The following is a 115,343-nucleotide window of genomic DNA, read 5'->3' as shown; positions in this document are numbered from 1 at the left end:
CTGTTCGCCAGCGGCTGCGGGTTGCTGGCTTTATGGCTGCTGGCACTGGCGCTGAATGCAGCGGGCTTACCCCGTCTGTCGACAGCACTGGTCCCGCTGTTTGAAGCCGGCATGACGTTGGCACTCTGTGGTGTACTCTGCGGCGTGGTGCTGGATTATCGCTCGCTGCATCAGCGTGGTGATCTTCCCGGCATTCGCTAACAGGGTGGGATTTTGGTTAAATTCCGTACAGTCGGTTAAGCGCGCCTAATTTGTCTTTGCGTGTCAATTTACAAAAAAATATTTCGGTCAGTGGGTGCATTCGATCAGAATATTTAAAACCGGTGCGCAATTAATTAGGTTAAAATTAATCGAACAAATGATGCAATATTGTTAAATAAATGGGTGATTAAAGTCAGGGTTATACCATTACCACTTTTGTTTAACCCTATATCCATCTCTTTTTGTTATATTGCCGCCAACTGCTTGTCCACGTTAATAATTTGTCACCGAGAACAACATCTGTGACACCCTTAGCAAAAGGTGTCAACATGGTTCTGACACATCCTTAAGCTGGTTTACACTGCATAAACCTTCCCGTAAAATGCGCGCACACTTAAACGACAATAGAGCCCTTTGTCATTGAGGTCGTTAAATGAGACTCAGTAAATACAATAAAAGTTTGGGGATTTTGTCATTAATCGCAGGCACTTTATTAATGAGTGGCTGCGATAATGCATTGTTAAATCCCAAAGGACAGATTGCGCTGGAGCAACGTTCGCTGATACTGACCGCTTTTGGTCTGATGATGATCGTCGTGATACCTGCAGTCTTGATGGCCGTGGTGTTTGCCTGGAAATATCGGGCGTCGAACACTAATGCCAAATACAGCCCTAACTGGTCACACTCTAACAAAGTGGAAGCCGTGGTCTGGACCATTCCGATCCTGATCATCGTTTTCCTTGGTGTGCTGACCTGGAAATCAACCCACGCCCTGGAGCCGAGCAAACCGCTGGCGTCAGACGTGAAACCGGTTGAGATTGATGTGATTGCCCTGGACTGGAAATGGCTGTTCATTTATCCAGAACAAGGTATTGCGACAGTTAACCAGATTGCCTTCCCGGCAAACACACCGGTTAACTTCAAAATCACCTCTAATTCCGTTATGAACTCCTTCTTTATTCCTACGCTCGGTAGCCAGATCTACGCGATGGCAGGCATGCAGACTAAACTGCATCTGATTGCCAACGAGCCAGGAACTTTCGACGGTATTTCCGCCAACTTCAGTGGTCGCGGTTTCTCTGGTATGAAGTTTAAAGCCATTGCCACCAAAGACGACGCGGAGTTCCAGCAGTGGGTTGCTAAAGTTAAAGCGGCACCTAACACGCTGACAACGATGGATGATTTCGAGAAAGTAGCCGTACCAAGCGAAAATCACCCGGTGGAATATTTCTCTTCTGCTAATCCTGAACTGTTCTTGCAGGTCATCAACAAGTTCATGCATAGCCACGGGAAGATGGACATGCCTGAGCATAAAGGCATGGACATGAGTCACACCGCTACCGCGGGAGCCGAGGAATAATACGATGTTCGGAAAATTAACACTGGATGCGGTACCGTTCCATGAGCCGATTGTCATGGTCACGGTTGCCGGTATCATCATCGCAGGTCTGGCGCTTGTCGCTGCCATCACTTATTTCGGTAAGTGGAAATATCTGTGGTCAGAATGGTTCACCTCCATCGACCACAAAAAACTGGGTATCATGTACATCATCATGGCGTTCGTCATGCTGCTGCGCGGCTTTGCCGATGCGGTAATGATGCGTACCCAGCAGGTTCTGGCTTCGGCCGGGGAAGCAGGCATACTGCCGCCGCATCACTACGACCAGATCTTCACCGCGCACGGCGTGATCATGATCTTCTTCGTGGCGATGCCGTTCGTCGTGGGCCTGATGAACATTGCTGTACCTTTGCAAATTGGTGCGCGTGACGTTGCCTTCCCGTTCCTGAACAACCTGAGCTTCTGGTTTACCGCGATTGGTGTAATCCTGGTTAACCTGTCTCTGGGTGTCGGTGAATTCGCACAAACTGGCTGGCTGGCCTATCCACCGCTGTCGGGGGCAGAATACAGTCCTGGCGTGGGGGTAGACTACTGGATCTGGAGTCTCCAGCTCTCCGGTATTGGTACCACGCTGACCGGTATTAACTTCTTCGTGACCATTCTGAAGATGCGTGCACCGGGCATGGACCTGTTCAAAATGCCGGTATTTACCTGGGCTTCCCTGTGCACCAACGTCCTGATCATCGCTGCGTTCCCGGTTCTGACCGTAACGCTGGCACTGTTGACACTTGATCGTTACCTCGGCTTCCATTTCTTTACCAATGATATGGGCGGTAACATGATGATGTACGTCAACCTGATCTGGGTTTGGGGTCATCCAGAGGTGTACATCCTTGTTCTGCCGGTCTTTGGTGTCTTCTCTGAAGTCACAGCGACCTTCTCGAAAAAACGTCTGTTTGGTTACACCTCACTGGTATGGGCAACTATCGCCATCACCGTGTTGTCGTTCATCGTTTGGCTGCACCACTTCTTCACCATGGGTGCGGGTGCGAACGTAAACGCCTTCTTCGGTATTATGACGATGATTATCGCCATTCCTACCGGGGTTAAAATCTTTAACTGGCTGTTCACCATGTACCAGGGCCGCATTCAGATGCACTCTGCGATGTTGTGGACCGTAGGCTTCCTGGTCACCTTCTCTGTCGGTGGTATGACCGGTGTTCTGCTGGCGGTGCCAGGTGCGGACTTCGTGCTGCACAACAGTCTGTTCCTGATTGCTCACTTCCATAACGTGATTATTGGTGGTGTGGTATTCGGTTGTATGGCAGGCGTGACTTACTGGTTCCCGAAAGCGTTCGGCTTTACGCTGAACGAAACCTGGGGCAAGCGTGCCTTCTGGTTCTGGATCATCGGCTTCTTCGTCGCCTTTATGCCGCTGTACGTTCTGGGCTTTATGGGGATGACACGTCGTCTGAGCCAGGACATCGACCCGCAGTTCCACCCTCTGTTGGTGGTAGCGGCAGGCGGTGCGGCACTGATTGCATGCGGTATCCTTTGCCAGATCATTATGTTCTACGTTTCTGTGCGTGACCGCGACCAGAACCGCGATCTGACCGGTGACCCATGGGGCGCGCGTACGCTGGAGTGGGCAACCTCTTCACCACCGCCGTTCTATAACTTTGCTGTTATCCCGCATGTGCATGAGCGTGACGCTTTCTGGGAAATGAAAGAGAAAGGCGAAGCGTACAAGCAACCGGCTCATTATGAAGAAATTCATATGCCGAAAAACAGCGGTGCTGCGATTGTTATTGCCGCGTTTGCGACCATCTTCGGTTTTGCGATGATCTGGCATATCTGGTGGCTGGCGGGTCTTTCTTTCCTCGGCATGATCGTAACCTGGATCGTGAAGAGCTTCGACGAAGACGTGGATTACTACGTTCCGGTTGCCGAAGTAGAGAAGATTGAAAAGCAGCACTTTGACGAAATCAGCAAAGCAGGTCTGAAATAATGTCAACTGAAACCGTAAAACACCACCACGACGCCCATGCGGAGCATGGGCATCACGATGCAGGAGCCAATAAAGTCTTTGGCTTCTGGATCTACCTGATGAGTGACTGCATTATCTTCGCAACGCTGTTTGCGACCTATGCAGTTATGGTTAACAGCACCGCCGGTGGTCCGGCAGGCAAAGATATCTTTGAACTGCCGTTCGTGCTGGTTGAAACCGCCCTGCTGTTATTAAGCTCCATCACCTACGGCATGGCGGTTATCGCCATGAACAAGGAAAACAAAGGCACCGTTATCGGCTGGCTGGCGTTGACCTTCCTGTTTGGTGCTGGCTTCATCGGGATGGAAATCTATGAGTTCCATCACCTGATTGTTGAAGGCTTTGGTCCTGATCGCAGTGGTTTCCTGTCTGGCTTCTTTACGCTGGTCGGTACTCACGGTCTGCACGTAACCTCTGGTTTAATCTGGATGGCCGTGCTGATGTTCCAGATCGCGAAACGCGGTCTGAACGCCACTAACCGTACCCGTATCATGTGTCTGAGCCTGTTCTGGCACTTCCTGGACGTGGTTTGGATTTGCGTGTTTACCGTAGTTTATCTGATGGGAGCCATGTAATGAGTCATTCTGTTAACGAACATGGTGCATCACACGGTAGCGTGAAGTCTTACATGATCGGCTTCATCCTCTCTATCATCCTGACGGGAATCCCGTTCTGGATGGTAATGGATGGCAGCGCTTCTCATGGAACCATCCTCGGTGTTGTGCTGGTCTGTGCAGTAGTTCAGGTGCTGGTTCACCTGGTTTACTTCCTGCATCTGGACAGCAAATCTGAAGGTGGCTGGAACATGGTGGCCATTGTCTTCTCAGCAATCATTATTCTGATTGTTGTCGTTGGCTCACTGTGGATCATGTGGAACCTCAACTACAACATGATGCCCCACTAAAGAGTCTGTGTAATGTTTAAGCAATACCTGCAAGTTACAAAGCCAGGAATTATTTTCGGGAATTTAATTTCTGTGATCGGCGGATTTTTGCTGGCCTCTAAGGGCAGCATTGATTACGCCCTGTTTCTCACCTCACTGGTTGGCGTGTCGCTGGTTGTTGCATCAGGTTGTGTTTTCAACAACGTGATCGACCGTGACATTGATATCAAGATGGAGAGAACCAGGAATCGGGTGCTGGTAAAAGGCCTTATCTCCGCGAAAGTTAGCCTGGTTTACGCCACTGTGCTGGGTATTGCTGGCTTTGCACTGCTGTATTTCGGTGCTAACCCGCTGGCCATGTGGCTGGCGGTGATGGGCTTCGTGGTATACGTTGGCATTTACAGCCTGTATATGAAGCGTCACTCCGTCTACGGTACGCTGATTGGTAGCCTGTCCGGCGCTGCGCCGCCGGTCATTGGCTACTGTGCAGTGACCAATGAGTTTGATGCCGGTGCCTTAATCCTGCTGGCGATCTTTAGCCTGTGGCAGATGCCGCACTCCTATGCGATTGCCATCTTCCGCTTTAAAGATTACCAGGCTGCCAACATCCCGGTGTTACCGGTGGTGAAAGGCATTTCCGTGGCGAAAAATCACATTACGCTCTATATCCTGGCGTTTATGATTGCCACGCTGATGCTGACGCTGGGCGGCTACGCGGGCTACAAATATCTGATCGTCGCGTCTGCTGTTAGCGTGTGGTGGCTGGGAATGGCGCTGTCAGGCTATAAAACCTCAAATGATCGGGTTTGGGCACGTAAGCTGTTCGTCTTCTCGATTGTGGCGATTACGGCCCTGAGCGTCATGATGTCGGTTGATTTTATGACGCCAGCCTCGAAAGACCTGCTGACCTACGTGCGCTAATGTGTACTAAAACAGCATGAAACGGGCGCGATTTTCGCGCCCTTTCTTTTTGTTACCACTGCTTAAGAACTATTGTTTTACCCGCCCGCTCTCCCTCCCTAGAATAAACGCAGCACAACAACAGAGGTTGGAATGAACGATAACAAAATGACTCCGGTGGAGCTGCGCGCCACGTGGGGCCTCGGCACGGTCTTTTCCCTGCGTATGCTGGGAATGTTTATGGTCCTGCCGGTATTGACCACCTATGGCATGGCACTCCAGGGCGCGAGTGAAACCTTAATTGGCTTGGCCATTGGCATCTACGGCCTGGCACAGGCGATTTTCCAGATCCCCTTTGGCCTGCTGTCAGATCGCATTGGGCGTAAGCCCCTGATTGTGGGCGGCCTGCTGCTGTTTGTACTCGGCAGTGTGATTGCTGCTAGCACGGCGTCCATTTGGGGCATCATACTGGGACGTGCACTGCAGGGTTCCGGGGCGATTGCCGCCGCCGTCATGGCACTCCTGTCTGATTTGACCCGCGAACAGAACCGCACCAAAGCAATGGCGTTTATCGGCATCAGCTTTGGCGTCACCTTTGCCATTGCGATGGTCTTAGGTCCAATAGTGACACACAAGCTGGGCTTACATGCCTTGTTTTGGATGATCGCGCTCCTTGCGACAATGGGGATTGCGATTACCTTATGGATCGTGCCCTCCTCCTCTCATCACGTGCTTAATCGTGAGTCGGGCATGGTGCGCGGCAGCTTTAGCAAAGTGCTGGCCAACCCAAGGCTGGTCAAACTGAACCTGGGCATTTTCTTTTTGCACATTCTGCTGATGTCGAGTTTTATCGCCCTGCCCGACCAGTTTGAACAGGCTGGCTTACCGCCGTCGGAACACTGGAAAGTGTATCTGACCACCATGCTGATTGCGTTTGCGGGCGTCGTGCCCTTTATCATTTATGCAGAAGTTAAACGCCGCATGAAGCGGGTTTTTGTCGGCTGCGTCGGCATGATGGTCATCGCAGAAATTGTCTTATGGGGCGCGCAGGGGCATTTCTGGACGCTGGTCGTCGGCGTGCAGCTGTTCTTCCTGGCGTTTAACCTGATGGAGGCGATTCTGCCTTCGCTGGTCAGCAAGGAGTCACCTGCCGGTTATAAAGGCACCGCAATGGGGCTTTATTCCACCAGCCAGTTTTTAGGCGTCGCCATCGGCGGTAGCCTGGGCGGTTGGCTGTTTGGCCATTTCGATGCGCAAACCGTATTTATGGTGGGGGCGATCGTGGCCGCGGCCTGGCTGTTTGTCAGTATGACAATGCAGGAACCGCCTTATGTCAGCAGCCTGCGTCTGGTGTTGAGCGATGCCGCACTGGCTGTGCCTAATCTGGAAAAACGGTTGAAAGCACAGCCTGGCGTCTCATCGGTGCTGATTGTGCCGGAAGAGAAAAGCGCTTACATCAAGATAGACAGTAAAGTCACCAGTCGTCCTGAACTGGAAGCGCTCATCGGCAGTTGTTAAAACGGGGCTGCACTGCAGGGGAAGATTACCTCAGTTGCCGTCAGATACGCGGTAACAGCCCAGATGCATTAAGGTGCCGCGTTTAACGCTGGCACCTTTTTTCATCAGGTAGTCATCGCATCCTGGCTGGGTTTACAATGACATATCCACCACAATACGGCCTTCAATCTTGCCTGCATGCATCCGGGCAAAGATATCGTTAATATTGCTGAGCGGTTCAATCGCCACGCTGGCTTTCACTTTATGACGGCTGGCAAAATCCAGCGCCTCCTGTAAATCCATACGCGTTCCGACGATAGAACCGCGCACCGTAATGCCGTCCAGCACCATATCGAAAATAGACAGATCGAATTTGCCAGGCGGCAAGCCATTTAACACCATGGTGCCCCCGCGACGTAACGTGCCGATCGCCTGCTCAAAGGCTTTAGGCGACACCGCCGTGACCAGCACGCCGTGCGCGCCGCCAAAGTGCTCATGAAACACCTTGGCCGGATCGACGTTTCTGGCATTCGCCACCACGCTGGCACCAAGGCGTTGGGCAAAGGCCAGCTTATCGTCATCGATATCGACAGCCGCCACATTCAGCCCCATCGCGACGGCATACTGTATAGCCATGTGACCTAACCCACCGATGCCGGAAATCACCACCCAGTCACCGGGTTTGGTGTCGGTCATTTTTAAACCTTTATAGACCGTCACGCCCGCACAGAGCACCGGTGCCACCTCGTTGAATGCAAGGTTTTCGGGGATGATGCCGACATAGTTGGCGTCCGCCACGCAGTATTCGGCAAAACTGCCGTTAACCGAATAGCCGGTATTTTGCTGGCTATGGCACAGCGTTTCCCAGTTATCGAGACAGTGCTCGCAGTGACCGCAGGCGGAGTAGAGCCAGGGCACGCCGACCCGATCGCCCACCTTCAGATGATGTACGTTATCGCCCACCGCGACCACCTGCCCGACACCCTCATGTCCCGGGATAAAGGGAGGAACGGGCTTCACCGGCCAGTCGCCCTCTGCCGCATGCAGATCGGTGTGACACACGCCCGTCGCCGCGATTTTTACCAGAATCTGACCTGCGCCCGGCTGTGGCACGGGGACCTGCTCAATGACTAACGGCTCACCAAAGGCCTTCACGACCGCGGCTTTCATCATCGTGTTGATTTTCATCGTCATGATTTACGCTCCAGATAGGTTACGGACTTAAAACAGCCCCAGCGGTGCCGTGTCATAGCTGACCAGCAAATTTTTCGTTTGCTGATACTGGCTGAGCGCCATTTTATGGGTTTCACGGCCAACACCGGATTGCTTGTAACCGCCAAAGGCGGCGTGGGCCGGATAAATGTGGTAACAGTTGGTCCAGACACGCCCGGCTTTAATGGCGCGCCCCATGCGGTAGGCTAAATTGCTGTCCCGCGTCCAGACGCCCGCGCCTAAACCAAACTGCGTTTCATTGGCGATGCGCAAGGCTTCTGACTCATCTTTAAAGGTAGTCACACCGATAACCGGGCCAAAAATTTCCTCCTGAAAGCAACGCATGTTGTTGCTGCCTTTAATCAGCGTGGGCTGAATATAGAAACCGTTATCCAGTTCAGACGATATCAAGGCCCGCTCACCCCCGGTCAGGATCTCGCCCCCTTCGTTGCGGGCAATCTCGATATACGACAAAATTTTATCGAACTGCTGACGCGAAGCCTGCGCGCCAATCATGGTGTCGGTGTCGAGCGGATCGCCGCGCCGAATCGTCGCCACTTTAGCCATCACCCGCTCCATGAAAGGCGCATACACAGACTCATGAATGAGCGCGCGGGAAGGACAGGTACAGACTTCGCCCTGATTAAAAAAGCCTAGCACAAGCCCTTCTACTGCCTTCTCAATAAAATCTGGCTCGCCGTTCATAATGTCGGCAAAGTAGATGTTGGGGGATTTCCCGCCCAACTCTACCGTACAGGGGATAATATTTTCTGCGGCACAGGCCATAATATGACGCCCCACCGGCGTTGAACCGGTAAAGGCGATTTTGGCGATACGCTTACTGGTCGCCAACGCTTCCCCCGCCTCACGGCCAAAGCCCTGCACCACGTTTAGCACCCCGGCAGGAAACAGATCGCCGATCAGCTCCATCAACAGCGTAATGCCCAACGGGGTTTGCTCAGCAGGCTTCAGCACCACACAGTTACCGGCAGCCAGCGCAGGGGCCAGCTTCCATGCCGCCATCAGCAAGGGAAAGTTCCAGGGGATAATCTGTCCCACTACGCCCAGCGGCTCATGAAAGTGATAGGCCACGGTTTTCTCATCGATCTCGCCGGTGCTGCCCTCTTGCGCACGCAGGCATCCCGCGAAGTAGCGAAAATGGTCGGCGGCCAGGGGCAGATCGGCATTGAGCGTTTCCCGAATCGGTTTGCCGTTATCCCAGCTTTCCGCCACGGCCAGCTTTTCCAGGTTGGCATCAATGCGGTCAGCCACCTGAAGCAGCAGGTTGGATCGGGTTTGTACCGAGGTTTTCCCCCAGGCTTCTGCAGCACGATGCGCGGCATCCAGGGCCAAATCAATATCGCGTGCATCGGAGCGCGGGAAGTGAGCAATATCACTGCCGTTGACGGGCGAAGTATTCATGAAATATTGCCCGTTCAGTGGCTCAATAAATTTGCCATCAATGTAGTTGCCGTAGGCAGACTGGAACGTGACTAACGCACCTGGTGAACCGGGATGGGCATAACGCATTGCAAACTCCTTCTGTAGGGTAGACAGGCAGCGGCATGATGTTTTTTTAACGGACAGCTCGCTGTAACCTGACGCTTGCACGGCCTGTGCCAACTCCGGGCCGAAGCGGGGAAGCGCATTAAAACAGAGAATAATCAGGAACCTGCGCATCAGGCAAACCAACGTTCAGTGCAGAATCAGGGGTTTCATCCGGCTTTGTGTTGCAAATCGCAACACTGGAAAAACCAAGACGCTACAATTCCGCAACACTTTTCCGAACGCACGAGGTCATTCATGCAGGACAAGGTTTCCGATGCCACACTGCCCGCTATCGACAATAACCCACTGCTGAGTGATTCCTGGTTACGCAGCCAACTCTACGGGCTGGAGCGTTCGGCCGATGATTTTCCTCGCCTGCCCCAGACAGAGCTGACAGAACTGGTCGCCAGCAATACCGACCTGCAACAGTTTTCTCAGCCGGTGATGCGCAAGCTGGCACAGAAGGTGGCACCGATGCAGTCGGTGGTCATTCTGTCTGACGCTGCGGGCCGGGTGCTGCATACGTTTGGTGATATGCAGGCGATGCAAAAGGCACAGCGCTTTGCCCTCGCTCCCGGCAACATCTGGAGCGAATGTGGCCGGGGCACGAACGCCATTGGCACAGCCCTGGCGATAGACGACGGTTGCGAAGTTGACGGTAATCAACACTTTCTGACCCGCAACCAGGGCCTTTACTGTGCCGCGATGCCGCTGCAAATGCCCAACGGACAGATCGCGGGCGTGCTGGATATCTCCGGCCCCGCCCATTTCTCCCACGACCACAGCTTTGCCTGGGTAAAGCAGGCCGCGCGGCAGATTGAGTACCTGTGGGTTAAGCAAAGCCTGCATCCGCAGCAGTGGCTGATGAGCCTGCACCCCGATGTGCACAAACTCGACAGCCTGGATGAGTTGCTGCTGGTGTTTTCGGATAACGTACTGACTGCCGCAAACCGCCTGGCGATGCGTGAACTGGGTCTGCACGCCGAGCAGCTTGGCGTCACGACCTTTGAGCAGTTGTTTCCCCAGCGTAACCTGCAGGCCACGGCCCTGCCGACGCCGGTAATAACCGGCCATCAGCCTTATTACTATCGTCTGCGGGCACCGACCCGGACGCGCTTCAGCGTCGCCGCACGTCCTGCGCCACCGCTTCCTTTCTCCCTGCAAAATGAGGGCGACAAAATGGTGCGCCTGTTGAATGCCGGAGTGGCATTGTGCATTCGCGGGGAAACCGGCAGCGGGAAAGAGTACGTGAGCCGCGCATTGCATCAGCAGAGCCGCTGGCGTGCGGGCAAATTTGTGGCGATTAACTGCGCCGCGATTCCAGAATCGCTGATTGAATCCGAGCTGTTTGGCTATCAGCCCGGGGCGTTTACCGGGGCCAGCAAAAATGGCTATATCGGCAAAATTCGTGAGGCCGATGGCGGCGTCCTGTTTCTGGATGAAATTGGCGATATGCCGCTGGCGCTGCAAACCCGACTCCTGCGGGTGCTTCAGGAAAAAGAGGTCGCACCGTTGGGTTCCAGTCAGAGCTGGCCGGTGAACCTGGCCGTGATCAGCGCAACGCACCAGGATTTGGCCCAGCGCGTCAGCCAGGGCGCATTTCGTGAGGATCTTCTTTATCGCTTACAGGAGTTTTCATTAACCATTCCACCGCTGCGTGACTGGCCTTCGCTATCGACCTTTATCACACAGCTCTGGGGTGAACTGGGCGGCGATGCGCGCCAGATTGGGCTGTCACCTGAGGTCATGACGACATTAACGCGTTACCGCTGGCCGGGCAACGTACGCCAGTTACGTAGCCTGATGAAAGTCTTGCTGGCGCTGGCTGAAGATGGGGAAACCGTGGGGATAATGCACCTGCCGGAAGCGTACCGTAACGAGGAAGCGCCGGCGTTACCTGCGCGTCAGCAACATGACGATCAGCTGATAAACGCCACGCTGCAGCAGTTTAACGGCAATATCAGCAAAACCGCACAGGCGTTAGGGGTTGCGCGCAGCACGCTGTATCGCCGCGCTGCACGCAATAAATACGGTTAATCGCGGAAGTTTTTAAACTGGAACGGCTGACCCAGATTGCCGCCGCGCACCAGCGCCATCGCGCCCTGCAGATCGTCGCGTGACTTACCGGTAACGCGTAGGGATTCCCCCTGAATCTGCGTCTGCACTTTGAGCTTGCTGTCTTTGATCAGCTTCACCAGCTTTTTCGCCACATCGGCTTCAATGCCTTTTTTCATTTTGGCATCCAGGCTCCAGCTCTTGCCGCTGTGTTCAATCTCTTCTGGCACGTCCAGTGCCGCGCCTTCAATGCCGCGCTTGAGCATTTTTTCGCGCAGAATATCGACCAGTTGCTTAACCTGAAAGTCAGATTCACTGATGACTTTAATGGTTTCATTTTTTTCATTGAGTTCATAACTGGCGGTGACGTTGCGGAAATCGAAACGCGTTGCCAGTTCACGGTTAGCATTCTCTACCGCATTGCGAACTTCCTGCATGTCGACTTCTGAAACGATATCGAAAGATGGCATCTCTTCTTCTCCTGAGGCTAAACTGGCATGCATAATACGCGTCTTACGGCACTAAATAAAATCACGCTGTGCAGCGCTATACTTAACTCATTGTCACAGCGCATAAATAATAAGCCCGCGAGCGGGAGGCAGCATGAAAATAACCGTATTAGGATGTGGTGCGCTAGGTCAGGTCTGGCTCACCGCCCTTGCCCATTGCGGACACGATGTTCAGGGATGGCTGCGCGTGCCTCAGCCCTACTGTTCCGCTAACGTGATTGATCCGTTAGGCCGCGTGTCAAACCGGACATTTATCGCTAACGATCCGCTGTTTCTGGCCCAGAGCCAACTGCTGTTGGTGACGCTTAAAGCGCCACAGGTGTCGACCGCCGTTAAAAATCTGGAAAGCGTGATGTCAGAAAACTGCCCCGTCCTGCTGCTGCACAACGGGATGGGCACGCTGGGAGAACTCAAAGGGCTTCGGCAACCGCTGCTGCGCGGTATCACCACGCACGCCGCTATGCGAGACGGCACGGTGATCAAGCATGTCGCCAACGGCGTCACGCACATTGGCCCCGGCAACCGTAAAAGCGAGGGCGGAAGTGAGATTGCCGACATCCTGCATTACGCACTGCCCGACGTCGCCTGGCACGACAACATCCGCGCCGCCTGCTGGCGCAAACTGGCGGTTAACTGCGTGATTAACGCCCTGAGCGTGGAGCACGACTGTCAGAACGGCGCGTTGCGTCATTACAGCGCTGAAATAACGACGTTATGCGATGAAATCAGTTGGGTGATGGAACGCGAAGGCCAGTCCGTTGCCAGTCAGAGCCTGCAGGATCACGTCTTTGATGTGATTGAAACCACGGCGGCTAACACCTCATCGATGTTGCAGGATATTCGCGCACAGCGGCTAACGGAAATTGAGTACATCACCGGTTTTCTGTTGCGCCGCGCACGCACGCACGGCTTAGTGTTGACAGAAAACACGCGCCTGTATGACATGATTAAACGCAAGGAGTCTTATTATGGGCGCGAGCGCCTCAGTACTGGTCTGTCTGGCTCATGGCAGTGAAGAAATCGAAGCGGTGACCACGCTAGATCTCTTGGTTCGCGGCGGTATAAAAACCCTCACCGCCAGCGTAGAAAGCGACGGAAGCCGGGAAATTGTCTGTTCCCGCGGCGTAAGGTTGCTGGCCGATGTGCCGCTGGTTGAGGTGGCGGACAATGACTATGACGCCATTGTGCTACCCGGTGGCCTGAAAGGAGCCGAGACGTTTCGCGACAGCCCACTGCTGGTAGAAACCGTCCGCCAGTTCCATCAGTCTGGACGCATTGTTGCCGCCATCTGCGCGGCGGCCGGCACGGTGCTGGTGCCGCACAACCTGTTTCCGGTAGGAAATATGACGGGCTTTCCCGGTTTGAAAGACAGGATACCGGAGGATAAATGGATGGAGCGTCGCGTCGTATGGGACCCACGGGTTAATCTGTTGACCAGCCAGGCACCGGGCACGGCGATGGACTTTGCGCTGAAGTTAATTGATTTATTAGCAGGCAGTGATAAAGCACGTGAGGTTGCAGCCCAGTTGGTACTGGCACCCGGCATTTATGATTATCAGGCAAGTTAGGATTGGGCGTTAAGACAGCAGATACAGCGGGCACGGTGCCCGCATCACTCTCAGGTGGACGCGGGCACCGCCGAAACAGTCATACTGTCTCGGATCGCCTTACGGGCGGTAAACTTTGACGTTTTTAAAACCCTGCTCATGCAGGTACAGCGCCTGTAACTTGCTCATCACGCCGCGATCGCAATACAGCAGCCAGGTTTTGTTCTGATCGAGATCGCCAAACTGCGTGCTGAGTTTATAGAACGGCATCGATTTCACTTCGGTGCCCACCAGCTGCAGCGGTTTGTCTTCCTGCTCATCCACCGAGCGAATATCCAGCACGCTGTCGTTTTCGTTCAGTAAGCCGACCGTTTCCACCTCGACGACGTCTTCCTGGGTCTGCTCAGCGATGTCGCGAATATCAACGTTAGTGGCTTCGGCCACCATGCGTTCCAGAATCGAGAAGTCAAAATGGCTTTCTTCGGCTTCGATTTTGCCTTTTACCGCCCTAACCGTCGGGCTTTTGGAAATCACACCACAATATTCCGGCATGGTGCTGGCAAAATCTTCGGTGCCGATCTCACGCGCGACCTTAATGATGTGTTCTTTATCATGGGAGATCAGCGGACGCAGAATCAGCGTATCAGAGGCATTGTCGATTAAACGCAGGTTAGTCAGCGTCTGGCTGGATACCTGCCCCAGCGCTTCACCGGTCACCAGCGCCTGCACGCCATAACGTTCAGCCACCATCGACGCGGCGCGAACCATCATGCGCTTCAGCACCACGCCCATTTGGCCATCGTCGACTTTTTCTAAAATTTCGCCCACGACCGGCTCGAAGTTAATCGCCACAAAACGGACCCGATGCGAACGGCCAAAACGGTTCCAGATATAATGCGCCACCTGACGCACGCCGATTTCATGCGCTGCCCCACCAAGATTAAAGAAGCAGTAGTGCACCCGGCAACCGCGACGCATCAACATGTAGCTTGAAACGCCGGAGTCAAAACCGCCCGAGATCAGCGACAGCACGTCTTCCTGCGTGCCGATCGGGAAACCGCCCAGCCCTTCATAGCGTGCGGTGACCAGGGTTAAACGGTTTTCTTCCACTTCCAGATTGACCGTCACCTGCGGCTTTTTAAGCTGTACCGTCGCACTGTCGATGTGCTGATTCAGACCACCGCCCACATAGCGTTCTACATCCTGCGAACTGAAGCTGTGTTTGCCCCGGCGCTTAACCCGCACGCAAAACGTTTTGTTTTCAAGAGCATCGCGATACTGCGCCAGCGTCTGCTCAAAAATATGGTGGATATCGGTATATTCACGATCTTCAACCGCAAGGACATGATGAATACCGGGGATGCGCATGAGCTCATCAGGAATGACCCTGCGCATGGCTTCATCTTTACAGCGCACTTCAATATGATCCCAGTGACGCACGACCGCGATCTCATCGCTGACCGTTTTGAGCACGTTACGGATATTGCTGGCAAGAATCTTAATAAAGCGCAGGCGCACCGACTGACTCTTGATGGTGATTTCGGGAAATAACTTGACGATAAACTTCATGGCGATACAGCTTCGTTGGGCAAATAAGTGCTAAAACAGGCTGCACTTAGCTGGTAAGATCATAAAATTGCGGGGTGCCAGGCGCATCCGCATCCGAGGCGCGAGAGTATATCACCTTTACCCGGTGACTGCTTCTGCAACAGCATGCGCATTGATTATTTTGCTAATCATTCTCTGTCAGCTACCATGACCGATTGCAAGATAACGTCCCAACCGTGAGTCGATCCTAACTATGCCGAAAAAAGCCGAACAGCCAGCCAGCTTTGAAACGTCATTGCAGCAGCTGGAACAGATTGTCAGCCGTCTGGAAAGTGGTGAACTGCCGTTGGAAGACGCACTCAATGAATTTGAGCGCGGCGTGCAGTTAGCACGCAACGGCCAACAGACGCTGCAACAGGCTGAGCAGCGCGTTCGTATTTTACTCAGCGATGATAAAGACGCCGACCTCTCCTCCTTTACGCCGGAAAACAGCTAATGGATTTTCCTGAACTGCTCGACGCCTATCACCGGCAGGTGAACCGCGCGTTGACGGGCTTATTAGATGCCTTGCCTTTTCAGAGTTCTCCTCTGGTGAATGCCATGCAGTATGGGGCATTATTAGGCGGAAAACGCCTGCGCCCGTTTCTGGTCTACGCCACCGGCGAAATGCTTCACGCCGACAACGCCAGCCTGGATGCGCCCGCTGCGGCAGTTGAGTGTATTCATGCCTATTCACTGATTCATGACGATCTTCCGGCAATGGACGATGACGCCCTGCGTCGTGGTCAACCGACTTGCCATATCAAATATGGTGAAGACACGGCTATCCTTGCCGGGGATGCGCTGCAAACGCTGGCCTTTTCGATTCTTGCCGACCAGCCGATGCCGGGCGTAAGCGCGGAATACCGACTGGCCATGCTGTCCGAGCTGGCAAAAGCCAGCGGCGTAGCCGGCATGTGCGGTGGACAGGCGTTAGATCTGGCCGCTGAAGGTCAGTCAGTGGGCCTGACCCAACTTGAACAGATTCATCGTCATAAAACCGGGGCATTAATTCGCGCAGCCGTTCGGCTCGGCGCCTTTGCCGCCGGGGAAAAAGGTCGTGAAGCGCTCCCGCATCTTGACCGCTATGCCGATGCGATTGGCCTGGCTTTTCAGGTGCAGGATGACATCCTGGATGTGACGGGCGACACAGCTGTCATCGGAAAACGTCAAGGTGCCGATCAAGATCTTGGAAAAAGCACCTATCCTTCACTGATGGGTCTGGATAATGCCCGCACTAAGGCACTGGATTTGTATCAGGAAGCCGTCGATGCTTTGCATATGCTCTCTGCAAAATCCTATAACACTAAAGCCTTGAAGGCGCTGGCGAGCTTCGTAATTGAACGCGATAAATAACTTCCATGATGAGTCACTGATGAGTTTTGATACTACAAAATACCCGACACTGGCGCAGGCAGAAACGGTTCAGGCGCTGCGAGCCCTGCCTAAAGAGAAATTGCCTGCGCTTTGCAACGAGCTGCGCCAGTATTTATTAGACAGCGTGAGCCGCTCAAGCGGCCATTTTGCGTCGGGCCTGGGCGTGGTCGAGCTGACGGTGGCGCTGCATTACGTTTATAACACACCGTTCGATCACCTGGTCTGGGACGTCGGTCATCAGGCTTATCCGCACAAAATTTTAACGGGTCGTCGCGATCGCATTGGCTCTATTCGCCAAAAGAACGGCGTGCATCCGTTTCCCTGGCGCGGTGAGAGTGAATACGACGTGCTGAGCGTGGGCCACTCCTCCACCTCCATCAGTGCCGGACTGGGCATGGCTGCGGCTGCCGAACGTGAAGGCAAAGGCCGCCGCACCGCCTGCGTTATCGGTGATGGCGCAATCACTGCCGGCATGGCGTTTGAAGCCATGAACCATGCGGGCGATATCAAGTCCGATATGCTCGTTATTCTGAATGACAATGAAATGTCGATTTCCGAAAACGTGGGTGCCCTGAATAACCGACTGGCGCAGATTTTATCTGGCAAAACCTATGCCCGTTTGCGTGAGGGCGGTAAGCGCGTCCTGACCGGCCTGCCGCCGATCAAAGAGTTAGTCCGGCGCACCGAAGAGCACCTGAAAGGCATGGTCGTGCCCGGTACGCTGTTCGAAGAGCTGGGATTTAACTATATCGGCCCGGTTGACGGACATGATGTCCTGACGCTGGTGAATACGCTGAGCAACATGCGCAGCCTGAAAGGCCCGCAGTTCCTGCATATTATGACCAAAAAGGGCAAAGGTTATGCGCCGGCGGAGCAGGACCCTATCGCCTGGCATGCGGTGCCAAAATTTGACGTTGCCAGTGGCGAGCTGCCAAAAAGCGCCGAAGGTTTGCCGAGCTATTCCAAAATTTTCGGTAACTGGCTGTGCGAGATGGCCGCTGACGATGCCAAACTCATGGCCATTACGCCAGCCATGCGTGAAGGTTCCGGCATGGTGGGTTTCTCTCGCAAGTATCCCAATCAATATTTTGATGTCGCTATTGCGGAACAGCATGCGGTGACCTTTGCAGCGGGCCTGGCCATTGGCGGCTATAAACCGGTGGTGGCTATCTATTCCACCTTCCTGCAGCGCGCCTACGATCAGGTGATTCACGATGTGGCGATTCAGAAGCTGCCGGTGTTGTTTGCTATCGATCGTGGCGGCATCGTGGGTGCTGACGGTCAAACGCACCAGGGCGCGTTCGATCTCGCCTACCTGCGCTGCGTTCCGGACATGGTGATTATGACGCCGAGCGACGAGGACGAATGTCGCCAGATGCTGTATACCGGCTATCACTATCAGGATGGCCCGGCTGCGGTTCGCTATCCGCGCGGCACCGGCACCGGCGCGGCATTAACGCCGCTGCAAAGCCTGCCGCTGGGTAAAGGCGTGGTAAAACGTCAGGGCGAAAAACTGGCTATCCTCAACTTTGGTACGCTGTTGCCAGAAGCGAGCCAGGTGGCGGAAGCGCTCAATGCCACGCTGGTTGACATGCGCTTTGTGAAACCGCTGGATACGGCACTGATCACTGAACTGGCGGCCCGTCACGAATCCTTGATTACGCTGGAAGAAGGCGCGATTAAAGGCGGCGCAGGTAGCGGCGTGAATGAGTATGTCATGGCTAAGCGCCTGGGTGTGCCGGTGCTGAATATCGGCCTGCCTGATGAGTTTATTCCACCCGGCACGCAGGAAGAGATGCGTCACGTCTACCAACTGGACGTTGACGGTATTCAACAGCAAATCAGTCGCTGGCTGGCGCAATAGTTCCCTGCCCCGCTCTCTGCGGAGAGCGGTATTCCTGCTATGCTTGATCCCCTGGGAAAGACATAGCAGGAGTCATCATGAAAACCATTCAATTAGCGAATACCGACTTAAGGGTTTCACGGCTTTGCCTGGGCTGTATGACCTTCGGCGAACCCGATCGTGGCAAGCACGCCTGGACACTGCCTGAAGAGAGCAGCCGTCCGCTCATCCGCCAGGCACTCGACGCCGGGATCAATTTTTTCGATACTGCGAACAGCTATTCGGATGGCAGTAGCGAGGAAATTTTAGGCCGGGCGCTTCACGATTTCGCCCGGCGTGATGAGGTGGTGGTCGCCACCAAAGTTTTCTTTCCCATGAGCAATCTGTCGCAGGGCTTATCCCGTCAAAATATCCTGCAATCCATTGACGACAGCCTGCAACGGCTCGGCATGGACTATGTCGATCTGCTGCAAATTCACCGCTGGGACTATGACACGCCGCTGGAAGAGACGCTGGATGCGCTTAACGAGGTGGTGAAATCAGGAAAGGCGCGTTATATCGGTGCTTCCTCAATGCATACCAACCAGTTTGCTCAGGCCCTGGCATTGCAGGACCAGGAGGGCTGGGCGCGCTTTGTCACCATGCAGGATCAGTACAATCTGATTCAGCGTGAAGAAGAGCGTGAGATGCACCCCTTGTGCCAGCGGGAAAACATTGCGGTTCTGCCCTGGAGTCCGCTGGCGCGCGGCAAGCTTACCCGTCCGTGGGGAGAAACGACCGCACGCTCCGTGTCGGATGAGGTCATCAAATCGCTCTATGCCTCAACCGAGGAAAACGACGCCGTGATAGCCGAGCGCCTGGCGCAGGTTGCGGCAGATAAAGGCGCGACGCGTGCACAGGTGGCTCTGGCCTGGTTGCTTAGCAAGCCTGCCGTCACCGCGCCGATTATCGGTGCCTCCCGTGCAGAGCAGTTTGCCGATCTGGTCAACGCGGTAAATGTCGAGCTGACGCCAGATGATATCGCCAAACTGGAAGAGGCTTATCAACCGCATCCGGCAACGGGCTATCAGTAAGGAACTTTCAGGGAGGCGCGCTATCCGGGCAGCGGCATTGTCTGTTGAATATGCGCTAATCTGAGCACTGATTTGATAGTGACGACCGTTCCCGCGATTGCACGGGAACGGTCGTTGTGCTGTAAAGCAATATGCAGGTTAAGACGATGTTGTTTTGCGTCACCCGGCAAGGTTATCCCGCCAGATAAACGCCTGTACCGTACAGCATCGCCGCCGCGATAATACCTGCGATAATATCATCCACCATGATGCCCATACCGCCGTGCACGTTACGGTCAAACCAGCGAATCGGCCAGGGCTTCCAGATATCCAGCACCCGGAACAGGACAAAGCCGCTGACCACCCATTGCCAGCTGTTAACCGGAATCGCCATCAGGGTAATCCACATCCCGATAAACTCATCCCAGACAATGCTACCGTGGTCATGCACGCCCATATCTTTGGCGGTGCGATGGCAGAGGTAAACGCCCACGCTAATGCCCAATAACACGACCAGTGAGTACAGGTCATGAGGGAGAAAGGTCATGAGCCACCAAAACGGGATGGCAGCCAGCGATCCCACCGTACCCGGCATAAACGGGCTGAGCCCGCTGCCGAAGCCGGTCGCCAGTAAATGCCAGGGATTGCGCAGGCGCAGGCGACTTTTGGCGAGGGTTTTATCTGTGGTCAAAATGGTCGAATCCTTTATGGCGGAATTCTGTCGGTTTGCCGTTGTCCAGCAGGGACAGTCCTTCTGACTCCGGTGCCATCTGGCCGATACAGGTGTAAGGCACGCCAAGATGGCCCAGTGCCACGTCCAGCGCGCCGCGATTGACTTCCGGTACGCTAAAGCACAGTTCGTAGTCCTCTCCGCCGCTCAGCGCCCAGCGCAGTACCTGCGCGGCATCAAAGTTTTCACGCAGTGCAGAAGACAGCGGCAGCGCATCAAGATTGATCCTGGCACCACAGCCGCTGGCTTTCAGCACATGACCCAAATCGGAGATCAACCCGTCCGATAAATCAATGGCCGATGACGCCAGGGAACGCAACGACTGCCCCTGCAGAATGCGCGGCATCGGGCGCAAATGGCGCTTGATCAGGGCTTCATGTATCGCCGGATCGTCAATGCGACAGTGATGTTGTAATAACGCCAGTCCGGCGGCACTGTCACCCAGCGTGCCGGTCACGTAGATCCAGTCGCCCGGTTTAGCGCCCGATCGTTTCAATGCTTTGCCGTGCGGGATCAAACCATGAATTCCCAGCGTCAGGCTGAGCGGCCCGCGCGTCGTGTCACCGCCGACCAGTTGCATGTCGTAATATTCCAGCAGGTCGAACAGGCTTTCGCTAAAGCTGCTTAACCAGGCTTCATTGACCTCAGGCAAGGTCATCGCCAGCGTCAGCCAGGCAGGATCGGCCCCCATTGCAGCCAAATCGCTCAGGTTAACCGCCAGAGATTTATAGGCTAAATCGGCAGGATGGATGGAAGGCAGGAAGTGGACGCCTGAAACCAGCGTATCGGTGCTGACCGCCAGCGTCTGTTTTTCGGGCACGCTAAGCAACGCGCAATCGTCGCCGATGCCGAGTTCGACATCACGGCGGCTCCGCGTTCTGCGGTTGAAGTAGCGTGCGATGAGTTCAAATTCACCACATGACATAATTGCGTTCCGCTTAACCATTAATGAAAAAGGCCGGCAAGCCGGCCTTATTGATTATTTGCGTTGGGGTCTAATCTGTGGACCGGCTTTATCCAGTACGCCGTTGACAAATTTATGGCTGTCTTCGGCACCAAATACTTTCGCCAGTTCGATACCTTCGTTGATGGCCACTTTGTAGGGCACATCAGAACGCTTGCTCAATTCATACAGCGAAATACGCAGAATGGCTTTTTCCACCTGCCCCAGCTCTTCAAGCTGACGCGACAGATAGGGCTTCATTAAGCCATCCAGGTACGCGCTGTTGGTCGCCACACCGGTCAGCAGTTCGCGGAAATAGGTAATGTCGACGTCTTTGACGTCTTGTTCCGCCAGAAACTGGTATTCCACATCGGCAATGTCGTTGTTGGACAACTGCCAGGAGTAAAGCGCCTGGACAGCGCACTCACGGGCGCGACGACGAGCAGCAGGTTTCACAAAATTCCCCTTACAAAAATCAGGCTTTAATGGCTTTCAATACGTTGATCATTTCAAGCGCGGTCAGGGCCGCTTCGGCACCTTTATTACCCGCTTTGGTTCCAGCACGCTCAATGGCCTGCTCGATATTTTCGGTCGTCAGTACGCCAAATGCCACAGGAATATCACAGTCCATGGCAACGCTGGCAATACCGGAGCTGGCTTCGCCTGCGACATATTCGAAGTGCGCAGTGCCACCACGAATCACGGTACCCAGAGCAATAACGGCATCGTATTTGCCGGTTTTTGCCAGCGCACGCGCTGCCAGCGGCAGTTCATAAGCACCAGGCACCCAGACAACGGTGATATTGTCATCGCTGACCTGGCCGATGCGCTTCAGGGCATCGACTGCGCCGTCTAACAGGCTGTCATTGATGAAGTTGTTAAAACGCGCGATAACGATGGCAATGTTTGCCTCAGGCGTTGCAACGGCAGCTTCGATAACTTTCATACATATCCTTTCAGGGGTTTGTTTGGCCCCGCGCAGGGGGGCGGATTCTAACATACTCTTTGGCGGCGTGCTCTCGCTTTTCCGCCTCTGTTATTGCGGTGTCAGGGTCAGGCGCACATCGCTGCCGACCTGACGGATATCGCTGAAGGCAAAGACTGGCGCATCGGCCAACGCTGTCAGGCCCGCCAGCTGGCATAAACCACGTGCGTCATTGCCGAGTAATTTCGGGGCGACATATAAAATCAGCTCATCAACCAGGCCTGCCTGAAGTAGCGCACCCGCCAGCGTGGCACCCGCTTCCACCCAGACACTGTTAATTTGCCGCTGGCCCAGCACCATCATCAGGGCCACTAAATCCAGCTGGCTGTCGCGCAGCGGAACAGGAATTTGCGTGACCGTTTCGGGCCAGCGCAGATCGTCGGCCTGCTGACGCATCAGCCAGGTTTCGCCCAATTGTTCAATAAGTTTGTGCTGAGGCGTTACGCGATTCTGGCTATCGACGATCACTCTGACCGGCTGACGCAGCTGTGCTTCATCCACCAGGCGCTGGCTGTCGCTGTCCAGTTCTGACCAGCGCACCGTTAACGAAGGGTCATCCGCCAGAACCGTTGCGCTCGTGCTGAGGATGGCAGAGCTCTGGGCGCGCAACCGCTGTACATCCCGCCGGGCAGCCGCCGAGGTGATCCACTGGCTTTCACCGTTTGCCATTGCTGTGCGGCCGTCCAGCGATGCGCCCAGTTTTAACTGTATCCAGGGAAAGCCGGTGCGCATGCGTTTCAGAAAACCGCGATTCAGGGCTTCCGCTTCCTGCATCATCAGTCCGTGGCTGACCTCAATGCCCGCCTGGCGCAGACGATGCAATCCCCGCCCAGCCACCTGCGGATTGGGGTCCTGCATGGCTGCGACTACCCGCGTTACGCCAGCGGCAATAAGCGCGTCGCAACAGGGCGGCGTGCGGCCGTGATGGCTGCAGGGTTCCAGCGTCACATAGGCGGTCGCCCCCCGGGCGCGGTCACCCGCCATACGTAGCGCATGCACTTCTGCATGGGGTTCACCGGCGCGCTGGTGCCAGCCTTCTCCAACAATCTGGCCGTCGCGTACAATCACGCAGCCGACATTCGGATTGGGCGTGGTCGTAAAACGGCCGCGCCGCGCCAGTTCCAGCGCGCGCGCCATAGCGTGTTCATCAGTCATGATTTAATCCTGTAATCTGGCAATCTCTTCGCCAAAATCACGCACATCTTCGAAGCTGCGATAAACGGAAGCAAAGCGAATATAGGCCACCTTATCGAGCTTTTTCAGTTCATCCATGACCAGGTTCCCAATCAGCTTGCTGGGGATTTCACGTTCACCGGTCGCGCGCAACTGGGTTTTAATATGGCTTACCGCACTCTCTACCGCATCCGCACTGACCGGACGCTTTTCCAGCGCTTTCATCATGCCGCTGGCGAGTTTGTCTTCATTGAAAGGTTCACGCACATCGTTGCTTTTCACCACGCGCGGCATCACCAGCTCAGCCACTTCAAACGTCGTAAAACGCTCATGGCACACCAGACATTGACGACGGCGCCGCACTGATGAACCCTCACTAACCAGACGAGAATCAATCACTTTAGTGTCTACAGCGGAGCAGAATGGGCAATGCATGACGTTTCCTGACACGAGATAAATAGGTCATACAGTGTAGCGCGAACTGCAGGTCAACAAAATCGATTCCCGTGCTTTACCCTGTCGTCCTTACAGCCTGAGGGAGCAAAACGCTCACGAAGACAAAAAGCAGGCCGCTTACCGCGTCATGCGCTAAATGTTATCCCCGGCAGCAGGCGTTATCTTTGCAAAGAAGCCGGCACAAACGCCGGTGCGGCTTGCTTGCTGGCGATGACCCGGACGCAACACGGCAGTGGGTTTACACGGCCGGATTACCCGACAGAAAGAATCTGGATGGGGACGTCAAGGGTGAACCTCAGGTCGTCAGACTATTCCGTTAACGGAAAAAGAAACGCCTGGTCGCTAAAGGCAGTCTTGACGCCATCGCTCACGTAGAAGATAACGTGATGTCGGCAACGGTCAGGTTAAAAGGCACGACCGGATACGTGAACGCCATTGATTTCGATAAATCATTGCAGCCCCACGGACAACCTGTGCCGGGGCGGTTTTTAGGTATTTCTCTATAACGGAAAAGGATAAATGATGATCAGGACGGTTTGGGCACCTGCGGCCCTGTCGCTGGTTCTGTTGAGTGGTTGCAGCACAACGCAACAGCCGCAGGTGAAACAGCTCCATCAGGAAGTCAGCCAACTCAATCAGCAGATGCAGCAGCTCACCAGCCAGGCAGGCGCGGTGGAGATTCAGGGACAGCTTAACGCGCACTCGCAGCAGGGCGCATGGCTATTACCGCAGGCCAATACGCCTGTTGAATTGCAAACCCAGGCCGGTACGTTGCGCTTATCGTTATCAAAGGTTGAGGCAGAAGCTGGCGGATCACACGCTAACCTGACCCTGCAGACACGCGATAATCAGCCGCTGCCTGCGCTGGAGGCCACCGTGGTATGGGGCCAGCTTGATCCCGCAACGGGCAAGCCGCTTGAAGCCGACAGCCTGACTCAGACCATCGCGGTGCCCACCGCGCTGACGCCGCGCAGTTCGGTCACGGTTCCGTTACGTTTGAGCGGTATTACGCCAGAGCAGCTCGGCTATGTCCGGGTTCACCAGGTGCTGGCCAAAACGGCTGCGCCCAGGTCTTAACGACAAAAAAAAGCCGCCAGATTGCGCTGGCGGCTTTTCCATCATGCACAGATTACGGCAGGATTGAAGGCTGGTCTGCGCCCTCTTTCTCGACTTTCTGCACCAGCATGTGTTCGCGTTTCATGCCCAGCTTCAGCGCCAGCGCTGAAGAGACGTAAATCGATGAAATCGTACCAATAGTGACACCGATCAGCATGGTTAGCGAGAAGCCTTTCAGCAGCGCACCACCAAAGATGAACAGAATCAGGATCATCGCCAACGTCGTCAGCGAGGTGATCAAGGTACGGCTCAAGGTCTGGGTCAGGGACACGTTGGTAATATCGTAAGAGGACCCGCGGCGGATCTTGCGGAAATTCTCACGAATACGGTCCGACACCACGATTTTATCGTTAAGCGAATAACCGATAACCGACATCAGCGAGGCCACAATGGTGAGGTCGATCTCCACCCGGAACAGCGACAGCAGGCCACAGGTGATGATCACGTCATGTGCCAGCGCCAGCACCGTACCCAGCGCCAGACGCCACTCAAAGCGAATACCGATATAGATCAGAATCGCAATAAGTGCCGACATCAAAGCTAACGCACCGGCCTGCGCCAGATCGCTGCCTACGCTGGGTCCAACAAACTCGATACGTTTTACCGTCGCGTTTTGCTGCGTGGTCTGGTTAATTACCGTCACCACTTTATTACCTAACTCGGTGCCTGCAGGGCCAGTAACTGGTGGCATACGCACCATCACGTCACGGCTGCTGCCAAAGTTCTGGATCAGCGGCTCCTGGAAACCGGCCTTAACCAGCTCGCCACGAATCGTGTCGAGATCGGCAGGTTTCTCCAGGTTGATCTCAATCACCGTACCGCCGGTGAAATCGAGACCCCAGTTAAAGCCACGTACGCCAACAATGGCAATCGAGATGATGATTAACAATCCCGAAATAATAAATGCCAGCGTATCCCAGCGCATAAAGTCGACGACTTTACGGCCGTGGTTTAACTGCTCAATGTTATATTCCTGTGCCACAACGCACTCCTCAGATAGACAGCTTTTTGACGCGCTTGCCACCGTACATCAGGTTAATGATGGCGCGGGTACCGACAATCGATGTGAACATTGAGGTTGCGATACCAATAGCCGTTGTAATCGCAAAGCCCTTAATGGACCCCGTACCCACCGCATACAGAATCACCACTTTGATCAGGGTGGTTACGTTAGCATCGACAATACTGGAGAAGGCGCCTTTATAGCCCTCGTGGATTGCCTGCTGTACGGAACGCCCGTTGCGCAGTTCTTCTTTAATACGTTCATTAATCAGTACGTTAGCATCGACTGCCACCGCCAGCGTCAGGACGATACCGGCAATGCCTGGCATCGTCAGCGTCGCACCCGGTAACAGGGACATAATACCGACAATCAGCACCAGGTTTGCCAGCAGCGCGCTGGTGGCAATCAGGCCCACTTTCTTGTAGTACAGCACCATAAACAGGATAGAGGCGACCAGGCCCCACAGGCAGGCTTCCAGACCCTGAGTAATGTTCTGCTGACCCATGGTTGGACCGATGGTACGCTCTTCCACAATCTGGATAGGCGCAATCAGCGCACCGGCGCGCAGCAGCAGCGACAGCTGACGTGCTTCGTTCGGGTTGCCGATACCGGTAATACGGAAGCTGTTGCCAAGGCGCGACTGGATATTGGCGACGTTAATCACCTCTTCCTGTTTCACCAGAATGGCTCGACCGTTAGCATCTTTCTTACCGCTGTCTTTGTACTCCACAAACAGGGTCGCCATCGGCTTACCGATGTTGTCCTTGGTGAAGTTAGACATAATATTACCGCCCGCGCCGTCCAGTGAAATGTTCACCTGAGGCTGGTTGTACTCATCCATGCTGGATGTGGAGTCGGTAATATGGTCACCCGTCAGGATGACACGCTTATAGAGCACCACAGGGCGTCCGTCGCGCGTGTCTTTCACTTCCGAGTCGCCCGGTACGCGGCCACTGGCGGCGGCGCTTGGGTCCACGCTGGTGTTAACCAGACGGAATTCCAGCGTCGCTGTCGCGCCCAAAATCTCTTTGGCACGTGCGGTGTCCTGAATACCTGGCAGTTCAACCACGATGCGGTCAGAACCCTGACGCTGTACCAGGGGTTCAGCAACGCCCAGCTGGTTGACACGGTTACGCAGAATAGTGATGTTCTGTTGAACAGCGTATTCACGTGCTTCGCTGAGACGCGCATCGGTCATGGTGGCACGCAGCGAATCATCGCCGCTGCTGTTGATGACCAGGTCCTGATGACGGGATGACAACCACTTCACCGCAGCATCGCGGCTGGCAGCATCACGGAAACGAATTTCCACGCCGTAGTTAGCAATCTTGTTGACGTTGGTATAGGGAATATTTTTTTCGCGCAGGTCGCTGCGCAGGCTGTCAGCATTCTGCTCTTGCAGTTTGCTCAGGGCAGTATCCATATCCACTTCCATCAGGAAGTGCACACCACCACGCAGATCGAGGCCAAGCTTCATTGGCTGTGCCGCCAGCAGAGCCAGCCAGCGCGGCGTTGCCGGTGCGAGGTTCAGGGCAACCACATAGTTTTCGCCCAGCGCCTTCATGATCGCTTCACGGGCGCGCAGTTGCACATCCGTATTGGCAAAACGCGCAGTGATCGCGCCATTTTCCAGGGCAACAGACTTAGTTTGAATATTGTCTTGTTTTAATACGTTCTGAATTTGATCCAACGTTTGCTCACTGGCGGCGCTTCCGCGCGCGCCAGTGATCTGAACAGCCGGATCCTCACCATAAAGGTTGGGAAGTGCATACACCAGGCCAATGACAAGCACCACGACCAGCATTATGTACTTCCACAAAGGATAACGATTTAACACGGCAGTTCCCTTAGGGAAGTAAAAATTACAGCGCCTTCATAGAACCTTTCGGCAGGACGGCAGCCACGAAATCACGTTTGATAACCACTTCAGTAGTGTCGTTCAGCGCAATAGCAATGTAGCCGGTTTCTGCCACTTTTGTTACGCGACCCACCAGGCCACCGTTCGTCAGGACTTCATCACCCTTGGAGATAGAATCCATCAGCTTCTTGTGCTCTTTTGCACGCTTCTGCTGCGGGCGCAGGATCATGAAGTAAAAGATCAGGCCAAAGACGACCAGCATGATCACCAGAGAATACGGACTTCCCTGAGACGGTGCGCCTGCTGCAGCCACAGCGTCAGAAATGAAAAAGCTCATTAAATTTCCCTCATTGATGAATTATCAGACGTTAAAGGCGGAACCGCTTTGCCCGTCCGTTGGTAGAACTCGCTAACAAAGCGCTCTAATTTACCCTCTTCGATAGCCTGGCGTAAACCCGCCATCAAACGCTGGTAATAGCGCAGGTTATGAATCGTGTTCAGACGTGCGCCCAGTATTTCGTTACAGCGATCAAGATGATGCAAGTACGCACGGCTGTAATTGCGACAGGTGTAACAATCACACTCCGCATCCAGCGGCGAAACATCGTCTTTATGCTTCGCATTGCGAATTTTTACCACGCCATCGGTCACAAATAAGTGGCCATTACGCGCATTACGCGTTGGCATGACGCAGTCAAACATATCCACGCCGCGACGCACGCCTTCAACCAGATCTTCAGGTTTACCGACGCCCATCAGGTAACGGGGTTTGTCCTCGGGAATCTGCGGGCAAACATGCTCAAGGATACGGTGCATATCCTCTTTAGGCTCACCGACCGCCAGGCCGCCCACAGCGTACCCATCAAAGCCAATCTCTACCAGACCTTTCACAGAGACATCACGTAAATCTTCGTAAACCGAGCCCTGAATAATGCCAAACAGCGCATTTTTGTTCCCCAGGCTGTCAAAACGGTCACGACTGCGTTGCGCCCAGCGCAAAGACATCTCCATAGAGCGCTTGGCATAATCCCAGTCTGCCGGGTACGGCGTACACTCATCGAAGATCATCACGATGTCCGATCCCAGGTCGTACTGGATCTCCATCGATTTTTCCGGATCGAGGAAAATCGCGTCACCGTTGATCGGATTGCGGAAATGGACACCGGCTTCGGTGATCTTACGAATGTCACCCAGGCTAAACACCTGGAAGCCGCCAGAATCGGTCAGAATGGGGCCTTTCCACTGCATAAAATCATGCAAATCGCCGTGCAACTTCATGATTTCCTGGCCGGGACGCAGCCAGAGGTGGAAAGTGTTGCCCAGAATAATTTGCGCGCCGGTTTCCTGCACTTCTTCCGGCGTCATGCCCTTCACGGTGCCATAGGTGCCCACGGGCATAAACGCCGGGGTTTCCACCACGCCACGATCGAAAATCAGACGACCGCGACGCGCGCGACCGTCTGTGGTATCAAGTTCAAATTTCACAAGACCTCCATCGGAGAAACAGTCCGATGTTCAAAGTAAACAGATCAGGCACCCACTTTTTCCCGCGGAGCCTGTGGGTTTTTGCTGATAAACATCGCGTCGCCGTAGCTGAAGAAACGGTATTCTTCCGCCACCGCCGCACGATAAGCAGCCATGGTGTGCTGATAACCGGCAAAGGCCGATACCAGCATGATCAACGTCGATTCGGGCAGATGGAAATTGGTGATCAACGCATCAATCACCTGATACTCATAGCCCGGATAGATAAAGATTTGGGTGTCATCGAAGAACGGCGCAATCAGCGCATCCTGGCTGGCTTTGGCTGCACTTTCCAGCGAGCGTACTGAGGTTGTCCCCACCGCGACGACCTTGTTGCCACGGGCTTTACAGGCCAGCACCGCATCCACAACCTCCTGCGGTACTTCCGCATATTCGGCGTGCATATGGTGTTCTTCAATCGTTTCTACGCGCACCGGCTGGAACGTTCCTGCCCCGACGTGCAGGGTGACAAAGGCCATTTCAACGCCTTTGTCTTTCAGCGCCTGAATCAGGGGTTCATCAAAGTGCAGACCGGCGGTCGGGGCCGCGACGGCCCCCGGGCGCGCGCTGTATACCGTCTGGTAAAGCTCGCGATCGGCCTCTTCATCGGGACGATCAATATACGGCGGCAGCGGCATATGACCTACGCTGTTGAGGATGTCCAGAACGGCCCGATCGTCCTCAAACGCAATCTCAAACAGGGCATCGTGGCGCGCGACCATCGTGGCGTTAACGCTTTCATCGTCGCCCAGCAGCAACGCTGCGCCAGGCTTTGGCGCTTTGGACGCCCTTACGTGTGCCAGAACGCGCTTGTCATCAAGCATGCGCTCAACCAGCATTTCGATTTTACCGCCGCTTGCCTTGCGACCAAACACCCGGGCCGGGATCACGCGCGTGTTGTTAAACACCAGCAGATCGCCAGGTTGCAGCTTGTCCAGCACATCGGTAAACACGCCATGGCTCAGTGCACCACTTGTACCGTCCAGCGACAGTAAGCGGCAACCGCTACGCTGCGCCTGGGGATAATGGGCGATAAGGGATTCGGGCAATTCAAAAGCAAAATCGGCGACACGCATGACAGACTTCTTACTCAGAAAAACAGGCGGCACAGTTTAGCGGAAAATCGCTCAATTCTGAACAACTGGCTGCGCAAAGCGAGTTGCGCTTATAATAGCGCATGAATTTTCTTGCTCATCTTCACTTAGCCCATCTTGCAGACAGCTCGCTACTCGGCAATCTGATGGCGGATTTCGTTCGCGGTGCGCCGCATCAACACTGGCCCAAACCGGTGGCCGACGGCATTCTGATGCATCGTCGCCTGGATGTTATGACCGATGCCTTGCCGGAAGTGCGAGAGGCGCGTCAGCTGTTTCGGGCTGAAACCTACCGTGTCGCACCCATTACCCTGGATGTTATCTGGGACCATTTTCTGGCGCGCCACTGGGATCGCTTTCATCAGGCACACACGTTGCAACAATTTACCGCCAAAGCCGAAAGCGAAATCGTTCCGCAACTGGCGGCCACGCCTGACGAATTTAAAGCCCTCAATGCGGTGATGTGGCGTGAACGCTGGTTCGAGCATTACGCTGATCCACAGCGTCTTGAACGGGTGCTGAACGGGATGGCGAGCCGTCGGCCAAAACTGGCCGCTCTGCGCGACTCTTACCACGACTTTAGGGCGCATTATGCTGCGTTTGAAGCCTGCTTTTTCCAGTTCTATCCGCGCCTGATGACGCTGGCTGTCGAGCAGCAGCTATAACCTCCCCCTCCTTTTTACATCAGGTTTGTGAGCGCTTTTCATTGCGCCATCAACCTGTAACGCTGAAAAAGCGCGCAGTCAGTCATACAGCCGTATTGCCATTGCTTCCGGTCTGCGGCTTAATAAGCCTTGCTTAACTATGATTTACCTTGCTCTCACTGTCAGACCGCCTGTTCAGGCGCTTCCTTTATCCGATATGGTTTAAAATCATAAGAGGGAAACATGTCATCCGCTTCGCATTCTGAAATTGACGCGCGCTATCATTACGCCTGCGAAATCGCCCGTGCGGCGGCAAGCCGCGCCTGGTCATGGTATCAACAGCGTCAAAAACTGGTGGTGGAACATAAAAGGGATCTTCAGGATGTGGTCAGTGAAGCTGACCGCAACGTTGAAGAATTAATTAAATCATTGATCTCAGAACGTTATCCAGATGATGCCGTTTTAGGCGAGGAGAGCGGCGGTGACACGCAAGGTGCCCGTATTGTATGGGTGATCGATCCCATTGATGGCACAGCCTGCTTTGTTAACGGCCTGCATAACTGGTGCGTCTCGCTGGCGATTGTGTGCGATGGCGAGCCGGTCGTTGGCGTGATTTGCGATCCCAATCATCACGAGCTGTTTCACGCCCGCAAAGGAAACGGCGCCTGGCTCAACGAGACCCGGCTCGAAGTGCATAAAGCCCGGCACCTCAATGAAGGCCTGCTGGGGATCAGTAACTCCAGCCGGGTTCCCGGTGAAAAAGTGACGCAGCTCATCGATGCCCTGCTCAGGCAAGGTGGGATGTTTATTCGCATCGGCTCCGGGGCTTTAACCAGTGCCTGGGCCGCTGCAGGCCGTCTGATTGGCTATTATGAAGCACATATGCATCCCTGGGACAGCCTGCCCGGCATCGTGTTAATGCGTGAGGCCGGCGGCGTGACCAACGATTATCTGCGCAACGACGGTCTGAAAAAGGGCAATCCTGTTTTGCTGGCGAATGCGGTAATCTATCCGCAAATTAAAGCGCTGCTTGCGACGCATGAAATTGAGGATTGATGATGCCTGCCCATGTTCCCCGGCGCTTAATTGCGCTCTGCGCGTTGTGGTTGTTGGCGGGGCCTCTGCACGCGGCTCCGGAATACCAACTTGAGAAAGTGGTAGAACTGAGCCGACACGGGGTACGTCCGCCGACGCCCGGTAATCGTAAGGAGATTGAAGCGGCAAGCCAGCAGCCATGGTACGTCTGGAGCACGGCAGACGGTGAACTGACGGGCCATGGCTACAGCGCGGTGGTGAATAAGGCACGCTGGGAAGGGGAGCACTATCGCCAGTTGGGTTTACTCAACGCGGGTTGCCCTGATGCGACAGCGCTCTACGTGCGCGCCAGCCCGCTGCAGCGAACGCGCGCTACCGCCGAGGCGCTGGTGGACGGTGCCTTTCCCGGCTGTGGCGTTACCGTTCATACCGTTAAGGGCGATGTCGATCCGCTGTTTCAGACGGAGAAGCTCCCCTTTGCCCAGACCGATCCGCAGCGCGAACTGGCGGCAAAACAGCGCGTGGCGGGCGATTTAGCCCAACGTCAGCAGCAGCTTCAGCCTGCGATTGCGCTGCTTAAACAGTCGGTATGTCCGGCCAGCAGCGATTGTCCGTTTTTCGATCGCCCCTGGCAGTTCAAACAGACAAAAAGCGGCAGCGTTTATGTTGAAGGCTTAAGCGCCATGGCCGCCATGGTCGAGACACTGCGGCTGGGTTACAGCGAAAATTTACCGTTCGCGAAGCTGGCCTGGGGGCACATTACGTCCGCCCAACAGATCACCGCCCTGCTCCCGCTGCTGACAGCCAATTATGATCTCAGCAATGATGTGCTCTACATGGCACAACGTCACGGTTCCCTGCTGCTGTCACAGATGCTTGAGGCTATTGAAGGTAATGATCCGGACGTGCGCTGGCTGCTTTTGGTGGCACATGACACCAACATTGCGATGGTGCGCCGCTTAATGGGATTTGAATGGCAACTGCCCGGCTATACGCGCGGTAATATTCCACCGGGAAGCAGCCTGGTGCTGGAACGCTGGCGGGACCGAAATACGCATCAGCGCTACCTGCGCCTCTATTTTCAGGCACAAAGTCTGGATGGTCTGCGTCACTTGCAACCGGTGAGCGACAGCCATCCCCTGTTGCGTCAGGAATGGCGGCAACCCGGATGCAAAATCACAGCGGTCGGAACACTTTGCCCGTTACAGGCGGCCGTTACGCAGTTGGGTAAGCAGACAGATAACAGCGCGCGCGTTCCGGTCAGCATGATATTGCCGTCTTCGGACGGATAACCCACGCGGCCCGGACGGTTTCGCCGGGCGTAGCGCTGGCCTTTGTCTTATTTTACGGCAACTTATTTAATGGCGGCGCGTTTTGCATTAGCATGATTTCGTCAATCATCCCTCTATTTGTTTCATTTGCCATATCTGTTTTCGGCGAGTCATTTCGCCGATTTTATTTTGCTTAACCGCCAATCCTGTGTTGTCCCAACCCGTTGATATCCGGGCTGGGACAAATCAACCGCGTTATTTACGCACCAGCTTATAGCCCAGCAGCAGTACCACAATCCATACCATCCCGACATACAGTGAAATGCGGGTGTCCGGGAAGTAGCCGATCAGGCCAATAATAAAACACAGAAATGCCACGCCAAAGCCTGCTGTCCAGCTTCCGCCAGGCAACGCAAAGGTTAACCCACGGGCGGCGGCTTTGCCGATCTTGCGTCGAAACGCCATCTGTGACAGCAGAATCATGATCCAAACCCAGACGGTGGCAAAAGTCGCCAGCGAGGCGATAACCAGGAAGACTTTTTCTGGCATCAGGTAGTTGAGGTACACCGCAATCAGCATGGCAAACATCATCACCACCACCGTCACCCAGGGAATACCGCGCGAAGAGACCTTCATAAACATTTTGGGTGCATGGCCCTGCTGTGCCATGCCATGCAGCATACGTCCGACGCCAAACACATCGCTGTTGATCGCCGACAGCGAGGCCGTCAGCACCACAAAGTTCAGGATAGACGCTGCCGCCGCAATCCCCATATGCTGGAATGTCAGAACAAATGGGCTGCCGTTGGTGCCCACCTGATTCCAGGGATAAATCGACATAATGACAAACAGCGTACCCACATAAAAAACCAGAATACGCATCGGGACGGAGTTGATAGCGCGCGGGATAGAGGTGGCCGGATCGTTGGCTTCACCCGCCGTGATACCGATGATTTCAATGCCACCGTAGGCAAACATCACCATCTGCAGCGACAGCAACATTCCCACGAGACCGTGCGCAAAAAAGCCGCCATTGGTCCACAGGTTATGAATGCCGGTGGGCTGGCCACCGTTGCCTATCCCCCAGATGATCATGCCAAACCCGGCCAGGATCATCACAACGATGGTGGCGACCTTGAAGAAGGAGAACCAAAACTCCACTTCACCAAACACCTTCACGCTCATTAAATTGACCGCGCCGATGATCAGCACCACGCTGAGCACCCAGATCCAGTGCGGGACCTCCGGAAACCAGACGCCCATATAGATACCGAACGCCGTTACGTCCGCGATAGCCACGATCAGAATTTCAAAGCAGTAGGTCCAGCCGGTGATGTAGCCCGCCAGCGGACCAAGATAATCCTGCGCATAGCGGGAAAACGAGCTGGCCTGCGGGTTGTTGACTGACATCTCACCCAGCGCGCGCATGATGATGTACGCCACCGCGCCGCCAATGATATAGGCGAGCAGTACGCTCGGTCCTGCCATCTTGATGGCGTCCGCCGAGCCGTAAAACAGCCCGGTGCCAATCGCCGATCCCAGCGCCATAAAACGGATGTGGCGCGTGCTCAGTCCGCGTTTGAGCTTGTTGGTTTCTTGCATAACAACCTGTACCTGTGAAATGAAAAAACCACGGGCAAGCCCGTGGTTAAAGAAGAATCAATCTTAGCCGTTACGAGTGAACCGACACCTGCTCTGGCCCTTTCAACCGATCGACCAGCGCCACAGCCAGCAACATCACCAGCGATGGCGGCAACCAGGCAAGGCCCTGGTCGGCTAACGGCAGATGCTGGCTAAATGCGGGTAACGCCTCTTTAAACCCGGTGGTTTTGATGGCGTCAAGGATACCAAATAGCAGGCTGACCAGCATAGTCGGTGCGATGATACGGCTGCTTTTGTTCCACCAGTTCAGCGTAAAACTCAGTACGACCAGCACGATACACGGCGGATAAATGGCCGTCAGCACCGGAATGGAAATCTGAATCAGATGGCTCAGCCCCAGGTTAGACACCACCATCGAGAACAGGCCCAGTACAAAGACCAGCGTTTTGTAAGACCAGGGCAGATATTGCGCAAAAAACTCTGCGCAGGCACAGGTCAGGCCCACAGCCGTCACCATACAGGCAATGAAAATCAGTGCGGCCAGGAAGAAGCTGCCCATGTCACCGAAGGTCTGCTGGACGTAAGCATGCAGAATCGCCGCACCGTTGGCATTCTGATCCACTAACGCACCGCTGCCCGCGCCCAGTTTAAACAGGCTGAGATAGACCAGCGTCAAACCGACGCCAGCGATCACCCCAGCTAAAACCGTGTAGCGGGTTAACAGCGCCGCATTATCAATGCCGCGCGAACGTGCCGCGTTGACGATGACAATGCCGAAGACCATCGCGCCCAGCGTATCCATGGTGAGATAGCCGTTCACAAAACCACTGGAAAATGCGGCGCGCTGATAGTCCGCTGTCGCGGGAATCGTTCCGCCCGCCGGCCACAGTAAAGCCGCGACGCCCAGCAGCGTCAGGGCTGCAATTTTTAGCGGGGCGAGAAAATGGCCGACCGTATCCAGCAATTTACCCGGATAGAGGGAAATCACCATCACCAGCGCAAAGTAAATCAGGCTGTAGATAAACAGCGGCAGCGGGCCATCGCCAGTGATAGGTGCAATGCCCACCTCAAATGAGACCGTGGCGGTGCGCGGCGTGGCAAAAAGCGGCCCGACCGCAAGGTAGCAGACCGTTGCCAGCACCACGCCAGCGACTTTGCCAATGGGCGTGCTCAGCGCATCAATACCGCCGCCGACGCGCGCAAGGGCGATCACGGTGATAACAGGTAAGCCCACGGCGGTAAGCAGAAAGCCCACAGCGGCCACCCAGACATGTTCGCCTGACTGAATACCGACCATGGGAGGAAAGATGATGTTACCCGCGCCAACAAACAGGGCAAACGTCATGAAGCCCAGCGCGAGAATGTCTTTAACGGTTAAACGATGTGTCATACGGCCTGTCACTGATGTTGCGATGAAAGATAAGTTTGCGTTGTCCCCTCGCTGCGTTAATACGACGACTTGCCAGACAATAACAGCGCATTATGCGTAGCGTCTGGTTTAGCGCAGGTGATTTGAGCTGCTTTTTTTCTGTTCACAGAGGGATAAATCGACAACGGCGGTAAGTAAAACGTTTATAGCGGAGAAAGGCAATACAGGATCGGAAAACCAGAGGCTTATTTCGCAATTTAAACCAATATCAGAGGATCACATCAATATTCGCAGAAAGTGCATCAGATGATGTGCTTTAAAAATAAACAGGCGATGGGAAATATCAGCATACATGCGGGTTTTTGTGCACAAGTGGCGCATGTATTGCGCCACGTTGCACAGATTCAGCGATTACCACACCTGGCTGGCGACATCCACCACCAGACGAATCTTCTGCCACTGTTGCTCTTCGGTCAGGCTGTTACCCTCTTCCGTTGAGGCAAATCCACACTGCGGGCTGAGGCAAATCTGGTCGAGGCTGATGTACTGCGTCGCTTCCTGTAAACGCGCTTTTACCTGCGCGGCGTCTTCCAGTTCACCGACCTTGGTGGTAATTAAACCCAGTACCGCCTTCTGGTGGCCAGGCTTGATGAAACGCAGCGGTTCGAAGCCGCCAGAACGGTGATTGTCATATTCAAGGAAAAACGCATCTACATTGACAGAGCCGAACAGGATTTCAGCCACCGGCTCGTAGCCCCCTTCAGAAATCCAGGTCGAGCGGAAATTGCCACGGCACACATGCAGACCGACGGTCAGGTCGGCCGGTTTGCCTTCTAACGCCTTGTTCAGTACACGTGCATAGGTGCGGGCCAACTGCTCGGGATCGTCGCCGCGCTCACGGATCTCACGCTTTTGCTCCTCTGAACAGAGATAGGCCCAGACGGTATCGTCCAGTTGTAAATAGCGACAGCCTGCATCGTAAAAGGCTTTAATCGCCTCTTTGTAGGTCTGCGCCAGATCGTCAAAGTACACATCCAGATCGGGGTAAACCTTTGCGTCGATCACTTTACGTCCGCCGCGAAAATGCAGCACGCTTGGGCTGGGGATGGTCATTTTTGCCACCGCATTCCCCGCTACGCTCTGCAGGAAGCGGAAATGCGCCAGCATTGGATGCCCATCAAAACCCAGCTTGCCGGTAATTTTTACGCCGTGCGCTTTGGTCTGAACACCGTTGAACTGAATGCCCTGATCCGCTTCATAGTGTTCAACGCCTTTCAGGCCGTAGAAAAAGTCAAAGTGCCACCAGCCACGACGAAATTCCCCATCGGTAACAACCTGAAGGCCATTTTCACGCTGCTTCGCCACCACGTCACGAATCGCTTCATTTTCAACATCACGCAGTTCGTCAGCGCTGATCTCGCCCGCATGAAATTTTTCACGAGCCTGCTTAATGGCGACGGGACGAAGGAAGCTGCCAACAGTATCGGCACGAAACGGGGCGGTTTGTCTTTGCATAATGACTCCTGATCACCCGCCAGATCAGTAGATAATTTCGGGCGGGAATAGTTACACAATGTAATTTTAGCCTTCCAGATGGCTAAACGTCTGAATGCAGATTGTCATGTGACCGGCTTCTGCGCAAACGAAAAAAATTCACTGGGGATGAAAAAGATTCATGTTGCGACGAGAAGAGCGGATTTCGCGGCCGTCCTTTTGCGCATCAGCATTCTTACCCGGCGCAACTGACGCTATGGACGCTATGGACGCTATGGACGCTATGGACGCTATGGACGCTATGGACGCTATGGACGCTGAACAGCATAGCCAGGATGTAGCCCGCACACAGGGCGCGCGGCTAAGACGGAGAATGTTCTTTATCAAGGATGCCTGGTGATCCTCGGGTTCTGCACAGTCAGGAAAGCCTACTGGAGAGCCTTACGCGCCCCGGCCATTTGCGTCTCAGACAGCGGCAGATAACCCGCTTCACTCACGCGCTGCTGGCCTGCTTCAGACAGCACCTGTTGTAAAAAAGCGGCTAACAGCGGCGGCAAGGGCTTACCGGGGGCTTTGTTCACATACAGATAGAGCGGCCGCGCCCAGGGATAGCGACCACTGCGGATAGAATCCGGATCGGGTGCAACCGCCTCACCGTTTTTTGTCATCACCGGCAGCAGTTTTACTCCGCTCAGGTGAAAACCAAAACTGGCATAGCCAATGCTGCGCAGATCGCCGGCGACGGCCTGAACCACCGCCGCCGATCCGGGAAACTCCGCCACGTCGTTGCGAAAATCGCCCTGGCACAGTGCCTGCTGTTTGAAGAATCCCCATGTTCCGGAGGCCGAGTTGCGGCCATAACGCTGGATAGCGCGCTGCTGCCATTCTGGCTGATGCAGGCCCAGATCGCCCCAGCGCTCAGGCACCTGCTGCGCGCCACAGAGACGGGTGACAGAGAACAGGGCATCAAGCTGGCGGGGATCGACAGACTGCAGCGGATTGCGCTGATTCACCACCACCACCAGCGCGTCCATCGCAACCGGTACTGCCAGCGGAGGATAACCATATCGCGCCTCAAATGCCTGGCGCTCATCCGCCTGCATGGGCCGGCTCATGGCCCCAATCTGCACGCTACCGGCGGTGAGCGCGGTGGGCGCGGTTGACGAGCCCGATGCCTGGACCTGGACGTTTACGCCGGGCGACTGACGGCTAAAGTCATCGCCCCATAAGGTCATCAGGTAGCCGAGCGTGTCCGAGCCTGCGCTGCTCAGATTGCCTGAAAGCATAACAGGCTGCGCCTGCACCAAGGCAGGCAACAGAGAGAAGAGCAGCAAAAAAAGCGCGCGCATTGTTCCGATCCGTCAGCAGTTAATGGACGGCATTCTCCTGCATCCCATTAGTAACAATCAACCGTGGTGCCAGGGTAAACGTAAAACAGGTTTCCTGATGCGGGATGCTGGTGATCTCCAGCCGCGCATTATGATGGCTCAGCGCATGCTTCACGATGGCCAGCCCAAGCCCGCTGCCGCCGGTGGCACGTGAACGTGCTTTGTCCACGCGGTAAAAACGTTCTGTCAGACGTGGGATATGCTCAGAAGCAATGCCGGGGCCGTTATCGCACACCTTGAATACCGCGCCCTGCTTGCTACGTAGCCAGCTGATATCGATGCGCGTGCCCTCTGGCGTATGGTTAACCGCGTTGTAAACGAGGTTGGAAATGGCACTGCGTAATTGCTCATCATTGCCAAACACTTTCAGATGGGGATCGGTATGAAAATGGATAGCGTGACGCCCACCGCTCAGGGTTTCGGCCTCATGCTGCAGCAGTTTTAGCATGACGGGCACATCAACCTTTTCTTTCATGTTGATGACCGGGGCAGCCTCAATACGCGACAGCGTCAGGAGCTGTTTGACCAGGCTATCCATCCGTCGGGTTTGCTCCGACATCGTCTGCAACGCTTTGTCCCGTGAGCGCTGATTCATCACAGAGTCGTTCATCATTTCCAGATAGCCCTGAAGCACCGTTAAAGGCGTGCGCAGTTCGTGGCTGACGTTGGCAAAGAAGTTACGCCGTGCTCCCTCAAGCTGATGCATCTGAGTAACATCGCGCGCCACCATTAACCACTGGCCTTCGCTGTAAGGCATGACACGGAATTCCATATGGTGCTGGTTATTCAGCACCAGCGTCAGTGGCTTATCGAAATCCCGCTGGCGAAGGTAGCGTGAAAACTCAGGATAACGCAGCAGGTTAAGGATATTTTGCCCGTTATCCTCTGGCCAGCGCAGCCCCAGGTGTTGCTGTGCCAGGCCGTTGCACCAGAAAATGGTGCCCTCTTCCGTGGTCAGGATTACGGCGTCAGGCAGCGACTCCGCGCCGCTACGAAAGCGCTTAATCAGATTACCTAACTCGCGCCGCCGCCGCCGGTTGCGCAGTTGCATTTGATACAACCCGTAAAACAGCGGCTCCCAGCTAGCCTGGCCTGAAGGCGGCGTCATCGTGCGATCGAGCCATAGCCAGTGAGAAAGGCGCATCAGGTTGTAAAAATGCCACAATAACATGCCGACGACGCTAACTAACAAGAGCCACGGCAAATAGCCAAACAGCAGGCCAAGCACCAGCGCAGGCAGAGACGCCAGCACCAGTTCGGACAATAATCTCTTCCAGGAGAGGCGTTCCAGCACGGTTAAAGCTCCGTTTAAAAGCGGGCAGAGAAACGATAGCCTGTTCCGCGTACGGTTTGTACCATGCGATCGTGGCCGGTCAGTTCCAGCGCCTTACGTAAACGACGAATATGAACGTCAACGGTGCGATCTTCAACATAGACGTTGGTGCCCCAGACGTGATTGAGTAGCTGCTCACGGCTGTAAACACGCTCAGGATGGGTCATAAAGAAATGCAGCAGCTTGTATTCTGTCGGCCCCATTTCCAGCGGTGTGGTTTCTGACATCACGCGGTGCGATGACGGGTCCAGGCTCAGGCCCTGCATTTCAATCACGTCTTCAACCGCCATCGGCGAAATACGACGCATAACCGCTTTGATGCGTGCCATCAGCTCTTTAGGCGAAAAGGGTTTAGTGATGTAATCATCAGCCCCGACTTCCAGCCCACGAACCCGATCTTCTTCCTCGCCGCGCGCGGTCAGCATCATAACCGGAATATCGCGCGTCATGGCTTCACGCTTAAGATGTTTAATAAATTGTATGCCGCTACCGCCGGGTAACATCCAGTCCAGCAGGATCAGATCAGGCCAGGGTTCAATCAGCTTGCTGACAGCACTGTCATAATCTTCGGCCTCAATCGGCTGATAATCGTTTTGTTCCAGAACAAAACATAACATCTCACGGATTGGAGCTTCATCTTCCACAACTAAAATGCGCTTAGCCATTATTACTCCTGCAGGTAGGACGGCTTTCACTGATATTTGCGGCGTCATTATGCGTCAGTTTTGTGACAGTTTTATGAAAAAGTTAGCCATAAAAGTCGGCTTGCAACAACCATTTATGACAACATGACGACATGTTTTGTGGCTTTAGTGATAGAGCCAGTATAATTGCCGGGCAAATTGTTATGGCAGGGAGTGTTATGCGCATTATCCACACCGCGGACTGGCACCTGGGGCAGTTCTTTTATAACAAGAGCCGTGCCGCTGAACACCAGGCCTTTCTTGACTGGCTGTTAATCCAGATTGAGCAGCACCAGGTTGATGCCCTGATTGTGGCGGGCGACTTATTCGATACCGGTACGCCGCCCAGTTATGCGCGTGAAATGTTTAACCGCTTCGTGGTGGCATTACAGCCCAGCGGCTGTCAGCTGGTGGTGCTGGCAGGTAATCATGACTCGGTGGCGACGTTAAACGAGTCGCGTGAACTGCTGGCCTGTCTGAATACGCGAGTGGTTGCCACGCCGCAAGAAAATGACGATGTGCTGATGTTGACCACCCGTCAGGGCGAACCCGGCGCGCTACTGTGCGCGATTCCTTACCTGCGTCCGCGCGACATCATGCGCAGCCAGGCCGGTCAGTCGGGGCGGGACAAACAGATCAGTCTACTGGAAGCGATTGCCGCGCATTATCAGCGCAGTTTCGCGGCGGCGCAGGCGCTGAATATGGACCTGCCGATCGTGGCGACCGGCCACCTTACGGCCCTTGGCGTCAGCAAAAGTGATTCGGTACGTGATATCTACATCGGTACGCTGGACGCCTTCCCTGCCTCGGCATTTCCACCAGCGGATTACATCGCCCTTGGGCATATTCATCGTGCTCAGCGCGTGGCTAACAGCGACCATATTCGCTACAGCGGTTCCCCTATTCCACTGAGCTTTGACGAACTGGGCAGCGAAAAGAGTGTGTATCTGCTGACGTTCGGCTCCGCAGGCCTGAAGATCGATGCCCTGCCCATTCCGCTGTTCCAGCCGATGAAGATGCTCAAAGGTTCACTGGCGCAAATCAGCCAGCAGCTAGCCGACTTTTCCCATCCGAGCGGCGAAAAACCGGTCTGGCTGGATATTGAAGTCACGACTCAGGAGTACTTAAGTGACCTGCAACGCCAGGTGGAAGCCCTGACCGCAGAGTTACCGGTGGAAGTGCTGCTGTTACGGCGCAGTCGTGAACAGCGTCAGCACAGCCTGACGCAAACGGACAATGAAACCCTGAGCGAACTGAATGTTGAAGAGGTTTTTGCCCGACGCCTGGCACTAAACGATGCGCTTGACGATGAGCAGATTGCCCAGGTGACAACGCTGTTCAGGCAGACGCTGGCCGAGCTGGAGGAGAACCCATGAAGATCCTCACGCTGCGATTCAAAAACCTCAATGCGCTGAAAGGGGAATGGTTTATCGACTTTCGCACCGAGCCTTTCGCCAGCAATGGTCTGTTTGCCATTACCGGGGCGACGGGCGCGGGTAAAACCACCCTGCTGGATGCGATCTGTCTGGCGCTGTATCACCAGACGCCGCGCCTGGGCGTGCTCTCTCAGGGGCACAATCCGCTGATGACGCGTGACTGCGCAGAATGCCTGGCTGAAGTCGAATTTGAAATTAAAGGTGAAGCCTGGCGGGCATTCTGGAGCCAGAACCGCGCCCGGGGTACGGCAGACGGCAAACTGCAGGCACCGCGCGTCGAGCTGGCACGCTGTGCGGATAACCAGATTGTTGCAGATAAAGTGGGCGACAAACTCAAGCTCACCGAAACGCTCAGTGGTCTGGATTTTGCGCGCTTTACCCGCTCAATGATGCTGTCACAGGGCCAGTTCGCCGCGTTTCTCAATGCCAAAGCCAACGAGCGCGCGGAGTTGCTGGAAGAGCTGACCGGCACGGAGATTTACGGTCTGGTTTCTATGGCCGCGTTCGAGCGCCATAAAGAAGCGAAAAATGCGCTGGAGTTGCTGCGCAGCCGGGCGGGCGGCATGGCACTGCTTGATGAGGCGACCCGAACCGGGCTGCAACAGCAGCAAGCTGCACTGACGGAAGCCGAGCAGCAACTCAGCCGCCAGCTTGACACCGCTCAGCGCCAGCAGCACTGGCTGCAGCTGGCACAGCAGCTTAGCGCGGACAGTGAGCAGGTGAATGCCGCCCGTCAGGCAGCAGAAACGGCAAGTCAGGCGGCAGAAGCCGATCGCCAGCGCCTGGCCCGAAGTGAACCGGCAGAAAAACTGCGCGGTGCGCTGCAGCAGCGCGACAGCCTGCAGGCTGAACGTCATGAGGTGCAACAGCGTCAGCAGCAGGTCAATCAGCAAATGCAGGCCACGGCCCATGAGCAGCAGCAGTTGCAGCAGCGCTATCAGGAAATGGAAACGGCCCGCGAGCAGGCGCGTCAGCAACAGCGGCAGCAGGAAACCCTGTTGACCGAACAGGTTATCCCCCTCGATCAGGCGCTTTCCGCCTTCGCACAGCAAATCCAGCAGTTGCAGCATGAAACGGGTCAGCAGCAGGCAGGCTGCGCGCAGCGCGAACAGGCGATGCAAGCCGAGCGACGCCAGGTGAGCGATCTGCAACAGGCGATGACCCAGCAGCAGACTCTCCGGCAGCAGCTTGCAGAGCTGGCGTTGTGGGGCGAAAACCTGCCACTGTGGCAGGACCGCTTTGCTCAGCTGGCACGGTATGAAACCGAACAGGCGGCGTCAGCGCAACAGGTGCAGCAACAGCAACAGCAAATTCATCGGTGCCAACAGCAGATCGAACAGCTCGGGCAGCAACTGGCTCCCCTGAATCAGGCCGGGCAGCAGGCTCAGCACGCATTATCTGAAGCTGAGCAAGCGCTAACTTCGCTACAGAAAGCCCATCCTCCCGAAGCAATACGTCAGGCGTTAAAGCAGTTAAATCAGCAGCGTGACGCACGTCAGACGCTGACATTACTGGCTACCCAGTGGCAGCCGCTGCATCAACAGCGTGGTCAGTATGAAAAACGACGCCAGGATCTTGAAAAAGCCAGCCTGCAGGCTGAGGCAGAATTACTGACGCTGCGGGAAACATGGAAACGGGAGAAACAGCAGCTCACCGACGTGGAGAAAATTTGCCAGCTCGAAAGCCACATTGCCGACCTGGAGGAGCATCGGGCGCGGCTGGAGGCCGGACAACCCTGCCCCCTGTGCGGCTCCTGCGAACATCCTGCGGTTGAAACCTACAGTGCTCTGGAAGTCAGTGCCAACCAACAGCGAAAAGCTGACCTGCAAAAGCAGGTAGAGGCACTGAGTGAAACCGGTACGGCAAAAAAAGAGCAGATAAAACACCTGAAGGTGCAGCAGCAGTCTCTGCAGGACGAAATCGCCAGTCTGACGCAGCAACTTGATGGGTTAGCCCAGCGCTGGCAGGCCTTGAGCAGTGAGCTTGCGCTTACCTTCACGCTGAACGATGCCGAAGAACTCGCCAACTGGCAGCAGGCCCAGCGCCATCAGGAACAGGCATTAACCGCACAGGTCGAGACGCTGGAAAGCGCAGAGCGGGCTTATCAGGAGGCAAAAGAGCGGCATCTGCAGCAGCAGCAAGCGTTACAGAAGCATCAGCAAACGATCCAGTTGACCCAACAGCAGCTGGAGAATGAGCAACAGGCATTGCTACGCTTACAGCAGCACCAACAGCAGACCCAGGCGAGCGCTCAGCAGCTTCAGGAAACGCTGAATCAGCAGTTCAAAGACTATCACCTGGCGTTGCCTGACAGTGCCCAGCGCGAAAGCTGGCTGGCGGAGCAGCAACAGCGCTGGCGGCGCTGGCAGGAAAGTGAGCGGTTGCTTGCTAACTTACAGCCTCAGTTGGCACGTGCGGAAAGCCAGGCAGAAGCCCTGCAACAGCAGTTGCAGCTTGAACAGCAACGTCTGACTCAGCTACAACAGCAGCTCGCCACACTGAATCAGCAGCACCAGGAAAAATGCCAGCAGCGCACGGCGCTGTTTGGCGATCGCGAGGTTACCCAGGCCCGTCAGCAAATGCAGGAAAGTGTCGATGGTCACGAGATGCTGTTGACGCAGCAACGTGAGCGGCTGCAGCAGTCTCAGGCAGAGGTCAGCCGTCTTACCGGCCAACTGACGCTACTGGAAAGCCAGCTGCATACATTGAGCACACGGTTAACCGAGGCTGAGCAGCGCTTCAGTGCCGCACTGGCGGCGGCCGATTTCCCGGACGAGGCGAGCCTGCGGGCCGCACTGCTGGACGAGCAGGAAGCGCACCAACTGCGCCAGCGACTGCAGCAGATTGATCAGCATCTGCTCCATCAACAGTCACGTCTGGCAGAGTTGCAACAGCGGCTGGCTGCCCACCAGCAGGCGAAACCCGATAATATGCCCGACTCCGCCGATGTGCTGGCTGCACAGCTGGAAAACTTACGGCTGTCACTCAGGGATAACGCCAGTCAGCAGGGGCAGTTGCAGCAGCAGTTACAAAGTGATGCCAGCCTGCGGACGCAACAGCAAACCTTACTGGCGCAGATTGCTCAGGATGAAACCGAGCTGGCGCAGTGGGCCTTGCTTAACGAGTTGATTGGCTCGGCAACCGGCGATAAATTCCGACGCTTTGCGCAGGGATTAACGCTTGATCACCTGGTAGCCCTGGCTAACCGCCAGCTGGATCGCCTGCATGGACGCTATCTTTTACAGCGCCGTGCTATCGATGCGCTGGAGCTGGACGTGGTGGATACCTGGCAGGCGGACAGCGCGCGGGATACGCGTACGCTGTCGGGTGGAGAAAGCTTTCTGGTGAGCCTGGCGCTGGCACTCGCGCTGTCCGATCTGGTTAGCCATAAAACGCGTATCGAATCGTTATTTCTTGATGAAGGCTTCGGTACGCTGGATGCGGAAACGCTGGATACCGCGCTGGATGCACTGGATGCACTCAACGCCAGTGGAAAAACCATTGGCGTCATCAGCCATGTTGAGGCGATGAAAGAGCGTATTCCCGTGCAAATTAAAGTACGTAAAATGAATGGGCTGGGTTACAGCAAGCTGGAATTGCCCGGTCTGTAAGAGGTAATGCATGTTGAGATGTACAGGATTTATTGCGGCGACGATGCTGCTGTTAGCAGGATGCAGTCATCATCCTGAGGCGAAAGAAGCGCGCTGCACGGCCGATCTGTCTCAGGCACAGTGCCAGGACGTGAACCGTTATATTCATCAGATCAATGCGTTGGTCATGCGCAATTTTCACGATGCGCCAAAATATGCGGGCCAGCGCTGCCTGGTGACGGCACAGCGTCGCCCGGACGGACGCTATAACGTGATGCGCACGGAAGGAAACGAGTCGCTGTGTCTGAAAGCCTGGCAGAGCGTCAGTAGCGCACGCGATATGCCTTTACCCCCGCAGGGCGCACCGCAGCAAATCGTGTTTGCTTTCGCCCCGGTTCGCTAAGCCAGCAGAGAGTGACCCTGGGCATCCCACAGTCAGTTGCACAAAGTCACCGCTTGCCTGATGCATTTACTCCGGCCACAGCCAGGCAGCCCCGCGCACACCACTTGAATCCCCGTGCATCGCTTTCAGTACCGGGGTTTCACACTCACCGCCGAAAACCCATTTTTTCATCAGCGTTGGCACCGTCTGGTAAAGACGGTCCACGTTGCTCATGCCACCTCCCAGCACGATCACGTCCGGATCAATCAGGTTAACAACCTGAGCCAGGGATTTTGCCAGCCGTATTTCATAGCGGCTCATCGCCAGTGCTGCCACAGGGTCCTGCTGTTCCAGCAGGGTAATAATCTCTGCGCCTTTGCGCGCTACACCGCTTAAACGCTGATAGTCGATGGCAAAACCGGTACCGGAAACAAAGGTTTCAATGCAACCCTGCTGTCCGCAATAGCAAGGCACTTCAGCGCGGTAACGCAGTTCATCTTCATCCATCCACGGCAGAGGATTATGGCCCCACTCGCCTGCATTGCCGTTGCCGCCAATGCGCGACGCGCCGTTTATCGCCACGCCCGCGCCCGATCCTGTCCCGATGATGACGCCAAACACCAGCGCCTGCCCTGCGCCGGCACCATCGACCGCTTCGGACACGGCCAGGCAATTCGCGTCATTGGCGATGCGGATGTCACGATTCAGCGCCTGCGCCAAATCTTTGTCCAGCGGCTGCCCGTTAAGCCAGGTGGAGTTGGCATTTTTCACCCGCTGCGTGTAAGGCGAGATCGTCCCCGGAATACCCAAGCCTACCGTCCCGGTTTGCCCGGTCTTTTCTTCGGCCAGACGCACCAAATCAACGATAGCCTGTACGGTCGCCGGGTAGTCGTTGCGAGGCGTGGAAATTCGATGACGAAACAGCGCGTTCCCCTCGCTGGACAGCGCAATGACTTCCGTTTTGGTGCCGCCCAAATCAATGCCTATACGCACAGTTTATTCCTCATTATTCGTTAAGGTGTTTTCTACACTAAAAGGCGATTGCCTGAAAGGCAATGAAACCGCTCCGATGTTTCGCTATCATGCGCACACTTAGTGAGATTTGTGCGCCCGATCGCGCCACGGTAAGGAATCCCGATGTTGTGGTTTAAAAATATGATGGTTTATCGTCTGAATCGTGACATTCCTTTGTCCGCAGACGAAATGGAAAAACAGCTGGATGCGTTCACATTCTCTCCCTGCGGTAGTCAGGACATGAGCAAGACCGGTTGGGTGTCCCCGATGGGCAATCGCAGCGATGCACTGACCCATGTGAACAACGGTCAAATTGTCATTTGCGCGCGCAAAGAAGAAAAAATCCTGCCTTCCCCGGTAGTGAAGCAGGCGCTGGAAGCCAAAATCGACAAGCTCGAAGCAGAACAGAGCCGCAAGCTGAAAAAGACGGAAAAAGATTCGCTAAAAGATGAAGTGCTGCACAGCCTGTTACCGCGTGCATTCAGTCGTTTTAGTCAGACGTATCTGTGGATCGACACCGTCAACAACCTGATCATGGTGGACTGCGCCAGTGCGAAAAAAGCGGAAGATACGCTGGCCCTGCTGCGTAAAAGCCTGGGATCGTTACCGGTTGTGCCCTTGACGCTGGAAAGCCCGATTGAACTTACCCTGACCGAATGGGTGCGTTCTGGTGATGTGCCTGCCGGTTTTGCCCTGATGGATGAAGCCGAGCTTAAGGCCATTCTGGAAGATGGTGGTGTGATTCGCTGCAAGAAACAGGATCTGGTGTGCGATGAAATTGCCAACCACATTGAAGCCGGCAAGCTGGTGACCAAACTGGCGCTCGACTGGCAGGAGCGTATTCAGTTCGTGTTATCCGACGACGGTTCGGTGAAACGCCTGAAGTTCAGCGATACCTTGCGTGACCAGAACGATGATATTGACCGGGAAGATTTTGCGCAGCGTTTTGATGCAGACTTTATCCTGATGACCAGCGAACTGGCCGCCCTGACCAGCAATCTGGTTGAAGCCTTAGGTGGCGAAGCCCAGCGTTAAAACAATCGGCCGCAGGAAACATGCGGCCGTTTTATTAGTCTTTCAGATAGCGGCAAAGATAAGCGCTTGGCTCGCCTATCTGCAGATGAAACTCGCTGTGACCCGGTACGTTAAACACCGACCCCGCCTCAAACCATGCCCACTGTGTTTCACCCGGCAGCAACACTTTCATCGAGCCGCTGACCACGGTCATCTCTTCCGGCTGGGCCGTTCCAAACGTGTATTCGCCTTCAGCCATGACACCAATGCTGGCACGACCGGTGCTCGCACTGTCAAAACCGATGGATTTAACTTTTCCGTCAAAATACTCACTAACATTGAGCATAATACTTCCTCACAGCACATTAAGGTGTCTGGCAGTGTAGAAGGGAACTTGCTGATCTGTCACGTGAAATAGTGAGTGATTGTGATCCTCACGCGGCGAAGGCTGGCAGAAGAAAAAAAGCAGGACCGATGGCATCCTTGCCAGAGCGACGGCTTACTCTTTTTCGACGTCTTCATAACGCGCTTTTGCGTCATGCGCTTCCTGCTCAGAGTCGTGCTCACTGATTAACGAGTCAGGCTTAGGATGATCGGCCCGCAGTTGCCAGGACATGACTTTTTTGCCTTCGGGGCCTTTTTCGACAGTCACAACGCGCGCTTCTCGGGGGTAAGGAGGTCTTGTCGGCATAATGTGTCCCTCTTGGCTGAATGACATTCCACACGACAGGCGACCGCCTGTCATGGGTTAAGTATAGTCAAAACGGCGGAAATGGCGGCCAAAGGGGGATAAATCTGAGGGTTAGCTGGCACGCGCCAGGGATAACGACTGCAGTATCTGCTCAACAACGCGTTCTGGCGCTTGCATGGCATTCACCTCATGATGGGCGGCAGCCTGATACAGATGGGCACGGGCGCGCAGCACTTCACTCATTTCTTCAGCGATGGGACGCCCGGTTAAGGTCGGTCGCTGAGCGGCTTCCGGCTGGCTTTCCAGACGCCGGGCCAGAATATCAGGCGGTGCACTTAACCAGATCACCTGACCGTGCTCACGCATATACCGCCGGTTACCTTCTGCCAGTACCATTCCGCCGCCCGTGGCGATAATGGTTGAGGGCGCAGTCACGGCTTTAAGCGAGTCGGTTTCACGTGCACGAAAACTTTCCCATCCTTCCGCCGCCACAATTTCCGCCACGGTACGTTGGGTCGTGAATTGCAGGTGATGATCGGTATCACGAAACGCGTAACCCAAGGCCTGAGACAGGGCTTCACCAATGGTGGTTTTTCCGCATCCGCGCGCACCGATCAAAAAAATGGACAAAGACATCAGGGCAGTTCCTCCGCCGCGCAGCCCATCACAGCTGCTGGTTAGGCTCAATAATAGGACGCATCATAGCGGGAATTTATTTCGCGCTCTACTCATTGAGCGTATTTTACGCATGATTGCGCCCTGCTCTCCGACAACACAATGAAATACAGGCAGTTACCCATGCACATTTTGTGCATCAGGCAAAAAAGTTTACGTCAGCAACATTTGCTTACCGCCACGAATTTACATTGCGGCTCATCGCCCCCATATACTGTTAACAGTCGCAACCGGAGAGTCATCATGCAACGCGAAGAACAACAACTGATTGAAAATCTGTTTAGCCGTTTGAAACAAGCTGAAAGCCAGACTGCGGCACGCGATGCTGCAGCCGAACAACTGATCAAACAACACCTGCAGGAGCAACCAGGTGCGCCCTACTATATGGCTCAGGCCATTTTGATTCAGGAAGCGGCACTTAAAAAACTGAATGAGCGGGTTCAGGAGCTGGAAAGTCGTCTTGCTCAGCAACAGGCGCAACAGCAGCAGCAGCCCAAGAGCAGCGGTGGATTTTTATCCAGCCTGTTTGGCGGAGGCAGCCAGCAGCCCCAACCGGCTCAGCAGCAGCCTCAGTGGAACAGCGCGCCGCAGCAGCCACCTCAACCGCAGCAGCCTTATGCCAGCGCACCTGCGCCACGCGGCAGCGGTTTCCTGGGTGGTGCCCTGCAAACCGCAGTGGGCGTGGCAGGTGGCGTGGTCATGGCCGACATGCTGACCAGCATGTTCCATCAGTCGCAGCCGCAGGAAATCGTCAACATCATTAATGAGCAGCCGCCGCTGCCCCAGGTAGACGACAGCCTCAATACCTTTAACGGCGGCAACGATCAGTCGTTTCTCGATCAGGGCACCGGCGCCGATAATCAGTCATTCCTTGATCAAAGTAACGGCTGGAGTGATACCTATGCCGATAACGGCGACCTGAATGATTTTGGCGGCAATGATTACGACGATGACGACAGTTTCGTCTGATTCAGCGTTGCCGTTGTCTGAGCCAGCTGTCGAGTTCATTGGCAAACTGCTGGCGGTCCCGCGGGCTCATGGCGGCGGGACCGCCTGTCTGTACGCCGCTGGCACGCATGGTGTCCATAAAATCACGCATCGTCAGCCGCTCGCGTATGGTCGCGGAAGAGTAACGCTCACCGCGTGGATTGAGCGCCGCCGCGCCTTTTTCAATCACCTCTGCGGCCAACGGAATATCCGCCGTAATCACTAAATCCCCGACCTGCACACGTTTCACAATTTCATTGTCTGCAACATCAAACCCGGCCGGCACCTGTAGCGTACGCAGCCAGGGCGACGGCGGCACACGTAAAAACTGATTCGCGACAAACGTCACCATGGTTTGCGTTCTGTCCGCCGCCCGATACAGCACGTCTTTAATGACGTTGGGGCAGGCGTCCGCATCGACCCAGATAAACATGGTTGTTCCTTCTGCTGGAAAATAGCGACGATGGTAACCTGGTTTCCAAAAGGGGGTTAAGTAAAATTCCCCGCGCCCTCAGGGTTGAGATTATCTCTGCTTTGCCGCGTAAGCCAGGCTGCCAGCGCTTGCCCTGCCCACCAAAACACGCTGACTTTGCCGGGCCTGACTCGCGGAACCCCATGCTGTAGCCGCTTGATAGCACCCCCGCGTGCGGGGCAGGATCGCGGCGATAGCGTTCGGCTTTCCTGCCCGCCCGCCGCCGGGTGCCGGTGCCTGTCTGTGACCGCTAACTTGTTATTAATCCTGTCTGCAGTAAGCTACATCGTTGATAAAGGCGAAACAGTGACAGTTAAGGAGACGGTGATGCTGGACAAGACAATCGGATTTATTGGCGGTGGCAACATGGCAAAGGCCATCATTGGCGGGCTGATAAACAGCGGACAAATTACACCGTCGGCTATCTGGATTTACGATCGCAAACCAGACACCAATCAGCAAATGGCCGAGCAGTACGGTATTAATGCCGCGGAAAGTGCAGAGGCACTGGCCCAGCATGTGGATATTCTGTTTGGCGCGGTTAAACCGAATGTCATCCTCAAAGTCCTCAAAGAACTGGCTAACAGCCTGAAGAAAGACGCATTGGTCGTTTCTATTGCCGCCGGCGTCACGCTGGATAATCTGGCTTCCGTGCTGGGCCACGATCGTAAAATCATTCGGGCGATGCCGAACACACCTTCTCTGGTGGGCGAAGGCATGACCTCAGTCACGCCCAACGTTCTGGTTGAACAGAACGAAACCGATGAAGTGGTCGCCATATTTGAGAGCTTTGGTCAGGCGGCGGTGGTCGATGAATACCTGATTCACTCGGTGGTGGGCGTCAGTGGTTCCGCCCCGGCTTACGTGTTTATGTTTATCGAAGCCATGGCCGATGCTGCCGTCGCGGGTGGTATGCCACGCGCGCAGGCTTACCGCTTTGCCGCCCAGGCCGTGAAAGGGTCCGCGCAGATGGTACTGGAAACGGGCAAACATCCCGCCGAGTTAAAAGATATGGTCTGTTCGCCCGGTGGCACCACGATTGAAGCGGTAAAAGTGCTTGAAGAAAAAGGCTTTCGTTCCGCCGTGATAGAAGCCATGCAACAGTGCATGGCGAAGTCGGACAAGCTGAGCCGCAGTTAAATCTGGCGCGTCTGGCAAACATGCCGTTTGCCAGACCGTCTCGCTGGCCTGCTATTCTGCAGAACGCTGGGCCTGATACAGCTCAAGTGCCTGTTTTATTGTCATCGGTTGCTGCATCTTTTCAACAAGCGCCGCCGTCAGCGTGTACATTCCGCACGAGAAAACCGCCGCCAGCTTCCCCTCTTTGCCATAAAAGGCCATAAAGACCTTATCTTCCAGCGATCCCACCTGCTGGTAGTCGTCCCAGTCGGTAGCATGACCTAAATATTCATAGCGGGTACCGTAATGCGCGGTCCAGAAAAACGGAACGCGGTCATAGTGATGAACATTCCCCATCATGTTCATCGCCGCGGTCTGGCCCTGCTGCTCTGCTACGCGGAAATGCTCGATGCGAAGCGGCCCCTGCGCGGAGGGGTAGGTCGCGATATCACCCGCCAGCCAGACGTTTTCTGCTACGCGCAGTTGCTCGTCGGTTTGCAGGCTACCGTCCTCCACTAACGGCAGATCGTGAATAAACGACGTGGCCGGTTTAACGCCGGTGGCGAACAGCACCACGTCGGCGGCAATCTGCTGACCGGATTTCAGCCGAACGCTGGTGACGTGGTTTTCACCCTGAAGCGACGCGGCTTCACCTTCCACAAACTTCACGCCATTCGCCTGATGCAATTCATAAAAATAACGACCGACCGCCTCGCCAAACTGTTTTGCAAAGGGTAACGGATTGCGGGCGATAACGGTCACATCGACATCACGGTTGCGCAGTGATGAGGCCAGTTCCATGCCAATAAAGCTGTTGCCGATAATGACAATCTGCTGGCTTTGATCGACCGCCTGTAGCAGTGCTGCCGTGTGCTGCTTGTTACGCAGAACATGCACACCGGCTAAATCAGCACCTGCCAGTTCAGGTTTCACAGGTTCTGCGCCCGTGGCGATTAATAATTTGTCGAACTGCAATGTATTGCCGTCGGCAAACACCAGGCGATGCTGTTGATTATCGACCCGCTCAACCCGCTTCTGAATACGCTCGACGTGATCCAGTACGTCACTGCCAAGCAGCGACGGTACATCGTCAATATCCATTTTTCCAGACGGCACAAATTTCGTTAGCGCCGTACGGTCGTAAGGGGCTTCCGGCTCACGCTCCACCAGCACAAGGCGACCTTTGAAACCATCGTGACGTAATCGCCACAGCGCCGCGCTCCCGGCCGCGCCTCCGCCCAGCACCACAAAGACCGGTTCTGTGGCACCGCTGCCCATGGGAGAAGCCGGTGACATCGCTTTGGGGTTAACCAGAACGTTGTCATTTTCGATTCGCAGGGGATACTGTTTCAGGTCAGCCAACGCCAACGGCTCACACATTTTACCGCTGCTCAGTTCAAATGCCGCTTTATGCCAGGGGCAGATAAGCCTGTCGCCACAGATGGCACCCTGCTCAAGCGGCGCACCTGCGTGAGGGCATTTGGCCTGAAAAGCCTGGACGCTGTCACCCTCGCGGATCAGTAACAGCTCCGTTTCACCGAGCTTCTTTTTGACTGGCTGACGTTGCGGTAAATTCTTGAGAGCAACAACAAATTGATAGTTCACGACATGGCTCCTTTTCCGATCGTCACTGTTGAAAGCGCAGCGCATAATTACAGGCTACGCAATCCCTTATAAACAGTAAGTGTGGCAAAGGATCGCAGAGGCTTAGGTCTTGATGTCGATTTTTTTGGCTAACGGCCTGTTTAATCAGCCATTAAAAGTGTGACCGGCATGTAGGGCGGGGAACAGAATGAAGCGGCCACCGAAATGGCCGACATCGTATTAGCTTTTCTTGAGGCACTGACTCATGAAGGTTTTACGCGCATCGCCAGCCAGCTTTTTATCACCGGCCTGCAGGTTACAGGTTTTCATTTTTATCTGTTGTGGCGACATGTCAGCCACTTTGCTGTCTTTTTTCAGGCAATCGCTCATAAATTGCTTACGCACATCGCCTTTTAGCGCTTGCGAACTGGCATGTTGATTACACATGGCCATTTTTTGCTGCTGCGGCGTTTTATCGGCTGCACTGACATTGCTGCTCATCAGCATTCCCGCTAACACCATCATCATAAAACTGCCTTTCATTGTCTTTACTCCATTGTGATGAAGACACTATTCAGTCTGGCACGCGACAGGCAACGTCGATCACTTTTGCCCAGGAATAAGGCAGGGATCGCACTTTTACAGATAGAAAAAGGGGATTCAGGCAGAGGGGCGCTTAAGTAAGCGACTGACATAATGTTTTAGCAAGGCACCATTTTGCTCATGGTTATCCACACCGGCATGAACCATGGCCGATTCAATGTTATTAACAATGGACTGATGCTGTTCAGGCGGCATCATGCGCAACATGGCGGTGATGACGATCTCCAGCGCTTCAATCTGCGCCACCTGCTCTTTAGACGCTTCTTCTTTTTCTGCCAGAGTAATCAGTAACTCAGCGATGAGATTTTTCATGCCGATGCCCCTTCAGCCAGGTGCAGAAAAAAATATCACCCGTCGGAATAAAAAAAAAGGAATTTTTCATTGGGTTTATCAGGCGGTTAAAATAATCAGCCGGCTGCGATGTTATGTTATTTCATTTATTGAATCGCGAAACCGCTTATCTACTCGAAACCCAAGGCATGACTATTTTATTTTGATGACACCGATATGAAAGATGCAATATTTCCGCTTCAAATAACAGGGTGCTTTTTACGCGAAAATATAATCGGAACGGTTTTCAGGGAACAGATAATACGTCCCCGCGAGGCCAGTCCTCCCTCAGCTTTTCATGCTCTCTTGCTCACGCCGTCAATGCACAGAGGATTGCGAAAAACACATTTTGCCGCCACGGCTCTTACCTGGCCTGTAGCGCGTCTCAACGCGCGCGTTTGACGACCGATGATGAGCTTAAAAAAACTTATTATTCAAAGGAATAAAATCCTACACGCTCTCATAACATGTCGTCATTATTCAAAAACCATTCATCACATTTGAAAAATATTGCAGGTTGTTACTGACAAGTCCTGATGACCGACCTATGTTTAAAAAACCGCCAGTTTCGTGCGGTACGTGGGCTGTTCTGACCCGCGTAATGCTCCCGATAAAACTGCCACCGTTCTTTTTGGGAGCCACTAACTCAGTTGACTCTGCCTGCTGCGCATCTCTGCATCGGGCGGGCTGTCTGTTCGCGGAGAGGGAGAATGAGAGTGCAACCTAACAGCGCCAGCCGTGCTATCACCGATTACTTCAACAGCCCGGACTGGAATGTTCCGCCCGAGTCCGATCTGCTGGCCGTGATAATGCGGGAACTGATGGAAGCCGGTCAGCCAACCACCAATAAGGCCGTTATCGCGCGCGTCATCAATAAGCTGGAATTTGAAGGGGATGAGCAGCGACTGCAACGCTATCGGGCCCTGCTGGACCGGCTGATGGAAACGCGGCCACGTGAGTGAGCCGCATTCCGGTTACTTAACCCATCGGAGCTGATTGGCTTCGCTTACGCTGGCCCGACCGCTGCTGCGCTGAAACAGGCAAAGCTCTCGTCCACGCCGGTTTTTCATCTGTTGCTGTGGATAATGCCCTTCGAGCAGTAACGCGCTATAGCCTACGCTGTCGTCATACTCAACCGCCTGCCCCAACACCTTTACCTTGCTTAAGGTGCTGGCATTGATGCACGCCTGGCGCATCACCTGCTGGCTTTGTTGCCATGCGTCAGGACTGGACGCCAGCGCAAGCGGGCTGACCAGAAGTAAAACTGACAGTGAAATCCGCTGGAGAGGTACCATGCATTGCTCCTTCTTTCGGCCTGAACCAGAAAAAAATTCCCGCCTGAGCGGGAATAAACAAGACGAGCATTGCATATTGAAGTGACGAGGAAATCCTTACCCTGTTAGTTTAACGCTACCGATCACGGTTAGCGCGGCCCGACAGGATACAGGCGCTATCTTCGCCTGACGCCATGACAACTCTATGACAATGCGTTGTTTATTTGACACTTACCCACAATAGACGCGGCTAATATTACCGTTTTTGTCTGCCATAAAGTTCAGGCGAGTGAAATTAAAGTCCATTGTTACCGCAGAATTCCACGGGATGGCGCGCACCTTCTGAGTGAAACGCTGATTATCGATGGCTGACAGCGGCTTACCGACGAAATGTTGATACTGGGACGCACCACAGCTGTCCGCTTGCGCGTCGGGCAGCCTGGCAGCCTGGTCGGGTTGCGTGGCCGACTGGCAGGCCGTAAGCAGTAAGAAACTGGTGGCCATCAGCGCTTTTCCATAGTGATTCACGTGTTTTCTCCTCATCGACGTGTAAAACCTGACGTCGAAGAGTAACAAGCCTGACTGCAGGTATGAACCGTTAAAATCAAACTTACCGCACAATATTAAGCATTAAATGCTGGCTAATAACGCTATTTGTAGATGAATCACAGCTGCTGGCCGAAATCACGATAATAAGCCGCTGAGACAGTCGGCAGATTATTCCTGCGGGAATAACAAAACCGCTCTTTTTTATCGGCGTTGCCGCGTCAATTACCCTGACGGCGATCCGTGTCCGGTAATCTGTCATCACGCCCGATTGACTGTGGGCCTTATTCTCAGGCCAGGCGAATAAGCGCCTGACGCCCGGTTGCAACACCGCAAGGCAATAAGTTAACAAACTGATATTATTCACTTAAAATTCGCACAAACCTGAAACGATCATAAACGCATAATATTGTGTCGTCCGTTCTCTCGACAGCGATCCGACGCGTTGCTACTATGCGCTTATCGTTGCTGGCTGGGTCGCCTATGAACACCAATTCCGACAGAGTGACGCTGACACTGTTTTATGTCGGCAGCTTTGTTGTCTATTACCTTGTTACCATGCTGATTACCTTGTTCCCTAATTACGGTATCCTGCGTAATGACGGTTTGCTGGTGCCCGTGCTCTGCCTGTTTGAGTTTGCAGTTATCTATCCGCTGTATCGTTTTTACTGCCAGCGTCGCACGGATATTCCCCTGGGGTTTTTACGCTCCGGCCAGACGTTACTGTTTATTGGCGCCCTGTTTATTTTAATGGCGGCACAAACGCAGTATTTACAGCCTGAAGGCTGGCTGGTGGCGCAATCACAACAGGGACGCAGCTCAATGCTTATCCTGTTACTGACCGCCGTGTTGCTGGCCCCCGTATTTGAAGAAGTGATGTTTCGCGGCTTTTTGTTGCAAGGCTTCCTGCTGTGGGCCCCCAACAGCCGCTTTGCCTGCATGCTACTCACTTCCCTGCTGTTTGCGTTGATGCATACTCAGTATGTCCACTGGGAAACGGTGGTGGCGCTGACGCTTTTCTCTTTGCTGCTCTGCTACGCGCGCCTGCGCAGCAATACGCTGGCCCTGCCGGTCTTCCTGCATACGCTGAACAACCTGATTGCCATCCTGCCCGCCTGGTATTTCGCCTGACAGGCTTCACTTTTTTATTACCTGTCCTGCAATAACCTGCGAAAAATCAGCTAGTATCGTTTTTTACCCACAGGGATGGATGGTCTGCAAGCCAATGATTACCATGCTGGATGTGGCCCGTAAGGCCGGAGTCTCTAAAGCCACCGTCTCACGCGTGCTGGCCGGAAATCGTTACGTCAGTAAGAGTACGCAACAGAAGGTCTTTCAGGCCATCGCCGAAACCGGTTATCGCCCAAATCTGCTGGCGCGAAGCCTGGCGACCCAAAAATCCCAGAATATTGGCCTCATTGTTACCCATTCACTCTTTAATGGTCCCTACTTCAGCGAACTGCTGTTTCAGGCGGCCACGCTGACCAATAACTATGGTCGGCAGTTAATTCTGGCTGATGGCAAAACCTGCGCTGATGATGAGCGGGCCGCAATTGAGTTTTTACTCGACCTGCGCTGTGACGCCATCATCATCTATCCCCGCTTTCTGGATACCGAGGCGCTGGACGCCATTATTGAACAGCATGATATTCCCATCATGGTGGTGAACCGCCAGCTTAAGCGCCATCCTGCCCACTGCGTTTGGGCCACGCATCAGCAGAATACGTTTGACGCCACGCGTTATCTGATTGAACGCGGCCACCGCGAGATTGCCTTTATTCGTGGCCTGGCCGGTTCACCGACCGCTGACGCGCGTCTGGCGGGCTATCAGCAGGCGCTGGTCGCGCATGGCATCGCAGATAAAGCACGCATCGTGCAGGGCGCCTGGACGCCCGCCAGTGGGATGGCGGCGGCAAAACAGCTGCTGGATTCGGGAGTGACCTTTAGCGCGCTGATGGCCAGTAACGATGATATGGCGATTGGTGCCGCGCTGGCTCTCAATGCGGCGGGAAAACGGCTGCCAGAAGATGTCTCACTGCTGGGCTTTGATGATATTCGCATGGCTGAATTTTTCCTGCCGCCGCTCACCACAGTGCATGTGCCGGTCGCGGAGATGATTCAGCACACGTTGGCGCAGCTGGTTGCCATGCTGGAAGGTGAAGCGGTCACGGCCCTGCCGCCATTTAGCGGTCACCTGATCGCGCGCGCATCGGTGACGGACGGCCCTTATAAGCAGTAAAACGCGGCCTCCCTGCCGCGCGACCTCAGTAGTCCACTGACGCGTTCAGCGTGGCTCCATTACTGCGAATCAGCTTTTGGTACCAGAAGAAGCTTTTTTTGCGGTAGCGCGCCAGATCCTTGAGATCTTTCTCATCGCGGTTCACATAAATAAAACCGTAACGCTTGCTAATGCCCTGATGGGTACTCACCAGATCAATTGCCGACCAGGGGCAATAACCGAACAGCTCAACGCCATCGGCAATCGCCAGCTGCAACTGAGCGATATGCTCGCGCAAATAGTCGATACGGTAATCATCATGCACTTTATTCTCTGCATCCAGGCTGTCAAAAGCTCCTAAACCATTTTCGGTCACGATGAGCGGTAGGGCATAACGCGCATAAATCTGTCGTGCGGTTATGCGGAAGCCGACAGGATCGATATACCAGCCAAACTGGTTTTGTTTCAGATGCGGATTATCACAACCGACATACACAGACCGGTCAATTCCGGCCATTTGTTGATCGGCATGTGGCCTGCTGTCGGGCGTATTATGCTCTCCTTCAGCGCCTACCGTGGCGGAAGCATAATAGTTAAAAGCGATAAAATCAGGCTTACCGGCGGCGATGATGGCCATATCCTCCGCCTCGATGGTGGGTAGCCAACCTCGCTGCTTCAGAAAAGCCCATACCACGTGGTTGTAGCGCCCGTGAACGGCCAAATCGAGGTAGAGCCAGTTACGGATTGCCGAGAAATTATCAGCCGCCAGCACATCCTCTGGGCGGGAACTCGCGGCATATACGCAAGAGATATTGGGTGCCGGGCCAATTTTCGCCTCCGGCAGCCGTTCATGACAGGCAATCATCGCCTTGGCCTGCGCCAGCATCATGTGATGGTTTTGCTGGTACAGGGTTTTCTGCGGATCGGCGGTACCCGGCGGCAAGGTGCCAATCACGTCCCCTTTCAGGATCATCATGTTCTGTTCATTGATGGTCAGCCAGTAGTTGACCTGGCTGCCATAGCGCTCAAAACAGGTGATGGCAAAACGCTCAAAAGCCGCCACCGTACGGCGAGAAGACCAGCCACCGGCCTGCTGCAGCGCCCAGGGCAGATCGAAGTGATAAAGCGTCACCAGTGGCGTGATGCCCTGTCGGCAGATCTCATCAATCAACTGCTGATAAAAGGCCACGCCCGCCTCATTTACCGGGCCATCGCCGTCGGGATAAAGGCGGCTCCAGGCGATGGAAAAGCGGTAAGTTTTCAGGCCCATCTCCGCCAGCAAGGCGATGTCTTCTTTGAAGCGGTGATAGTGGTCGCTGCAAACGGTAAAATCCGTGATGTCCTGATGGAACGTTGCTTTGTCGATAACAGATGGCCCTTTGCCATCGCTATTCCATCCGCCCTCAACCTGATAAGCCGAGGTCGACGCGCCCCAGAGAAAGCCTTCTGGAAACGCGGTCACTGTCGAATGTTGCATAACACCTCCTTTTTAGCGTGCGGCTAACTCCCGGCGCAGTTGAATAATTTCTTCCGCCAGCTCGCGGCAGAGCATCGCGTTCATCAGATGATCCTGGGCATGTACCATAATCAGGTTGACCGGGATCTTTCCGCTGCCCTCATCGGCACCGATAAGCTGCGTCTGCGTCTGGTGCGCCGCCTTTGCCGCCGCAGTCGCGGCGCTGAGCAGGCTGTCTGCCTGCTCCCAGTTTTGCAGGCGGGCCGCGCGCAAGGCTTCCATTGAGCAGGATCGCGCTTCGCCCGCCTGGATAATCAGTTCGATGACCGTGCTTTCATCAATTTCCATGCATTACTCCTTTACCGGTTGCGCTGCGGCCAGTTCCTGCTGCAGCAATTGACGCTCGTACATTTTGAAAAACGGGTAGTAAATCAATGTGGCAATCGTCACCAGCAGGGCAATCAACACGATGACGCGCCAGTCCCAGCCGGTTGACCAGGCTGCCCCAATCGGTGCTGGCGTCGTCCAGGGTGCCAGCGAGATCACATGATTGATCAGATTGGTTTTCGTGGCGGTCCAGGCAATGACGGCATTGACTAGCGGGGCAAGAACGAAGGGAATAAACAGAATGGGGTTCATCACCACGGGCGAGCCAAAAATAACCGGTTCGTTGATGTTGAACATGCTGGGCACAATGCTGAGCTTACCAATTGAGCGCAGATGGGCAGACTGACTCCGCAAATAGAGCAGCACCAGCCCCATCGTGGAACCGGAGCCACCAATCACGATAAAAAATTGCCAAAAGGGTTCGATAAACACATGGCTGACAGGCTCGCCTGCGTTCAGCGCCTGCTGATTCAACCCAAGGTTGGTCAACCAGAATGCCTGTAAAATGCCACCGACAATCACGGCGCCGTGAATACCGGCGAACCACAGCAGATGACACAGCAGCACCGCGATCAATACGGCGGGCAGAGAATCTGAGGCAGAAATAATCGGGGAAAAGATCGCCATAATGGCCTGCGGCAGCAGCATACCAAACTGTGCCTGTACCCACAGGCTGAGCGGAAACAGGGTAATAAAAATGGTGATAATCGGGATCAGCAGATCAAACGACTGACGGATTTTCGGCGGTACCTGTTCGGGTAATTTGAAGCCGATATTGTGTTTCTGCAGAAAATGCATCAGCTCCGTAGCAAATAACGCCACCAGGATGGCGGTAAAAATCCCCTCACCGCCCAGCGAACCTACCGGCAGCGTTTTGCCCGTTTGCGGCGCAGCCACGACCAGAAACGCCATCAGCGACAGGCTGGCGGCCATAAAGCCGTTCATTTTGTAGCTGTTCGCCAGGTTGTAGGCGATAGCACTGGCAATATAGAGCGCCATAATGCCCATCGTCATGTTGTAAGGCATCATGATTTGTTCTTCATGCGCCTTCACCATGCCGAGCCACCACTGTGCGAACGCCCAGCTACTGTCTGCCGAAAAAGGCGGATGGGCAAACAACAGCATAAATGAACCGACAATCAGGAACGGCATTGAGGCAATAAAACCATCACGGATGGCGATGACGTGGCGCTGGCTGGAGAGGCGACCAGCCAGCGGACTAATACGATTTTCGATGACACCGAATAAAGATTCGCTCAAGCGACTCATCCCGTCACTCCTTGCTCAGGCAAAAGAGAATAACCCTGCATAAAGTGAATGCAGGTTTGCGCTATATTTTTCAGTTCTTTAGCGATCAGCCAGGAATAAGCTTGAGCGCGGCACTTAATATCTTTTCGCCATTCATCATTCCGTAATCCATGCTGTTAATCACCGCGACGGATTTACTGTACTGCTGAGCAATCGGCTCGAAATCGGCCAGCTTGTATTTAATTTGCGGCCCCAACAGGCAGCAGTCATAGTCGGCAATTGCCTCGCTAAACTCTTCAATTCCTACTGCTTTTATCTCTACATCCATTCCCTGCTCTTTCGCAGCTTTTTCCATTTTTTGCACCACCATACTGGTGGACATTCCGGCGGCACAGCACAGTAAAATTTTGGGCATGGTTCATTCCTCCGTGTGATGAATAATTAACGAATACACAGGGGAAAGATTTTCTGCAACCGGTTTCAGATTTGCATGTCAGAAGTGTGAGAAATATCAAAACGCGTTGCTTTAAAGGATTACCGCCAAAATAGTCAACATGTATGAAAATTTACCGATTTTAAAATTCGTTATGGCAGGAATGGAAAGTCGCCCTTGTAGCTGGTCAGAAATGCAGCGCGAACGATGCGTTGCCCATTGCAGCGATGGGTAAGATTTCACTGCTGTACGCGTCCGGAAGGCGTATAATCGCTCAGAGCAATCCGATACCGCCCAGCGTGATGATTGTCCCTTCCGGCAATTAGCTATACTGGTTTTATAAAAAGGAACATTCACCCCTCTCGTGACGTGCGCGACGGGAGAAGGAGTCGGTTATGTTAATTGGTTTTGTATTGTTGGTAAGCGCCTGTGGACATGATGCCTGTGAAGCGTTGCCGGTATCAGAGCGCATTTACCCAACGAAAACCGCCTGCGAAGTGATGGCAAACCGCATCCACAAGGTCCGTCCCAACGTGGTACTGATGTGTGGTGAAGTGCATCGTTCAGATAACTGAACAGGTCAAGGACACAAAAATGCACATACAACATTGCAAGGTTGCAGGTTAGCGTTCAAAATATAAGCTGTTTTACACCAACATAGTTGTGAATCCCATGAAAACTACTCGTCCCCGCCGTCCAACTGGGCGTTGGGTTTATTACATTTTGTATGAAGGCATTATCTGGCCCTGCCCGGTACGCTGGGAATGGGAAGGCGCTTATGGCGGCTGGCTCCCGTTCTACTATTCACCTACCTTTGAATTTCTGGCGGGCGATCCCGGTAAGGCTTATCGGATTGCACGCAGCGACGTGCGGGCTAAGCGCGCAGAAGAGATTTACGCCTGACGTTTAAGACGCGTTCCAGGGTAACCAGGAAGCGGTAACCAGCAAACAGAGTAACGCCCGCAGTAACACCACCATCAGCAGTACGCCAGGCTTATGGCGAGAAAGCCACGACCTCATGCCCATATCATCGCCGCCTGACGGATTAGCACGCGTGCGCCACAGATTTCCAGCAAGACCAGCCGCATTTTCCGTGTGTGTTTGCCGAAACGCGTTTGTCATCTCCGCGTCCTTCTGCACAACGCAAAGATGCGCCCGAAGGCGCATCTGGGTACGGCAAGATTCGCGTCAGCATCACGTAAAAGTGATGCCGGTCCGCAATCAGTTGTTCAGGGTGTAATCCAGCGTAATTTCAGCATTCAACACCTGAGAAACCGGGCAGCCCGCTTTGGCTTTGTTGATAATCTCATCAAAGGTATCGTTATCAATGCCTGGCAGAGAAACGGTGCTGGTTAAGGCGATTTTGGTGATCGCAAAACCTTCACCTTTTTTATCCAGCGACACATCTGCGCTGGTATCAATGCTTTCCGCTTTATGACCGGCATTGCCCAACATTAGCGACAGTGCCATAGAGAAACAGGCCGCATGTGCCGCACCAATCAGCTCTTCCGGGTTAGTGCCTTTTTGCCCTTCAAAACGGGTATTAAAGCCGTAGGGCTGCTGGTTCAGTACACCACTTTCGGTGCTGACTGTGCCTTTGCCTTTGATGTCGCCTTCCCAATGCGCCGAACCTTTCTTATGAATGGTCATGTCATTCCTCCTGTTGGTAAAGAAGGTAAGTATAGACAACACCTTTGATTTCGCCGCAGGCAACTATGCCGGGCGCAGGTTTGCTTCCTGCAAGAGGGCATTTGCCTGCACCAGCGAATGCTGTGTGATATCGGTAATGCGCTTCGCGCCGGTTAAGGTCATCGCGACTTTCATCTCTTTTTCAATCAGCGTCAGTAAATGCTCAACGCCGCGCTGTCCATGTGTTGCCAGCGCATAGATAAAGGCGCGCCCCAGCAGGACGCTGTCTGCGCCCAGCGCAATCATACGCACCACATCCAGTCCGTTACGAATGCCGCTATCAGCAAGGATCGTGATATCGCCTTTGACCGCATCCGCAATCGCAGGTAAGGCACGGGCCGAGGACAGGACGCCGTCCAGCTGGCGACCGCCATGGTTAGAAACCACGATACCGTCAGCACCAAAGCGCACCGCGTCACGGGCATCCTCAGGGTCCAGAATGCCTTTGATCACCATCGGGCCATCCCAGAAATCGCGAATCCACTCCAGATCCTTCCAGGAAATGGAAGGATCAAAATTATTGGCCAGCCAGCCGATATAGTCTTCCAGCCCGGTAGGCTTGCCGAGATAGGTTGAGATATTCCCCAGATCGTGCGGCCTTCCCTGTAACCCCACATCCAGCGCCCACCTGGGATGCGTGATGGCCTGCCAGTAGCGCCGCAGCGCCGCATTTTCCCCGCTCATGCCTGAATGCGCATCGCGATAACGCGCGCCCGGCGTAGGCATATCCACAGTAAACACCAGCGTAGAGCAGCCCGCCGCTTTGGCGCGCTCCAGCGCATTACGCATAAAGCCACGATCGCGCAGAACATAGAGCTGGAACCACATGGGGCGGTTGATCTGCGGCGCAACTTCCTCAATGGGGCACACGGAGACGGTGGACAGCGTAAAGGGAATGCCTTTACCTGCCGCCGCGCGGGCGGCCTGCACTTCGCCTCGTCGTGCATACATGCCACACAGCCCTACCGGTGCCAGCGCCACTGGCATCGACAGCGTTTCATTAAACAGGGTGGTTTCCAGACTGAGTTCAGACATATTACGCAAGATGCGCTGGCGCAGCGCCACGTCCGAGAGATCGGTCACGTTGCGGCGTAGCGTGTGCTCTGCATAAGCCCCGCCATCCAGATAGTGAAACAGGAAAGGCGGCAAAATGCGTTGCGCGGCGGCGCGGTAGTCACTGGCAGCAGAAATAATCATCAGCGTGTCTCCTTGTGATTGTGCAGGTCATGGCCAGGTAAACGTGTAATACGCGCCTGTCTGGCTTCGTCTTCATCTCGCGTTTTCATCGTGGTATGCACAAAACCAAGATGATCCATCGCCGCTAAGCGCGCGGCCTCGGCATCGCCGAGTAAAATGGCGTCAAGCATGGCACGGTGTTGATCTGTCAGCTGGTCAAAAATGATCGGGCGGGTGTACATCAGCCTGCGGCTGTGCAGCATCGACGACTGGAGCAAATCAAAAAAACCGCGCATGGTTTGTAACAGCACCACATTATGTGAGGCTTCCGCGATAGCGAGGTGAAACCGCAGGTCGGCCTGACCGGCCAGATGGGGATCGTCGCTCTCTTTTAACGCCAGCGTGGCGTCAAACGCGTACCTTAGGCGTTCTTTATCGGACTCAGTCGCCCGCAGTGCGGCATGCCATGCGGTGCTGGCTTCAATGGCGTAACGCGCTTCCAGAATGTCGTAGCGGTAATCCGGATCGTTGGCCAGCAGTTGACGAATCGGTTCCACAATGCGCTGTTCAGACCAGGGTTCCTGAGGTTGACGCAGCCAGGTGCCGTCGCCGCGTCGGCTCGTCAATATCCCGCTGCTGATAAGCTGCTGAATGGCTTCGCGCAGCGATGAACGGGAGACGCCAAGCGCGGCGGCGAGCTGGCGCTCGGCAGGCAAACGCATGCCGGGTTCAATCTGATGCTCGCGAATATACTGTTCGAGCCGAACCCGCAGCGGATCGGCGTGCGGCGATAAACTGGTTTTCATGGGATCATCCAGGGGAAAACGTAAGCCTGAAGCGTGGTAATGATGCCCACCAGGCAGGTAAATATCAGGCTGTGCTTGACGGTAAAGCGGAACAGATCGGACTCTTTGCCCACCAGACCAACAGCGGCACAGGCAATGGCTATCGACTGCGGCGAGATCATCTTGCCGGTCACGCCACCGGTGGTATTTGCCGCCACCAGCAGGATATCGGAAACGCCAATCTGCTGCGCGGTCGTCGCCTGTAAGGCGGCAAACAGCGCATTGGATGACGTATCCGAGCCAGTCAGAAACACACCAAGCCATCCCAGGAAAGGCGAGAAAAAGGTAAACGCATGACCGGTATGCGCCAATGCCAGCGCCAGGGTGGCAGACAGGCCGGAGTAGTTAGAGATAAAGGCAAACGCCAGCACCATCCCGATCGAGTAGATGGGAAGCATAAGTTCTTTCAGGGTTTCTGCAAAGGTCACTGCCGCAGCCTTAGGTTTCATCTTCAGAAAAACGATAGAGACGATGGCGGCGACCAGGATTGCCGTGCCGGTTGCCGACAGCAGGTCGAGTTTGAAAATCGCTGGCCAGTTGCTGGGTTGCGCGACCACCGGCGGCATCCGTGTTATCCCTCCGTCCAGCCCCGGCACGGGAAGGCTGAAAACCCAGTTTGCGAAGGCTCCGCCTTTTGCAAACAGCGCTTTAAAGGGCGGAATGCTCCATAACGTGACGGTCGCGGTCAAAAAGAGGAACGGCATCCAGGCACGCACCACCTGCCCGGTAGTGTATTTTTGTCGGGTCAGCGGCTGATTGTCCTGCTGGCTTTCTGATTCGCTGAAGCGAAAGATGCGGACCGGCTGCCAGACGCGCAAAAACAGCGTCAGCGACATTAAAGAAACCAGCGAGGAGATGATATCGGGCAGCTCTGGGCCAAGAAAATTCGAACTGAGGAACTGGGCAATCGCGAACGATCCCCCCGCCACCATCACGGCGGGCCAGGTCTCTTTCACGCCGCGCCAGCCATCCATAATCGCCATGATCCAGAACAGCACGATGATTGTCAGAAACGGAAGCTGTCGACCTGCCATCTGACCGATAGCGAAGCTGTCCAGCCCGGTCACCTGCCCGGCCACAATAATCGGGATTCCCATCGCGCCAAACGCCACTGGCGCGGTATTCACGATCAGACACAAGCCCGCGGCATAGAGCGGATTAAAACCCAGCCCCACCAGTAGCGCGGCCGTGATCGCCACCGGCGCGCCGAACCCTGCCGCACCTTCTAAAAAGGCGCCAAAGGAGAAGCCTACAATCAGCATTTGTAAGCGCTGATCGGGCGTGATCGATAAAATTGAGGCGCGGATAATGTCGAACTGACCGGTCTTAACCGAGATCCTGTAGACAAAAACCGCCGCCACGATGATCCAGGCGATGGGCCACAGACCGTACATAAAGCCGTAAACCGCTGACGCCAACGCTTGCTGTAGCGGCATTTTATACAGCAACAGCGCCACAAGCAGCGCAAGGATGACCGTAATGGTCGCGGCCTGATAGCCTTTCATCTTTAGCTTGATTAACGCAAAGAAGAAAAACAAAACAGGAAGCAATGCAATCAGGCTGGAGAGCCAGATGTTGTTGAGCGGATCGTAATGTTGTTGCCAGACCTGCATGCCATTATCTCCATGGGATGATGAAAGCGATGCGCGATCGGCAAAGGCGGGTGGCGCATCTGTCGCCTCTGATGCACCAATTGGTCCTACCAATCAGGCGATCAGGGCTTGCTCGTTACAGATACTTAACCCACTGTTAACTCTAGGCAACAGTTGCGGCACTATTTTTAACGTTATGTGAGCCGCTGAAAACGTTTTGCCGGGTTGGTAGGACCAATTAGTGCTGCGGAAAGGCTTGTTGGTAGCTTCGGGGGTGAAAACGCAGATTCAGGCCAATCAGGATCACCGTTACACTGCCCTGTAGCAGCCAGATGCTGGAAAAGTGGCCTGTCAGGTTATGCAGTTGTCCGGCAAGAAAAGGCATACTGCCCGCGATGATAAACCCCGCACCCTGCATAAATGCCACCAGACGCGCACCGGCCTGCGGATGCGCCAGGTGATCCAGTGCCAGCACCAGGGACAGAGGGAATGCGCCACCCAGGCCAATGCCCGCCATCCCTGCCCACAGCCAGGGATGGTAGAGCGGTGCCACCAGCAGACCGAGCATACCGCCAAGCTGTAATACCAGCGTCAGCAGGAGCAACGGTCGTCGATCCGCCCCCTTTACCAGCATGGGAAACACCAGGGCACCGGCAACCTGACAGGCAATCATCACGCCCAGCAGGCCGCCGCCCGCCTGGGCGCTCCAGCCCAGTTGATGATAAAAATCGGGCAACCAGGCGACACAAATAGCATAACCGCCGTTCACTAAACCAAAACTCAGCGCCAGCATCCATGCGCGCGTATTGCGCCAGACTGATGGCATGGCTGTCGATGTCTGCGGTGGCGGAGACGCCGCCGGAATCCACCACCAGAGCATAACGGCCAGCAGCGCAGGCGCAGACCAGCTGCTGAGCGCGCCGTGCCAGCCCAGATGCAGGCTGAGCCATGGCGCCAGCGCAGCGCCCAGTCCGCCGCCACCCATTAATGCCGCCGCCCATAGCCCGGTGATCATGGCACTGCGCTGCGCAAAGCGCTGGCGAATCAAACCCGGCATGGCCATTTGTACAATGCCGATGCCGATGCCACCGGGGACCGTGCTCCATACCAGCCACTGGCCTTGCGAGATAAAAAACCGGCTGGCCAGCGCCAGCACCAGCAACGCCAGCCCGCCACAGAGCAGCCCACGCAGTCGGATACGTTGCAGAAGCGGTGCGCTCACTAACGCGATGGCGCCCATCATCATCATCGGAATAGCTGGCAGGAGTGAGGCGGCGAGCGATGATAATCCAATGTTTTCACGCAGCTGATCCAATAGCGGACTGACGGAGGTCATCAGAGGACGCATGTTCAGTCCCGCCAGTATCAGAGCGGCAATAAGTAATAAGCGATCTTTTTTCATGGGCAATCCTGGAATTAAACATTGTCAGCTTGACAGCAGCCATTACTATTTGGAAATGAAATATCAGGATGACAGGCAGTGGAAAAATGAATCGCCAGCCCATGTTTACGCCTCAGCAATTGCTGAGTTTTGTCGCCGTATGTGAAACCGCCAGCTTTACGCGCGCCGCTGAACAGGTTCACCTGTCACAGTCGACCGTGAGCCAACAGGTACGGCGGCTGGAAGAGATGGTCGGCAAGCCTTTGCTGGCCCGCTCGTCCCATCAGGTGCAGATCACTGAAGAAGGGGAAAAATTGCTGGGTTATGCCCGCCGGATTATTGCCCTGAACGGTGAAGCCCACGATGTGCTAAGCGATAAGTGGCGCGATGGCGTCCTGCGGCTGGGCGTACCGGAGGATTTCGCTGCACCCACCGCCGGGCTACTGGCGTTGTTCAGTCGCGAGCATCCCCATCTGCGGCTGGATGTGATGAGCGGGATGCAGGTAGAACTTCGTCGTGCCTGGCAACGGGAAGAGCTGGATATCATGCTGATCAAACAGCCCTACGGGGAACGTCCACTGGCTTCCCGACCGGAGCCGTTACTGTGGCTGGACAGCGCTGCCCATTCCTGCTTCGAACAGTCCCCCATTCCCTTAGTGCTGTTTCCGCAACTGGGGCTGTATCGGGAGGAAATCTGCCAGACACTGGATTTACTGGGCCGCAGTTGGCGAATTGGTTACAGCAGCGCCAGCCTGGTGGCGCTGTCCGCCGCCAGCGCGCAGGGCTTAGGGATAACGCTGTTACCGGCCAGTTGTCGCTTACCTTCGCATCGGGTGCTGGGCAGCCAACAGGGCTTGCCGGTAATCGATACCTTTGAGCTGGCGCTGTTTTGCCGTCAGCCAGAAGATGGCCTTCAGCGCCAGCTGGCCAACGCGCTGGCCGATTTCGCCGGCCTGAGCTGGCAGTGAGTTTTTAAATAGCAGGCAGTGAAAAACTCCTCAGCAGAGAAAGCCGCGGTTTGTCAGATTAAGCCTTCACTTACTTTCGCAGGAATCGCTGATGCAGACCGCCTCTTCCACCAGCCGCCGCCGCTTTCTCCGTCAGGGGGTTCGCCTGACCGCCGCCAGCAGTATGAGTATGATCATCGCCGGGATCGCGGCTTCCGGTGTTGCCGCCAACGCTAACGCAACGCCCGTCCTCTCACCTGGCGCGCTGCCCCAGAGCAACCACTATGTTTTAGGCAATGTATTGCTCGAAGAGGGCTTCGCACGCGAAGGTAGCGAGATTGTTGCAACGAAAACAGCACGCTACGACATCACCCTTCGCGATGGCCACTTTCACCAGTTCAGCCCGGCCGGGCAAGGTGCGCGTTCATTGCCGTTCTGGGATGCGCAGGGTGCCCTGCTGCTGCCGTCCACGCAGGATATGCACATCCATCTCGACAAAACCTTTTACGGGGGCCCCTGGCAGGCACCTCGCCCGCGTAAAGGCAAAACGATTATGGACATGATTGCCCGTGAGCAGGTGCTGATTCCACAGTTGCTGCCCACTTCTCAGGCGCGGGCCGAAGGGCTTATTGCCCTGCTGAATTCCAGGGGCACCACCCGGGCGCGCAGCCACTGTAATATCGACCCGGTCAGTGGTCTCAAGAGCCTGGAACATTTACAGGCTGCTCTGGCACAGCATCCCGATTTCCCCTGTGAGATTGTCGCCTTCCCCCAGCATGGACTGCTGCATTCTCAGGTCGACGGGCTGATGCGTGAAGCCATGCAACGTGGCGTGCACTATGTCGGCGGTCTTGATCCCACGAATGTGGATGGTGCGATGGAGAAATCCCTGGATGCCCTGTTCCAGATTGCGCTCGACTACCAGCGTGGCGTCGATATCCACCTGCATGAAACCTCTGCCGCTGGCGTTCAGGCTATCCGTTACATGATTAAAACCGTGCGGGAGAATCCCGCCTTACGCGGTAAAGTCACTCTCAGTCATGGTTTTGCACTGGCAACCTTACAGGGCGCTGAACGGGATAACCTGATTGCCGACCTGGCGGAGCAGCAGTTCAGCATTGCCTCCACGCTGCCCATCGGCAAGCTGACCATGCCGGTGCCGCAGTTACAGGCGGCAGGGATAAAAGTCATGACCGGCACCGACAGCGTGATCGATCACTGGTCGCCGTTTGGCACAGGCAGCATGCTGGAAAAGGCCAATCTCTATGCCCAGTTGTACGGCGGTTCTGATGAGTTCTCATTGAGTCGCGCCCTGGCGATTGCCACCAATGACGTGCTTCCTCTTTCTGCCAGTGGCGAACGTCAATGGCCCCGCATCGGAGACAGTGCCGATATGATGCTGGTTCAGGCCAGTTGTTCAGCGGAGGCGGTAGCGCGGATTTCGCCCGTTACGGCGACCTTCTCGCGGGGAAAACCCCTGTTTATGCAACAGCAGGTGTAACGCAGATACGCCTCACTTTAACGCTATTGCCTAAAGTGAGGCGCAGACATCTGAGGCACAGCGATGTTAAACCCGGCTTGCCTCACTTTTCTTTGACATCAACTCCATGGCCAGCGCATACAGATGCGCGCCGTCAGGGGCAACGGGATCGTCTTCGGCATAACATTCGATCATGGAGGCAACCTTATCAGCCGATAAACTTTCGCCATAAAGATGCAATGTCAGGACAGCACGACCAACGATTTTAAGTATGTCTTCATGCAATATCTTCGGGATATTATTCAATGAAAAACCCTCTGCCAGTGGTTATATCGATCTATGTTGCTCAATATAAAGGAGTTAATGAATGATTTTTACAGGGGTTTAAGCCCATACTGTTACATTATTAATGCTATTTTCAATGCGAAAAAAACGGGCTTCTCCGATAACCTCAATATTCGCTCTTATAAACAAAAGATTATGAATTTATTAACGTTCTCAGACGTTTATCAGACTTCCCTTTTGGCTTTTTTTTCCGCAGCCATTCATTAAAATAATCCACCTAACGCACGTAATCTTCAGTTTATTCCTAAAAAAAAGCTGGGTGAAATGGATATTATTTATTCAGGCAGTTAACGTTGCCGTTCTGCTCGCTTTCTGACAGACTTGCGCACGCAATGATGCCCCCACTTTTAGCCGCAGAGGCCGCACCCGTGACCGCTTTTTCCTCGCTTAATTCTCTTCCCGATAGCCAGCTCGATAACCTGCGCGAGATGGGCTATACCAGCATGACACCGGTTCAGGCCGAAACGCTGCCCGCTATTTTAGCCGGACGCGACGTGCGCGCTCAGGCAAAAACCGGCAGCGGTAAAACGGCCGCCTTTGGCATTGGCTTGCTGCAACATATCGACAGCGCTCTTTTTCAGACGCAGGCGTTAATTTTGTGCCCCACCCGGGAGCTGGCCGATCAGGTCAGTAACGTCCTGCGGCAGTTAGCCCGCTTCACACGCAACATTAAAATTTTAACCTTATGTGGCGGCCAGCCAATGAGCGCCCAGCGCGATTCGCTGGTGCATGCGCCTCATATCGTCGTCGGAACGCCAGGCCGTATTCTGGACCACATTAAGCGTGAGACGCTGAAGCTGGACAGCCTGCGTACGCTTGTACTGGACGAAGCCGATCGTATGCTGGAAATGGGCTTCCGCGACGATATGGAAACCATCATCGCTGCCACGCCCGCTTCGCGTCAGACGCTGCTGTTCTCGGCAACCTGGCCGGAAGGGATTGCCGCCCTGAGCCAGCGCTTTCAGCGTGAAGCGCTGAGCGTGGTCACAGAAGAAGTGAGTGAACTCCCGGCTATCGAACAGCAGTTTGTTGAGGCCAGCCACGGTGAAAAACTCTCGCTGCTGATCAGTCTGCTGAGCGAACGCCAGCCCTCTTCCTGCGTCGTGTTCTGCAACACAAAACGTGAATGCGACGATATTGCCGCTGCGCTGAATGCGCGCGATATCAGCGCCCTGCCCCTGCATGGCGATCTGGAGCAACGCGATCGCGAACGGGTGCTGATTCGTTTTGCCAACGGTAGTGGTCGCATACTGGTGGCCACCGATGTTGCAGCCCGTGGGCTGGACATTAAGTCACTGTCGCTGGTGGTAAACTATCAACTGGCATGGGACCCGGAAGTGCACTTGCATCGTATCGGCCGCACCGCACGCGCTGGCGAAAAGGGCGCTGCCGTGAGTTTTGTTGCCGCAGATGAAATGGCGCGCGCGCACGCACTTGAAGACTTCCTGCAACAGAAACTGCCCTGGATTGCCGCCAGTTCGCTGAAGAAAAGCAGTCAGCCATTACCCGCCGCCATGATGACATTGTGCATTGATGGTGGGCGTAAAGCGAAAATTCGTCCCGGCGATATTCTCGGCGCGCTGACGGGGGAAGCCGGTTATCGTGCCGATCAAATCGGTAAAATCGATCTCACGCCTACCCACGCTTACGTCGCGATAGAAGCGGCTCAGGCTAAAAACGCGCTGGTGAAGCTTAAGCAGGGTAAAATTAAAGGTAAAACCTGTCGGGCTGTGCTGTTAAAAGACTAAAAAAACGGGCGAGAGTCACTCTCGCCCTTGCTCTGACTTATGGCTCATCAATCCGCGTTACGTGCAGCGTCGTTTTATCGCCTTTCCCATGAACCTTGCCGCTCACCCGAACCTTGTCATCAGCGGTATAGGTTTTACCATCGAACGTTTTCTTCGGCGCAATGATGGTCAAATGGCCGGTTTCGTCACGAAACTGATAATTATCGCCCTTTAATTTTTTAACGATATAGCCTTCCAGCGTCACATAACCGCCCTGACGGAAGTCACGGATCTGATCGATGTGGGTTTGCCCTGTATCTTCCGAACCTTTATAACCCGCATCCTGCTTGTTCTGTGGCGGCGGCGTATCGCCTGCTTTGAAGCCGCCTTGTTCTGCATATGCGCCGGAAGTGGCCATCACCAACAGCGTTGCCAGTAACACTTTCTTCATCTCGTACTCCTTTAAGGGGAAAGGTGTCCATGTTTATTTATCACTGTTAAGCCTGGCACAAGAATAATATACTGCAGTTGGATTTTCCCCTCTCACCTTTTTTCACTTGCTGCCGATAACTTCATCACACCCCTTTTCACCTGCTGCGCTGATGCTGAGGCAACAATGGATAATTTTCAGAAAGAGATCGACGAGAGAGCGAATCTCGCGCTATCGAACAAATTTGAGCTGCTGCTGTTTCGCCTGGGCTCTGACCAGTTAAAAGGTAAATCAGAGCTGTTTGGTATCAACGTATTTAAATTGCGTGAAATTGTACCGATGCCGCCGATTACCAAAGCAGCAGGCATGCGTTCACCGTTGCTCGGCATGGCCAGCATTCGTGGGCAATTTATTCCGGTGATTGATTTACCTGCCGTAGCAGGCTGTGTTCCAGAAACGGGGCTGAACCTGCTGCTGGTGACTGAGTACGCGCGTAACACCCAGGCGTTTGCCGTTGAGTCAGTAGAAAACATCGTGCGCCTTAACTGGAGCCAGGTGCATACGGCGGAAGCCGGGATCGGTGGTCGTAATATCACCAGTATCGCCTGCCTTGATGACGATGAACAAAAAAGCAATCTGGCTATGGTGCTGGATGTTGAGCAAATTCTGTATGACATCATCCCCTCGGTGCGCGGCGTTGAGCCTGAAGCGCCTAAAGAGCGTCAGTTCAAAATGAAGCCGGGTTCAGTGGCGATTGTGGCAGAAGATTCTAAAGTTGCCCGTCAGTTGCTGGAGCAGGGCCTGAAGAGCATGGGCATTCCTGCCATCATGTGTAATACCGGCCTTGAAGCATGGGAAAAAATTAAAGAGATGCACCAGCAGGCTCAGGCGCAGGGTGAATCCATCCATGACAAGATTGCGTTGGTGTTAACCGATCTGGAAATGCCGGAGATGGACGGCTTTACGCTGACACGTAACATCAAGCGCGATACGACACTGCGCCATATTCCGGTGGTGATTCACTCATCACTTTCTGGCAGCGCGAACGAAGATCACGTGCGCAAAGTGGGTGCCGATGGCTATGTCGCTAAGTTTGAACTGAATGAGCTGTCTGACGTGATTTTTAAAGCAATGGAAGCCGCGAGCTAAGACGTAACGGGCAGCTTACCCCTGCCCAGTGAGGCTTGATATCCACCACTTGAGAATATAAATATGCATAGTGAAGCGCTACCCGTTGCTCGTAAGCCCTTGTTTCGCGGGCGTGCACGTCAGTTGAGTTGGATTGCGGCTGTTGTTTTTTGTCTGCTGTTTTGGGGCGGCGTTCTTGCCCTGATGGTTTAGTAAATAGCAGCGGGAAAGGGGTCAGAAGGGAAATAAAAAAGGCTGCCAATGGCAGCCTCTTATTACGGTAAATGCAACAACGCTATAGAGCTCTTTAGCCTTTTCAGAGTGCCTGTGGCTGACTCTGAGCTGCAATCCTGGTCGTTTTGATTTGAACAACGATCGTTTTGCAAAAAATGCATTTCGCTCCATGCGGGTTGGCTCTTGTCACATCGAAATGTGATTTTCTGTACTGCGAGCCACTACAGTGAGGACATTTAAAACTCGTAATTTTCAGTCCTTAGAGACCAACAACGTTCGCAGCAGCTGGGCCTTTGGCACCATTTTCTACTGTAAACTCAACTTGTTGACCTTCATCTAATGAACGGAAATCTGTGCCCTGGATTGCAGAGAAATGTACGAATACATCTTTGCTGCCGTCCTGAGGAGAGATGAAACCGAAGCCTTTCTCTGCGTTGAACCATTTAACGGTACCGCGGATTTTGTTAGACATGTTTAATTCCTTAATAATAGAGCCTTCCGGCGTAATGGCCTGAGAACAGATTTTAATCAGAACGTAAGAGAAGACTCAAAAAGAAGGAATGTCTCGCGACAGGCTTAGAGATGAGAACTGCTTTGGTTACTTACTTTGATAGTGTCTGTTAATCAAACCGACGATTCATTAGGTCATATCCTGCTGATGCATGCAAGGCTTATTTTGAAAAAAATGAAGGCGGGCCAGACGAGCCCCACGTGCGGGAATCTGACCCAATCGTCTGTTACTGTCTGCTGTTACTGTTTGCGGAGATGAACCTGGTGCCCCTGTTCACCGGCGGCGAGATCGTCACGCAAAGTCAGAGACGGTATCGTGTAATCGCCGTCGTTTTGCCGATAATAGGCAACAGGTTCGGTCACAAACAGATTATCCAGCCGCTCGCCCAGCTCTGCACACAGTGCTGCAAAGCGCGCGCTGTCGGTGCGGCCGGTGCGATAAAGCGTAAAAGGCGGCAGGACGTCAAAACCGGGATAAAACAAGATGCCGTGCTGAATAGGGAACAGGATGTCATCAATATGGCCGTTGATGCCGCGTGGGCTGTAGTGGGACTCCCATCCGCCCATCGTGACAACCAGCATCGCACGCTTCCCTGCCAGCGTACCTTCGCCATAGCGGTCGCCCCAATGCGTATCTGAGTGCTCCCCCACGCCATAGGCAAAGCCGCAGGCGTAAACACGATCGATCCAGCCTTTCATGATTGCCGGCATGGAAAACCACCAGAGCGGAAACTGTAAAATTACCGCATCGGCCCACAACAGTTTTTCCTGTTCCTGCACAATATCTTCACTCTGGAAGCCGCCTTCAAAAGCCTGGGTGGATTCAAAAGAGGGATCAAACCGTTCAGCATTCTGGCGATGCTGCGTATCAGCGGGCGATACGCGCGCCTCCCAGTTCATGGCATAGAGATCGGAAACGCGCACCTGATGACCCAACTGCTCCAGGCGGCTGACGGAGAAACGCGCCAGCGCGCCGTTAAGAGAATGAGGTTCAGGATGGGCCACAACGATTAACACATTCATAAAATCACCTGCTTTAATGGGAATCTGAGATGTAGCCTGCCTTTGAATGTGCTATCAGTAAAAGTAAATGAATGGATATTCACTATAGGCAAGACTGATACCATGAAACCCGATCTCAACCTGTTAATGACCCTGAATGTGCTGTTACAGGAAAACAGCGTGAGCCGGACCGCGCAGCGGCTTAATCTTTCTCAGCCTTCTGTCAGTGCACGGCTTGAGCGCCTGCGTGAGTGGTTTAACGATCCCCTGCTGATTCCGGTATCTCAAGGCATGCGCCCCACCGCGCGCGCCGAGGCGTTACGCCTTTCGCTGGCGCAACTGAGCGGCATGATCGCTGAGGTGGTTGCTGCGCCAGGCCCGTTTATCCCCGCCGACGCCGTTCAGGAGTGGCGCGTAGCGGCCACGGATTACGGTGCCCAGACGGCACTGGTTCCCCTGATGGCTGCATTACGTCAGGACGCACCTGGCACCCGGCTTGCCATTCTGGATATGAAACCCGCGTTGATCGCGCAGCAGTTGGAAAAAGGCACGGTCGATCTGGTGCTTCATTTGCGTGACGGCGTGCCAGACGGGCTGCATATCCGCCCGCTATTTCACGAGCGCTACGTGGTGGCAGGACGTCACGGTCATCCCGCCCTGCATCCTGATATCACCGCCGAAGCGCTCTGCGCGTTGGAGCATGTGATAGTTTCGCCAGACGGCGGCGGCTTTCGCGGGGTGACGGATAAGGTGCTGGAAGCCAGAGGGTTGAGCCGGAAAGTGGTGCTCTCTGTGCCCCACTTTTTGCTGATGGGCAGCGTGCTGAGCACCAGCGATTTGGTGGCGTTGATGCCGGAGAGAGTGGCGGCGATGATGCCGGGATTGATGACCGTGTTACCGCCGATGGCGATTCCGGGCTTTGAGCTGGTGATGCTGTGGCATGAGCGATCGCACCGGGATTTGGGGCATAGGTGGTTGAGGGAGCGGGTGGTGGGGAGGTTTTGAAAGCATGTCTTTATAATGAGGAGTTTCGGCGTTCATGCTGAATCCAGATGGTATTCAACATTTAACGTGAACGTGGTTTTTGCCATTTTTGCTATAAGCTGTTTTAAGAGTCTGATAAGAATAGTTATTTATAAATTATCAGGAATGTTCATGTCACCACTAATGAGCATTCCTGGGCGTTTTTAAAGTGAAAGTAGAGGTTAAAATCCTATCTCGCATCATATATCTAACAATCAAACTTTTCTTTTTTCAATTCTTGGCTCGCTATACCACTCTGATTTTTCGTATGCTTCAAGCCAGTCCATCCTCCCTTCAAGCATAGAAGGAAAGTGGTTTTTTAATGCATTTGAAAAATAACTAAGACTTTTTAAATTTCTTATATAAACGAAACTCCCTTTAATAGAAACAATATTATACTCAACAACTCTATCATCATCAGTTATGTATGTCGCAATAAAATTTCTCACATAATAACTCAAAACATGTGAATGTGATTTAATTAGGCAGAAATTAATTTCAACGGTCTCCCTCCACATTATAAATTCAATTTGATAAGAGTCATTCACTAAGAAAATGGTATCATCCCCACTAGACTTAACATCAAAATCATACGTTTTAATAATCGAATCAAAAATATTATAAAATGGTAATAGATAGTCATTCATTTTATTTACCTTTAATCATTTGCATTGTTTTACTATCGAAAATATACCCATTATCAATCAAATAGTTATACTCCCTACCATAACCTGTCATTTCCATCTGTTGAGTATTCTCATTCATTCGATACAAATTATCTTTTACTGGCTTTGTTGCAAGTAAGATCGGATCATTTCTTGATATTGCATTATCTAGCCATGGCTTATTGTATTCGTTCCAGAACTGGGTTGGATTTTTATATAAATCATCAGGTGTATTCAATAAATTAAACCCACCTTTCCTGGAACCAAAATCTGTTGATTTCGGCAATCCTAGCTCGTCGATAATTGCTTTGGTATCATCTTTGAATGTACCTAATACCGTTGTCGTTTTATCAGGATCTGCTGTTAACTTAAGTCCAGAGGTAGTCTGCCGCTCTAGCCGTACAGGAATATTTTTTACGGGTTCGCTAGGGCTTGTTGTAAAGTCTGGCTTAGGTAAACTCATTGCGCCTAAGCCGGCATACGCAATATTGCTTAATCCATCAGCTCCAGTCTTGAGTAATGCAGCTTGTAACCAGCCACACTTTCCGGCGCACTGGTCAATGATATCAGCATACCATTTAGCCGAATTCTCATAAGCGCTTCCCGCCATAATATCCTGCAGGCGTAGTTGAGTATATGCTTTATCATCCAGCTCGATTTTTGAACGTATATCTGCAACACATGATGCATCACCAGCATCCCAGCAGGATTTAAGTTTTTGAACGTTCTCTGCCGACTCCTTGGCCATGTCTTTGCGAACATTATGCTCACAATCCGCATCTCCATTGCATGCTTTAAATTTTTCAACATACTCCAGCGGGTGCCCTTTGCTCAGAAAGTTGTTCTCCACCTCAGTCCGCGCCGCCGAGCCACCGCTTCCTGCTCCAATGCCGCCGCCCACAGCACCGCCCACTCCAGCACCTGCCAGCGTAGTGATATTGGCAATGAGCTGTTTTTCATCGGCGGTAAGGAGAGCAGCCTGTTTACCGAAAAACAGCTTGCTGAGCGCATCGTTGGTGCCCAGAGCAGCGGCTGTGAATCCACCCGCCGCTGCGCCAGCCACGCTACCGCCCTGAGCCCTGGCGATAAGACCGGAGGCCAGCGTATGAAGCAGGATGCGCATGGCATCATTGTCACCAGAAGCCTGCTTGACCATCTGGGCAAGCAGCGGTGCCGCTCCGGCGGCGACTGCACCGCTGGCATTGCCACCTGCCAGCGCTGAGAATACGCCGCTGATTGCCTGAGCGGCAATCTGCATTTTAGAACCTATGCCATATTTTTCTTCAGTTTGCTCGTCGAGTTTGTTGAGCAGTTGACTCTTTTCTTGTGGCGTCAGCTTGTTAAAAGCAGGGTTATCCTTCAGCTTGTCGCGTTGCTCTTCCTTTTCTTTATCTTTTAAATAATCGAACGTCTGCTGAATAGTCTGCTGGCCCAGCGCCGTCATCTCGCGCTGCACAGCAAGATTATCCTGCACCTTCTGTGCATCAAAGTGATCACTCAGGGCACCCGCTGCTGAATCCGTATCCCGGCTCAGCGTTGCCAGATCCTGTTTCTGAGAAGCAGGCTCGCGAATATCAATCGTGCCTGCTGACACCGCACTATGTGTTACCGAATCCGCACCTGCTTTTACCTGCGTAAGGCCTGCCGAAGGCATACCGGTTGTGCCGACACTCACCCCATAACCACTACCACCGCTCTTCGCCTGATTATCAATATCACTCCAGCCCAACGTACCGGTGCTGAGATGATTTTTATCAGGTGTCGCTGAAGAGGCAATTACCGCACCGTCCAGTTGCGTATGCTGACCAACATAAACATCGTAGCCGCCATTACCGGCTTTGATGCCGCTCTGCTGCTGTACAGAAGCAAAGTTGTTGTTAACCTTCCCTCCACTGGCATTGGCACTGCCCTGAACAGGGACACCAGCACAGATTGGCGGAACACAGATGCTGGCATTGAAGCCCGATGCGCTTTCGTGACTATCATAGGTAGAACGATCCTGCTGACTCGCAATGTTCAGATCGCGTCCGGCGTTTAGCTCAACATGATTGCCCTTCAGACTGGCACCATTAAGCGTGACGTCCTGGCCAGCCTTAACCGATAAATCTCCCCTGGCAGTAACGTCACTATTATGGTGGGTAACGCTGCTGCCATTAGAATTCGCGCTGTTCTGGCTTGCCGCTAATTCAATGGAGAAACCATTCTGACTGCCTCCCAGCCCAAAACCGACACCGACGCCATAGTGATTGCCGCCACTGGACGACTGTTGGCTTGTTTGATCCTGAGCTGCACTTAGAGCAATATCTTTGCCTGCCGTTAATGCAACATTATCACCGCTGATTTTAGCGCCCTTACCGGTGATATTTTCTGCTGCCGTTAACGTCGTATCGCCCTGAGACTTCAATACTGAGCCACTCTGAACTGCACTGCTTTGCTCAACAGACTGGTGGCTGGTACCCGCCGTAGCACTGACTGAGACTTTTACCGCAGCCGTGTTTTGTGTCGCGGCGGATAAAGCCGTTAACGCAGCCTGGGCGGCATAAATAGCCTGCAAGCGAGGATCGCTGTTGTTCTTGTGTGCATCAGCAACTTTGTCTGCCGCCTGAGCAATACTCACCGCATAGCCTGACACCTGGGCCGTTACGCCATATTGCGCAGATTTGCTGTTGCTGCTGGCCCGGTTGCTGTCCTCAGAGGGGTTCAGATTAATATTCTTACCATCAACGTTTAATGCATTACCCGCATAAACGTCCGCTCCCTGAAGACTGACATCCTTACCGGCCGAGATTGATACATTCCCCTGCTCGCTAACCACACCACTGCGAAGGTTGCTCTGCTGCGTTCCCGTCTGGGCTTTATTCCACGCCGTACTGCCCCAGCCTATGGTTCCGCTATAGCCATCCCCACCCAGCGATCCGATTAAGGTGCTGCCACCATGCGCAGAAATATCCTGCTTATCTTCACCTGTCGCCAGGTTTACGTTGCCCTGTTTTGCCGTCAGCGCAACTGACTGCTTACCGGTCACCGTTGAACCGGACACAGTGATATCCCCTTTATCGCTGTCAATGCTGACCGTATTGCCGGTTACCGACGAGGTATGCTGCGTGAGATAGCTGGCATTATTGTTCTGCTGTTCACGTGCAATACCCACAGGCGATGCTGGAGAGCCGTTATTCGGAGAGTTGCCTGCCATACGTGCAAAACCAGCAGGCGATGCGCCAGTCGTCAGGCTCAAATTTTTGCTGCTGATGTCGCTGGTAACAGACTGACTGTCCTGAGACGTTACAATATCGACATTATTGCTGGCTTTTAGCCCGACTTTATTACCGGCAGCGACCGAGCTGCCTTGCAGCAGGATGTTGCCATCAGGTCCATTCCCTTTCGCATTCAGTAACACGTTGCCTGAAGCGCTCATTGAACTGCCGCTTTGGTAAATACTGTTACTCTGCTGGTCAGCTTTTGAAGAAGAGCGGTTATAGGACAGGCTTAATCCCGGGCTATCCAGCATTGAGGCACCAAGTTCATTACCTACGGCTTTAGCTTGCTGATAGGTCGAACTGTTTTGATGCATGGCATCACGCAGATTACGTACAGTGTCCAGCGGCGTTCCACTGAGACTCAGACCAAAACCTGAACTTTTACTCTCCTGATGCGTACTTTCAGATATACGGTCTTGCCCCGCCATTAGAGCAATATTCTTCGCAGTGACCGTGATATCACCGTTGCTGCCCCCTGCGACAACATCACTGCCTTTAACCAGCGCGTTGTTACCTGCTGTCACGGTGACAGCACCATCGGCAGCCCCGATCAGGCTACGTGCATCACTCTGAGTAACTTTCGCACCTTTATACTCGCTTTTGGCGGATTGTTTACCGTAACTAATCCCCAATCCTGAGCTGCCAAAACCACTTTTCTTCTCTTCTTTCAGACGATAAGTGGATTGCGTATCCGTAGCCGCCAGAACGTTGACATCATTACCGGCATTCAGCTCAACGCCTTTCTGTCCGGCAACAGAAGAGCCCTGAACGGTAAGATTATTACCCGCAGTGATGGTGACTCTATCGCCACTTAGCTGCGTTGATTTTTCGTTAGTGGCCTTGTCTTCCTCGATGGTGTGCGTGGTCTTTTTACTCAGGAAGCCTTTTTTAGTTTTGGTTTCTTCTTTGTAGTAATAATCGCTTTCGGTCGCGGTATTCAGGTTAACGTCGCGCCCGGCCTGGAGGGCGATATCCTGCTTTGCCGTCACATCGGTTGCTTCGGTATTGATATCGCGACCGGCTGCCAGAGTAGTACTGCCGCCGCTGGCGATCTCGGTGCCCTGCTGACGCACGGTTTCACTGATAACAGTTTTCTTGTCGCCTCTCTCGCTGTAACCGGAACCGGTGGCGTCGGCATTCAGGTTGATATCACGGCCCGCTTTCAGCGCGGCGTTGCCGGTAGCGGCGATGGCGGCGGCCTGACTGTTGATATCCTGACCTGCTGCCAGGCTGAGATTACCGCCGCTGCTGACAGAGGTGCGATCCAGACTGGTGGAATGGGATTCCTGGTTGCCACTTCTGCTGTTCTGGCTGTTGGTAGCACTGTTGAGGTTCAGATCATTGCCCGCTTGTAGCGAAGCATCATTTGCAGCGTTAAGGTTACTGGCGGTGACGTTCAGATCGTGACCAGATTGAACCGACAGATTGTGACCTGCTGAAATCTGGCTGGCGGTATTAGTGACTTTTTGATTACCGCTATTTTGGAACGCAAGTCCTGACGTAACCTGATTATTCGTTATGGCAATGTCATGCCAGGCGTTTATTAACAGATCGCCACCCGCGCTAAGGTTGGCACCTTTGACATTGATGTCGTTGCCGGCTTTAAGGCTCAGGCTATCCAGCGATGTGATAGTCGCGGTAGGGCCAACGAAAGTCTGTTTTGCAGATCCGGTATTTTGTTTGCCTGCTGAACCATTAATTTGCCACAAGGTTGTAACAGTGGTGTTGTTAATGTCGCCATTGATACTTTCGAGCGCAACCTTTTTACCGCTAATGTTTGCACTGACGTTATTGATATTATTTATCGCGGTCAGCTGCAGATTTTCGCCCGCATAAAGCATGCCTGCATTCAGGTTATTCACGCTGTTCTGACTACTAACCGTCAGGTTATTTTTTGCGGTAACAGTACTGCCGCTGTTGGTAATATCACCGCCGGAAAGCGTCACGTTATTCCCTGCAATTACGCTGCCGTCATGCATTTCCACATCTTTGGATGATAAATAGACTTTCGGCACCATCACCGTCTCACCATTTATCGTTGTGGCTTCCCACCAGACCATACTTTTATCAAGTGAGGCCACCTGCTGAGCAGATAAAGAAACCCCAAACTGCAATCCCAGCGCGCGCTGTGCAGAGGCTGCGTTATCCATGAGATAGCGCATCTGATCCAGTTCAGAACCAATGCCATTTAGATAACGGCTGCCGGTCTGGTTTAACACCACATTACTGACATAACGCGTATCAAAGGCCGCATCACCAAGAAAACGGTAATCATAGTTTGGCTTGAGGTTCAGACGATCAAGCAGGTAAGACGACCCCAGGAATGTGGTTTTATCGGTATAAAGCTGACGGCTTTCCTGCGGTGCCTGTCCCGGTTGTCTGCCAAGCAGCGCGTTAAGATCGCCAAACAGGCTGTTATCCAGTTGTCCCAGACCGTTAAGTTTCGGATTGAGAGTGATTAAATAGGGACTTTTACTGTTACCAAAAACAAAATAGCCATTATCGCCAGACGGAATCGGATAGGCATTGGTGTCCACACTGGCTGGCTTATAACTGCGTAGATTTGCTGTGCTGACTGAAGGATCGGAAATGAGTCTACCTGACTGACTTAAATCGGCACGACCAAAGCTATCCGATGCATGAGTAACAAGCGAGGCCTTATCAGGTGCGCTGCTATCCAGTGAACTATTACCATTGACCTGCTGCAAGGCACCCTGAAGCTGATCGCGCCACTGAGGAGAGTTAACTGTTACCTTGTCGGTTCCGGCGATCTGCTGACGCTGTTGCGCACCTGCCTGATTAAGTGATGCCAGCCCTCTAAGGCCCGGTGTTGATATCGTATTACCAGACCAGCCTGCGTTTGAGGTTGTATTGGTGTTGCTGATATTACTGCTAAAATTCGCAATAACATTACCGCCAGCCTGGATAACTGACCTTAAAGGTGCTCCGGTCGTTACTGTTTCATATTCTGGCGTACCTGAATATATATAATTAACATTGCTAGAACTTAAATTCCCTCTATAACTAGAGTCTGATCCTACATATGAAGGCGAATAAAAATCTAACTCTTTAGGGTTTTTTATAGTCAGATCTGCATAAATAGTGTTGGGAGCAAGGCTAAAACTTCGGTATTCACTGGTGGTGGAACTCAACCATGAAGAATTATTTAAAGAACCACCTGATAATTGTGCATTACCCCCACTAATGATATTACTTGCAATATTCTCAAGAGTTATCGCGCTAACTCTTATATCTTTCCTAGCTTGTATAAGACTAGCACTTCCGTTAGCAGTAGCAGTAACAACTTCCTGCTCAACTAGATAGCGCTTATAACGAGCTTTAACTGTTGGTGCCAGATAATAAATTTCATATGTTCCTGGGCCATTTGCAGAATTTGATCCTCCTTGTTCTTTTGAGTAAATACCTAACTCCCCATTAACGAGAGAGAGTTGAGAAAGAGGAATGTTAAAAGATCCCTTCTCAGCACCAGAAGGAAGGCCTGGTCCTTTAATTGTGGAAGAACTGGTTGATAACCCATCCCGCGTATTCAACAAATGCCCGGTATTGATATTAATATCCCCACCCTGCGTCTCAATCGTCCCAGAGGTGTTGATCACTTCCCCGTTGGCATTGCCCGCGCCATCGCGCTGCATCCACAGGCTGTTGCCCGCCAGAATATCGCCGCGCTGGTTACGGATGCTGTTAGCAAATAAATAGAGATTCTGCCCGGCGTAAAGCAGTGCCGTGTTGACCAGGCTGCCTGGCGTGCTGATGGTCAGGTTACCGAGCGTGCCGGTAAAACCGTCCAGGGTGACATCGCTGCGGCTGTTCAGTGTGACGTTGCCGCCGCCCTGCAGCGTGCCAGCACCGTTCATGGCAATACGGTTGCCTGTCAGGCTGCTGTCAGCGCCGCCGGTGGTGATCTGGCCGTTGTTGGTGAGGTCGCCGCCCGCATTGAGCGTCACGCCCTGGCCCTGCATTGTACTCTGGTTTTCCAGCGAGCCGTTGCTGTTAAGCGTCAGCCGGTTGCCCGCCGCCAGCGTGTTATGACTGACGAAGCTGTTCGCCAGATTCAGCACCGCATCGCCCAGCGCCACAACCTGACCGAACTGATCAAAACCGTTACTCACCAGCGTCAAACCGCCGCCGCTGAACAGCCGTCCCGAACCGGCCAGGTTAACCTGTGCGGCATTCACATTCAGTTGTCCGGTGCCAAGTACGGTGCCGCTGTTACTGAGGTTCTGATAGTTAACGGCCAGGTTGCCGCCCTGCGCCATGCCCTGGTTCTGGAAATAGGTGCCGTTCAGGGTGCCCTGTTGATCGGCAAGCAGCGTGCCGTTATTGGTTAAGCCGGACGCGTTCAGCGTGAGCTGTCCGGCCTGCAGCCAGCCATTATTCACCAGTTGCGGTGTGGTAAAGGTCAGCGCGCCGCCAGCCAGTAATCTGCCGTTGTTGGTCGCAGAGTTGGTGGCATTTACGGTGCCGCTGGCCCCCTGAATGAGACCATAGTTATAGAGATCCGGCGTGGTCAGCGTTAGCGCGTTCTGAGAAACAAGGGTGCCATTTGCGGCGTTGGTGAGATGCCCGGCGGCGCTGAGCAGCAGGTTATTGTCACCCTGCAGGCGGCCCGCGTTATCTAACGCACCTGTGTTAATCTGAAGATCGCTCCCCTGAATACGGCCCAGATTATTCAGCGAGGCCGACTGCAGGCTGATTTTTCCGGCACTGAGCAGGTTCTTATCCTGCTGCTGTGTCAGCGCGCCGTTGAGCTGCACGCTAAGGCTGTCCGCGCCGGTAATTTCCCCGTTATTGTTTAGCGTGTCGCCTTTCAGGGTGAGGTTTTTAGCCACCCATTGACCCTGATTCGCCAGCGTCAGCGCCTGTAAGGCTGCTGTGCCGTTGGCAGAGATCTTGCTGCCTGCGGCGGCATCCAGCCTGTCGCTCAGGGTAAGTTGCAGGCCATCGGCACTTTGAATCGCTCCACCGTTGGCCAGTTTTGCCGCATTCAGCAGGATCTGTTGCCCCTGCCACGATCCGTTGTTGGTGACGTTATCGGCCGTAATCGTTAACGCGCCCTGCGTGAGAAGCTGTCCTCCCGCGTTATTCACAAGTTCACGCGTCGGCGCGCTCTGCGCCAGCAACATTCTGAAACGCTGGGGGGCCGGTCCAAGCGTCAGGGATTTCAGACCGATAAGGTTGCCCTGGTTGGTCACGCTGGCGGGAGTAACCGACAGCGTATCACCCTGAATGGCGCCGCTGTTGTTCAGCGAACCGCCGCTAAGCGTCATGGCTTTTTCGGCGAGGACAGAGCCGGTATTCACCAGATGTTGCGCACTGAGTTGCGCACTGCCCTGACTGAGGAGTGATCCCCCGTTATTAAGATCGTTATCAATCGCGGCGGTGAGATCGCCGGAGCTCAGCAGCGATCCCTGGTTTTGCCAGCTGCCGGCAGTGATCTGGGCATTACCGCCCTGCAGGGTGCCGGCCGTGCTTAATGTTGCCGCGCCCAGCCGCAGATCGCCGCCACTTAACACTCTGCCGGTTGAAGACTGGCTGAGATCGCCGGTGCTGAGTGCATCCAGGGAGGTGGTGCCCTGCCACAGGCCGCTGTTGCTGAGCGACCCGGCACGCAGCGTCAGGCCGCTTGCCATGATTTTGCCGCTGTTAAGCAGGCTGCCGGCATTCAGGCTGGCGTTACCGCCCGTAATCAGGTTGCCGCTGTTATCCAGCAGCCCGGTGGTTTGCCCGTCCAGGGTGCCGGTGCCGTTAACGGTGCCGGTGTTTTTTAAGGTACCGAAGCGGTAACTGAGCTGGCTGCCCTGCCAGGTTCCTGCGTTGCGGGCGTCCGTACCCTGTAACGTCAGCGCGCCACCGGTAATCAGTTGGCCGCTCGCAAGGTTATCCAGCTGACGGAACCCTGCCGTCAGCGCATTATCGCCCTGTAACAGCCCCTGGTTTTGTAATGTATCGCCCGTTATCTGTAATTGCTGCCCTGCAACGATACCGGCATTAGTCAGTGACTGCGCCTGTACCTGCGCCAGCTGACGCGCCAGCAGTTTGCCGTTTACGCCATTATTCAGCGTGCCGGTCAGCGCGGTATTCAACGCGTCCGCATTCACCTGGCCGTTGTTCGTAAAATCATCGCCGTTGATGCTGAAGGTGCCAGCCACCTGTAACAACCCATCATTCACCAACTGGACAGGTGTCAGGCTCAGTCCGCTGCCGCTGACAAGCCGACCGTTCGCCAGGTTAGCCATCTGATCACTGGTGATAGCCAGGGCACTGTTGCCCTGTAGCAGACCAGCATTACTGAGCAGCGGTGCCTGAACCGTTAACTGATCGGCAGCAAGCGTGCCCGCATTGGTTACTTTGCCAGCCTGCAGGTTCAGTGCCTGCTGGGCTGTCAGGGTGCCACCGTTGTTAAGCTCCCCGGCCACAGAGGCGGTGATATTTTTTGTGGCCTGCGCACTACCGCTGTTTTGCCAGCGTTGGGCAGTGACAGCAAGATTATCGCCCTGCAGCTGTCCCTGGTTATCCAGAGAGGATGCCGTAATGTCAGCATTACCCGCCGTCTGCAACTGCCCTGCGGCCTGATTGCTCAGGCTGCTGCCCTTCAGCGTCAGCGCCGTGTCGCCCTGAATCAGGCCGCTGTTGATCAAATCCCCCTGGAAGGCCAGCACTTTTGCCACCAGCCAGCCGCTGTTATCGGTTGTATCACCCTGCAGCGTGACGCTTTGCTGACCCAGTATCTTTCCGCTGTTGGTGAGGGTTTTCGCCTTCAGCGAGGCATCGCCTGCGCTGAGCGTATTGCCGCTGTTTTGCCAGTTGCCCGCCGTCAGAGCCAGTTTATCTGCCTGAATTAATCCCGCGTTATTCAGGTCGTTGCCGTTAAGCGTCAGCTGCCCTGAGGTCAGAAGCTCGCCGCCCTCGCGGTTATTCATGGTGTCCACATTCAGGTTCAGGCTGCTGGCGCCCTGAATTCTGCCTGCGTTATTTAACGTAGCGGCCGTGAGTTCAGACTGATTCGCGGCAATCTGCCCGCCGTTAGTAAGCTGGTCGTTTGTCAGTTGCAGTGAGCCTGTCGCCAGCAGTTTGCCATCTGTGAGGTTGGTCAGTTGACCGTTGTCAGAATGAAGCGTGCTGGCGTTGATTTCGCCATCGTTGACAAGACTGTTGCCGCTCAGGTGCAGTGCACCCTCCGTGCTCAGCAGCCCGCTGTTGCTGAAGTCAGGCAGGTTGAGTACCAAATCCCCGGCCGTCGCAATACTGCCCTTTTTTAAGTTAGTCAGATGCTGGCTTAATAACGTCAGATTCTGCGTACCCTGCAACAGACCGCTGTTGGTGATAGCGTCGCTGTTGAGGACCAACTGTGGAGCCGTCAGCGAGCCGCTGTTATTCAGCGTCATCGTCTCCAGCGCGAGTGCATCAGCGCCCTGCACCGTACCGCTGTTAGTTAATTCTTCACTTTTCAGCCGGATTCTGTTGCCCTGCAAGGCACCCTGATTCTTAACCTTGTTGCCGATCGCGGACAGTTGCCCCTTTGCTGACAACGATCCTGTGTTCGCGGCTGTGAATGCATTCAGGGAAAGGTTGTTACCTGCTGTCAGTTGCCCGGCATTATCAAACTGACCGGCCGGGTCCAGGCTTAAGCCGCCGGTGAAGTCTGGCTGCGCGTTGAACGAGATGTTATTTGTGGCATTGAGCGCACTGCCGCTGTCCAGCGACAGGCTGGTCGCGGCAAGGTTGATGCTGTCACCAGCCATTATCTTGCCGCCGCTGACTTGCAGGCGATTGCCGCCCTGCAATGAAACGGCACCATCGCTTCCCAGGCTCCCGTTATTCAGACTGATACCGTTTTGTGCGGTTATCGTCGCCGGGCCAGACGCTTTGTGTTCGCCGCTCAGCTCAACGCTTTGCGCACTGGCGGTTAACGCCCCGCTGCTGAGGCTGTTATGCATCGCCAGTTTCCCGTTCGCGTCCAGGGTGATATCGCCCTGTCTGGCCAGTAAGTTACCCAGATTGACGCCAACGCCTTTTTCGCTCGACACCAGATGAATGCGGTTGGCGTACATGCCGCCAAGCGCACTGGTATCAACCGCCACGCCGGGTGCAGGGCCTTCTCCGCTGATGGGCGTTACCGACCCATCCTGTCCAACGCGGTTTGCTCCCAGCGTCACGGTGAGATCTTTGGCGTGGATACCGGCATTAATTTCCGTTGCGCGCGCCACAATCGACACGGCATCGGCTTTACTGCCGTCCAGTCCCTGGCCCTCAATGGTAATGGTGCCTTTACTGACCTCCAGCGCGGCCAGATTGCCGTTGGCATCAAACTGCGGTTTACCGGTGGTCAGCGTCACGTTCGGCGTATTGATAAAGCCACAGCCGTTACAGGTAATGCCGTAGGGGTTAGCCACCATGACATTGGCGGCTTTACCGGCCACTTCGGTATAGCCCTGCAGCTGTGAACGATTAGCGCCCACCACTTCGTTGATAATGGCGCGCGCTTCCTGACCGGCTTTGAGGTTGGGGTTATTCTGGATCAGGCCGCCGAGCTGGGTCTGCGTGAGCTGGCCCGTGGCGTTATTGAGGATAAGCCCCTGTTGCCCGACGTTATATTGATCGTACTGGTTATGAGAAATGCCCGCCTGATTCGGCGTCGCAATATTGACCACAGGCACGCCATTGCCTGCCGTGTCCATCTTTGTCCCCGGCGTGACCGGTGTGATTTCTGCGGCCATTACTGGCAGCATCGGTTGCACCGCCACCAGATAGCAGATGAGATAGCTGAGCGCGCGACGGGCAAGGGAAACAGGCTGACGATCGTCCATAATCAGTTCCTCTTTTTAGAAAACCAGCCCGACGCGGGCGTAGATGCTGACGTGATCCGGTTGTAAATAACCGGGATAGCTGAGCGGAATGCCGACGGTATACTGGGTGTAAAAATGTTGATTGCGGGTGCCAAGTCCCACGGCACCGCCCCAGAGCGTGCCGGTAAACTGTTGGTTTTGTGGATCGCTTCTCAGCCAGCCGCCGTCCACCGCAGCCAGTGCCGTGACGTCACCCAGCCCCGGCAAGGTGAACAGGCTGTAATCCAGCTCATTACGTAAATAGCCGCCGACATCGCCCGACAGGTATTGCTCTTTAAAACCGCGCACTGAACTGTCACCGCCCAGCGTGAGTCGTTCACTGCCGTAGAGCGTGTCGGGCGACCACTGTCCGTACAGGCTGCTTAGCCACCACAGTTTGTTGGTCAGGGGTTTTTGATAGCTGGCGCTGATGCTCCACTTACGAAACTCTGCTTTCGGCAGGTTACCGTTTTTGCCTTCATCGCTTTCGGCATCAAACCACGGCATGCCGCGGCTAAACGACGGGTTAAGCGTGGCAACGCCACCAGCAATTTTCTGGGTATGGTTCAGGCCAAACTGCAGGCTGGTTAATTTGCGGCTGCTGCTCACTAACGGCGCATCATTAAGGTAGTTGTGGCTGGAATAGTGATTCAGCCCAATCTGCACGCCGGTTTTAATATCGCCATTGCGGAACAGTACCCATGAGCCGTTGAGGCGATGCGCAATGTTGTCGCCGTTGCTGAACCATGTGAAATCGTTATTGATAAAATGGCTGTGGTAGTTGCTCCAGCTGTAGCTGTAATCCAGCAGGCCATAGCCATAAGGCACGCTGACGCCGGCCTGCAGGTTTTGCGCATCGCGCCAGTGGCTGAACGCGCTGCTGCGTCCGCCGCTGACAAACCAGCGGTCCGCCAGCCCCAGCAGGTTATTGCCGGTCAGTGACGCGTTAAGCTGGCCCACGCCGGTGCTGCGCTGCCCACTGTTATCGAAACCCAACGTTGCGCTGAGGGGAAATTCAGGTTTTGCTGTGAGATTAACGATGGAATAACCCGGTTTAGGTGATGGCTGAATTTCAATCTGCACGGGCACCGTTCGTACGCGGTTAATCTGCTCCATGCCCTGCTCAATATCGCGCAGGTTAAGGATTTTGCCTTCCAGCCCCGGAAAGACCATGCGCAACAGGCGTGGATGTTTACCGTCCAGAATGATGGTATCCAGTTTGCCTTCCAGCACGGGAATAATAAGCTGGCCGGAAGTCAGGTCCTGTTCTGTTAAAAAGGCGCGGCTGGTAATATAGCCTCTTTGCATATACCAGTCGGATATGGCATGTACCAGGTTATTAATTTGCGTTAAGTTCAGGCAACGATTGACGTAAGCAGACGTCAGCGACTGTTGCTGGCTGGCGGAAAGGAGCGTGGCGTTGCGAATGACGATCTGGTGAACGGTAAAGCAGCGGCCTGCCGCATCAGAATGGGGTGCCGGTGCAATATGAGGCGACATCGCCTGCCAGAGTGCATCGCGCTGCTGCTGATCCTGTTGCAGGCGTTGCTGCTGCTGAGTCTGAATAAAATCGCGATCGCCCGGCGTCAGTGGCGCAGCCAGTGCACCTGCCGTGATGAGCACCGCGCTCAACGCCAGCCACTTCCCTGTTTTTATTCTCATAGGTACGCCCAATGAAAAGAAATGTAAGTTTTTTGTAAAGCAGTGAAAGCATAATATCACCTAAACTATTAGAAAATTCCGGATAAACTGAAAAGACGACAGGTTTTTAAATATTTAATTTAAAGGACGAATCATATTTACCTTAAGACAAATACCCTCAGAAAAATATTCCCTTAACTAAAATGCCGCCCTCCCTGGTATTCCCCAATAAAAATAAACATGAAATTTACAGGCAACCGCTGCCTGAGATGCATTGATGCAAATACATTTATTTATGTTTTCTGATTGAAATATCGAGTGATTACTGGCTAAAAATGCGTCAGAACGTAAAGGGATGCGTTGAATTTAAAAGGATGGAAAAAAGAAATCTGACTAAAAATTTGAGTGACAGCCAAATAAAATAAAGCCCCTGAGGCACGCATCAGAGGCAAATAAAAACCGAGCTATAAGCTGCTCACGCGCGGTCCATCGTCATCAATCATTAGCCTGTCCCCCGGCTGAATAATATCCAGTACTGCGCCCTGCTGGCAGATAAAAGCGATCCCGGCCTGCTGAGCAATAATCGCAGCATGAGAAAGCGCACTGCCTTCCCGCAAACAAATACCTTTTACCTGTCGCGCATCCAGACTGACGACCGCAGAAGGAAAGATGTTGTCGGCAACAATAATGGCCGGGACGTCTGGAGTCGGCATCCTGATGTCACTGCCTTTCAGATGGCAAAGGCTACGATACAGGATGTCTTCGATATCAATAAAACGCGCTTGCAGGTAGGCATCGTCCAGTTGCTGGTATTGCTCGCTCAGTTCCATAAGCACCTGATACCACGCAGATTCTGCGCAGCACTGGTCGTTGCGAATGACCTCACAGGCAGCGTCAAACAGGTCGTCATCGTCCAGCAACGTATGGTGGCCTGAGAAAATAGCGGCCACCGAAGAACCATATTTTTTCTCTGCCAGTGTAGCCAGCGCATTCAGGTCGTTGAGCGTAACCGCGATTGCCTGTTGCAGTCGCCGATGCTCATCCCCGACATCGCTGCAGTGATACCTGGCAGGCTGCGCCAGCGGCAAGGGATAAAACACCGCCTTACCCTCGACCTTTTCAATGGCGGAGGCCGATGTTTTTAGTAACATCGACTCGGGATGTTCGCCAAAGTTTTCCGCCGCAAGGGATGCAAACGCCGCCAGGGCGCGTTCGGCATCGGGCCCACTCGCCGACAAGGTGACGGCATCATTACAGCGCACCTGCAGCAAGGCGATTTGATTGATACTGTCTGGTTTAACGCACTGGCCCTGCTTCTCTAATACAAGTTCCGCGTTGAGTCCTGCCAGGGCAGCAACCAGCCGTGAGGCAGGACGAACGTGCAGGCCATGATGATTCTTGATGATGACCGTGACCGAACGGGCATCCGGATCGCGATCCGTTGTGGTCAGTGTGGCGGTGTGCACGGCAGGGATTATGCCCAACTGAGCCTGCTTAGCCTCCAGCGCATGCATGGCAACCTCAATAACCTTGTCGATGTCGGCACCTGCGGCAGCACTGACGGTCGCCGCCAGAGTTCCCTCCACCAGCGGTGCCGCACACAGGCGCACTTTGGCAGCGATGGCAGGATCGAGCAGATCAAGTGCCGTTTCAGCACTTAACAGGGCACTTCCCATATCCATCATCACCAGGACATGATCGGTATCCGCCGCCACAGACTCGATGGCCGCCATGACTTTCAGCGGATCCGTGCCGATGGGATGATCAGGATCGTCAATGCCGGCGGCGACGGCCAGCTTGCACTTATCGCCGGTTAACATTTGTCGGGCCAGCATTTCTACGCCTTCCCCCAACATCGCACTGTGGGACACGATCACCAGGTTTACCATTCGCTTCTCCTTACTCCCTGGCGGCGGCGGCCAGCATTTGCACCATGAACATGACCGAGGTTGCCCCAGGGTCCTGATGACCAATACTGCGCTCGCCCAGATAACTGGCGCGCCCTTTACGGGCCTGCATCGTAATGGTGGACTGGGCGGCTGATTCTGCCTGTTCGCAGGCGGCATCCAGTGCTGCACTCAGCGACACATTCTGCTCACTGGACTGACGCAGTGATTCCACCACGGCGAGCCAGACGTCACACATGGTTTTATCACCCGGCTCAGCTTTGCCCCGGTTGATCACCCCTTCTGCGCCCTCACGTATCATCTGATACAGTTCTTCCAGCGTCAGGCTCTGATGCGCCTGGGTAACCTGAGCCGCACGAATAAAGAACGTACCAAACAGCGGCCCGCTGGCTCCTCCTACGTTTGAGAGCAGCGTCATACCGGTATTTTTGAGAATAAAACCGATGTCTTTATCTTCAATAGAAGGCAGTTTCTCAACAACCTTGCTGAAGCCACGATGCATATTTAAGCCGTGATCGGCATCGCCGATTTCGCGATCCAGGCCGGTAAGAAAATCACTTTCGCGGGTAAAAACCTCGCCACAACGGTAAAGCCAACGCACAATTTGGGAGCGGGTAAGTGACATGTCGAACTCCTTAATGGCCCCAGTTCAGGGCAGGTGTATGAACCGGCGCATCCCACAGCGCCAGAGAATCATTATCCACACTCAGCAGCGTGATGGAAAAGCCCACCATATCCAGTGACGTGCAGTAACTGCCCACCAGGCTCCGTGCGAGAGTGATGCCATGTTCTTCACAGCGTTGCGCCAGGCGGTTATAAACACCATATAGTTCTGACAGCGGCGTCGCGCCCAGGTTATTGACCAGCGCAATGACGTTGTCGCCGCGCGTCAAAGCCTGCTTACTTTGCTGCACCTCTTGCCAGGCGCCGGCGTTTAAATCCCAGTGACGTAATGTGCGGCTGTAGGTGCCATTCTCCAGCAAAGTTTCGAACATCTCATCGACGGTGTTATCCAGCGAAGTAAAGGTGCGGCGATCGATACCAGGTTCACCATGAATCCCCACACCAAACTCCATTTCATTATCCTGGAGTTCAAACGAGCGTTTTCCTGCGGCAGGCACGGTGCAGGCACCCAGTGCGATGCCAATGGAATGACCACAATTGTTGAGTTTTCTCCCCAGCGCAGCGCAGGCCTCAAGTGAATCGCCTCGCTCTGCGGCGGCCCCCACCAGTTTTTCAATCAGCACGGTGTTCGCTACGCCACGACGTCCCGCCGTATACAGGCTGTCTTTGACGGCAACGTCATCATCCACAACGATCGTTGTCACTTTTACGCCACTTTCATGCAGTAACTCGGTTGCCGTTTCAAAGTTGAGGATGTCACCAGTGTAATTTTTGATAATCATCAGCACGCCTTCACCGCCGTCAATTTTCATGGCGCACTCAAACATTTTGTCTGGCGTGGGCGAGGTAAAGATTTCGCCGGGACAGGCACCGGACAGCATGCCATGGCCAATAAAACCACAGTGCATTGGTTCATGACCGCTGCCGCCGCCGGAAAGCAGCGCAACCTTGCCTGCCACAGGCGCATCGGCTCGCGTCATGCATACTGGGTCCTGATGAAGCGTTAGTTCAGGATGGGCCAGCGCCAATCCTGCAAGTTGTTCACTCAATACATCTTCCACTCGGTTAATCAGCTTTTTCATTATTCATGCTCCGTCGGAGGCGGTGTGCTGTCGTCTGTGCCTGAGGCAAAGACAACCCGATTGTTGGGAAATCCTGACGGCGGTAGGCCGCTCGTCGATGCACTGATTCTCAGGGAGTTCAGGATAAAAAAAATGTCAGCCAGAAGGGTTTCATAACGGAACAATATGATGACTTTTATGTTCCATAATGAAACATCATGCGCGGCTATCGGGTAAAAATGAGAGGCAAAGCAGGTAATGATTCCCGTGGTGACAGGCAAATCCCACTGACTAAGCACGATTTTTTGGGCTGGCTATGACATTGGCGTTTTAAGCGCACTTATCGCGGTATCGTTTTGCCATTTTAACATTGCCGGGGACGATCCCGATCGCAACATCACTTTTTACCGTGGTTTATTGTTCCAGTATGAAACATGCAGGGCGGCAAGGTGTTCCATATAAGAACGTTGCCCGCAAAACTTTTTCACCCCACCGTCGATCGTAAAGTGAGTAGCGACGTCGGCAATCATCCGGCTTTCATGTTCAGTTAAGCCAGAGAGAGACGCCAGCGTACACCATGCGAACATGTTCTTACTTGAGGGTGAAAGGAATGCCAAAAATTATCCAGTCTCCAGCCAAATATATTCAGGGGCCCAATGCCGCCCTGTCCTTTGGTCAGTATGCAAAGGATCTGGCCGATCGTTTTTTTGTGATTGCAGATGATTTTGTAATGAAACTGGCGGGCGATAAGGTGTTGAGCGGCCTTGCCGACCATGACGTCAGTTGCCATGCAGAGCGCTTCGGCGGGGAATGTTGCCGAACTGAAATCGACCGCCTGATGGCGTTAGCAGAACAGAACGGCTGTCGTGGCGTGATCGGCTTAGGCGGTGGTAAAACGCTGGATACTGCCAAGGCGATTGCCTGGTATCTCAAACTGCCTGTGGTGGTGATTCCCACTATCGCGTCAACCGATGCGCCCACCAGCGCACTGTCTGTGATTTATACCGAAACCGGTGAGTTTGCAGAGTATCTGATCTACCCCAAAAATCCCGATATGGTGGTGATGGATACTACGATCATTGCTAAAGCGCCGGTACGCTTACTGGTAGCAGGAATGGGCGATGCCCTGTCGACCTGGTTTGAAGCAAAAGCGTGTTATGACTCTGGCGCAACCAGCATGGCAGGCGGCAAATCCACCGCCGCCGCGTTAAGCCTGGCGCGACTGTGCTATGACACGCTACTGGCTGAGGGCGAAAAGGCACGCTTTGCGGCCCAGGCTGGTGTGGTGACAGAGGCACTGGAACGTATTGTTGAAGCCAATACTTATCTCAGCGGTATTGGCTTTGAAAGCAGTGGCCTTGCCGCTGCGCATGCCATCCACAATGCGTTTACCGTGCTGGAGGAGTGCCATCATCTTTACCACGGTGAAAAGGTCGCTTTCGGTACGCTGTCACAGTTAATTCTGCAGAACAGCCCGACAGAAGAGATCGAAACCGTGCTGGCCTTCTGCCAGAAAGTAGGACTGCCTGTTACCCTGGGGCAGATGGGCGTGAAACAGGATATCGAGAGAAAAATTCGGGCGGTTGCCGACGCGGCCTGTGTGGAAGGGGAAACCATCCACAATATGCCGTTCCCGGTTACACCAGACAGCGTTTATGCGGCGATTATCACTGCCGACCTGCTGGGACAGCAGTGGCTGTCGCGTTAATCTGTCACCGGTAAACCGCTGGCCCAATCAGTAAGGGCACCAACTTCCCCTTAGCCGCGTCTGCTAAGGGGATTTTCTATGGTCTTTTAGCGGAAATGGATATGACAGCGTTAATTCCCGATAGCGATAAGGACGTTTCTGCGGTGATCACTCAGTCATGGCAGCGTTGCAGTAAATATATGCAGCGGGATAACTGGCAAACGCCACATCAGGCGCAGGGATTAACCTACGAATCAATTTGTCGGCGCAAAACCGCCTTACTCACCCTTGGTCAGGCAACTCTTGAGGATGCGTGGGAGTACATGGAGAACCGGCCTTGTGCCCTGTTTATCCTGGATGAATCTGCCTGTATTTTGAACCGCTGTGGTGATGCACAGACGCTGATGCAGCTTGAGGCATTAGGTCTGCACGACGGCAGCTACTGTGCTGAAAGCATCATTGGTACCTGCGCCCTGTCGCTGGCGGCTTTAGAAGGCCAGCCAGTAAAAACCCACGGCGAACATCACTTTAAACGGGCGCTCCATGCCTGGTCTTTCTGCTCAACCCCGATATTTGATAATCATGGCCGTTTATTTGGCTCTATCGCGCTGGCCTGTCTGCGTCAGGATCAGGCGTCCTCTGATCTTTCCCTCACGCTGTCTATCGCCCGGGAAGTGGGTAATTCGCTATTAACGGACAATTTATTAGCCGAATCTAACCGCCATCTGAACCAGCTTTATGGCCTGCTGGAGAGCATGGATGATGGTGTTATGGCATGGAATGAGCAAGGGGTTCTGCAATTTCTGAATGCACAGGCAGCCCGGCTGCTGCATCTGGATGCCTTAAGCAGTCAGGGGAGGAACATTGCTGACCTTATTACCCTGCCCGCCCTGTTGCGCCGGGCAATTAAGCAGGCGCAGGGATTAAAGCATGTGGAAGTCACCTTTGAGAGCCAGCATCAGTTTGTTGATGCGGTGATTACCCTGAAGCCTATTGTTGAAGTTCAGGGCAACAGCTTTATTTTACTGCTCCATCCTGTTGAGCAGGTTCGTCAACTGATGACTCGCCAACTGGGAAAGGTCAGCCACACCTTTGAACAGATGCCAGAACAGGATGCGGACACGCGGCGTTTAATACATTTTGGTCGTCAGGCCGCCAAAGGCAGCTTTCCCGTACTGCTGAGTGGAGAAGAAGGCGTGGGCAAAGAGCTGCTGAGTCAGGCTATTCATAATGAAAGTGACCGGGCGAGCGGGCCCTATATTGCCGTTAACTGTCAGTTATATGCCGACAGCACGTTGGGAAAGGATTTTATGGGTAATGCGCCCAGCGAGGAGGAAAATGGTCGGCTGAGTCGTCTTGAGCTGGCACACGGTGGTACGTTGTTTCTGGATAAAATTGAGTATCTGGCTCCTGCCTTGCAATCGATTCTTTTACAGGTGATCAAGCAAGGGGTTTTGACGCGTCTTGAGGCACAACGGTTAATCCCCGTTGATGTAAAGATCATTGCCACCACGTCGGTCGATTTAGCACAACGGGTGGAACAAAATCGTTTTAGCCGCCAGCTCTATTACGCTCTGCATTCATTTGAAATCGTTATTCCTCCTTTACGGGCGCGGCGTAACAGCATTCCCACGTTAGTCACTCACCGCCTGCGCCGACTGGAAAAACAGTTTTCATCCCGGTTTAAACTTGATAACGACGCAATGGCAAGGTTAGTCAATTATGGCTGGCCGGGTAATGATTTTGAATTAAACAGCGTCATTGAGAATATCGCTATCAGTAGCGAGCACGGTCACATTCGGTTGAGTAACCTGCCGGAATCTTTATTCGCTGAACAGCCTTATAGCGAAACGTCCTCTTCGTTATTACCAGATAATTTATCGTTTAGCGCGATTGAAAAAGAAGCCATTATTCATGCCGCCCGCGTTACCCACGGTCGGGTGCAGGAGATGTCGAATCTGTTGAATATTGGACGCACGACCCTGTGGCGAAAGATGAAACGCTATGCCATTGATGCGAGCCAGTTCAGGCAGAAATAGTGGGGGAATTAGCCTGAGCGGGGGCTGTTCATGGCTTTGCCTGCCTGGGCGGCATCCAGTCATGTAACTCTGAGAAGGTTTCGCTCGCCAGGCAGCGGGCAGTTTCAGTCCGCCCCGTGCGGGCGACCGACAAGGGGCCGCCAGTCGCCGCGGCCCCTTGACCCCGGGCTCCCGTCCTGCCCACCCGCCGCTGCGCGGTCCCTTCGCGGCTTCAGGATTTCTCCCGGACCGCCAGGACGCGCCCTCCCTGGCGCGGCCTGACTTTCGCCGACGTCCTGTCGGCTCATCCGGAAATCCTGCATCCGCTCAGCGGGACGGGAAGACCGGCCCACTCCCCCGCTTTGATAACTGTGTTAAAACCAACTCTTGTATCGCTTCAGATGTCAGAAAATATCGCTTCAGATGCCAGAAAAGCATCACAGCTTATTGCTGTTGATTTTTTCATTTTCGTCAGGCTTCCCTGTCTTCAGTTCTGATTGCGCACGTTAATAACAGGCGAAGCAGTATTTCGGAAAAATATAAGCCCTCACAGGCGGGGGGTTTCCGGAGGCATCCGGCGCGCTGAGGAAAGAACGGAGGCCAGGACGGCGCGGCAGGGATGCCGCGACGAGGACGGCTGCGCCACGGAGGGCGCATCCGGACGGTCCGTCAGGCCGCAGTGAGTGACGAAGAGACAGCGACGGCTGCCGGACGCCGGGATTGTTAAGGGGCTGGCGCGAGCCCCTTAACCCGACCGCCTGCACGGACAGGCTGAAACTCCCTGCCGCCTGGCGGGCGGAACATGCTCAGAGCATAACGGTATGCTCACCGCCTCACAGGCAGAACATCCCTGAAGCAGGATCACAGCACCTCCCGCATGTCAGCCGGAACACGTCCGATACAAAACAATATTCACCTGCCCACAGGCAGAGCCAAACCAAATGAGGAATAAGTCCTCACAGGCAGGGGGTTCCGGAGGCATCCGGCGCGCTGAGGAAAGAACGGAGGCCAGGACGGCGCGGCAGGGACGCCGCGACGAGGACGGCTGCGCCACGGAGGGCGCATCCGGACGGTCCGTCAGGCCGCAGTGAGTGACGAAGGGACAGCGACGGCTGCCGGACGCCGGGATTGTTAAGGGGCTGGCGCGAGCCCCTTAACCCGACCGCCTGCACGGGCAGGCTGAAACTCCCCGATGCCTGGCGGACGGAACATGCTCAGTGCAAAACGGTATCCCCACTGCCTCGCGGGCAAAATATGCGCGGAGCAAAACAGTACCCCCACCGCCTCGCGGGCAGAACCATTGCAAAACCGCTATCGACACCGCCTGGCGGTCTCCACCGCCTCCTTCTCCGTCGCCTCCACCTCACGATACCAACGCGGATGGTGCTTCCGCGCCCAGCGACGACTGACCTTACCCTCAATCATCCCGGTAATTGAGCCTTTAACCCAAAACGCCATATAGATATGAATCAAAATGGCATGGATCAGCACGATCGCGGCTACGGCATGGATCAGCAGGCTCCAGCGGATAACCGTGATGGGGAAATACGCCGCAAAGTAAGGTCGCCAGATAATAATGCCCGTCACCACCAGCACCACGATCAAAGACATAATGGCCCAGAACATCATTTTCTGGCCTGCATTATATTTACCTACATCGGCCACTTTGTGCTCATTGCCCTTGAGCACTTCGACAATGCCTTTTATCCACGGCACATCCTGCCTGTCAGGGATGTTGTGACGAACAAAGCGCACAAACATCACCATCAACAACACAAAGATCAGTACGCCAAAAAACGGATGTAAAATCCGTCCCATCTGCGGTGTACCGAAGGTTGCAGTGAGCCACTGTAGTGTTGGAAAAAACAGCCCAAGGCCGGAAAGCGCGACCAGAAAAAAGCTGATCACCACGGTCCAGTGGCAGGCGCGGTCGATAAATCGGGTACGCAGGATCATGTTGCGCTTACTCATGATCGTTCTCCTCTTCATTATCCGTCTCGTTATTCGGCCCTATGCCCACATAGTGATAAATAAGCGCGGCTAAGGTCGCAATAAATCCCGCAGCGGAAAGCGGTTTGAGCACGCCCTTCCATACATTAACTGGCGTAGCGATTTTTGGATCGGCGGGAAGATGGTGGTAAAGCTCTGGCTTGTCCGCATGGTGCAGAACATACATCACGTGCGTACCCCCGACGCCTGGCGGGTTATAGATACCCGCATGGGCATAGCCACGTTTTTTAAGCTGTGCCACACGCGCGTCTGCCACGCTCAACATCTCTTTTTTGCTGCCAAACTGGATGGCACCTGTCGGGCAGGTTTTTACACAGGCCGGTTCCTGACCCACACTCACCCTGTCCACACAGAGCGTGCACTTATAAACGCGATTATCATCGGGATTCAGCCGTGGCACATTGAACGGGCAACCGGCAATGCAGTAACCGCAACCGATACAATGCTCAGACTGAAAATCCACGATGCCGTTAGCGTACTGAATAATCGCGCCAGCAGAAGGACAGGCTTTGAGACAGCCCGGTTCCGCGCAATGCATACAGCCATCTTTGCGAATTAACCACGCCAGTTTGCCCTCCTGCACAGTTTCACTGAAGCGCATTACCGTCCAGGATTTTGCACTTAAATCCATCGGATTATCGTAGACACCGGTGCAGTGACCGACTTCATCACGGATATCATTCCATTCTGAGCAAGCCACCTGACAGCCTTTGCAGCCAATGCAGGTGGAGACGTCGATAAGTTTTGCCACTTCGGCCTGAAAGTCCCGCGCCTGCGGGGGCGGCGTTACGCTGTTGGTCGCCGAGCGTTGAATAATATCTTGAGATTGCATAGACATGGGTTCCCTCCTTACGCCCGCTCAATGTTGACCAGAAACGCTTTGTATTCTGGCGTATGTGAGTTGGCATCACCCACCGATGGCGTCAACGTATTGGACAGAAAGCCTTTGCGCGTTGCACCTTCAAATCCCCAGTGGCAGGGAATCCCGATGGTATCTACACGTTTTCCGTCGATCGTTAACGTCTGCAAACGCTTTGTCACCACGGCTTTCGCCTTGATATAGCCGCGTTTAGACATCACCTTAACCATGTCCCCTGCGGCAATACCTTTCTCATTCGCCAGCGATTCGCCAATCTCAATAAACTGCTCAGGCTGCACGATGCCGTTAAGCCGGGCGTGCTTTGTCCAGTGGCGGAACAGCTCGGTAATGGAATAGGTGGTGGCGACATAGGGAAACGCATCGGCTTTGCCCATATTGGCGATATCGTCACTGAAAATACGCGCTACCGGGCTGGAGATGACCGCTGGATGCAGTGGGTTCGTTCCAATGGGTGATTCAACCGGCTCATAATGCTCCGGAAAAGGGCCATCATTCATTTTGTCGATCGAGAACAGGCGTGCAACGCCCTCCGGGTTCATGATAAATGGCCCGACATGGCTGTCTGGCGCAGACGCGTTGTAGTCCGCAACGTCCATCCCTGCCCATTTTTGACCATCCCAGTGCAGCAGTGCGCGTTTTGCATCCCAGGGCTTACCGGACGGATCGGCAGAGGCTCGGTTATACAGAATCCGGCGGTTGGCTGGCCACGACCATGCCCATCCTGGCGTACAGCCCAGCCCATAAGGATCGCTGTTATCGCGATTCGCCATCTGGTTACCCTGCTCCGTCCAGCTGCCGCAGTAGATCCAGCAGTAACTGCTGGTAGATCCATCATCACGAAGCTGGGCAAAGCTGCTGAGCTGCTCCCCTTTTTTCGCGATTAACCGACCTTCTGCGTCATACAGATCCTGAAGCGCCATACCATTTGCCTCACGGGCAAGCTCCTCGGGATGCGGATCGTAGGGATCGTTATAATTCCAGTTGAGATTGAGTAAAGGCTGCGGATTAGCCCCGCCCTCTTGCTGGTAAAGCTCTCGCAATCGCATAAAGAGCCGTCCCAGAATTTTACCATCATGTAATGCCTCGCCCGGTGGCTCTGCCGCCGCCCAGTGCCACTGTAGCCACCGGCCGGAATTCACAATCGATCCGTTCTCTTCAGCAAAGCAGGATGACGGCAAACGGAAGACTTCGGTCTGGATCGTCTCTGGCTTAACATCATTCATTTCGCCGTGGTTTTGCCAGAAGTTGGAAGACTCTGTTACCAGCGGATCAATGACCACCATGTATTTGAGCTTTGAAAGCGCGCGAGACGATTTGTTTTTATCGGGGAAGGCAGCAAGCGGATTGAAACCCTGAACAATATAGCCGTTGATTTTGCCCTCCAGCATCAATTCGGCCTGCGTCATCACATCATAAAGACGATCCCATTTCGGCAACCAGTCATAGCCCCAGTTATTTTCCGCAGTGGCATGTTCTCCCCAAAAGCTTTTCATCATGCTGACGAAAAACGTCGGCGTGTTCTGCCAGTAGTTCACCTCATTAACCCCCAGTGCAGGCGGTGTAATCTGTGAAATATAGGTCTGATAATCTGGCTGATGCTCTGAAGGCAGAGGCATGTAGCCCGGCAGATTGGTCGACAGCAATCCCAGATCGGTATAGCCCTGAATATTCGAGTGACCGCGCAGCGCATTAATGCCGCCACCCGCCATACCGATATTGCCGAGCAGCAGCTGCAACATGGCCGCTGCCCGGATAATTTGCGCACCGGAAGAGTGATGAGTCCATCCCAGCGCATACAATATCGTTGCTGTGCGATTCGGCACGCTGGTGCTGGCCAGCATTTCACAGATACGGGTGAAGTCTGCGACTGAGGTCCCACATAATCGATTCACCATCTCTGGCGTATAACGTTCGACGTGCTTTTTAAGCAGATTCCACACACAGCGCGGATGACGCAGTGTGGTATCCCGTCGCGCATTTCCCTGTTCATCGAGCTGATAGAACCAGCTGGATTTATCATACTGCTTCTTATCCGCGTCAAAACCGCTGAACAAGCCGTTATCAAAGGCGTAATCATCGCGAATCAGCAGGCTGGCATTGGTGTAATGCCGGACATATTCATGCTGAATACGGTCATGTTCAATCAGGTAGCGGATGACGCCAAGCAGGAACACGTTGTCCGAACCGGCGCGAATCGGCGCATAGACATCGGCAACGGCGGCGGTTCGGTTGAAACGCGGGTCCACCACAATCACCGTGGCGTCATTTTTAGTCTGCGCCTCAATAACCCATTTAAACCCTACCGGATGCGCTTCAGCCGCATTGCCCCCCATAACCAGCACAACGTTGGCATTTTTGATATCGACCCAGTTATTGGTCATGGCGCCGCGGCCGAACGTTGGAGACAGCGCAGACACCGTGGGCCCATGACACAAACGTGCCTGGCAGTCTATCGCGGTCATGCCTAAACTGCGGGCAAACTTACCATCGAGCATGCCCGTCTCGTTACTGGCCGCCGAGGAGCACAACATGCCCGTTGTGGTCCAGCGGTTAACCGTGACGCCTTGGGCATTTTTCTCAATAAAATTCGCATCGCGATCGTCTTTCATCAGACGGGCAATGCGGTTGATGGCCTCATCCCAACTGATGCGCTGCCAGGTGTTTGATCCCGGCGCACGATACTCGGGGTACTGCAAACGGGTTTCACTGTGAATATAATCCAGTACACCGGCCCCTTTCGGGCAGAGCGAGCCACGACTGACCGGATGGTCCGGATCGCCCTCTACGTGGTAGATACGTTCTCTCACGTTTTTAGCGGTGTCGCCCAGGCTGTAAATCAACATGCCGCAGCCGACAGAGCAGTAGGTACAGTTATTGCGTGTCTCTTTCGCTTTTATCAGTTTGTATTGACGGGTTGCTGCCTGCAAAGAGAAAGAGGATAAAAATCCGAGAGATGCAACAGTGGTTCCGGCCAGGCCGCCTGCGCAGATGCGGAAGAATTTTCTTCGGCTGAGTTCCATGTAGCCTCCAGAGTAAAAGAACAACAACGAAAAGTTGCACAGACTATAAGGTTATTTAGTCCCGAAAACCATTGACTCTGTATGGTTATTGATGCAGCGCAATATTCTATTTGTTAAGCCCGATCGCAGTGTTGATTAAAACGGGTGCAGAAGCTGTTTTGCGCTATCTGCGGCACGCTCTCAGAGAGTGCTCACAGTGACGAGAAGCCTGAGAGCCGCACAATGCTGGGCACAACGCAAAAAAAAGCGAGGCCGAAGCCTCGCGTAGGGTTGCCGACATTAATCGTAATAAGGCACCTTACGATCGGTACCGTTAATATTGATGAGCACAAAACCCGTCGGCGTCGTTTTGTTGGTCGGTGTGCCAACCGCGGTAGCGAGGGTCACCACGCCTTTTTCATTGGCTCCCAGCCCTGCCACGCCATTGTGCAATCCAAAGCGTGCCGCTGGCTTGAGCGTTCCCACCTTCGATACGTCATCAACCAGCGACATATCACTTTGAAACAGGGAACAGGAACCCGTATCAAAGCGCGTTGGTCCGGTGGTTTTCAGGTTAAACATGGTTTCGCCGCTGTTGGCTCTTAGCTTAACCCACACGCCAGCATAGGTGGTGCCCACCCGGTTGTAACGGATATCAATAACCGCTGGCTGCCCCATATGACAGGCATCAGCCCAGACCGTATCCAGTCGTTGCAGGTTGATCCAGGTCTTCCCGGTGCCGGGCATGTTGATGGGCGATCCTGCTGTCCCCGAAGGCGTGGTGTTATCCGCTTTACCGATCAACTCAATGACCCATTGCTGATTGGGTGACGGGAAAAACACCTGACCTAAACGGTACCAGTTATCCGTCTCGGTGTTATTCACCACCTTGTAGCCGCTAAAGTACCCTGCCCGCAGCGAACCACTCATAAAGGTGCCGTAGTTCTCGTCACGACGGTAACCATACTCAAAGGTGGAAAGCCATTTCCCCCCGACCAGATCCTGACTGAGTTTGGAGCCTGACTGCAGGTTAATATGACGCATTACCACGCGTGCATTATTCAGTATCAATGGCGCACTACAGTTCTCGACATTGAGCGTATCAATGGTCCAGCCGCCATCGGACAAATCGCCGGGATTGCGCGTATGTTCGATCCATACGTTGCGCATGATCGCCTGCGTCATGCGCGGCATATACAGCGTGGCATCGCCATAGCCCGTCTGGAAATTGGCATTACATAACTCAATGGCTGTGGAGTGATCCCAGACGCCTTTGGGTGAACCTGACCAGCCGATATCGAAAACGCGCGAGTAGGTGGTATTGGTATAGATTTGCTCAAACTTACTGTCGAGCGTGTCCTGCAGCTTAAAGATGGTTCCGCCGCTGCGCTGCCCCCGAAAGCAGCTGATATTAACGATTTGCCCTGCCATACAACTGTTTTCAAAAAACGCCTGAACATTGCTGCACATTTCAGGGGTAATGGTTGCCGTGTTGGTGACAGTATCGGCACTGGCCTGTCCGTCCCAGGTAATCCCGCGAATGGTGGTACGCCGAGCCTGAACTTTGAACAGGGTATTGGCACTTTTATCTGACACGATGGTGGTGCCGGGCAGAGAACCCAGCGCCAGATCGTCCCCGGCCAGACCAAAGAAGGGGATTTCCGTCTCACTCAAGTCCATGGGCATAATCAGGAAGCGCCCGCCAGGGAAACGTACCGGCAATCCCTTCATATTCTGGCTGTAAGTTTGTGACCAGCCGAGAATACGTTTAAACGCATCGGTGTCATCCGTGACGCCATCGCCTTTTGCACCAAAATGCAGGATGTTCACTTCTCGCGGATCGTTGATTGAACGCTTCCAGTAGAAGCCGTTTCCTATGGCTACCGTACCGCCATCATCTTTTAAAATCGTGGTGCCGGTAAACCCCACAAAATCGCCGCCGCCACGAAAGCTGGAATCTTTATCGTAGTAGCGTTTCAGTACGGCAATTTCACCTGGTTTTGACGGCATGGTCGTACGAAGCTCAGCAAATGAGTTAACTTCAATCATGATATCCTCCTCAGGATAATAAGCTGTAAATCAGAAAGTTAAAGAATCTTCGGCAGCGGAATGACCACACAGGACATCCCATAAATCGTTATGGCTGTTAATGGCGCGCACGGTGCGAATATCTGCTTTGTGAGCGTCATCGCCATGGGTGTAGATGGGGGAAAAGAGAATGCAGGCTGAATCGCTGTAGGTGGCAGGTTTATGGTTGGTGGTATTTGGACTGCTGCAGCTTGTCGCGAGCAGCAGCGTCATCAAGATTAAGGTTATCAGTCGCCACACGCTTCGCCTCCTCACTATTGCGTTGCTGTTGATGAGTAACATTCGCCATGCGATTTGCCTCTTGCCTGGCGCTGTCGGCTTCCGACCGGGCTTGCTGTTGCACCTTGCCGATCTTCTTACCTCCCACGTAGCTGGCAACGACGGCGATGATCAGTGCACCCATCGCCGCCAGCCCGTGCCAGCCGCTGGTAAACAGAGAAATAAACGTCATGATGTCTCCTTATTGCTGGGGCGCTTTTCATTCAGCAGGTTTTTCTGGCGAACAAATTGCGCGATGACGCCCATCGCCACCATAAAGGCGCCGATGAGACCAAGGTAATTGTGGGGAAGGATGCTCTTCACATCGTCAGGCAGCGTTTGCCACGCATTCAGCGCAGACGACGGAAATGACTGAACCCAGGCGCTGAGCATTGACCCCAGCGAAGCCAGCCATACAGACCAGGTTTTAAATAACAATTTGGCGTGAGAAACAAACTGCAGCGTGGTGAAGCGCTGCATTAACAGCAGAATAATCACGACAACTAATACCGCGATAATAAAAAACAGCCATCTCATAACAGCCCCCGATAAACGTCATAGTTACCGCTGCGCATAACGTCAGCATGACGTCTCACTCGACCGGGCGTTTGCCGTGCCCACAGGCTGTTAAGCATGGCATCGCCCGCCTCCGTAAAGTGTTCACGAGCGATTGCGCTGAGCATATTTTTAAACTGTAAAACCCCATCAACGCCCAACTGGTACGCCATGCTCAACAGCACGTCGGTACGTGCATCATTGCACTTTGCCAGCACCTGTTTCAGGGGAGCGCGACTCTGCATATCTGTCATCTTGTTTTCCAGAATGCATTGCTTCCAGACATCGCCTACGCGGCGCGGCACCCGCAGGACATAGTTGCTTAACGATGCGCCTTTAGGGCCAATCCGGATGCCGGCGGCGACCGTGGGGAACCCCAGGGTGTCGAGATAAGGCATTTCAGCGTAACCTTCTTCAAAATTCAGAATTGCAATAATCTGGCTCATAAAAACTCCTTAGTAAGGGTGCAGGCAACCCATCCCGTGCGGGAAAACATAAAACAAACTGATTAGTGCCAGAGATAAACGCAGCGGGAATTGCGATTAAAGGTGCAGCAGCACTAAAGCATTTGCGCAAAGGTCAGGCTCAGGAAGGAAGGATGGCGTTACCTGCGACAGGCAGTGAATCAACCGCGGTCACACGATTCAGCGAACCGCGTAGAGATGAACATGGGGCAGACAACAGTTATCAAAACCCGAGACGTCTTTATTTCTCAGGCGCGGCGCGGTTACAGCACGATCGACCGCTGGGGTAACCTGCCGCTGACAAATTTGTTCAGCACGCCGCAAAGGACGCGTTTCGGGCGGGTAGTTAAGTGCTTCGTCAATGCTTTGTTTAAGACGGTTGAGAGGTTGACGCCGCTGATGGCGGCGGGTACGTGCATTGCCCATAAAAACGCTTTTGCCATAATGAATTATCGCCATAACTCCTCCTGTGAATGAGTCTTTGGCGATAGGGTGGCAGGCGAGCGTTTTGGGTTTGAAGAACAAGCTCGAATGTCGCTGAATGGTGTTCACAGGCTCTCCTCCCGGCTGAATAATCAGTCAGGTGGAAGGGTCAGCAAAAGGGTACAGGCGGCATCTGACGACGCTGCATTATGCGCATCCACCCCATCCCAAAGCTCATTGGCTTTTGGGGGGTTTGATTCGCGCTTGTGCAGCGCCTCAATTGTTTAAGAGCGTTTCATCCATGTGGTAACACGTTCTTTCATCCATGCTCAAATTATTAACAGGTTCTTATGCTTTATCAAACACCACTGGTTAATTTATTTTTTACCATAAGTTAACTTTTTGAATTTAGACCGATTATTTTTTTGCCTTACAGGTGGCCCAGCCTGCTGAATTGTCTATCCCAGAATGTGATACTGCCCGGCCTGACTCATAATGACTTTTGCCAGCACGTTTAAATTCCCCGCCTCATTCCTGTCCAGATACCAGGTTTCATAACGCTTATTATCTGATATGACGGCAATTCTTTTGTGTTGCAGTTGCAGCCGCTTGAGATACAGCTGTTCATCCAGGGTGAAAATATAGATACCGTCGCCGTCAAACTGTTGGACGCTTATGTCCACAAACAGCTGATCGCGTGGTGCAAAAGTGTCGGACATGGCATCGCTGTTGATCGCAATTAATCGAATATGATCTGCCGGACGGCCGCTGAACAACACCCGGGCTTCATCCTGACCGTATTCGATGGCCTGAATGGTTTCGACAAAATCGTCCCCCACAGGCAGACCTGCGCCTGACTTCTGCCCTAAATCAAAACTGTTCACGCGGAAGGTGTTTTTTTGGCAGGGGACGTCGTGAAGCGGGTAAGGTTCGGGATGCTGATCCATACCATATTGCAACCACTCTACCCGCACGCCAAGCAGCTGGCTGAGCGCCAGTAAATTGCCATTATCAGGCACAGACTGAGCGTTAAACCATTTCCACACGCCCGGCGCTGAAATCTTACAACCCTGGCGTTGTAACGCGCAGGCGACCTGTTTGTTGCGTCCGTGTCCTGTAATGCCCGCACTTTCACAAGCGGCTATCAGCCTGGCGGTGAAAGCTTGTCGGGTACTCTCTTTTTTAACCATTAGTTAATAATCGACCATTGAAGAGGAGCTGAATGTTATTTTCATTATTGCTACCAGTTCATTTTATATTACCGCCAGTTTACTACCTAACCGCATTACTAAGCATTTCTGATTATTATTTGCAGTTTTACCGCACAGCGAACCATAAAACAGGGCGCAAAGCCGCGTACCGTCTCACCTTTCAGCAATCTTTTGTAAAAAATTGCACCGCGTCCGACTCATCCCCGCAGTAAAAAATAATCCCCACCGCTTAAAAAGCCATCAACGGCGGGAAAACTCTACCATTGAGTGGTGCGGAAAAAGCAGCATGAAAAAAAACGGGGGCCTGAATGGGCCCCCGTTTGTTTAAAAAATACCGTTATGCACGCAGGGTATCATCACCCCAGGCAATCCATTTGTAGGTGGTCAGCGCCTCCAGCCCCATAGGACCACGGGCATGCAGTTTTTGCGTACTGACCGCCACTTCTGCGCCCAGACCAAACTGCGCACCGTCGGTAAAACGGGTACTGGCGTTTACGTACACGGCAGAAGAGTCGACCTGCTTAACGAAACGCGCCGCGTTTTGCGTGCTGCGGGTCAGGATAGCGTCTGAATGCTGCGTGCCGTGCATACGAATATGCGCAATCGCCTCATCCATATCTGCGACTCGCTTGACGTTAAGATCAAGCGACAACCACTCATCGTCATAGTCGCCCTGTTGCACGGCAGTAACGCTGGCCGGCCCCTGCTGCAGCTGCGCCAGAATATTGGCATCGGCATGCAGAGGGATATTCTCTTCAGCCATGCGGGCAGTAAAAGCGGGCAGGAAGCGGTCAGCAATCGCGGTGTCAATCAACAACGTTTCCAGAGAGTTGCAGGCACTGGGGCGCTGCTTTTTCGCATTAACGATGATGTCCAGCGCTGGTGCGATTTCCATCGTCTCATCGATATAAATATGACAAACCCCAATCCCACCGGTAATGACCGGGATGGTCGCGTTCTCGCGACAGAGCTTATGCAGACCCGCCCCGCCGCGCGGAATCAGCATATCCACGTAACGATCCAGTTTAAGTAGCTGATTCACCAGTTCGCGATCCGGATTTTCGATAGCCTGAATCGCTGCCGCCGGTAAACCGTGCTGCTGGAGTGCGTTCTGAATCACCCGCACCGTAGCCGCATTGGTGCGCCACGTCTCTTTCCCACCGCGCAGAATGGCTGCGTTACCGGTTTTTAAGCACAGGCTGGCGACATCCACGGTGACGTTTGGACGCGCTTCATAAATCACGCCAATCACGCCCAGCGGCACCCGGCGGCGCTCAATCCGTAGCCCGCTATCCAACTGACCGCCATCCATCACCTGCCCGACCGGATCGGCTAACTGGCAGACCTGGCGAACATCGCTGGCAATCGCGCTAAGGCGTGCAGGCGTTAAGGTCAGACGATCGAGCAATGCCTCACTCATTTTGTTCTGCCGCGCCTCAGCCAGATCCTGCTGATTCGCGGTCAAAATAACGCTGCTTTCCGCTTCAAGTCGGTCAGCAATCGTCAGTAAAACCTGATTTTTTTCGGCTGCAGACAGATCCGCCATTGCCCAGGCCGCGGCACGCGCCGCCTTACCCATTTCTTCAAGCATATTCGTTCCTTAGCTGACGATCATGTCGTCACGATGTACCGCAACCGGCCCGTACTCATAGCCCAGAATGTCGCTGATCTGTTGACTGTGGTGGCCTGCGATCATGCGCATCGCGTCACTGTTGTAGCGCGAGACGCCGTGGGCGATATCGCGCCCCTGCAGGCTGCGAATACGGATCACTTCTCCGCGAGAGAAATTGCCCTGAATATCGCGGATACCTTTAGGCAACAGTGAGCTGCCGCGCTCAATAATCGCGGCAAGCGCGCCGTCATCCACGGTGATCTCACCGGCCGGCGGCGCACCAAAAATCCAGCGCTTACGGTTTTCAAGCGGCGTTTGCTGAGCATGAAACAGGGTGCCCACCGGCTTGCCCGCAATTACGTCACTAATGACGTCGCTTCGGCTGCCCGCAGCAATAATCACGTCAATACCGGCCCGGCAGGCGACATCTGCAGCCTGGAGTTTAGTCGACATCCCGCCCGTGCCTAATCCTGATACGCTATCGCCCGCCAGGGCACGCAACGCGTCATCGATGATATGAACATCGCTGATTAATTCAGCATCCGGATTATTGCGCGGATCGGCGGTAAAGAGTCCCTGCTGGTCGGTCAGCAAAAGCAGTTTGTCCGCGCCGCCCAACATTGCTGCCAGCGCAGAGAGGTTGTCATTGTCACCCACTTTGATTTCAGCGGTGGCAACGGCGTCATTTTCGTTAATGACGGGCACGATGTGGTTGTCCAGCAAGGCACGCAAGGTATCACGCGCGTTCAGGAAGCGTTCGCGATCTTCCATATCGGCGCGGGTCAGTAACATCTGACCGATATGAATGCCGTAGATGGAAAACAGCTGTTCCCACAGCTGGATAAGACGACTTTGCCCCACCGCAGCTAACAGCTGCTTTGAGGCGATGGTCGGCGGCAGTTCGGGGTAACCCAGATGTTCACGACCGGCTGCCATCGCGCCAGAGGTGACAATCACAATACGATGGCCGGCGGCGTGCTGTTGCGCGCACTGACGCACTAATTCCACCATGTGCGCTCTGTTTAACCGACGTGAACCGCCGGTAAGAACGCTGGTACCCAATTTGACCACAAGGGTCTGACTGCCACTCATGTTGTCCTGCCGTAAAAAATTTCTGTGAACGGACTTTTTAACAGGTGCAGTGAGGGAAGCCAACAGCCTGTAAGGGAAAAACTGCAAATTTCGCAGAGCGTCAATTAGACCAAAAGTTCCCCATTAACAACAAAACATCAAAATTGTCATAAAAAGTTCATCATTGATCGGTAAAAAGTCCGTGTTTTACAAACTTTTTCATTAATGCCTCAAAAGTTTTCTTGTTGTAACAAGGCGGCAACTGAATGCCCCCCGGCCTGTTGACTGAGCATCCGGAGAATAAAGGCAGCCATGCCTGTAACAAGAAGACGTTGAGGACAAAAAAATTTTACTCATTGGGATTGATAGCAAATGAAGAAAAGTACACTGGCAATCGTGGTATCTGCTCTGGCCCTGACCTCTGCTGCTCAGGCCGCTGAAGTTTATAACAAAGACGGTAACAAGCTGGATTTCTACGGCAAGGTTAAAGCCGAGCATTACATGAGCGATGCCGCTAGTCAAAACGGTGATAAATCCTATGTGCGTATTGGCTTTAAAGGCCAGACGCAGATTAACGATATGATGACCGGTTACGGCCAGTGGGAATATCAGTACAACGCCAACAACTCAGAAGGCTCCGATGCGAACAGCGGCAACAAGACCCGTCTGGGCTTTGCCGGTCTGAAGTTCTCTCAGTACGGTTCATTCGATTATGGCCGTAACTACGGCGTGCTGTATGACGTTGAGTCACTGACTGACGTCTTCCCGGAATTTGGCGGTAATGGTACAGCGATTACCGATAACTTTATGGCACAGCGCGCCTCTGGCGTAGCGACCTACCGTAACAACAACTTCTTTGGTCTGGTGGATGGTCTGAAGTTTGCTCTTCAGTATCAGGGCAAAAATGATTCTACTTCTGCTAACAGCCGTACCGACGTATTACGTCAGAATGGTGATGGCTACGGTGCATCACTGGGTTATGCCATTGCTGACACGGGTGTAAGCGTATTAGGTGCCATCACCTCTTCTGACCGCACCAACTCCCAAGCAGCAGGAATCTATGGCCGCGGTGATAAAGCCACGTCATGGGGCACAGGCCTGAAATATGACGCCAACAGCATTTATCTGGCGGCAATCTATACAGAAACCCGCAACATGACGCCAATTTCTGTTCCAGGCAGTTTCAGCAATTCTACAAGCTCTGTAAGCGGCTTCGCCAACAAAGCAGAAAACCTGGAACTGGTTGCTCAGTACCAGTTTGACTTCGGTCTGCGTCCATCCATTGGTTACGTTCAGACCAAGGGCAAAGATATCGAAAACGGTATTGGCAACGAAGACCTGGTTAAATACATCGACGTGGGCGCGACCTACTACTTCAACAAAAACATGTCGACGTTTGTTGATTACAAAATTAACCAACTGGATAAAGACAACAAGCTGGCACTTAACAACGATGACATCGTTGCAGTCGGCCTGACTTACCAGTTCTGATGAATCTGAGTCTTGCCTGACGAGAGGGACGGTCGAGGGATTGACGGCCCGCGTGATGGACAGACTTAGTGCTTTACCCTCAATGTGAATGTGTCTGTTAAAAGGGCGAGTTGCAAAACTCGCCCTTTCCTTTTGTGTTTTGTGTTCCGGCCCACCGCTCTGTCCGCTTTCCGGCACGTTGGTGCGTAGGCAAACATTCCCGCCAGGCCCATAAAAAAAGGCCCCCGCAGGGTAATGCCGATCATTTAAGGATCGGTTGACCGATCCAGTGGCAGGTGTAAAAAGGGTTCATGTTCATCATGGACCCTT

At 54.0% G+C, this 115,343-nt stretch carries 101 protein-coding genes (1 of these 101 running past the window's edge); 37 read left to right on the top strand and 64 right to left on the bottom strand.

Annotated elements, in window-relative coordinates; translation table 11 throughout:
• The 7 genes from ampG to NR177_RS11425 form a co-directional block, all read left to right on the top strand.
• Nucleotides 1-201, top strand: partial view of a muropeptide MFS transporter AmpG gene (ampG, locus tag NR177_RS11455; protein WP_256852927.1) — the 3' portion only. It extends 1,287 nt beyond the left edge of the window; 201 of the gene's 1,488 nt are visible here — the last part of the coding sequence; its start codon lies off the left edge, out of view; its stop codon occupies nucleotides 199-201.
• A 433-nt stretch (nucleotides 202-634) separates the two neighbouring features.
• Nucleotides 635-1,561 (top strand): cytochrome o ubiquinol oxidase subunit II, encoded by a 927-nt coding sequence (gene cyoA, locus NR177_RS11450; protein ID WP_063878645.1) that lies wholly within the window; start codon nucleotides 635-637, stop codon nucleotides 1,559-1,561.
• Between the two features lie 4 nt (nucleotides 1,562-1,565).
• The gene (cyoB, locus tag NR177_RS11445) at nucleotides 1,566-3,548 is read left to right on the top strand and encodes a cytochrome o ubiquinol oxidase subunit I (protein WP_063878644.1); all 1,983 of its coding nucleotides are present in this window, start codon (nucleotides 1,566-1,568) and stop codon (nucleotides 3,546-3,548) included.
• On the top strand, nucleotides 3,548-4,162 hold the full coding sequence (locus tag NR177_RS11440; RefSeq protein WP_063878643.1) for a cytochrome o ubiquinol oxidase subunit III: 615 nt from the start codon (nucleotides 3,548-3,550) through the stop codon (nucleotides 4,160-4,162). The genes cyoB and NR177_RS11440 overlap by 1 nt, the downstream gene beginning before the upstream one ends.
• Complete coding sequence (locus tag NR177_RS11435) at nucleotides 4,162-4,491, top strand: cytochrome o ubiquinol oxidase subunit IV (protein WP_013024878.1); 330 nt, start codon at nucleotides 4,162-4,164, stop codon at nucleotides 4,489-4,491. The genes NR177_RS11440 and NR177_RS11435 overlap by 1 nt, the downstream gene beginning before the upstream one ends.
• A gap of 12 nt (nucleotides 4,492-4,503) precedes the next feature.
• Nucleotides 4,504-5,391 carry a heme o synthase gene (gene cyoE / locus NR177_RS11430; RefSeq protein WP_063878642.1) on the top strand — a complete coding sequence of 296 codons (888 nt, stop codon included), beginning with the start codon at nucleotides 4,504-4,506 and terminating at the stop codon, nucleotides 5,389-5,391.
• Nucleotides 5,392-5,523: 132 nt separating this feature from the next.
• On the top strand, nucleotides 5,524-6,888 hold the full coding sequence (locus NR177_RS11425; protein WP_063878641.1) for an MFS transporter: 1,365 nt from the start codon (nucleotides 5,524-5,526) through the stop codon (nucleotides 6,886-6,888).
• Between the two features lie 132 nt (nucleotides 6,889-7,020).
• On the opposite strand, the gene adhP is transcribed toward NR177_RS11425, so the two are convergent.
• Entirely contained in the window at nucleotides 7,021-8,061 is a 1,041-nt protein-coding gene (gene adhP / locus NR177_RS11420; protein WP_256852926.1) for an alcohol dehydrogenase AdhP, read from the bottom strand.
• 27 nt (nucleotides 8,062-8,088) lie between these two features.
• Nucleotides 8,089-9,609 (bottom strand): aldehyde dehydrogenase family protein, encoded by a 1,521-nt coding sequence (locus tag NR177_RS11415; RefSeq protein ID WP_063881116.1) that lies wholly within the window; start codon nucleotides 9,607-9,609, stop codon nucleotides 8,089-8,091.
• Between the two features lie 273 nt (nucleotides 9,610-9,882).
• Here NR177_RS11415 and NR177_RS11410 point away from each other — a divergent pair, with 273 nt between their 5' ends.
• Nucleotides 9,883-11,664, top strand: a complete 1,782-nt coding sequence (locus tag NR177_RS11410; RefSeq protein ID WP_256852925.1) for a sigma-54-dependent Fis family transcriptional regulator — start codon at nucleotides 9,883-9,885, stop codon at nucleotides 11,662-11,664.
• Here NR177_RS11410 and NR177_RS11405 read toward each other — a convergent pair.
• Entirely contained in the window at nucleotides 11,661-12,152 is a 492-nt protein-coding gene (locus tag NR177_RS11405; protein WP_063878638.1) for a YajQ family cyclic di-GMP-binding protein, read from the bottom strand. The genes NR177_RS11410 and NR177_RS11405 overlap by 4 nt on opposite strands.
• Nucleotides 12,153-12,285: 133 nt before the next feature.
• Here NR177_RS11405 and panE point away from each other — a divergent pair, with 133 nt between their 5' ends.
• On the top strand, nucleotides 12,286-13,206 hold the full coding sequence (gene panE, locus NR177_RS11400; RefSeq protein ID WP_256852924.1) for a 2-dehydropantoate 2-reductase: 921 nt from the start codon (nucleotides 12,286-12,288) through the stop codon (nucleotides 13,204-13,206).
• Complete coding sequence (gene yajL / locus NR177_RS11395) at nucleotides 13,160-13,759, top strand: protein deglycase YajL (RefSeq protein WP_096011999.1); 600 nt, start codon at nucleotides 13,160-13,162, stop codon at nucleotides 13,757-13,759. The genes panE and yajL overlap by 47 nt, the downstream gene beginning before the upstream one ends.
• A 99-nt stretch (nucleotides 13,760-13,858) precedes the next feature.
• Here the strand turns inward: yajL and thiI are convergent, their stop codons facing one another.
• The gene (gene thiI, locus NR177_RS11390; protein WP_096012000.1) at nucleotides 13,859-15,307 is read right to left on the bottom strand and encodes a tRNA uracil 4-sulfurtransferase ThiI; all 1,449 of its coding nucleotides are present in this window, start codon (nucleotides 15,305-15,307) and stop codon (nucleotides 13,859-13,861) included.
• Between the two features lie 232 nt (nucleotides 15,308-15,539).
• Between thiI and xseB the strand changes: the two genes are divergently transcribed.
• The 4 genes from xseB (at nucleotide 15,540) to NR177_RS11370 (ending at nucleotide 19,618) form a co-directional block, all read left to right on the top strand.
• Nucleotides 15,540-15,782, top strand: coding sequence for an exodeoxyribonuclease VII small subunit (gene xseB / locus NR177_RS11385; RefSeq protein WP_145393732.1), 243 nt, complete (start codon nucleotides 15,540-15,542; stop codon nucleotides 15,780-15,782).
• Entirely contained in the window at nucleotides 15,782-16,681 is a 900-nt protein-coding gene (ispA, locus tag NR177_RS11380) for a (2E,6E)-farnesyl diphosphate synthase (RefSeq protein WP_063878633.1), read from the top strand. Before xseB ends, ispA begins: the two co-directional genes overlap by 1 nt.
• A 19-nt stretch (nucleotides 16,682-16,700) precedes the next feature.
• Nucleotides 16,701-18,566 (top strand): 1-deoxy-D-xylulose-5-phosphate synthase, encoded by a 1,866-nt coding sequence (gene dxs / locus NR177_RS11375; protein ID WP_241567247.1) that lies wholly within the window; start codon nucleotides 16,701-16,703, stop codon nucleotides 18,564-18,566.
• Nucleotides 18,567-18,643: 77 nt separating this feature from the next.
• Nucleotides 18,644-19,618, top strand: coding sequence for an aldo/keto reductase (locus NR177_RS11370; RefSeq protein WP_063878631.1), 975 nt, complete (start codon nucleotides 18,644-18,646; stop codon nucleotides 19,616-19,618).
• A 172-nt stretch (nucleotides 19,619-19,790) separates the two neighbouring features.
• On the opposite strand, the gene pgpA is transcribed toward NR177_RS11370, so the two are convergent.
• From pgpA to nrdR, 6 genes are all read right to left on the bottom strand, one after another.
• Nucleotides 19,791-20,288 (bottom strand): phosphatidylglycerophosphatase A, encoded by a 498-nt coding sequence (gene pgpA / locus NR177_RS11365; RefSeq protein ID WP_063878630.1) that lies wholly within the window; start codon nucleotides 20,286-20,288, stop codon nucleotides 19,791-19,793.
• Nucleotides 20,275-21,252 carry a thiamine-phosphate kinase gene (gene thiL, locus NR177_RS11360; RefSeq protein WP_096012004.1) on the bottom strand — a complete coding sequence of 326 codons (978 nt, stop codon included), beginning with the start codon at nucleotides 21,250-21,252 and terminating at the stop codon, nucleotides 20,275-20,277. Before thiL ends, pgpA begins: the two co-directional genes overlap by 14 nt.
• A 54-nt stretch (nucleotides 21,253-21,306) precedes the next feature.
• Complete coding sequence (nusB, locus tag NR177_RS11355) at nucleotides 21,307-21,726, bottom strand: transcription antitermination factor NusB (protein WP_063878628.1); 420 nt, start codon at nucleotides 21,724-21,726, stop codon at nucleotides 21,307-21,309.
• Nucleotides 21,727-21,745: 19 nt separating this feature from the next.
• Nucleotides 21,746-22,216 carry a 6,7-dimethyl-8-ribityllumazine synthase gene (gene ribE / locus NR177_RS11350; RefSeq protein ID WP_109717098.1) on the bottom strand — a complete coding sequence of 157 codons (471 nt, stop codon included), beginning with the start codon at nucleotides 22,214-22,216 and terminating at the stop codon, nucleotides 21,746-21,748.
• Nucleotides 22,217-22,306: 90 nt separating this feature from the next.
• Nucleotides 22,307-23,410 carry a bifunctional diaminohydroxyphosphoribosylaminopyrimidine deaminase/5-amino-6-(5-phosphoribosylamino)uracil reductase RibD gene (gene ribD / locus NR177_RS11345; protein WP_063878626.1) on the bottom strand — a complete coding sequence of 368 codons (1,104 nt, stop codon included), beginning with the start codon at nucleotides 23,408-23,410 and terminating at the stop codon, nucleotides 22,307-22,309.
• Between the two features lie 3 nt (nucleotides 23,411-23,413).
• Nucleotides 23,414-23,863 (bottom strand): transcriptional regulator NrdR, encoded by a 450-nt coding sequence (nrdR, locus tag NR177_RS11340; RefSeq protein ID WP_006117986.1) that lies wholly within the window; start codon nucleotides 23,861-23,863, stop codon nucleotides 23,414-23,416.
• 543 nt (nucleotides 23,864-24,406) lie between these two features.
• Between nrdR and NR177_RS11335 the strand changes: the two genes are divergently transcribed.
• Nucleotides 24,407-24,961, top strand: a complete 555-nt coding sequence (locus tag NR177_RS11335) for a DUF3251 domain-containing protein (protein ID WP_256852958.1) — start codon at nucleotides 24,407-24,409, stop codon at nucleotides 24,959-24,961.
• A gap of 52 nt (nucleotides 24,962-25,013) precedes the next feature.
• Here the strand turns inward: NR177_RS11335 and secF are convergent, their stop codons facing one another.
• Genes secF through queA form a run of 5 tightly spaced genes read right to left on the bottom strand, consistent with a single transcriptional unit; the run spans nucleotide 25,014 to nucleotide 30,461 of the window.
• Complete coding sequence (secF, locus tag NR177_RS11330) at nucleotides 25,014-25,982, bottom strand: protein translocase subunit SecF (protein WP_063878624.1); 969 nt, start codon at nucleotides 25,980-25,982, stop codon at nucleotides 25,014-25,016.
• A 10-nt stretch (nucleotides 25,983-25,992) separates the two neighbouring features.
• Complete coding sequence (secD, locus tag NR177_RS11325) at nucleotides 25,993-27,840, bottom strand: protein translocase subunit SecD (protein ID WP_096012006.1); 1,848 nt, start codon at nucleotides 27,838-27,840, stop codon at nucleotides 25,993-25,995.
• A 25-nt stretch (nucleotides 27,841-27,865) separates the two neighbouring features.
• Nucleotides 27,866-28,198, bottom strand: a complete 333-nt coding sequence (gene yajC, locus NR177_RS11320) for a preprotein translocase subunit YajC (RefSeq protein WP_006117993.1) — start codon at nucleotides 28,196-28,198, stop codon at nucleotides 27,866-27,868.
• Nucleotides 28,198-29,346, bottom strand: coding sequence for a tRNA guanosine(34) transglycosylase Tgt (gene tgt / locus NR177_RS11315; RefSeq protein WP_063878622.1), 1,149 nt, complete (start codon nucleotides 29,344-29,346; stop codon nucleotides 28,198-28,200). Before tgt ends, yajC begins: the two co-directional genes overlap by 1 nt.
• 44 nt (nucleotides 29,347-29,390) lie before the next feature.
• Nucleotides 29,391-30,461, bottom strand: a complete 1,071-nt coding sequence (gene queA, locus NR177_RS11310; RefSeq protein ID WP_109717095.1) for a tRNA preQ1(34) S-adenosylmethionine ribosyltransferase-isomerase QueA — start codon at nucleotides 30,459-30,461, stop codon at nucleotides 29,391-29,393.
• A gap of 101 nt (nucleotides 30,462-30,562) precedes the next feature.
• On the opposite strand from queA, the gene NR177_RS11305 reads away from it, so the two are divergent.
• From NR177_RS11305 to NR177_RS11295, 3 genes are all read left to right on the top strand, one after another.
• Nucleotides 30,563-31,144, top strand: coding sequence for an ACP phosphodiesterase (locus NR177_RS11305; RefSeq protein ID WP_109717094.1), 582 nt, complete (start codon nucleotides 30,563-30,565; stop codon nucleotides 31,142-31,144).
• A 222-nt stretch (nucleotides 31,145-31,366) separates the two neighbouring features.
• Complete coding sequence (locus NR177_RS11300; RefSeq protein WP_109717093.1) at nucleotides 31,367-32,179, top strand: inositol monophosphatase; 813 nt, start codon at nucleotides 31,367-31,369, stop codon at nucleotides 32,177-32,179.
• Nucleotides 32,179-33,450 (top strand): histidine-type phosphatase, encoded by a 1,272-nt coding sequence (locus tag NR177_RS11295; protein ID WP_256852923.1) that lies wholly within the window; start codon nucleotides 32,179-32,181, stop codon nucleotides 33,448-33,450. Before NR177_RS11300 ends, NR177_RS11295 begins: the two co-directional genes overlap by 1 nt.
• 234 nt (nucleotides 33,451-33,684) lie before the next feature.
• On the opposite strand, the gene proY is transcribed toward NR177_RS11295, so the two are convergent.
• The 6 genes from proY to phoB all read right to left on the bottom strand — a co-directional run bounded on the left by proY (nucleotide 33,685) and on the right by phoB (nucleotide 41,280).
• The gene (proY, locus tag NR177_RS11290; RefSeq protein WP_063878617.1) at nucleotides 33,685-35,031 is read right to left on the bottom strand and encodes a proline-specific permease ProY; all 1,347 of its coding nucleotides are present in this window, start codon (nucleotides 35,029-35,031) and stop codon (nucleotides 33,685-33,687) included.
• 70 nt (nucleotides 35,032-35,101) lie between these two features.
• Nucleotides 35,102-36,421: a branched-chain amino acid transport system II carrier protein gene (gene brnQ, locus NR177_RS11285; protein ID WP_096012012.1), complete on the bottom strand. Its 1,320-nt coding sequence runs from the start codon at nucleotides 36,419-36,421 to the stop codon at nucleotides 35,102-35,104.
• 390 nt (nucleotides 36,422-36,811) lie between these two features.
• Nucleotides 36,812-37,915, bottom strand: coding sequence for a cobalamin-independent methionine synthase II family protein (locus tag NR177_RS11280; protein WP_241567251.1), 1,104 nt, complete (start codon nucleotides 37,913-37,915; stop codon nucleotides 36,812-36,814).
• Nucleotides 37,916-38,322: 407 nt separating this feature from the next.
• A complete protein-coding gene (locus NR177_RS11275; protein ID WP_256852922.1) occupies nucleotides 38,323-39,243 on the bottom strand; it encodes a PstS family phosphate ABC transporter substrate-binding protein in 921 nt (306 codons plus the stop codon).
• Between the two features lie 19 nt (nucleotides 39,244-39,262).
• Entirely contained in the window at nucleotides 39,263-40,576 is a 1,314-nt protein-coding gene (phoR, locus tag NR177_RS11270; protein ID WP_256852921.1) for a phosphate regulon sensor histidine kinase PhoR, read from the bottom strand.
• A 14-nt stretch (nucleotides 40,577-40,590) separates the two neighbouring features.
• Nucleotides 40,591-41,280, bottom strand: a complete 690-nt coding sequence (gene phoB, locus NR177_RS11265; protein ID WP_014606457.1) for a phosphate response regulator transcription factor PhoB — start codon at nucleotides 41,278-41,280, stop codon at nucleotides 40,591-40,593.
• Nucleotides 41,281-41,477: 197 nt separating this feature from the next.
• On the opposite strand from phoB, the gene sbcD reads away from it, so the two are divergent.
• The 3 genes from sbcD to NR177_RS11250 are packed head-to-tail and all read left to right on the top strand — an operon-like array spanning nucleotide 41,478 to nucleotide 46,727.
• Complete coding sequence (gene sbcD, locus NR177_RS11260) at nucleotides 41,478-42,674, top strand: exonuclease subunit SbcD (protein ID WP_256852920.1); 1,197 nt, start codon at nucleotides 41,478-41,480, stop codon at nucleotides 42,672-42,674.
• The gene (locus NR177_RS11255; protein ID WP_256852919.1) at nucleotides 42,671-46,345 is read left to right on the top strand and encodes an AAA family ATPase; all 3,675 of its coding nucleotides are present in this window, start codon (nucleotides 42,671-42,673) and stop codon (nucleotides 46,343-46,345) included. Before sbcD ends, NR177_RS11255 begins: the two co-directional genes overlap by 4 nt.
• A gap of 10 nt (nucleotides 46,346-46,355) precedes the next feature.
• The gene (locus tag NR177_RS11250) at nucleotides 46,356-46,727 is read left to right on the top strand and encodes a cell envelope integrity TolA C-terminal domain-containing protein (protein ID WP_256852918.1); all 372 of its coding nucleotides are present in this window, start codon (nucleotides 46,356-46,358) and stop codon (nucleotides 46,725-46,727) included.
• A gap of 66 nt (nucleotides 46,728-46,793) precedes the next feature.
• On the opposite strand, the gene mak is transcribed toward NR177_RS11250, so the two are convergent.
• Entirely contained in the window at nucleotides 46,794-47,699 is a 906-nt protein-coding gene (gene mak / locus NR177_RS11245; protein ID WP_145393720.1) for a fructokinase, read from the bottom strand.
• A 144-nt stretch (nucleotides 47,700-47,843) separates the two neighbouring features.
• Here mak and rdgC point away from each other — a divergent pair, with 144 nt between their 5' ends.
• Nucleotides 47,844-48,755 carry a recombination-associated protein RdgC gene (gene rdgC / locus NR177_RS11240; protein WP_109717083.1) on the top strand — a complete coding sequence of 304 codons (912 nt, stop codon included), beginning with the start codon at nucleotides 47,844-47,846 and terminating at the stop codon, nucleotides 48,753-48,755.
• A gap of 34 nt (nucleotides 48,756-48,789) precedes the next feature.
• Here the strand turns inward: rdgC and ppnP are convergent, their stop codons facing one another.
• The 3 genes from ppnP to aroL all read right to left on the bottom strand — a co-directional run bounded on the left by ppnP (nucleotide 48,790) and on the right by aroL (nucleotide 50,061).
• On the bottom strand, nucleotides 48,790-49,080 hold the full coding sequence (gene ppnP, locus NR177_RS11235; RefSeq protein ID WP_063878607.1) for a pyrimidine/purine nucleoside phosphorylase: 291 nt from the start codon (nucleotides 49,078-49,080) through the stop codon (nucleotides 48,790-48,792).
• A gap of 153 nt (nucleotides 49,081-49,233) precedes the next feature.
• Complete coding sequence (locus tag NR177_RS11230; RefSeq protein ID WP_063878606.1) at nucleotides 49,234-49,425, bottom strand: YaiA family protein; 192 nt, start codon at nucleotides 49,423-49,425, stop codon at nucleotides 49,234-49,236.
• 111 nt (nucleotides 49,426-49,536) lie between these two features.
• Nucleotides 49,537-50,061 carry a shikimate kinase AroL gene (gene aroL / locus NR177_RS11225; protein WP_063878605.1) on the bottom strand — a complete coding sequence of 175 codons (525 nt, stop codon included), beginning with the start codon at nucleotides 50,059-50,061 and terminating at the stop codon, nucleotides 49,537-49,539.
• 282 nt (nucleotides 50,062-50,343) lie between these two features.
• Here aroL and NR177_RS11220 point away from each other — a divergent pair, with 282 nt between their 5' ends.
• Nucleotides 50,344-51,069, top strand: coding sequence for a DUF2076 domain-containing protein (locus NR177_RS11220; protein ID WP_109717082.1), 726 nt, complete (start codon nucleotides 50,344-50,346; stop codon nucleotides 51,067-51,069).
• Nucleotide 51,070: 1 nt separating this feature from the next.
• Here NR177_RS11220 and NR177_RS11215 read toward each other — a convergent pair whose 3' ends face one another.
• Nucleotides 51,071-51,520, bottom strand: a complete 450-nt coding sequence (locus tag NR177_RS11215) for a YaiI/YqxD family protein (protein WP_256852917.1) — start codon at nucleotides 51,518-51,520, stop codon at nucleotides 51,071-51,073.
• Nucleotides 51,521-51,886: 366 nt separating this feature from the next.
• On the opposite strand from NR177_RS11215, the gene proC reads away from it, so the two are divergent.
• Nucleotides 51,887-52,699 carry a pyrroline-5-carboxylate reductase gene (proC, locus tag NR177_RS11210; RefSeq protein ID WP_063878602.1) on the top strand — a complete coding sequence of 271 codons (813 nt, stop codon included), beginning with the start codon at nucleotides 51,887-51,889 and terminating at the stop codon, nucleotides 52,697-52,699.
• A 51-nt stretch (nucleotides 52,700-52,750) separates the two neighbouring features.
• On the opposite strand, the gene NR177_RS11205 is transcribed toward proC, so the two are convergent.
• From NR177_RS11205 to iraP, 3 genes are all read right to left on the bottom strand, one after another.
• Nucleotides 52,751-54,283: an FAD-dependent oxidoreductase gene (locus tag NR177_RS11205; protein WP_241567258.1), complete on the bottom strand. Its 1,533-nt coding sequence runs from the start codon at nucleotides 54,281-54,283 to the stop codon at nucleotides 52,751-52,753.
• 219 nt (nucleotides 54,284-54,502) lie between these two features.
• Entirely contained in the window at nucleotides 54,503-54,805 is a 303-nt protein-coding gene (locus NR177_RS11200) for a PsiF family protein (RefSeq protein ID WP_063878600.1), read from the bottom strand.
• Nucleotides 54,806-54,922: 117 nt separating this feature from the next.
• The gene (gene iraP / locus NR177_RS11195; protein ID WP_063878599.1) at nucleotides 54,923-55,177 is read right to left on the bottom strand and encodes an anti-adapter protein IraP; all 255 of its coding nucleotides are present in this window, start codon (nucleotides 55,175-55,177) and stop codon (nucleotides 54,923-54,925) included.
• Between the two features lie 728 nt (nucleotides 55,178-55,905).
• On the opposite strand from iraP, the gene NR177_RS11190 reads away from it, so the two are divergent.
• Complete coding sequence (locus NR177_RS11190) at nucleotides 55,906-56,157, top strand: biofilm development regulator YmgB/AriR family protein (RefSeq protein ID WP_063878598.1); 252 nt, start codon at nucleotides 55,906-55,908, stop codon at nucleotides 56,155-56,157.
• A gap of 12 nt (nucleotides 56,158-56,169) precedes the next feature.
• Here the strand turns inward: NR177_RS11190 and NR177_RS11185 are convergent, their stop codons facing one another.
• Nucleotides 56,170-56,490 (bottom strand): hypothetical protein, encoded by a 321-nt coding sequence (locus tag NR177_RS11185; RefSeq protein ID WP_063878597.1) that lies wholly within the window; start codon nucleotides 56,488-56,490, stop codon nucleotides 56,170-56,172.
• A gap of 210 nt (nucleotides 56,491-56,700) precedes the next feature.
• Nucleotides 56,701-56,997 (bottom strand): I78 family peptidase inhibitor, encoded by a 297-nt coding sequence (locus NR177_RS11180; RefSeq protein WP_256852916.1) that lies wholly within the window; start codon nucleotides 56,995-56,997, stop codon nucleotides 56,701-56,703.
• A 501-nt stretch (nucleotides 56,998-57,498) separates the two neighbouring features.
• On the opposite strand from NR177_RS11180, the gene NR177_RS11175 reads away from it, so the two are divergent.
• Together NR177_RS11175 and NR177_RS11170 are read left to right on the top strand one after the other, a co-directional pair.
• Nucleotides 57,499-58,146 (top strand): CPBP family intramembrane glutamic endopeptidase, encoded by a 648-nt coding sequence (locus NR177_RS11175; RefSeq protein ID WP_063878595.1) that lies wholly within the window; start codon nucleotides 57,499-57,501, stop codon nucleotides 58,144-58,146.
• A gap of 94 nt (nucleotides 58,147-58,240) precedes the next feature.
• Nucleotides 58,241-59,254 (top strand): LacI family DNA-binding transcriptional regulator, encoded by a 1,014-nt coding sequence (locus NR177_RS11170; protein ID WP_256852957.1) that lies wholly within the window; start codon nucleotides 58,241-58,243, stop codon nucleotides 59,252-59,254.
• A 25-nt stretch (nucleotides 59,255-59,279) separates the two neighbouring features.
• Here NR177_RS11170 and NR177_RS11165 read toward each other — a convergent pair whose 3' ends face one another.
• From NR177_RS11165 to NR177_RS11150, 4 genes are all read right to left on the bottom strand, one after another.
• Nucleotides 59,280-60,710: a glycoside hydrolase family 1 protein gene (locus NR177_RS11165; protein WP_256852915.1), complete on the bottom strand. Its 1,431-nt coding sequence runs from the start codon at nucleotides 60,708-60,710 to the stop codon at nucleotides 59,280-59,282.
• Nucleotides 60,711-60,722: 12 nt separating this feature from the next.
• Entirely contained in the window at nucleotides 60,723-61,037 is a 315-nt protein-coding gene (locus NR177_RS11160; protein ID WP_063878592.1) for a PTS lactose/cellobiose transporter subunit IIA, read from the bottom strand.
• 3 nt (nucleotides 61,038-61,040) lie between these two features.
• Nucleotides 61,041-62,345 carry a PTS sugar transporter subunit IIC gene (locus NR177_RS11155; protein ID WP_096012029.1) on the bottom strand — a complete coding sequence of 435 codons (1,305 nt, stop codon included), beginning with the start codon at nucleotides 62,343-62,345 and terminating at the stop codon, nucleotides 61,041-61,043.
• A gap of 85 nt (nucleotides 62,346-62,430) precedes the next feature.
• Complete coding sequence (locus NR177_RS11150) at nucleotides 62,431-62,739, bottom strand: PTS sugar transporter subunit IIB (RefSeq protein ID WP_063878590.1); 309 nt, start codon at nucleotides 62,737-62,739, stop codon at nucleotides 62,431-62,433.
• Between the two features lie 413 nt (nucleotides 62,740-63,152).
• On the opposite strand from NR177_RS11150, the gene NR177_RS11145 reads away from it, so the two are divergent.
• Together NR177_RS11145 and NR177_RS11140 are read left to right on the top strand one after the other, a co-directional pair.
• The gene (locus NR177_RS11145; protein WP_063878589.1) at nucleotides 63,153-63,332 is read left to right on the top strand and encodes a hypothetical protein; all 180 of its coding nucleotides are present in this window, start codon (nucleotides 63,153-63,155) and stop codon (nucleotides 63,330-63,332) included.
• Nucleotides 63,333-63,429: 97 nt separating this feature from the next.
• Nucleotides 63,430-63,660 carry a hypothetical protein gene (locus tag NR177_RS11140; protein ID WP_145393715.1) on the top strand — a complete coding sequence of 77 codons (231 nt, stop codon included), beginning with the start codon at nucleotides 63,430-63,432 and terminating at the stop codon, nucleotides 63,658-63,660.
• Nucleotides 63,661-63,773: 113 nt separating this feature from the next.
• Here NR177_RS11140 and NR177_RS11135 read toward each other — a convergent pair whose 3' ends face one another.
• The 6 genes from NR177_RS11135 to NR177_RS11110 all read right to left on the bottom strand — a co-directional run bounded on the left by NR177_RS11135 (nucleotide 63,774) and on the right by NR177_RS11110 (nucleotide 69,461).
• Entirely contained in the window at nucleotides 63,774-63,845 is a 72-nt protein-coding gene (locus NR177_RS11135; protein ID WP_370513138.1) for a hypothetical protein, read from the bottom strand.
• A gap of 133 nt (nucleotides 63,846-63,978) precedes the next feature.
• A complete protein-coding gene (locus NR177_RS11130; RefSeq protein ID WP_063878586.1) occupies nucleotides 63,979-64,407 on the bottom strand; it encodes an OsmC family protein in 429 nt (142 codons plus the stop codon).
• Nucleotides 64,408-64,470: 63 nt separating this feature from the next.
• Nucleotides 64,471-65,643, bottom strand: coding sequence for an FMN-dependent L-lactate dehydrogenase LldD (gene lldD, locus NR177_RS11125; protein WP_256852914.1), 1,173 nt, complete (start codon nucleotides 65,641-65,643; stop codon nucleotides 64,471-64,473).
• Nucleotides 65,643-66,428 (bottom strand): transcriptional regulator LldR, encoded by a 786-nt coding sequence (gene lldR / locus NR177_RS11120; RefSeq protein WP_256852913.1) that lies wholly within the window; start codon nucleotides 66,426-66,428, stop codon nucleotides 65,643-65,645. Before lldR ends, lldD begins: the two co-directional genes overlap by 1 nt.
• Nucleotides 66,425-68,080 (bottom strand): L-lactate permease, encoded by a 1,656-nt coding sequence (gene lldP / locus NR177_RS11115; RefSeq protein ID WP_256852912.1) that lies wholly within the window; start codon nucleotides 68,078-68,080, stop codon nucleotides 66,425-66,427. The genes lldR and lldP overlap by 4 nt, the downstream gene beginning before the upstream one ends.
• A 217-nt stretch (nucleotides 68,081-68,297) precedes the next feature.
• Nucleotides 68,298-69,461, bottom strand: a complete 1,164-nt coding sequence (locus NR177_RS11110) for a cyanate transporter (RefSeq protein ID WP_256852911.1) — start codon at nucleotides 69,459-69,461, stop codon at nucleotides 68,298-68,300.
• Between the two features lie 86 nt (nucleotides 69,462-69,547).
• On the opposite strand from NR177_RS11110, the gene NR177_RS11105 reads away from it, so the two are divergent.
• A complete protein-coding gene (locus NR177_RS11105) occupies nucleotides 69,548-70,408 on the top strand; it encodes a LysR family transcriptional regulator (protein WP_256852910.1) in 861 nt (286 codons plus the stop codon).
• Nucleotides 70,409-70,499: 91 nt separating this feature from the next.
• On the top strand, nucleotides 70,500-71,888 hold the full coding sequence (locus NR177_RS11100) for an amidohydrolase (RefSeq protein ID WP_256852909.1): 1,389 nt from the start codon (nucleotides 70,500-70,502) through the stop codon (nucleotides 71,886-71,888).
• A 66-nt stretch (nucleotides 71,889-71,954) separates the two neighbouring features.
• On the opposite strand, the gene NR177_RS11095 is transcribed toward NR177_RS11100, so the two are convergent.
• The gene (locus NR177_RS11095; RefSeq protein ID WP_063878579.1) at nucleotides 71,955-72,173 is read right to left on the bottom strand and encodes a hypothetical protein; all 219 of its coding nucleotides are present in this window, start codon (nucleotides 72,171-72,173) and stop codon (nucleotides 71,955-71,957) included.
• 407 nt (nucleotides 72,174-72,580) lie between these two features.
• Here NR177_RS11095 and dbpA point away from each other — a divergent pair, with 407 nt between their 5' ends.
• Entirely contained in the window at nucleotides 72,581-73,960 is a 1,380-nt protein-coding gene (dbpA, locus tag NR177_RS11090) for an ATP-dependent RNA helicase DbpA (RefSeq protein WP_256852956.1), read from the top strand.
• A gap of 37 nt (nucleotides 73,961-73,997) precedes the next feature.
• Here the strand turns inward: dbpA and NR177_RS11085 are convergent, their stop codons facing one another.
• Complete coding sequence (locus NR177_RS11085; protein ID WP_063878577.1) at nucleotides 73,998-74,390, bottom strand: YgiW/YdeI family stress tolerance OB fold protein; 393 nt, start codon at nucleotides 74,388-74,390, stop codon at nucleotides 73,998-74,000.
• A 165-nt stretch (nucleotides 74,391-74,555) separates the two neighbouring features.
• On the opposite strand from NR177_RS11085, the gene NR177_RS11080 reads away from it, so the two are divergent.
• Complete coding sequence (locus NR177_RS11080; protein ID WP_013024807.1) at nucleotides 74,556-75,518, top strand: chemotaxis protein; 963 nt, start codon at nucleotides 74,556-74,558, stop codon at nucleotides 75,516-75,518.
• A gap of 295 nt (nucleotides 75,519-75,813) precedes the next feature.
• On the opposite strand, the gene NR177_RS11075 is transcribed toward NR177_RS11080, so the two are convergent.
• From NR177_RS11075 to NR177_RS11065, 3 genes are all read right to left on the bottom strand, one after another.
• A complete protein-coding gene (locus NR177_RS11075; RefSeq protein ID WP_306278021.1) occupies nucleotides 75,814-75,987 on the bottom strand; it encodes a cold-shock protein in 174 nt (57 codons plus the stop codon).
• A gap of 3 nt (nucleotides 75,988-75,990) precedes the next feature.
• On the bottom strand, nucleotides 75,991-76,203 hold the full coding sequence (gene cspA, locus NR177_RS11070; protein ID WP_009091867.1) for an RNA chaperone/antiterminator CspA: 213 nt from the start codon (nucleotides 76,201-76,203) through the stop codon (nucleotides 75,991-75,993).
• A gap of 278 nt (nucleotides 76,204-76,481) precedes the next feature.
• Nucleotides 76,482-77,264, bottom strand: a complete 783-nt coding sequence (locus tag NR177_RS11065) for an NAD(P)H-dependent oxidoreductase (protein ID WP_256852908.1) — start codon at nucleotides 77,262-77,264, stop codon at nucleotides 76,482-76,484.
• A 102-nt stretch (nucleotides 77,265-77,366) separates the two neighbouring features.
• Between NR177_RS11065 and NR177_RS11060 the strand changes: the two genes are divergently transcribed.
• Entirely contained in the window at nucleotides 77,367-78,248 is an 882-nt protein-coding gene (locus NR177_RS11060) for a LysR family transcriptional regulator (protein WP_256852907.1), read from the top strand.
• A gap of 233 nt (nucleotides 78,249-78,481) precedes the next feature.
• On the opposite strand, the gene NR177_RS11055 is transcribed toward NR177_RS11060, so the two are convergent.
• The 7 genes from NR177_RS11055 to NR177_RS11025 form a co-directional block, all read right to left on the bottom strand.
• Complete coding sequence (locus tag NR177_RS11055) at nucleotides 78,482-78,913, bottom strand: hypothetical protein (RefSeq protein ID WP_256852906.1); 432 nt, start codon at nucleotides 78,911-78,913, stop codon at nucleotides 78,482-78,484.
• Between the two features lies 1 nt (nucleotide 78,914).
• Complete coding sequence (locus tag NR177_RS11050) at nucleotides 78,915-91,016, bottom strand: hemagglutinin repeat-containing protein (RefSeq protein ID WP_256852905.1); 12,102 nt, start codon at nucleotides 91,014-91,016, stop codon at nucleotides 78,915-78,917.
• Between the two features lie 15 nt (nucleotides 91,017-91,031).
• The gene (locus tag NR177_RS11045) at nucleotides 91,032-92,696 is read right to left on the bottom strand and encodes a ShlB/FhaC/HecB family hemolysin secretion/activation protein (RefSeq protein WP_109718304.1); all 1,665 of its coding nucleotides are present in this window, start codon (nucleotides 92,694-92,696) and stop codon (nucleotides 91,032-91,034) included.
• A gap of 443 nt (nucleotides 92,697-93,139) precedes the next feature.
• On the bottom strand, nucleotides 93,140-94,564 hold the full coding sequence (gene dhaM / locus NR177_RS11040; protein ID WP_256852904.1) for a dihydroxyacetone kinase phosphoryl donor subunit DhaM: 1,425 nt from the start codon (nucleotides 94,562-94,564) through the stop codon (nucleotides 93,140-93,142).
• 10 nt (nucleotides 94,565-94,574) lie between these two features.
• Nucleotides 94,575-95,207: a dihydroxyacetone kinase subunit DhaL gene (gene dhaL / locus NR177_RS11035; protein WP_063878571.1), complete on the bottom strand. Its 633-nt coding sequence runs from the start codon at nucleotides 95,205-95,207 to the stop codon at nucleotides 94,575-94,577.
• A gap of 10 nt (nucleotides 95,208-95,217) precedes the next feature.
• Nucleotides 95,218-96,288, bottom strand: a complete 1,071-nt coding sequence (gene dhaK / locus NR177_RS11030) for a dihydroxyacetone kinase subunit DhaK (protein ID WP_256852903.1) — start codon at nucleotides 96,286-96,288, stop codon at nucleotides 95,218-95,220.
• 383 nt (nucleotides 96,289-96,671) lie between these two features.
• Nucleotides 96,672-96,854, bottom strand: coding sequence for a hypothetical protein (locus tag NR177_RS11025; protein WP_256852902.1), 183 nt, complete (start codon nucleotides 96,852-96,854; stop codon nucleotides 96,672-96,674).
• A gap of 23 nt (nucleotides 96,855-96,877) precedes the next feature.
• Here NR177_RS11025 and NR177_RS11020 point away from each other — a divergent pair, with 23 nt between their 5' ends.
• Both NR177_RS11020 and dhaR read left to right on the top strand, forming a co-directional pair.
• The gene (locus NR177_RS11020) at nucleotides 96,878-97,975 is read left to right on the top strand and encodes a glycerol dehydrogenase (protein ID WP_063878569.1); all 1,098 of its coding nucleotides are present in this window, start codon (nucleotides 96,878-96,880) and stop codon (nucleotides 97,973-97,975) included.
• Nucleotides 97,976-98,076: 101 nt separating this feature from the next.
• Entirely contained in the window at nucleotides 98,077-99,993 is a 1,917-nt protein-coding gene (gene dhaR / locus NR177_RS11015; protein ID WP_256852901.1) for a dihydroxyacetone kinase operon transcriptional regulator DhaR, read from the top strand.
• A gap of 1,290 nt (nucleotides 99,994-101,283) precedes the next feature.
• On the opposite strand, the gene fdnI is transcribed toward dhaR, so the two are convergent.
• The 11 genes from fdnI to proB form a co-directional block, all read right to left on the bottom strand.
• Complete coding sequence (gene fdnI / locus NR177_RS11010) at nucleotides 101,284-101,943, bottom strand: formate dehydrogenase-N subunit gamma (protein WP_109718299.1); 660 nt, start codon at nucleotides 101,941-101,943, stop codon at nucleotides 101,284-101,286.
• Nucleotides 101,936-102,820 carry a formate dehydrogenase subunit beta gene (gene fdxH / locus NR177_RS11005; RefSeq protein WP_256852900.1) on the bottom strand — a complete coding sequence of 295 codons (885 nt, stop codon included), beginning with the start codon at nucleotides 102,818-102,820 and terminating at the stop codon, nucleotides 101,936-101,938. The genes fdnI and fdxH overlap by 8 nt, the downstream gene beginning before the upstream one ends.
• An 11-nt stretch (nucleotides 102,821-102,831) precedes the next feature.
• Nucleotides 102,832-105,882, bottom strand: coding sequence for a formate dehydrogenase-N subunit alpha (gene fdnG, locus NR177_RS11000; RefSeq protein WP_145393698.1), 3,051 nt, complete (start codon nucleotides 105,880-105,882; stop codon nucleotides 102,832-102,834).
• Between the two features lie 279 nt (nucleotides 105,883-106,161).
• Complete coding sequence (locus NR177_RS10995) at nucleotides 106,162-107,910, bottom strand: glycosyl hydrolase family 28-related protein (protein WP_063878566.1); 1,749 nt, start codon at nucleotides 107,908-107,910, stop codon at nucleotides 106,162-106,164.
• 199 nt (nucleotides 107,911-108,109) lie between these two features.
• Nucleotides 108,110-108,400: a hypothetical protein gene (locus tag NR177_RS10990; RefSeq protein WP_028724061.1), complete on the bottom strand. Its 291-nt coding sequence runs from the start codon at nucleotides 108,398-108,400 to the stop codon at nucleotides 108,110-108,112.
• The gene (locus NR177_RS10985; RefSeq protein WP_063878565.1) at nucleotides 108,397-108,744 is read right to left on the bottom strand and encodes a hypothetical protein; all 348 of its coding nucleotides are present in this window, start codon (nucleotides 108,742-108,744) and stop codon (nucleotides 108,397-108,399) included. The genes NR177_RS10990 and NR177_RS10985 overlap by 4 nt, the downstream gene beginning before the upstream one ends.
• Entirely contained in the window at nucleotides 108,741-109,208 is a 468-nt protein-coding gene (locus tag NR177_RS10980) for a hypothetical protein (protein WP_063878564.1), read from the bottom strand. The genes NR177_RS10985 and NR177_RS10980 overlap by 4 nt, the downstream gene beginning before the upstream one ends.
• A gap of 198 nt (nucleotides 109,209-109,406) precedes the next feature.
• Nucleotides 109,407-109,685, bottom strand: a complete 279-nt coding sequence (locus NR177_RS10975) for a hypothetical protein (protein WP_063878563.1) — start codon at nucleotides 109,683-109,685, stop codon at nucleotides 109,407-109,409.
• A gap of 422 nt (nucleotides 109,686-110,107) precedes the next feature.
• Entirely contained in the window at nucleotides 110,108-110,839 is a 732-nt protein-coding gene (locus tag NR177_RS10970) for a S24 family peptidase (RefSeq protein WP_063878562.1), read from the bottom strand.
• Between the two features lie 358 nt (nucleotides 110,840-111,197).
• Nucleotides 111,198-112,451 (bottom strand): glutamate-5-semialdehyde dehydrogenase, encoded by a 1,254-nt coding sequence (gene proA, locus NR177_RS10965; protein WP_256852899.1) that lies wholly within the window; start codon nucleotides 112,449-112,451, stop codon nucleotides 111,198-111,200.
• Nucleotides 112,452-112,460: 9 nt separating this feature from the next.
• On the bottom strand, nucleotides 112,461-113,564 hold the full coding sequence (proB, locus tag NR177_RS10960) for a glutamate 5-kinase (RefSeq protein WP_109718294.1): 1,104 nt from the start codon (nucleotides 113,562-113,564) through the stop codon (nucleotides 112,461-112,463).
• A gap of 351 nt (nucleotides 113,565-113,915) precedes the next feature.
• Between proB and ompC the strand changes: the two genes are divergently transcribed.
• Complete coding sequence (ompC, locus tag NR177_RS10955; RefSeq protein ID WP_256852898.1) at nucleotides 113,916-115,034, top strand: porin OmpC; 1,119 nt, start codon at nucleotides 113,916-113,918, stop codon at nucleotides 115,032-115,034.
• Nucleotides 115,035-115,343: the final 309 nt, after the last annotated feature.

This window comes from Pantoea sp. Fr+CA_20 (assembly GCF_024520835.1).
Classification (GTDB): Bacteria; Pseudomonadota; Gammaproteobacteria; order Enterobacterales; family Enterobacteriaceae; genus Pantoea; species Pantoea allii.
Note: the sequence above shows the minus strand (reverse complement) of the source record. Positions and strands in the feature narration are given on the sequence as shown.

Excerpts from the sequence above, each read along its gene's own strand:
- cyoA (WP_063878645.1), top strand. The coding sequence starts at position 635 with ATGAGACTCAGTAAATACAATAAAAGTTTGGGGATTTTGTCATTAATC.
- cyoB (WP_063878644.1), top strand. The coding sequence starts at position 1,566 with ATGTTCGGAAAATTAACACTGGATGCGGTACCGTTCCATGAGCCGATT.
- NR177_RS11440 (WP_063878643.1), top strand. The coding sequence starts at position 3,548 with ATGTCAACTGAAACCGTAAAACACCACCACGACGCCCATGCGGAGCAT.
- NR177_RS11435 (WP_013024878.1), top strand. The coding sequence starts at position 4,162 with ATGAGTCATTCTGTTAACGAACATGGTGCATCACACGGTAGCGTGAAG.
- cyoE (WP_063878642.1), top strand. The coding sequence starts at position 4,504 with ATGTTTAAGCAATACCTGCAAGTTACAAAGCCAGGAATTATTTTCGGG.
- NR177_RS11425 (WP_063878641.1), top strand. The coding sequence starts at position 5,524 with ATGAACGATAACAAAATGACTCCGGTGGAGCTGCGCGCCACGTGGGGC.
- adhP (WP_256852926.1), bottom strand. The coding sequence starts at position 8,061 with ATGACGATGAAAATCAACACGATGATGAAAGCCGCGGTCGTGAAGGCC.
- NR177_RS11415 (WP_063881116.1), bottom strand. The coding sequence starts at position 9,609 with ATGCGTTATGCCCATCCCGGTTCACCAGGTGCGTTAGTCACGTTCCAG.
- NR177_RS11410 (WP_256852925.1), top strand. The coding sequence starts at position 9,883 with ATGCAGGACAAGGTTTCCGATGCCACACTGCCCGCTATCGACAATAAC.
- NR177_RS11405 (WP_063878638.1), bottom strand. The coding sequence starts at position 12,152 with ATGCCATCTTTCGATATCGTTTCAGAAGTCGACATGCAGGAAGTTCGC.
- panE (WP_256852924.1), top strand. The coding sequence starts at position 12,286 with ATGAAAATAACCGTATTAGGATGTGGTGCGCTAGGTCAGGTCTGGCTC.
- yajL (WP_096011999.1), top strand. The coding sequence starts at position 13,160 with ATGGGCGCGAGCGCCTCAGTACTGGTCTGTCTGGCTCATGGCAGTGAA.
- thiI (WP_096012000.1), bottom strand. The coding sequence starts at position 15,307 with ATGAAGTTTATCGTCAAGTTATTTCCCGAAATCACCATCAAGAGTCAG.
- xseB (WP_145393732.1), top strand. The coding sequence starts at position 15,540 with ATGCCGAAAAAAGCCGAACAGCCAGCCAGCTTTGAAACGTCATTGCAG.
- ispA (WP_063878633.1), top strand. The coding sequence starts at position 15,782 with ATGGATTTTCCTGAACTGCTCGACGCCTATCACCGGCAGGTGAACCGC.
- dxs (WP_241567247.1), top strand. The coding sequence starts at position 16,701 with ATGAGTTTTGATACTACAAAATACCCGACACTGGCGCAGGCAGAAACG.
- NR177_RS11370 (WP_063878631.1), top strand. The coding sequence starts at position 18,644 with ATGAAAACCATTCAATTAGCGAATACCGACTTAAGGGTTTCACGGCTT.
- thiL (WP_096012004.1), bottom strand. The coding sequence starts at position 21,252 with ATGTCATGTGGTGAATTTGAACTCATCGCACGCTACTTCAACCGCAGA.
- ribE (WP_109717098.1), bottom strand. The coding sequence starts at position 22,216 with ATGAAAGTTATCGAAGCTGCCGTTGCAACGCCTGAGGCAAACATTGCC.
- ribD (WP_063878626.1), bottom strand. The coding sequence starts at position 23,410 with ATGACTGATGAACACGCTATGGCGCGCGCGCTGGAACTGGCGCGGCGC.
- nrdR (WP_006117986.1), bottom strand. The coding sequence starts at position 23,863 with ATGCATTGCCCATTCTGCTCCGCTGTAGACACTAAAGTGATTGATTCT.
- NR177_RS11335 (WP_256852958.1), top strand. The coding sequence starts at position 24,407 with ATGATCAGGACGGTTTGGGCACCTGCGGCCCTGTCGCTGGTTCTGTTG.
- yajC (WP_006117993.1), bottom strand. The coding sequence starts at position 28,198 with ATGAGCTTTTTCATTTCTGACGCTGTGGCTGCAGCAGGCGCACCGTCT.
- queA (WP_109717095.1), bottom strand. The coding sequence starts at position 30,461 with ATGCGTGTCGCCGATTTTGCTTTTGAATTGCCCGAATCCCTTATCGCC.
- NR177_RS11305 (WP_109717094.1), top strand. The coding sequence starts at position 30,563 with ATGAATTTTCTTGCTCATCTTCACTTAGCCCATCTTGCAGACAGCTCG.
- NR177_RS11300 (WP_109717093.1), top strand. The coding sequence starts at position 31,367 with ATGTCATCCGCTTCGCATTCTGAAATTGACGCGCGCTATCATTACGCC.
- NR177_RS11295 (WP_256852923.1), top strand. The coding sequence starts at position 32,179 with ATGATGCCTGCCCATGTTCCCCGGCGCTTAATTGCGCTCTGCGCGTTG.
- proY (WP_063878617.1), bottom strand. The coding sequence starts at position 35,031 with ATGCAAGAAACCAACAAGCTCAAACGCGGACTGAGCACGCGCCACATC.
- brnQ (WP_096012012.1), bottom strand. The coding sequence starts at position 36,421 with ATGACACATCGTTTAACCGTTAAAGACATTCTCGCGCTGGGCTTCATG.
- NR177_RS11280 (WP_241567251.1), bottom strand. The coding sequence starts at position 37,915 with ATGCAAAGACAAACCGCCCCGTTTCGTGCCGATACTGTTGGCAGCTTC.
- NR177_RS11275 (WP_256852922.1), bottom strand. The coding sequence starts at position 39,243 with ATGCGCGCGCTTTTTTTGCTGCTCTTCTCTCTGTTGCCTGCCTTGGTG.
- phoB (WP_014606457.1), bottom strand. The coding sequence starts at position 41,280 with ATGGCTAAGCGCATTTTAGTTGTGGAAGATGAAGCTCCAATCCGTGAG.
- sbcD (WP_256852920.1), top strand. The coding sequence starts at position 41,478 with ATGCGCATTATCCACACCGCGGACTGGCACCTGGGGCAGTTCTTTTAT.
- NR177_RS11255 (WP_256852919.1), top strand. The coding sequence starts at position 42,671 with ATGAAGATCCTCACGCTGCGATTCAAAAACCTCAATGCGCTGAAAGGG.
- NR177_RS11250 (WP_256852918.1), top strand. The coding sequence starts at position 46,356 with ATGTTGAGATGTACAGGATTTATTGCGGCGACGATGCTGCTGTTAGCA.
- rdgC (WP_109717083.1), top strand. The coding sequence starts at position 47,844 with ATGTTGTGGTTTAAAAATATGATGGTTTATCGTCTGAATCGTGACATT.
- ppnP (WP_063878607.1), bottom strand. The coding sequence starts at position 49,080 with ATGCTCAATGTTAGTGAGTATTTTGACGGAAAAGTTAAATCCATCGGT.
- NR177_RS11230 (WP_063878606.1), bottom strand. The coding sequence starts at position 49,425 with ATGCCGACAAGACCTCCTTACCCCCGAGAAGCGCGCGTTGTGACTGTC.
- aroL (WP_063878605.1), bottom strand. The coding sequence starts at position 50,061 with ATGTCTTTGTCCATTTTTTTGATCGGTGCGCGCGGATGCGGAAAAACC.
- NR177_RS11220 (WP_109717082.1), top strand. The coding sequence starts at position 50,344 with ATGCAACGCGAAGAACAACAACTGATTGAAAATCTGTTTAGCCGTTTG.
- NR177_RS11215 (WP_256852917.1), bottom strand. The coding sequence starts at position 51,520 with ATGTTTATCTGGGTCGATGCGGACGCCTGCCCCAACGTCATTAAAGAC.
- proC (WP_063878602.1), top strand. The coding sequence starts at position 51,887 with ATGCTGGACAAGACAATCGGATTTATTGGCGGTGGCAACATGGCAAAG.
- NR177_RS11200 (WP_063878600.1), bottom strand. The coding sequence starts at position 54,805 with ATGAAAGGCAGTTTTATGATGATGGTGTTAGCGGGAATGCTGATGAGC.
- iraP (WP_063878599.1), bottom strand. The coding sequence starts at position 55,177 with ATGAAAAATCTCATCGCTGAGTTACTGATTACTCTGGCAGAAAAAGAA.
- NR177_RS11190 (WP_063878598.1), top strand. The coding sequence starts at position 55,906 with ATGAGAGTGCAACCTAACAGCGCCAGCCGTGCTATCACCGATTACTTC.
- NR177_RS11185 (WP_063878597.1), bottom strand. The coding sequence starts at position 56,490 with ATGGTACCTCTCCAGCGGATTTCACTGTCAGTTTTACTTCTGGTCAGC.
- NR177_RS11175 (WP_063878595.1), top strand. The coding sequence starts at position 57,499 with ATGAACACCAATTCCGACAGAGTGACGCTGACACTGTTTTATGTCGGC.
- NR177_RS11170 (WP_256852957.1), top strand. The coding sequence starts at position 58,241 with ATGATTACCATGCTGGATGTGGCCCGTAAGGCCGGAGTCTCTAAAGCC.
- NR177_RS11165 (WP_256852915.1), bottom strand. The coding sequence starts at position 60,710 with ATGCAACATTCGACAGTGACCGCGTTTCCAGAAGGCTTTCTCTGGGGC.
- NR177_RS11160 (WP_063878592.1), bottom strand. The coding sequence starts at position 61,037 with ATGGAAATTGATGAAAGCACGGTCATCGAACTGATTATCCAGGCGGGC.
- NR177_RS11155 (WP_096012029.1), bottom strand. The coding sequence starts at position 62,345 with ATGAGTCGCTTGAGCGAATCTTTATTCGGTGTCATCGAAAATCGTATT.
- NR177_RS11150 (WP_063878590.1), bottom strand. The coding sequence starts at position 62,739 with ATGCCCAAAATTTTACTGTGCTGTGCCGCCGGAATGTCCACCAGTATG.
- NR177_RS11145 (WP_063878589.1), top strand. The coding sequence starts at position 63,153 with ATGTTAATTGGTTTTGTATTGTTGGTAAGCGCCTGTGGACATGATGCC.
- NR177_RS11140 (WP_145393715.1), top strand. The coding sequence starts at position 63,430 with ATGAAAACTACTCGTCCCCGCCGTCCAACTGGGCGTTGGGTTTATTAC.
- NR177_RS11130 (WP_063878586.1), bottom strand. The coding sequence starts at position 64,407 with ATGACCATTCATAAGAAAGGTTCGGCGCATTGGGAAGGCGACATCAAA.
- lldD (WP_256852914.1), bottom strand. The coding sequence starts at position 65,643 with ATGATTATTTCTGCTGCCAGTGACTACCGCGCCGCCGCGCAACGCATT.
- lldR (WP_256852913.1), bottom strand. The coding sequence starts at position 66,428 with ATGAAAACCAGTTTATCGCCGCACGCCGATCCGCTGCGGGTTCGGCTC.
- lldP (WP_256852912.1), bottom strand. The coding sequence starts at position 68,080 with ATGCAGGTCTGGCAACAACATTACGATCCGCTCAACAACATCTGGCTC.
- NR177_RS11110 (WP_256852911.1), bottom strand. The coding sequence starts at position 69,461 with ATGAAAAAAGATCGCTTATTACTTATTGCCGCTCTGATACTGGCGGGA.
- NR177_RS11105 (WP_256852910.1), top strand. The coding sequence starts at position 69,548 with ATGAATCGCCAGCCCATGTTTACGCCTCAGCAATTGCTGAGTTTTGTC.
- NR177_RS11100 (WP_256852909.1), top strand. The coding sequence starts at position 70,500 with ATGCAGACCGCCTCTTCCACCAGCCGCCGCCGCTTTCTCCGTCAGGGG.
- NR177_RS11085 (WP_063878577.1), bottom strand. The coding sequence starts at position 74,390 with ATGAAGAAAGTGTTACTGGCAACGCTGTTGGTGATGGCCACTTCCGGC.
- NR177_RS11080 (WP_013024807.1), top strand. The coding sequence starts at position 74,556 with ATGGATAATTTTCAGAAAGAGATCGACGAGAGAGCGAATCTCGCGCTA.
- cspA (WP_009091867.1), bottom strand. The coding sequence starts at position 76,203 with ATGTCTAACAAAATCCGCGGTACCGTTAAATGGTTCAACGCAGAGAAA.
- NR177_RS11065 (WP_256852908.1), bottom strand. The coding sequence starts at position 77,264 with ATGAATGTGTTAATCGTTGTGGCCCATCCTGAACCTCATTCTCTTAAC.
- NR177_RS11060 (WP_256852907.1), top strand. The coding sequence starts at position 77,367 with ATGAAACCCGATCTCAACCTGTTAATGACCCTGAATGTGCTGTTACAG.
- NR177_RS11055 (WP_256852906.1), bottom strand. The coding sequence starts at position 78,913 with ATGAATGACTATCTATTACCATTTTATAATATTTTTGATTCGATTATT.
- NR177_RS11050 (WP_256852905.1), bottom strand. The coding sequence starts at position 91,016 with ATGGACGATCGTCAGCCTGTTTCCCTTGCCCGTCGCGCGCTCAGCTAT.
- NR177_RS11045 (WP_109718304.1), bottom strand. The coding sequence starts at position 92,696 with ATGAGAATAAAAACAGGGAAGTGGCTGGCGTTGAGCGCGGTGCTCATC.
- dhaM (WP_256852904.1), bottom strand. The coding sequence starts at position 94,564 with ATGGTAAACCTGGTGATCGTGTCCCACAGTGCGATGTTGGGGGAAGGC.
- dhaL (WP_063878571.1), bottom strand. The coding sequence starts at position 95,207 with ATGTCACTTACCCGCTCCCAAATTGTGCGTTGGCTTTACCGTTGTGGC.
- dhaK (WP_256852903.1), bottom strand. The coding sequence starts at position 96,288 with ATGAAAAAGCTGATTAACCGAGTGGAAGATGTATTGAGTGAACAACTT.
- NR177_RS11025 (WP_256852902.1), bottom strand. The coding sequence starts at position 96,854 with ATGTTCGCATGGTGTACGCTGGCGTCTCTCTCTGGCTTAACTGAACAT.
- NR177_RS11020 (WP_063878569.1), top strand. The coding sequence starts at position 96,878 with ATGCCAAAAATTATCCAGTCTCCAGCCAAATATATTCAGGGGCCCAAT.
- dhaR (WP_256852901.1), top strand. The coding sequence starts at position 98,077 with ATGACAGCGTTAATTCCCGATAGCGATAAGGACGTTTCTGCGGTGATC.
- fdnI (WP_109718299.1), bottom strand. The coding sequence starts at position 101,943 with ATGAGTAAGCGCAACATGATCCTGCGTACCCGATTTATCGACCGCGCC.
- fdxH (WP_256852900.1), bottom strand. The coding sequence starts at position 102,820 with ATGTCTATGCAATCTCAAGATATTATTCAACGCTCGGCGACCAACAGC.
- fdnG (WP_145393698.1), bottom strand. The coding sequence starts at position 105,882 with ATGGAACTCAGCCGAAGAAAATTCTTCCGCATCTGCGCAGGCGGCCTG.
- NR177_RS10995 (WP_063878566.1), bottom strand. The coding sequence starts at position 107,910 with ATGATTGAAGTTAACTCATTTGCTGAGCTTCGTACGACCATGCCGTCA.
- NR177_RS10990 (WP_028724061.1), bottom strand. The coding sequence starts at position 108,400 with ATGACGTTTATTTCTCTGTTTACCAGCGGCTGGCACGGGCTGGCGGCG.
- NR177_RS10985 (WP_063878565.1), bottom strand. The coding sequence starts at position 108,744 with ATGAGATGGCTGTTTTTTATTATCGCGGTATTAGTTGTCGTGATTATT.
- NR177_RS10980 (WP_063878564.1), bottom strand. The coding sequence starts at position 109,208 with ATGAGCCAGATTATTGCAATTCTGAATTTTGAAGAAGGTTACGCTGAA.
- NR177_RS10975 (WP_063878563.1), bottom strand. The coding sequence starts at position 109,685 with ATGGCGATAATTCATTATGGCAAAAGCGTTTTTATGGGCAATGCACGT.
- NR177_RS10970 (WP_063878562.1), bottom strand. The coding sequence starts at position 110,839 with ATGGTTAAAAAAGAGAGTACCCGACAAGCTTTCACCGCCAGGCTGATA.
- proA (WP_256852899.1), bottom strand. The coding sequence starts at position 112,451 with ATGCTTGAAGAAATGGGTAAGGCGGCGCGTGCCGCGGCCTGGGCAATG.
- proB (WP_109718294.1), bottom strand. The coding sequence starts at position 113,564 with ATGAGTGGCAGTCAGACCCTTGTGGTCAAATTGGGTACCAGCGTTCTT.
- ompC (WP_256852898.1), top strand. The coding sequence starts at position 113,916 with ATGAAGAAAAGTACACTGGCAATCGTGGTATCTGCTCTGGCCCTGACC.